We start from the raw sequence: 106,765 nt of genomic DNA on the forward strand, positions 1-106,765 counted from the left end.
ATGCAGCAAAGCAAAGTCTTGTTCATTCGGATCCAAGCCAGCGGATGGTCTGCGCGCAGCGCGTTCAGATGGCAGCGCGCATGATAGCCGCAAGATTTTTCGCCCCGGTTTTCTATGAGCTTGCCTCGTCTCGTGCTGTCGCTGCTGTTGCTGGCTGTCGGCAGCAATCTGCTGAATTCCGCGCAGGCCTCCGATTCGATGCGCTGCGGATCGCGCTTGGTCACGGTCGAGGCGCGGGCGGCCGAACTGCTCGCCGTCTGCGGGGAGCCGGCGTACCGCGACGTCTGGGGTCAGCCGGTCGATCCGGCTTCGGATTTCGTCGCCGAGGTCGAGGAATGGACTTACGACTTCGGTCCTTCGCAACTGCTGCGCATCGTGCGCCTGCGCAATGCGCGGGTAGTCGCCATCGATTCGGAGGGCTACGGCTTTTCGCCCCATGCCGAGAACACCCGCCGCTGCGAGCCCGAAACGATCGCGACCGGCCTATCGAAATACCGTTTGCTCAAACTGTGCGGGGCGCCGCTCACGCGTAGCGTGCGCAGCGGTTTCCGCTCGGCGTATCCGGGCAGCGACCCGCGTTACCGGCCCGGACTCTATTCGGCGGTGTTTCGCGAGGAGTGGGTTTACGACTTCGGGCCACGCTACTTCATGCGCGTGCTCACGCTCGAAAACGGACGGGTGGTGGCGATCGAGAACAGCGCGCGCGGCAGCGAACCGTGACCGGCTGCCGATCTGAACGTCGGCCGCTGCCCGAGGTCCGTAATTCCGACACGATGCTTGCTTAGCATTGAGGGTATGGAAGCGGCAGCAGACTCCAAGACGAGCCACGGAGGGCGCTGGTGAAGGCGAAGAAGGCGGCGAGAAAACCCGGATTCGATGTCGTGCTGTTCGGAGCGACCGGTTTCACCGGCCAGCTCACGGCGGAATACCTCGCCAGGCGCGCAGGGCCCCGGCCGCGCTGGGCGATCGCCGGGCGCAACCTGCGCAAGCTCGAAGCGGTGCGCGACAGGCTGGGCCGGCTGGATCCGTCCTGCGCCGAGATTCCGATGATGCACGCCGACACCAGCGACCCCGAATCGATGCTCGCGCTCGCGCGTTCGACGCGGGTCGTTATCAGCGCGGTTGGGCCCTACATCCGCCACGGCGAGCCGCTGGTGGCCGCCTGCGCCGAGATCGGCACCGATTACGTCGACCTGACCGGCGAGCCCGAATTCGTCGATCGCATGTGGATGGGCTATCACGAGCAGGCGCGGGCGAGCGGCGCGCGCATCGTCAATTGCTGTGGCTTCGATTCGATTCCGCATGATCTGGGCGCGTACTACACGGTCCTGCAGTTGCCCGAAGGCGTGCCGATCAAGATCGAGGCCTACGTGCGCGCCGGCGGCAAGCTGTCGGGCGGAACCCTCAGCACGGCGGCGATCGCGATGTCGCGCTGGCGCGAATACACCCGGCTGCGCGCCGAGCGCGAGCGCGAAGTGGGGCACCCGGTCGACCGGCGCATCAGCCGGCTCAATGGCGGCGTGCGCTACGACAAGCGCCTGAAGAGCTGGGTGCTGCCGGTGCCGACCATCGATCCGCTCGTGGTGCTGCGCTCGGCCGAGGCCGACGAACGCTACGGCAGCGAGTTCCACTACGGCCACTATCTGCAGCTCAAGAACCTGCCGATGCTCGCCGGTGTGGTCGGCGGCGTCGGAGCGCTCGCGCTGGCCTCGCAGATCGCTCCGGTGAGGCGGCGCATCGTCGCGCTCGGCAATCGCGGCGTCGGGCCTTCCGAAGCCGAGCGTGCCGAAGGCTGGTTCTCGGTGCGCTTCGCCGGCTGCGGCGGTGGACAGAAGGTCTACACCGAAGTCAGTGGGGGGGATCCGGGGTATGGCGAAACCGCGAAGATGCTCGCCGAATCGGCGCTGAGCCTGGCGTTCGACCGTCTGCCTGCGCGGCCCGGCGTGCAGACGCCCGCGCATGCGATGGGCGAGCCGCTGATCAAGCGGTTACAGTCCGCCGGCATCCAGTTCAAGACCATCGAGTCCTTTCTATGAGCAAGCTGTGGCTGGGCCTGTCCGCGGCGTTCGGTCTTTTGGGCGTGGTGCTCGGCGCCTTCGGTGCACACGCGCTCAAGGCGCGGCTGTCGCCCGAATCGCTGGCGATCTGGAAGACCGGCGTCGAATACCAGTTCTATCACGCGTTCGCGCTTGCGCTGGTCGGCCTGCTGATTCGCCAGCTCGGTGCGGGGCGCCTGCTCGATGTCGCCGGCGCCTGCTTCGCCACCGGCGTGCTGATCTTTTCGGGCAGCCTCTACGCACTCGTGCTCAGCAACGTCCGTGTGCTCGGGGCCATCACCCCGATCGGCGGGCTGCTGTTCATCGTCGGCTGGGCTTTGCTGCTCGTCGCCGTGCTGCGCGCTCCGGGCTGAGCCGGAGTTGTCGCGTCGCTCAGCCGGATGACTTGAGCGATTGCAGGATCGAGGCCGCGAGCCGGTCCGACATCTGCGCCGCTGCGGCGGTGACCGTCTGCTCCGCCGCCGATTGCGCGGCCGCGACCGCGGATCCGAGCAAGGCCTCGCGCAACTGCTCGATCTGCGCGAGCTGCTGCCTGAGCGTCTGCTGCAGTTCCTGACGCAGGCGCTCGAGCTCGGCCTCGAAGCGGACTTCGATCGCGGCGATGCGCGCTTCGAGGTTGCCGTCGTTCGTCGCGGACACGGGCGGAATGCTCGGCGATGGGACGGCATGGATAGGATTGCGTCGCTCGCTCACTGGAATCTCGGGCAAGGTCGGGGCAAGCGAGGGCGGCGGCTCGGACGCGACCGACGAGCTTTCGGGCGAGAACGCATTGGTGAGTGGGGCCGAGACCTCGGCCATGTCGGCTTCCAACGCGGCGATGGAGGCGCTGGGCACCTGAGCCTGCGGCCGAAATGCTTCGGGCTCGTCGCTCAGAAATGCGGGCGGCGGTGGCGGCGTGTCGTAGCTCACTTCCTCGACGCTGGGCGCCGGAGCGCCGAGCAGCGAGGTGAGCTGGTCGAAGGTCACGGGCTTTTCGAGCACGGCGGCCGCGCCCTGGGCGAGCGCCGCATCGATGAAGCCGCTCGGTTCGTCGGTCACGCAGACGATGACGGGCACGTTCGCGGAGGTCGGCTGCGCGGCGAGCGCGTTGAGCAGATCGGCGGGTTCGATGTCGGGCAGCCGATAGTCGGCGAAGATCAGGTCCGGCCTCTTGCTCTGCAGGAAACGCAGTGCATCTTCCATCGTCGCCGCGGCATACGATTGCCACTGCAGCTTGTCCAGATAGCGGCTCAGCACGAAACGGGACGAAGTGGAGTCGTCGATGATCAGGGCCGTGGGTTGGCTCATGGAAGTCGGTGAAGGTAATGGCCTAAACGACCTGCACTCTACGCTGTCATGATGCGGGGGTCATAGGAGAAAATAGACGCATGCAGATTGGCTCCTATTCCATCGATCCGCCCGTGATCCTGGCCCCGATGGCCGGTGTCACCGATCGTCCGTTCCGCTCGCTGTGCCGCGAACTCGGCGCCGGGCTCGTCGTCTCCGAGATGACGACTTCCGATCCGACGCTGTGGGATTCCGAGAAATCGCGCCTGCGCCGCGATCATGCGGGCGAGTCCGAGCCGATCAGCGTGCAGATCGCAGGTTATGACCCGCAGCTGATGGCCGAGGCCGCGCGGCTCAACGTCGAGCAGGGCGCGCAGATCATCGACATCAACATGGGTTGCCCCGCGAAGAAGGTCTGCAAGGTCGACGCGGGGTCGGCGCTCATGCGTGACGAAAAGCTTGTCGAAGCGATCCTGCGCGCGGTGGTTTCTGCGGTGCCGACGCCGGTGACGCTGAAGATCCGCACCGGCTGGGCGCGGGCGCATCGCAACGGCATCCGGATCGCGCGCATCGCGCAGGACTGCGGTATCGCCGCGCTGAGCGTTCATGGCCGCACGCGCGAGGACCAGTACGAAGGCGAGGCCGAATACGAAACCATCGCCGCGATTCGCGAGGTGCTGTCGATTCCGCTGATCGCCAATGGCGACATCGACACGCCCGAGAAGGCGGCCGAAGTCCTGCGCCTCACCGGAGCGAACGCGGTGATGATCGGCCGCGCGGCTTTGGGTCGCCCGTGGATCTTCCGCGAGATTTCACATTACCTTGCGACCGGCGAACGCCTCGCACCGCCTACGCGATTCGAAGTTCGTCGCTGCTTGCTCGAGCACGTCGACGCGCTGCATGCCTTCTATGGCGAGCGTCGCGGCGTGCGCGTCGCACGCAAGCACATCCAGTGGTATTGCCAGGCCGGCGGTGTGGAGCGCGAAGCGCTCGCGGCGTTCTGGTCTTCGATCAACCGAGTCGACGATGCGCGCGAGCAGCGCGAGCGGGTCGATGCGTTCTTCAGCGAAAGTCCCGAAAGACACGCGGCGTAGCGGCGCTTCTACGGGCAATAAAAAAGGGCGCGTCGTGAATCGACGCGCCCGACTTGAAGCCCATCTCAAGCGGCAGCAACGACCTTCTTGGCGCGCTTGACGGCCTTCTTGGCAACCTTCTTCACGGTCTTGGCAGCCTTCTTCACGGTCTTCTTGACCGGCGACTTCTTGGCGACCTTCTTGGCACCAACCTTCTTGGTTGCCTTCTTCACAGCCTTCTTGGCAGCGACTTTCTTGGTCGCCTTCTTCACGGCCTTCTTGGAAGCGACCTTCTTCGTCGCCTTCTTCGCCGCCTTCTTAGCGGCCTTCTTCGCAACTGCCATAACAACCTCCTTGGGACTCAAAGAAGCGTGCGCGAACACGACAATCGTGGTCGTCAGCGCGCCACGGCCCATAGTGTCATCAGCAGTTGCAAAGCACAAGATGTAGTGGCTCGTCGAATGTCAATACCCATGCTTCGTTGGAACGTGATTCAAGCTTGAACAAGCCGTTCAGCAATGATCTTGAGCACCTGCCGATTGAAGACCAGACCCATGTGGCTGCCTTGCACTTCGATGCTTTCGGTATGTGCCGCTTCGGTCTCGAGCGCGCAGGACCAGGTCACGATTCCATCGCTGCGCGTATAGATCGCCGTGCACGGTACCGGTGGTGGAATGCGACGCTTGATGAAGCCTTCGATGTCGGTCTTGACCGGCTTTCCACGGTTGGCGATGCGAAACAGCGTGACCATGTTGTTGCCGTCCGGATGTCCGTTGATCGGGCTGCCGAGCGTGATCACGCGCTTGATCAGCTGCGGCTGATGGCGGGCGATCTCGCGCGCGAACACACCGCCGAGGCTCCAGCCGATCAGCGTGATCGGCGCGTCGTAGTGCTCGTTCAATTGCTCGAGCCGTTTGGCCAGGCCGGTCTTGATCTTCGATCGCATGCCGAGGTTGGTGCCGAAGTCCCAGCCATAGGCATTGAAGCCGAGCTTGATCAGCGCGCTGCGCAAGGGCAGCGTCGCCATGTCGTTGGTGCCGAAGCCCGGGATGATCATCACGGGCTGGCCATTGCCCTGCGGAATGCCGCGCAGGCTCGGTCCGATGAAGGTGAAGCGCGCGGCTTCGAACAGCGCCCGGGCTTCGAGAGCGAGCAAGCGCGGCGGTGGTGCAGCAACGTGAGGCAGCTCGTGATCGGACATGTCAGGGCCTTCTACGTGGGCGCGTGAGTTGCGAGTGTAGAGAGTTCGTTGCGCAAAGGCTCGTGTTCATGCTCGGAAAAAGCTTGTGGATTTGAAAACTCGCCGCTAGACTCCGCCGCCAATCCCATTGCCGCAACGCGTTCGCACTCTTTCGCAATGAACCAGATTCAGAAGCTCATCCTCGTCGTCGTAAAGGTCGTCGTTACCGGCGCGCCGTAGGGGACTGCTTCACGCTGTAAACCAAACCCCCGCCGGCGCAAATCGGCGGGGGTTTTTCGTTGTGCGCTTCACCCCTCTCGCCGGTTTCGCTCCAGCGGGGTTCCTACCCAAGAGAACCTCGACATGAAACTCAAGATGACCGGCGCCCAACTGATCGTGCAATTGCTCGAAGCCCAGGATGTCGAGCTCGTAACGGGCATTCCGGGCGGCGCCTTGCTTCCGCTCTACGAAGCGCTCGGCGGCGATACGCGCATCCGCCACGTGCTCGCCCGGCATGAGCAGGGCGCGGGCTTCATCGCGCAGGGTCTGGCTCGCGTGAGCGGTCGCGCGGCCGTGTGCCTCGGCACTTCCGGCCCCGGTGCGACCAATCTCGTGACCGCGATCGCCGACGCCAAGCTCGATTCGGTGCCGCTGGTCTGCATCACCGGCCAGGTGCCTCAGCACCTGATCGGCACCGATGCGTTCCAGGAAGTGAAGACCACGCACATCGTCGAGACGATCACCAAGGCCAACTTCATGGTGCGTTCGGCGGCCGAGCTGATCGACCTGATTCCCGAAGCCTTCCGCATCGCCGAGACCGGACGCCCCGGCCCGGTGCTCATCGACGTGCCCAAGGACGTGCAGCGCGAGATCATCGAAGTCGACACGACACGCTTGCCTCGGCGTGCCGCGCGCATCGCCGAAGCGCCCGATGCGCTCGCGATCAGGATGGCGGCCGAGCTCATCGCGCAGGCGCGCAGGCCGGTGCTGTATCTCGGTGGTGGAGTCGTCAAGAGTGGCGGCTCGATGGCCGCGCGCAGGCTCGCGGAGCGTGCGAGCCTGCCGACGACGACCACGCTGATGGCGCTCGGCGCGCTGCCGAGCGATCACGCGCTCAACATCGGCATGCTCGGCATGCATGGAGCGCACAGCGCCAATCGCATCATCGACGAATGCGACCTGCTGATCGCCGTGGGCGCGCGCTTCGATGACCGCGCGACCGGCCGTACCGAGGCCTTCGCCCCGCATGCGCGCGTGATCCATATCGATGCCGATCGCCGCGAGTTCGGCAAGATCCGCAAGCCCACGCTCGCGATCGAGGCCGATGCGCGCCTAGCGCTCGAAGCACTGTGCGAGGCCGTGGGCGCCGACGCGCGGCCGCAGTGGATCGCGCGCATGCGCGAGATTCAGGACGAGCATCCTTGCGAGTGGCATGAGCCGCAGGAGCTGCGCTCGCCCTACGGCCTGATCGAGGCGGTGGCGAAACTCGCCGGCGAAGACGCGGTGATCACGACCGACGTCGGCCAGCATCAGATGTGGGTGGCGCAGGCCTATCCGTTCCGGCGGCCCGATCGATGGCTGACTTCGGGTGGACTCGGCACCATGGGCTTCGGCTTGCCGGCGGCGATCGGTGCCGCCTTGATGGAGCCCGATGCGACGGTGGTCTGCTTCACCGGCGACGGCAGCCTGCTCATGAACGTGCAGGAGTTCGCGACGCTGGCCGATCTGCAATGCAACGTGAAGATCGTGCTGCTCGACAACGCCTCGCTCGGCATGGTGCGCCAGCAGCAGCATCTGTTTCACCGGCGACGATATGTCGGCTCGAGTTTCGAACGGCCGACCGAGTTCTGTTCGGTGGCGCGTGCCTTCGGCATTCCGGCGCTCGATCTCGGCGCGAGCAGCGATGCGCTCGCGATCCTCGAAGAGGCTTTCGCGACTCCGGGCCCGGCGCTCATTCGCGTGCCGGTCCATGCTGACCGGCAGGTGATGCCGATGGTGGCTCCGGGCTGCTCGAACGTGGAACTCGTGTCCGCGGCGGCCAAGCGCGAGGTGATGCAATGAGCCCGTTCGATCTCACGCAGGATGTGGCGCTGCGCTGGCCGGCTTCCTTGCCCGAGCCTGAAGTGCTCGGCTTCGGTCTCTACATGGCGCCGTTCGCGGTCAGTGCGACGCACGAGGCGGGCGAGGGCTGGTCCAGGCCCGAAGTGCTGCCGCGCGCCGCGCTCGGGCTCGAACTCGCATCGGGTGCCTTGCAATACGGGCTTTCGGTCTTCGAAGGCGCGAAGGCGTATCGAGCGTCCGACGGCGCCCTGCATCTGTTTCGTCCGCGCGAACACATCGCCCGCCTGCGGCGCAGTGCGGCCCGGCTTTGCCTGCCCGACGTCGACGAAGCCATGTTCATGAAGATGCTGCTGCGTGCCGTCGAGGTGCATCGCGACTGGGTGCCACCCGCAGGCCGCGGCTCGCTGTATCTGCGGCCGACCTTGTTCGCCTGCGAAGAAGGCCTGGGTCTGCGCGCCGCGAGCCGGCATCGTCTCGTGGTGCTCGCGAGTCCGGCTTCGAATCCGCTGGGCGCGCCGAAGCGCCTGTGGGCCGAGCGCGAGCTCATCCGAGCGGCCGACGGCGGACTCGGCGCGGCGAAGACGGCCGCGAATTACGCGGCGAGCCTGCTCGGTGCCCAGCGCGCGCGTCGGCGCGGTTTCGACGACGCGCTCTGGCTCGATGCGCGCGAGCATCGGTATCTCGGCGAAGCCGGCGCGGCGAATCTGTTCGTCGCGCTCGACGATCGCGTGCTCACGCCGGCGCTCGACGGCAGCATCCTCGCGGGCATCACGCGCGACTCGGTGATCGCGCTGCTGCGCGAAGCCGGGCATCGCGTCGAGGAGAGCTTCATCTCGCTCGACGACTTGCAGGACTGGCAGCAGGCCGGGCGATTGCGCGAGGTGTTCGGTGTCGGCACTGCGGTGAGGCTGTTCCCAGTGGCCGAGATCGCCTGGGGCGAGGCGAGCTTACGGCCTTCGGCCGTGGCCTTGTCGGTCTGGCTCGCGCAGCGGCTCGCCGAGGTCCAGGAAGCCGCCACTGCCGATTGGCCGCAATGGCGGCTGGCCTGCTGATGCCTGCCTGAAAAAGCGCGGGCTCAGATCGACGGCCCGTCGATACTGAACAGGTCGAAGCGGCCGAGTGAATTCTCAAGTCCGTCGAGCGTCTGCACCTGTTTGCAGAGGCCTTCGGCGCGGCGTTCGAGGACATCGGCGCGGACCTGGATCTGCTGCGTGACCTGCTGTTCGACCTGCGCGGCGCGCGCTTCGAGCCTGGACGGTGCGAACAGCGCGAGCGACAGCATGCTGCCGACGCCGCCGAGCGCCTGCTCGGCCAGCTCGTCGATGAGCGCGTCCACCGAGGCGTCGATCTCGCGATCGAAATCGGGGCCGAACGAATCGGCCGAGAAAAGTCGGCCGTCGAAGCGCTCGGCGAAGTGTCGCTGCAGATCCTGCATGCGCGCCCGGGTATCGGCGGCCAGCGGCTTGCCGGTCAGCGTGGTCACGGCGACGGTCGCGCCTTCGAGTCCGATCTGCACGCCTTCGAGCGCGACGCTGGTGGCTTCCTGTGTGAAGCGACGCAGGTCGCGCGCGTAATGCTGCAGCCGGCGCTGTTCGCTCGGCGTGAGCGAAACCAGCTGGCCGTCGACCCGAAGCTGCCCGCGCTCGATGCGCACGCGTTCCTTATCGGATTTCAGCAGGCTCAGACCGTCGGCATCGCTCCGGACGTCGTAATGCAGCTCGTAATCGCAGACCTGGGTGTGCTCGCGGGCCGTCGCTGCGCAGCTGGTCGCCGAAAGCACGGTGGTGAGGGTGAGGGCGAGAACGCTGCGCATCGTGAGGCTCCGATAGGGATTGTTCCTCATGCGATGGCAAGTGCTGTTCCAATATGCTGAGGCTTCTGAATCAGCCACTTACGATTCTCATGAGCACGGATGGGTGTCTGCGTCGCCATCTTGTGGCGGGTTGCGCTGGTTTGTGGCGAAGTGCGCTCGTGAATGCTTGAACCCTATTGGAGGAGCCGGTAGCAGGATGGACATCGCCATCATCGGGGCCAACGGCGACGTCGGCCGGGCGCTCGCGGTCCAGATCATTTCGCGGCAGCTGCTGACGCCGCGCCAGCGCCTGCAGCTCGTCGGCCGGCGCGAGGGTGGCAGCGCCAGCGCCCTGCACGGCTTGCGTGCCGATCTGCACGACGCCTTCGCCGAAATCACGCCCGAGATCGACGTGGCGCTGTCGCCCGAGGATGTCGCCGCCGACCTGATCCTGTTCTGCGCCGGCCGCACGGCGCCCACTTCGAGCACGCAGATGATCAGCCGCCATGATCTGGCGCTGGCCAATCGCGAAGTGTTCGAGTCGTACGCGAGTTCGCTGGCCCGGCATGGGCATGGCGAGGAGCTCGTGATCATCGTCACCAACCCGGTCGAGCTCGGCGTCGAAGTGTTCTCTCGCCACCTCGATCCGCACCGGGTGTTCGGCATGGGCGCCTATCAAGACAGCATGCGCCTGCGTCGCGAGATCGCGACCGACTTCGGCGTGCGTCGGCAGCGCGTGCACGGCTACATGCTCGGCGAGCACGGCGATGCGCTCGTGCCGATGCTGTCGCGCTTCTGGATCTACGGTTTCGACGAGGCCGAGAATGCGGCCGCCCTGCGCAAGCTGCGCGGCGATCGTCATCCGGGCGAATTCGCAGCGAGCGTGATGGCCGAGAAGGCGGTGCTCGCGCAGCTTGTGCGCAACAACGAAGTCGAGCAGGCGTTTCGCCATGCCGAGTCGCAGCCGCCCGATCTGCGCGCCGTGCTGCTGCCGCTGATCACGCATATCTCGGGCGCCAAGACCGCGCAGTCGACCGCCGCGATCACCGCCGAAATGGTCGAGCAGATTCTGAGCGGCGGACAGAGCGTGATTCCGGCGCAGGTGAAACTCGCCGCGAGCGACTGGTTCGGCCCGGCCGGCGTGCTCGGGGTTCCGGTGATCTGCGGATTGCGCGGCTGGTCGCGCGTGATCGATCTTGGAGAGGGCGAGATCGACGACGAAGAGCGCGACTGCCTGCTCGCGGCTTCGCAGGTCATTCGCGATCGCCTGGCGAGCTGGGGGCTTTCATGAGTGCGGACAATCTCGTCGTCTACGTGCTCGAAGCGGACGATCGGGCGGGCGTGGTGCACGCGATCGCGGCGGTTTTCGCGCATCGCGGGCTGTCGATGCACAGCCTGCTCGCGGATACCGGCCGCAAGCCCTCGCGCATCCTGGTGTCGTTCGACGGCACCGAGCGCCAGCAGAAGCTCGTGCAGCAGGTGCTCACGCGCCTGCATCACGTGCAAGGCGTGCGCGTGCTGCGCACCGACTCGCCCGAACTGCGCGCCATCGCGGTCGGTCGGATGTGCGGGCCGCTGCCGCAACTCGCCGAGGTGATCGCGCAGACGCAGGGCGATGCGGTGATGCTCTCGGGCCGCTATCGCGATGTCGAAGCGGCCGTGAGCGAACTCGAGGCCAAGGGGCTCATCGCCGAAGTCGCGCGCTCGCTCGTCGCGCTTTGAGCGCGACGCCCGACTGATGCGCGCCATCGATGCGATGCGGCGATAATGCCGCTCCCATCCACGTTCATCAGACAGGGCACCTCCATGCGCATTCTTCACACCATGCTGCGAGTCGGCGACATGCAGCGTTCGATCGATTTCTACACCAGCGTGCTCGGCATGCGCTTGCTGCGCCAGAACGATTATCCGGACGGCAAGTTCACGCTCGCCTTCGTCGGCTACGAGGACGAAAGCAAGGCTTCCGCGATCGAGCTCACCTACAACTATGGCGTCGAGCGCTACGAGATCGGCACCGCCTACGGTCATATCGCGCTCGAAGTCGACGATGCCTACGCCGCCTGTGAAGCCGTGCGCGCCAAGGGCTGCAAGGTCACGCGCGAAGCCGGGCCGATGAAGCATGGCAGCACCGTGATCGCCTTCGTCGAAGATCCGGACGGCTACAAGATCGAGTTCATCCAGAAGTGAGCGAACGAGTCGCGCGCGTGATTCGGGCGCCCGAAAAGAGTGGTTGATTTCGTGCTGCCGATCGCACGCATCGGCCGCGGGGATCGATCTTCGACTTTCGGCTAATCGATGAGCCTGTGCGGGAGAAACCCACTACGATCGCGCCTCCATTCCTGGAAACTCGTAACCCATCGCCGCGTTCGTGGCCGCTGCGTGCTGCGCCGGCATTCGACGCTACAGGCAAGAGTGTTCCGCACCACGTGAAGGAGATGACGATGCAGCTTTGGAAACCTCTTGCGGTACTGGCGCTGGCTGGCGCGGCAATGCCGGCGTTCGCGGCCGATTGCGCCACCGAGATCGAGGCCAACGACCAGATGCAGTTCAGCAAGAGCAGCATCGAAGTGCCGGCCTCGTGCAAGCAGTTCAAGCTCACGCTCAAGCACGCCGGCAAGCTCCCGAAGGCCGCGATGGGCCATAACTGGGTGCTGACGACGACGAGCGATTACGCCGGCGTCGCCAGGGACGGCATGGCGGCTACGCTCGAAACCGATTTCCTCAAGGCCGGCGACACGCGCGTCGTCGCGCACACCAAGGTCGTCGGCGGCGGCGAGTCGGATAGCGTGAGCTTCGACGTGGCCAAGCTGACGGCTCCGGAATACAACTTCTTCTGTTCGTTCCCGGGCCACGCAATGATGATGAAGGGCTCGCTCAAGCTCGTGAAGTAAGCGCGCCTCGGTCGTGAAAAAGCCCCGCACTCGCGAGCCGAGTGCGGGGCTTTTTTCCTGCGTGGGTCGACGGCCTTATTCGATGCTGATCGACCCCGAGCCGGGCAGGCGCGTCACCAGTTCGGCATCGACCAGGCGCGAAGGCGTGTAGCTGCCACCGGGTTTTTCATTCTGCAGCAGATGTTCGACCACGGCGAGCGAGCCCGTGATCGTCAGGCTGTAGCCGTTGCTGGTCTTGATGCGTGCGGTGCGGACCGTTCCGCGCGAGTTGCGCGCCTCACCCCAGACATAGGTCGGCAATTTCTCGCGCAGCATTTCGTCCGGACCTTTGACGGTTTTCTCGATCCGGCGCTTGATGAAGCGCTGTACCGGCGCCAGGCCGATCAGCCAGCGGAACCCGTTCGCCCGCTTGGCGTTCGCGATCATGCTCGGCGAGCCAGGCAGGTAGACCTCGATGTTCGGAATGCCCGTCGTATGCCAGGCCGTCGAGACGTCGCCCCACGGAATCGTCATCGCGAGCTTTTCGCCGTCGCCGAAGTCGATGCGGCGCACGCTGTACGCGAGCGGCACCTGCACGATGCGTCCATCGCGACGAACCTTGCCGCCCTGGGCGAGACCTTCGACCGAGGTCTTCGCCGTGCCCGGCGAGAAGCCCGAGCGCGAATCGAAGCCCAGCGCCAGATGCGTCGCATCGGGCAGCGCGGCCTTGAGTGCGGCGGCGACGCAGTCGGTCGGGATCACGTCGAAGCCGACGCCCGGGCAGATCACCACGCCGGCCTTGCGCGCCGCCTCGGATTGCGCCTGGGCGTACTCGAACACCGCGATTTCGCCGGTGATGTCGAGGTAATGCACGCCGGCCTGGATGCAGGCATCGATCATCGGCGTGGCCGTGGCCGAGAACGGTCCCGCGCAGTGCAGCACCAGGCCGATGCCTTCGAGTCCGCGCAGCAGGCCGGCGCTGTCGTCGAGGGCGAAGGCGCGGGCTTCGAGCCCGAGTTCGCGCCCCAGGCTTTCGATCTTCGCCGCCGATCGGCCGGCGACGACGGGCTGGTGACCGCGTTTTCCGGCTTCGCGCGCGATCAGCTCGCCGGTATAGCCATTGGCCCCGTAAATCATCCACTTCATGACAATGCTCCAAATGACAAGAAATAGGTGTTTGTGCAGAGCTTGAATCGACGGCCGGAAAGAAAGATTTCTCGGCGCTCCGATCGGCCGTCGATCAGCCACTTGATTTTTGATCTGACCGCGAGCTTAGCCGTTAGACAGCCCCATTTTTTTTATGTAGAGTCCCGGGCGCAGTCGATCAAGCAAAGCTTTCCTCGGTCTCGCTTTACCTGCTTCATTAACTCGAAGCATCGTTTCGCAAAGTCTGCGGTGGTTCCTTGAACAGATTGCAAACGTGGTTTTTTCGATCTATGAGTTTTCTGCTTTAAAGGAACGTCGCATGAGCAATGTGGAAACCGGCACCGTGAAGTGGTTCAACGATGCCAAGGGCTTCGGTTTCATCACCCCGGCCAACGGCGGTGAAGATCTCTTCGCCCACTTCAAGGAGATCCAGGGCACTGGATTCAAGACCCTCAAGGAAGGTCAGCGCGTGGAGTACGTCTCCAAGCGTGGCCCGAAAGGCATGCAGGCCTCGCAGATTCGTCCGCTCTAAGGCCAAGAATTTGTCATTAAAGACCCCGGCATTGCCGGGGTCTTTTTTTGTCCGCTGAATTTGCCGCGGCGCAGCATTCAGGCGATGCCGCCGCAGAAAAAGAAAAGGCCGCATCGCGGCCTTTTCTTTCGCACTTCGAAAATGCTTTTCGAACGGATCAGCCCTTGTAGGCCTTGATGCCGTTTTCGATTTCGGCGCGGGCCGCCGCCGCGTCGCGCCAGCCGGCGATCTTCACCCACTTGCCCTTCTCGAGCGCCTTGTAGGAGCTGTAGAAGTGATGGATTTCGTTCTTGACGCGCTCCGGCACGTCGGCCAGATCCTTGAGATGGTCGTAGGCGTTGTTGCTGACCTTGTCGACCGGGACCGCGAGCAGCTTGGCGTCGGTGCCCTTCTCGTCTTCGGTGTCGAGCACGCAGAGCGCGCGGCACTTGATGACCGAGCCGGCAACGACCGGATGCGGAGTCAGCACGAGCACGTCGACCGGATCGCCGTCGCCGGCGAGGGTCTTCGGCACGTAGCCGTAGTTGGCGGGGTACGACATCGCCACGTTCATGAAGCGATCGACCATCAGCAGGCCGGTGTCCTTGTCGACTTCGTACTTCACCGGCGGGCCATAGGCCGGAATTTCGATGACGACGTAGAACTCGTTGGGGGCTTTTTCGCCAGGGCCCAGCGCTTCGATACCCATGATTCGGACTGCCTCGTTTTGCGGGTGGAATGTAAGGTGGCGCACTGCAATCGGCACGCCGAAGAGGCGGCAGTTTACGTGAGACGCCGCGATGCTCGCCATTGGTCGCGTTGACGCCTGCGCCCTGGAGCCGTTACCGTTTGTCTGCGCGGTAACGCAACAAGTAGCCCTACGCAGGCGCCTGTGCCAACGCTGCAACACCTTGTTCCATAAGTAGGAATCAAATCGATGAGAATTGTTCTGCTGGGTGCGCCCGGCTCGGGGAAGGGCACGCAGGCCAAAAATCTGATCACGCATTACGGCATTCCGCAGATCTCCACCGGTGATGCGCTGCGCGCGGCCGTGAAGGGCGGAACCGAGCTCGGCAAGAAAGCCAAGGCGGCGATGGAAGCCGGCCAGCTGGTCGCCAACGAGATCGTCATCGGCATCGTCGAAGAACGTCTTGGCGAAGCCGATGCGCGCAAGGGCTTCATCCTCGACGGGTTTCCGCGCAATGCCGCGCAGGCCGACGTGCTCGAGGGCATGCTGCAGCGTCTGGGCCAGCCGGCGATCGACAAAGCCATCCATCTGCACGTGCCGGACGAGGAGATCGTTCGCCGCCTGCTCGAACGCGCCAAGATCGAAGGCCGCGTCGACGACACCGAGCCGGTCATCCGCAAGCGTATCGAGGTCTACAACGCCGAGACCAAGCCGCTGCTCGACTACTACGCGGCGCAGGGCAAGCTCGTCACGCTCGAAGGTGTTGGCGACGTCGACACGATTTTCGCCTCCATCCTCAAGGTTCTGAGCTGATTCATCGCCGCGCGGGCGTTCGTTCGCGCGAAAGGCTTACGTAGAGCGACCCAAAAGCGCCCCGGCCACCGGGGCGCTTTTTTTGCCGCTGGACGAATGCTCAGGGCAGCAGCTTGAGCAGCGCTTCGCCGGCGACCCGGCGGCGCCAGCCTTCGAGCACCAGGGCCCGCGCCGCCGGTCCTCGCAGGGCGACGGCCTCGATGTCCGCGCGCGGCGCCAGCAGCGAGGGTGGAATGCCGAGTTCGGTGGCGATCTCGCGATTGCGGTTGGCGAGCTTCTGGATCAGCGATTTCTGCGCGTCGCTGAGCAGCCCGTCGAGGGCGAGCGCGGGCGCCGTCGAACCGCGCGATTCCGCGATGACCTGCAGCAGCGCGTTGCCGTGCCGCTCGAGGGTTTTCGGCGGTAACACCTGCAGCCCCGTGAGCTGCGTGAGCGAATCGGGCTGGCGCTCGGCGAGCCTGTAGAGCGCATCGTCGGCGAGGATCCATTTGCGCGGGCGGTTGCGCGCCTCGGCGATTTTCTCGCGCCAGGCGGCAAGGGCGGCGGCGACGTGCTGGGACGGCACGGGCAGGCGGCCGATGCCCTTGAGGCGGTCCCAGGCATCCTCCGGATGCACGCGATAGCGCTCGGGCCTGGCGAGCCGGGCGCAGTCCTCCTCGAGCCATTCGAGACGCCCGCGCCGGATCAACTCCTCCCGCAGCGCCGGATACATTTCGCTCAGGTGGCGCACGTCGTCTTCGGCGTATGCGAGCTCGGCCTCGGTGAGCGGGCGACGCAGCCAGTTGGTGCGCGAGAGCGACTTGTCGACCTTGAGTCCAAGGCGCTTCTCGACCAGCCCGGCGTAGCCGAGCTGGTCGCCGATGCCGAGCAGGCTCGCGGCGAGCTGGGTGTCGAACAGCGGACTCGGGGCGCTGCCGCCCAGGTGCACGAAGATTTCGAGGTCCTGGCTCGCCGCATGAAACACCTTGAGGCTGTCGGTGCGCAGCAACAGATCGAGCAGCGGCTGCAGATCGGGCAGCTTGATCGCATCGAACGCGACCTGGCGACGCGGATCGCCCACCTGCACGAGGCAAAGCTGCGGCCAGTAGGTTTCCTCGCGCACGAACTCGGTGTCGACCGCGAGCCAGGGGCTGGAGGCGAAGAAGGCCAGGGCCTCGGCATAGGCGGCGGGCGTGTCGATCAGCATGAGTTGCGGGCTTGCTCCGGATGGGGGGAACCGATGTCCCGGGACGGGAGCGCTTAGAATAGCGGCTCTGCCCTTTTCGCTTTTCCTCCCATCGCATGCTGACTCAAGTGGCCCGTGCCACCCTGCGCATCCTGCTGTTCCGCGCCGGCCCGCAGGATTTTCCGTTCGATCCGGGCCTGACCCGCGTGCTGGTTCCGCTGGCCATCCTGGTCAACTTCCTGCTCGCTTCCATCACATTGCCGCCCGTGCTCGCGATCGTCGCGGCCATCGTTACGGTGTTCGCGCTTTCGTTCTCGACGCGGACGATGCTGCGCCTGCGCCAGGTCGAGAACCGCTACGACCAGACCTTCCATGCCTTGCTGGCGACAAGCTCGGTGATCTCGGCGCTGGTGATCCTGCCGACCGCCAAGCTCAAGCCGCAGATCCTGCAGATCGCGCAGAACCCCGAGCTCGTGAACAACCCCGAAACGATGCTGCCGCCGGGGCTGGCGCTATCGCTGCTGCTGTTGCTGACCTGGAGCTTCGTCGTCACCGCATCGATCTACCGCCAGGCGGCGGGCTTCCGGATGCCGATCGCCGTGCTGGCGGCCCTGCTGATCTCGATCAGCCTGCAGGTCGTCGTGAGCCTGGTCACCTCGACGATCGGCAGCGTGTTCGGCCTGCTGCCCGCCACTCTCGGGACTCCCTGATGCACCTGCACATCCTCGGCATCTGCGGAACTTTCATGGCCGGCATCGCCGCGATCGCGCGCGAGGCCGGGCACCGCGTCACCGGCTCGGACGCCAACGCCTGGCCACCGATGTCGACGCAGCTCGAAGCGCTCGGCATCGAGCTGCAGCGCGGCTATTCGCCCGAACATCTCAAGCCGGCGCCCGACATCGTCGTCGTCGGCAACGTCGTCACGCGCGGCAACCCGGCGATGGAATACGTGCTCGACGCCGGCCTGCCTTACGTCTCGGGCCCGCAGTGGCTGGCCGAGAACGTGCTACAGGGCCGCCACGTGCTCGCGGTGGCAGGCACGCACGGCAAGACCACCACGAGCTCGCTGCTGGCCTATCTGCTCGAAGCGGCCGGCTTGAAGCCGGGCTTTCTGGTCGGCGGCGTGCCGCTCAACTTCGGACTGTCCGCACGCCTCGGCGAAGGAAACTGCTTCGTCATCGAGGCCGACGAATACGACACCGCGTTCTTCGACAAGCGCAGCAAGTTCGTGCACTACCGGCCACGCACCGCGATTCTCAACAACCTCGAATACGACCACGCGGACATCTTCCCGGACCTCGCCGCGATCGAGCGCCAGTTCCACCATCTCGTGCGCACGGTGCCGGGCAGCGGACGGCTCGTCGTCAATGGCCGCGATGCGGCGCTGGGGCGCGTGCTCGGCATGGGTTGCTGGAGCGAGGTCGTGCGCTTCGACGACGAAGCCGGCTGGAGCGCCGAGCCGCGCGGGCAGGGCTTCGAGCTGTTCGTGAACGGCGAGTCCAAGGGCCTCGTCGACACGCCGCTGGCCGGTGCGCACAACCGCTCGAACACGCTCGCCGCGTTCGCCGCGGCGGCTCACGTCGGCGCGCCGATCGACACGCTGATCGCGGCGCTGCCAGGTTTCCAGAGCGTGCGTCGCCGGCTCGAACTGCGCGGCGAAGCGCGCGGCGTGCAGGTCTACGACGATTTCGCCCATCACCCGACCGCGATCGCGGTGACGCTCGCGGCGCTGCGCGAGCAGCCCGGCGGGCGCATCCTCGCGGTGCTCGAGCCGCGCTCTAACACCATGCGCCTCGGCAGCCATGCCGACGAACTCGCGCACAGTCTCGACGGTGCCGACGTGGCCTTCGTCTACGCACGCCCCGATCTGAAGTGGGATGCGCAGTCCGCGCTCGCGGCCGCACGCGTGCCGGTGTCGACGCATGCGGATTTCGATGCGCTGATCGCGGCGATCGCCGCCGATGCGCGTGACGGCGATCGCGTGCTGGTCATGAGCAACGGCGATTTCGGCGGCATTCACGGCAAGCTGCTGACCGCCCTGGCCGCGTGAACATTCAGAAGCAATTCATGGCCGCGCCGACACAGTCGCGCGCCTTCGCCCGCAATCGATTGGGACTGCCGAAACATGGATGACGCCCGACCATCGGTGCCGCTGCACGTCTCACCGGAACAGGCGAGGACGCTCGGTCGGGCGCATACGCTCGTACCGGCGCGTGGACCGATCTCGAAGCTGCTGCGCCGCAGCGAACAGCTGCTCGAGGCCACCGTCGCTCGCGTCTCCAAACTCGCCGATCGCGCGGTATACGACACCGCCGATTTTCCGTGGGCCGCCGAAGTCGAACGACACTGGCCCGCGATTCGCGCCGAACTAGATCAGGTGATGGTGCAGCGCCAGCAGCTGCCGGACTTTCACGAGATTCTCGACGAAGTGCGCACGATCACGCAGGACGATCAGTGGAAGACGTTCTGGCTGCTCGGGGCCGGCATGGACTGCCGCGAGAATGCGAGCCGCTGTCCGCGCACGATGCAGGCGCTTTCGCAGATCCCGGGCGTGATGAATGCGTTCTTCAGCATCCTGGCGCCCGGCAAGCACATTCCGCCGCATCGCGGGGCCTACAACGGCATCCTGCGCTATCACCTCGGGCTCATCGTTCCGGAGCCGAACTGGATGGCGGGCATTCGCATTGCCGACCAGGTCTGTCACTGGAGCGAGGGCGCGAGCCTGATCTTCGACGACAGCTTCAATCACGAGGCCTGGAATTACACCGAAGGCTGGCGCGTGGTGCTGTTCGTCGATTTCGCGCGTCCGCTGCACCAGCCGTTTCACTGGCTCAATCGGGCTTCGCTGATCGGCGCGGGCCTGCTGCCACTGATGCGCCGCGCGGCGGCCAGACAGCGCCAATGGCAGCGGGGCTTCTACGAGCAGACCAGCAAAAAGAAAGGCGCCTGAGGCGCCTTTCTTTCGAGCCGAGGGCGATCAGTTCTGATCGCGGCGCAGTTCCTGACGCTCGTCGCGAATGTCGCGGCGCGTGTCTTCACGCGCATCGCGCGCATCCTGCCGGAAGTCCTGACGATCGCGACGATTCTCCTTGCGCTGGTCTGCGGAATTGCGCGCTATGTCTTCGCGGCGCTCGCGTGCATCCTGCCTCGCGTCCTGCCGGTCGGCGCGCTGCTCGGCGCGCGAATAATCGTCATCCGCATGGGCGACGGTGGCGGTACCGGTGAGCAGCATCGCGCCTAGGGCGATCGAGATGAGGGGCTTGTTCATGTTGTTTCTCCTGTCCATGGATGTTGTCTTGATGCTTTGCCTGCAATGAGTCCGATCCTTCGAACACATTGCATCGCATACGTCGTCCAATCCGTGGCGACTGAGGCCAGTGTGCGAATGACGGCTGGCCTCGGCCTGAATCCGCTGCAGTCGCTTGGGAGCCGCTGGAGTGGCTGCTAAGCTCCGGGCTCGTGACCTTCCTGAATCGAGATCTCATGTCGCCTGCTTTGACTTCCGCCGATGGTTTGCCTCTCGCCGTGGACCTCGAGCCGCTCGTGCAGCGCGTACTCGATGCAGCCAAGGCCGCCGGCGCGACGCAGGCCGAGGCCGGGCTTTCGCATTCGCGGGGTTTTTCGGTCAGCGTGCGCAAGTCGGAGGTCGAGAGCCTCGAATTCCAGCGTGATCGCGACCTGTCGCTGACGGTGTATTTCGGCAAGCGCAAGGGCAGTGCCTCGACCGGCGACCTGTCGGATTCCGGCATTCGACAGGCGGTCGAAGCGGCCGTCGCGATCGCCCAGGTCACCGAGGAAGACCCGTGCTCGGGTCTTGCCGATCCGCATCGGCTCGCGACCGTGTTTCCCGATCTGCAGCTCGATCATTACTGGGATCTGCAACCCGCGCAGGCTGTGGAACTCGCACGCGCCTGCGAAGCTGCGGCGATGGCCGTCGATGCGCGCATCACCCAGACCGAGGGCGCCGGCCTGTCGACGCAGCGCGGCGTTTCGCTGTACGCGAACAGCCACGGTTTCGTCGGCCGTCGCAGCGGAACGCAGCATTCGATCTCGTGCGCGGTCATCGCAACCGATGCCAACGGCAACATGCAGCGCGACTACTGGTACGACGGCGGCCGCGACGCACGCAAGCTCGACGCGCCCGAAGCGATCGGTCGTCGAGCCGGCGAGCGCACGATCGCGCGCCTCGGTGCGCGGCGCCTGTCGACGCGCAACGCGCCGGTGCTGTTCGTGCCGCAGACCGCGCGCAGCCTGTTCGGCCATTTCGTCGGCGCGATCTCGGGCGGTTCGCTGTACCGGCGCGCGAGCTTTTTGCTCGATCACCTCGACAAGCCGGTGTTCGCTCCGCAGATCACGCTCGAACAAAAGCCCTTCCTGCTCGGCGCGTCGTCGAGTTCCGCGTTCGATCAGGAGGGCGTGGCGACGAGCGACCGCAGGCTCGTCGAAAACGGCGTGCTGCGCGGCTGGCTGCTCGGCAGCTATTCGGCGCGCAAGCTGGGCCTCGAGACCACCGGCAACGCGGGTGGCGTATACAACCTGCTCGTGAGCCATGGCTCGCACGATTACGCCTCGCTGCTGCGTGAAATGGGCGAGGGACTCGTGGTCACCGAGCTCATGGGGCAGGGCGTCAACGGCGTGACCGGCGATTATTCGCGGGGCGCGGCCGGTTTCTGGGTCGAGAACGGAGAGATTCGGTACCCGGTCGAGAACGCCACGATCGCGGGCAACCTGCTCGACCTGTACGGGCGCATTCGCGAGATCGGCAGTGACGTCGACACGCGCTCGAACATCCGCTGCGGTTCGGTGCTCATCGACGGCATGATGATCGCGGGCGACTGAGCTCGTTCAGGGCCTGGCCGCCTGGAAGCTGAAGCGAAGCGGTCTTCATGGACCTGCGTTGCCTCAGTATTGGCCTGTATTGAGACGCGGTACGCGAAGAGTTAGACGGTTTTGGGCGGGATTCAGCTTGCCGTTCCTAGACTGGCACTCAACTTTTTGGTCGTGGTCCGTCTATGAACATGCCGAGAAAGAGCCCGGGAAAGCTGCATTCCAGTGAGGCGCCTCGTTGTCCGATCAACGTCGCGGCGCGCAGGGCCGGACTCACTGCGCACGTGATCCGTGCCTGGGAACGTCGCTACGAGGCGATCGTGCCGGAGCGCACGTCGAAAGGCCGTCGGCTGTATTCGGAATGGGAAATCCAGCGCCTGGTGTTGCTGCGCCAAGCCGTGGATCTGGGTCACCGCATCAGCGAGATCGCCGATCTGCCGATCGAGGATCTGCGCGTGCTGGTCGGCCAGGACGCGGTTCCGGGCGTCGAAGCGTCGCCGCGCATTCCGCTGACCACGAACCGGCTCATCGAGCTTGCCATGGACATGGTGCAGGCGCTCGATGGTCCCGGTCTTTCGCAGGCATTGCTGCAGGCCACGCGCACGCTCAGCGGGACGGCGCTGTTCGACGATTTCGTCACCCCGTTCACTGACGAGCTGTTGCGTCGACGCCGCCACGGAGACTTGCGACTGGCGCACGAGCAGTTCGCGATGGCCTACCTGCGGCGCTTCGTCGGCGATCTGCTGAGCACCAAGAGCATCCACACGATCGGCGCCACGCTGCTGGTCTGCGCGCCAGCCGGCTCGCTGCACGAGATCGGCGCCCTGGCCTCGGCGGTGACGGCCAATCGCGAAGGCTGGCAGGTGGTTTATCTGGGCGTGGGCCTGCCGGCCGACGAGATCGCATTCGCCGCCGGCCGACGCCAAGCGCGCGCGATCATCGTCAGCCTTGCCGGCAGTGGTGACGACGAGCGTGTCGAATCCGACCTGCTGAGCCTGCGTAACCGTCTGAACACGGAACTGCCGGTGATCGGCGTCGGCCGCGATGTCGAACGCCATCGCAATGCGCTGCGATCGATCGGCGCGCGCGCCGCGCTCACGCAGGCCGAATTCGCAGCCGAACTCGTCCAGCTCGCGAACCCCGCGGCGAACGAAGGCTAGTTGCTGAGCTGCCGATTCGGCGGGTTTCGAGCCCGCCGAATCCTCCGTTCGGGCGATCGACGGCTTCCGTGACGAGAGCGGCGACGATTCGGCGCGCATTCTGGTGCATGGGGCTCGCGGCCCGGTGAGGTGCCCTAGCGTTCATTTTTTCGTGCTCGCTCCTACCTGCCAAGCCACCCCGCCCTCCCTGGCCGCGGTCGCCGACGCCAAGCGGGGATTTGATTTGCGATTCGAATTTGAATTAAGTTCACAGAAAGAACACGAACAAATATCGATAGGGGATGGGAACCAGGGAGCGCCGGCAGCGTGAATTCGAACAGCGCGAGCAGCTGTTCATCGATGCTGCGCGCGAACTGATCCGCGAGGACGGGCTGCTCAACCTGCAGATGGCCCGGGTCGCCGAACGCTGCGAATACGCCGTCGGCACTCTCTATCATCACTTTGAATCCAAAGAAGATCTGGTGCTGGAGCTGGCCAATATCGAGATCGGCTCGCATGCCGACATGGTGCGGCGAGCGGTGGCCTGGAACGGCAACTCGCGTGAGCGCATCTTCGGCATGGCGGTGGCGGACATGATCTTCATGGCCAGCAAGCCCGAGCATTTCGGCCTGATCCAGTACGCGCTCTGCGAGGTGGTCTGGCGCGCGGCATCGGCGGCCCGCCGCCAGCGAATGCTCGAAGCCCAGAATCCACTCGTGGAATTGACGGTCCGCGTGGTGGCCGAGGCGGCCGCCGGGGGCGAACTGAACCTGCGTGGACAGACGCCTGCGGAGGTCGCGGCGGCGATCTGGGCGCAGGCGATCGGCATGCACAACATGGCGCACGCCGACGGGGCGATGGATGTTTTCGCCGTCAACAACCCGTACCGCCTGATGTGCCGTCACATTCAGGCCTTATTGAACGGGCTCGAATGGAAACCCTATGTGGACCCGGCGGACGGGCAGGCGCTGGATGCGCTCATCGATCGAATTCGCAACGAGGTATTTCATGATTGCTGCGCCCCGGCTTGATGCCTCGCGCTGGCTGCTGGCTGCCTGCCTGGGCGGCTGGACCGCCTGCGCGCCCGCCATGTCCCTGACCGAAGCGCTGATGGCGGCCGATGGCCATGACCCGACGCGGGCCGTCTTCGAGGCCCAGTTCGCGGCCGACCGCGAGGCCGGCATCATCGAGCGCGCCGCGATCCGTCCGCAGGTCAATCTCAAGGGCGCGGCGAACTACGCGCATACCGAATCCAAGAGCACGGCATTCAGCGCGCTGGGCTCCGGCGAGGGCGAGACCGGCGGCGGCAGCGAAGAAGAGCAGCAGGCTTTCACCGGCGTGTTCAAGGACAGCTATCCGGCCTGGTCGGCGACCGCCAGCCTGCGCCAGCCGCTGTTCCGGCTCGACTGGTTCGACATCGGCGACCGCGCCAGGGCGCTCGAATCGCAGGCCGATCTTACGCGCCGCAGCGCCCAGCTCGACCTGCAGCTGCGCGTGGCCCAGCGCTATTTCAACGTGCTGATCGCCCAGGACCAGCTCGCCCAGGCCGAGGCCGAGGCGCGCGCCGTCGGGCAGTCGCTCGACAGCACGCGCCAGCGCTACGAGGTGGAGCTGGCTCCGGGCACCGATCTGAAGGAAGCGCAGGCGCGTCATGACCTCGCTCAGGCCGCGCTCGTGAGCGCCCGGCGCAACCTCGAGAACGCGCGCGACGAACTCGACGAAACCACCGGCGCCGGCGATGCGAGCCTGCCGGCCTTGCCGCCCGAAGTGAGCTTTCCGCCCTTGCTGCCGGCGAGCGTCGACGAATGGGTCGCCGCCGCACGGGGCAACAGTCCGCGCATCGCGCTGGCCGAGCAGAGCGCGATCGTCGCGCGCACGCGCTACCAGAGCGCGCGCGCATCGGCGTATCCGACGCTCGACCTCGTCGGCAGCGTCGGTCGCGACGACACCAGCGATTTCGCGTTCGGCCAGCGCACCGATGATGCGCGCGTCGGCGTCGAGCTCAACATTCCGATCTACGCCGGTGGCGCGACGCTCGCCGGCCTGCGCCAGGCCAGCGCCCAGCGCGACGTCGCCGAAGCCGAGTTGACGCGCATCCAGCGAGAGACCGAGCGCGCCACGCGCCAGCAGTACCGCACGGTCGAGACCGCGTACATCGAGGTCAACGCGTATCGGCGCTCGCTCGCGTCGGCCGAGACCGCGGAGATCGCGACGCGCAACGGCTACGATGCCGGCACGCGCACGATCACCGACGTGCTCGATGCGCAGAGCCGCGTGGTGCAATCGCGCCGTGACCTCAACACCGCGCGCTACAACCTGTTGCTTGGCCTGCTGCAACTCAAGCAGACCGTGGGTCGGCTGACGGTGGCCGACTTCTCCGAAATCGATCGCCTGCTCTCGCAGCCGGCAACGCCCTGAACGGCACCGAAGACGTCCCGAAATACGCAGCAAGCGAAGGAAAGCTGAGAAATGACCAAGCGTTTGATCATCGTCATCGTGGGCTGCGTCGTCGTGTTCGGCGCGATCTTCGGCATGAAGTGGTTCAGCAACAAAATGATGAACGACTTCGTCGATGCCATGCCGATCCCGCCGGCCACCATCGGCGCGGGCACCGTGCAGACCATGACCTGGGACAATCGTCTCGAGGCCGTCGGCAGCTTCGTTCCGGTCAACGGAACCGACGTCACCACCGAAGCGGGCGGCATCGTCACCGCGATCCACTTCGAATCGGGCCAGAAGGTCAGGAAGGGAACGCCGCTGATCACGCTCGATTCGGCGCGCGAGCGCGGCGAGTACGCGCGTCTGAAAGCGCAGGCCGAACTCTCAGAAATCAATCGCGTGCGTCGCGAGAAGCTGTTCAAGCTCGAGGCGATCTCCAAGTCCGACTACGACGCCGCAGTGACCGAAGCAGAGGCCGCCAAGGCCGCGGCGCAATCGCAGGCCGGCGTGCTCGCGCAGAAGGAGATTCGCGCTCCGTTCGACGGCCTGCTCGGCATTCGCCGCGTCAACGTCGGTCAGTATCTGGGCGCGGGAACCGCCATCGTCACGCTGCAGTCGCTCGATCCGATCGATCTCGATTTCACGCTGCCCGAGCAGTACATCGGCCAGGCGCAGCCGGGCTTCAAGGTGACGGTCAGCGTCGATTCGTACGCGGGCCAGAGCTTCACCGGCGAGGTGCTCGCGGTGGAGCCGCGCATCGATTCGGCGACGCGCAACTTCGGCCTGCGCGCGCGCCTGCCGAACCCCGACGACAAGCTGCGCGCGGGCCAGTTCGGCCGCGTGACGCTGACGCTGCCGGGCAACCGCTCGCTGCTCGTGCTGCCGCGCACTGCGGTCAGCTACGACTCCTACGGCACTTCGGTGTTCGTGGTGCAGAAGAAGAAAGAAGATCCCAACGCGCCCAAGCCGAAGGCCATGCCGGGTGCGCCGGCCGGCCCGACCACCGACCTCGTCGTCGAGCAGCGCTTCATCAAGGTCGGCGAGGCGCGTGGCGATTTCGTCGCGGTGGTCGACGGCATCAAGGAGGGCGAGCAGGTGGCGACCTCGGGCCTGCTCAAGCTGCGCAACGGCCAGCCCGTGATCATCAACAACGATGGGGCTCCGCAGCCCAAACTCGATCCCAAGCCGGCCGAAGGCTGATCGAGGCCGTCACGGCTCGTGCAGGGTTCTCCGGCGCTGAACGCAATCACGACTGGCTGGCGATGAGGCCGGCGCAGTCCCGATAGGTACTCGAATGCATTTCACCGACATCTTCATCAAGCGTCCCGTGCTCGCCACGGTGGTCAGCCTGGTGATCCTGCTGCTGGGCCTGCGCGCCGCGTTCAATCTCACCGTGCGCGAATATCCGTTTCTGCAGAACGCGCAGATCCAGGTCTCGGTCGCGTATCCGGGCGCCGATCCGGCGCTCGTAGAAGGCTTCGTCACCACGCCGCTGGAGCGCGAGATCGCCTCGGCTTCGGGCATCGACTACCTGACCTCGAGCACGCAGCAGAGCATGGCGACGATCACCGCCAACCTGCGCATGGACAAGAATCCGAACGAGGCGATGACCGAGATTTCGGCCAAGGTCAACAAGCTGCGCAACCAGCTGCCCGAAGGCTCGGAAGACCCGATCATCCAGATCGCCGAAGGCGGCGGAACCGCGGCGATGTACCTGTCGTTCTATTCGAAGACGCTCGACAAAAGCCAGATCACCGATTATCTCGAGCGCATCGTGCAGCCGCAGCTGGTATCGATTCCGGGCATCGAAACGGCGGCGATCCAGGGCCAGCGCATCTTCGCGATGCGCGTCTGGCTCAAGGCCGACCGGCTCACCGCATACAACCTCACGGCCAGCGAGGTCTATTCGCGCCTGCGCGCGCAGAACGTGCTGTCGGCGGTCGGCGAGACCAAGGGCAATTACGTCAAGATCGGCTTGTCCGCGCAGACCGATCTGCGCACGCCCGAAGAATTCCGCCAGATGATCGTCAAGGCCGACGGCGATACCATCGTGCGCCTCGGCGACATCGCAGACGTCGTGCTCGGCTCGGAAACCTACGAAGGCGGCGCCGGTTGGAACGGCTCGCCCGCGCTGTTCGTTGCGATCAACATTCGTCCGGATGCCAACGTGCTCGACGTCGCCGATGCGGTCAACGCGATGTGGCCGGGCATCGTCGCCGCGCTGCCGGAGGGCCTCGAAGCGGTGATCGGTTACGACTCCACCGACTACATCCGCGACGCGATCAGCGAAGTGATCAAGACGCTCGTCGAGGCGGTGGTCATCGTCATCGTGGTGATCTTCCTGTTCCTCGGCTCGATTCGGAACTCGATGATTCCGGCGATCACGGTGCCGCTGTCGCTGGTCGGCGCGCTGTTCATCATGCTGGTGATGGGCTTCACCATCAATCTGCTCACCTTGCTCGCGATGGTGCTCGCGATCGGCATGGTGGTCGACGACGCCATCATCGTGATGGAGAACGTCCACCGGCACATCGAAGAAGGCCTGAGTCCGTTCGACGCCTCGATCAAAGGCGGTCGCGAACTGCTCGGCCCGGTGATCGCGATGACGATCACGCTGATGGCGGTGTATGCGCCGATCGGCTTTTTGAGCGGCATCACCGGCAAGCTGTTCACCGAATTCGCGTTCACGCTGGCCGGCGCGGTGCTGATCTCGGGCATCATCGCGCTGACCTTGACGCCGATGATGTGCGCCAAGCTGCTCAAGCCCACGCACGGCGAAGGCGCCAAGCCGAACAAGCTCGCCGATTATCTCGACGCCAAGTTCGAAGGCTGGCGCCAGGGTTACAAGAAGCGCCTGCACGGTGCGCTCGACACCCGCTTCGTGATCCTGGTGTTCGGCCTCATCGTGTTCGTCTCCTGCGGTTTCCTGTTCATGGCGACGCCGTCCGAACTCGCGCCGGAAGAAGATCCGGGCTTCGCGATGGCCATCGTCGAGAACGACGGCTATGCGACCGAGGAGTACCAGGAGCAGTACTTCCAGCCGATCCAGAAGATCGCGCTCGCGCATCCGGAAATGGACCGCATCTTCACGTTCACGCTGACCACGAGCCAGGGGTTCATGGGCCTGATCACCAAGCCCTGGACCGAGCGCAAGGTGTCGACGCAGTCGGTGCTGCAGGAGCTCAAGCCCAAGATGGACGAGATCGCGGGTACGCGCGTGGCCACCATCGTGCCGCCGCCGCTGCCGACGCCGGGCCAGGGCTATCCGGTGGAATTCGTGCTCAAGTCCACGGCCGATGCGCAGACGATGTCGCGCGTCGGCGACGAAGTGATCGGCCGTGCGATGGCGAGCAAGAAATTCTTCTACGTGGCGCCGATGCTGCGTATCGATCGCGCCGAAGCGGTGGTCGAGATCGATCGTGAGAAAGCGGCGCTGATGGGCGTCGACATGAGCCAGCTCAGCGCCGACCTGTCCGCGCTGCTCGCGGGCGGCGAGGTCAACCGCTTCTCGTACCAGAACCGCTCGTACAAGGTGATCCAGCAGATCCAGCGTAGCGGCCGCCTGAACCCGGATCAGCTCGAAGGCTATTACACGCGCGCGGCCACCGGCGAACTCGTGCCGATCTCCACGCTCGTCAAGCTCAGTTCGCGCGTGATGCCGCGCTCGATCGAGCATGCGCAGCAGCTCAATTCGAATACCATCATCGCGGTGCCGCGCCCGGACGTGACGCAGGGGCAGGCACTGGATTTGCTGGCGAGCATTGCGAAAGAGGTGATGCCGGCCAACTTCCAGATCGACTACGCGGGTGCTTCGCGCCAGTTCAAGCAGGAAGGCTCCGCGCTGCTGGCCACTTTCGCGTTCGCCTTGATCATGATCTACCTCGTGCTCGCCGCGCAGTTCGAATCGTTCCGCGATCCGCTGATCATGCTGGTGACGGTGCCGATGTCGATCTGCGGGGCGCTGATCTGCATCAACGTGCTCGCGCTGACCAACGGCATGCAGCTCACGCATTTCCCGGGCATGACGCTGAACATCTACACGCAGGTCGGTCTGATCACGCTGATCGGCGTGATCTCCAAGCACGGCATCCTGATCGTGGAATTCGCCAACAAGCTGCAGGAGCAGGGTTATTCGCGGCGCGAGGCGATCGAGGAAGCGTCGTCGATCCGTCTGCGTCCGGTGCTCATGACCACGGCCGCGCTCGTCATCGCGATGGTGCCGCTGCTGATGTCGAGCGGCCCGGGCACCGCGGCGCGTTTCTCGATGGGCCTGGTGATCGCCTCGGGCATGACGATCGGCACGCTGTTCACGCTCTACGTGGTACCGGCGATGTACCTGTACCTGGCGCGTGATCACTCGAAAGCGCAGCCGGTGGCGCAAGCCAGCGTGAACCCTCAGGCGTGATCGAGGCTTTGCGCAGAAGCGCCGATCACCCCCTTGATCCAGCGAAACCGTAGCGGCGCTGCGCGAGTCTCATGCGCGGCTTCGTGCACCGGTGTCGGAAGGGTTGAGGCCAAGGCCTTCATGAACTCGTCGCAGTGTAATCTTCGCGAAAACGAAACCAGGAGAGCGCGCTGTGAGCCCAGCTTCGAGCCATTTGCCCGGCAATCCCTTGCTCGCCGGTGTGCGCGTCGTCGATGTGTCGAGGCTGCTGCCCGGCCCGTATTGCTCGCTGATGCTGGCCCAGCTCGGGGCCGAGGTCATCAAGGTCGAAGAGCCGCAGGGTGGTGACTACGCGCGCGCCCTCGACGCGGACATGTTCGAGCTCGTCAACCGCGGCAAGCGCTCGATCGCGCTCGACCTGCGCAAGGCCGAGGACGTCGATGCCTTCGCGCGCCTGGTGGCGACGGCCGACGTGGTGCTCGAATCGTTTCGTCCGGGTGTGATGGACAAGCTCGGCTGCGGCTACGAAACGCTCAAGGCGATCAATCCGCGGCTCGTCTACGCGGCGCTCACGGGCTATGGCCAGGACGGGCCGTATCGCGATCGCGCCGGTCACGACATCAACTATCTCGGCTACGCCGGTGTGCTCGACCAGATCGGCGAAGCCGGCACCGCGCCATCGTTGTCGAACGTGCAGATCGCCGATCTGGCCGGCGGTGCGCTGCACTGCGCGATCGGCATCCTCGCGGCGCTGATCGGGGCGCGAGCTTCCGGGCAGGGCAGCTTCGTCGACGCGTCGATGCTCGACGGCTCGCTCGCGCTCAACGTCTTCGCGATGGGCGCGCTGCGCCGCGGCGCGGTGGCTCCGCGTGGAGAGGACATGCTGACCGGCGGCGAGCCCTGGTACCGCGTCTATGCCTGCGCGGACGAAGGCCACGTGGCGCTCGGCGCGCTGGAGCCCAAGTTCCGCGCCGCGTTCTGCGCTGCCGTGCAGCGGCCCGATCTGGCCGCCTTGCAGGGCTCGGCCCTGCGTGAGGCGCTGACGCAGCTGTTCACCTCACGCACGCGCGCGCAGTGGCGCGCTCAGCTCGAAGGCGTCGACGCTTGCGCCTCGGTCGTGCTGAGGCTCGACGAAGCCATCGCCGATCCGCAGGTTCAGGCACGCCGACTCATCGAAGACCTGGGCGGCAAGCCTGCGGTCGGCAGCGGCCTGCGCTTCGGTCGCGACCCCTTGCCCGCGCTCGGAGCGGCGCCCGTACTCGGCGAAGCCACTGCGGAGCTGCTCGCGTCCCTGCGGTCCGCGCTGCCCGAACGCGGGGCGAATGGAGCGGGCGCGGAGGTGGATGCGGGTTCCGCCGGCAAAAAATAAGGGGCGGAATCAATCCGCCCCCAGGGGGATGGTCACGCGCGGGTCGGAACGTAACCAGGGGAGAGTCGGTGCGGGACGCAATCCATGCAGCGTGCCAGCTGCGGCCGCGTAGCTAAGTGATTGTTGAAACTCGCATGTTTCGAACACGGCGCGCTGCCGGGCCGTGCACCTCGCCGGTTCGTCGACATACCTGCCGCAAAATGCATGTCGTCCGCAAATGAACGCCATGGCTTGTGACAGCCGCGGTACAGCCGGATCGTGCAGAATGCTGGGAATGGAGATTCCCGGCCGCATGGCGGCAGGCGATCCAAGACGAATGGAAACGAACGAGGCGGAGGGACCGCCCACCCGCAAGGAAGGCGGGACGTCCTACAAAGCGCCGCGCTGTCGAGCGGCCCAACCCGAAAGAGAATCAGGGCAATGAGTGCAGAGTCCGTAGGGGCCAATATTCTGCTGGTGGACGACGACGGGTCGATCCTTCGCCTGTTCCGCCGCTGTCTGGAAGCCGATGGACACCGTGTGAGCACCGCGCGTTCGGCTACCGAGGCCGAAGCCGCGCTGGGCCGCAACGTGTTCGACGTCTGCGTGCTCGACCTCGATATCGGCGGTGATTCGGGCCTGGAGCTGCTGCCCAGGCTGCGCGAATGGGCGCCGTGGATGCGCGTGATCATGGCCACCGCGACCGACGACGTCGGCACCGCGCTGTCGGCGATTCGCATCGGGGCGGCGGATTATCTCGTCAAGCCCTGCGATCCGAGCCAGTTGTCGCACGCGGTGGCGCAGCAGGTCGAGGCACGCCGGCTCGAGCAGCGTGTGCTTGCGCTCGAAGGCGAGCGCGGGCGCCGCAACGAAATCGATCTGACCACCTCCAATCCCGCGCTGTCGGCCACGCTCGACATGGCGCGCCGCGTCGCCGACACCGACGCGACCCTGCTCGTGCTCGGTGAAAGCGGAACCGGCAAGACCGTGCTCGCACGCGCCGTGCACGAGATGAGCCCGCGCCGCAATGCGGCCTTCGCCACGGTGAGCTGCCCTTCGCTGTCGGCCGATCTGCTCGCGAGCGAGCTGTTTGGTCACGTGCGTGGAGCCTTCACGGGCGCTACCGACAATCGCCAGGGACGCGTGCAGATCGCCGAAGGCGGTACCTTGTTCCTCGACGAGATCGGCGATCTGCCGATGGCGATGCAGCCCAAGCTGCTGCGTTTCCTGCAGGATCGCGAGTACGAGCGCGTGGGCGACCCGAACACGCGCATGGCCAACGTGCGCGTCATCGCCGCGACCAACCAGGATCTCAAGCGCATGGTCGCCGAGGGCAGGTTCCGCGAAGACCTCTACTACCGGCTCAACGTCGTGAGCCTGACCTTGCCGGCCCTGCGCGAACGTCGTGAAGACGTGCTCGCGATCGCCGAGCAGATCCTGCTGCAGCTTGCGGTTCGCTATGACCGCCCGGCGCGTCGGTTCACCAGGGAAGCGGCTTCGCTGCTGTCCCTGCATCCCTGGCCCGGCAATCTGCGCGAGTTGCGCAATGCCGTCGAGCGTGCGGTCATCATTTGCGAATCGGAGGCGATCACGCCCGAGCATCTGCCTTTCGGGCGCAGCTCGCCCTCGCCCGGACAGGCGCTGCGCGCGGGTGACCCGGTGTCGCTCGAGGAGCTCGAGCGCGCCCATATCGAGGCCATCGTCGCCGGCACCACCTCGCTCGAAGCGGCTGCCAAGCTGCTCAAGATCGACAGTTCCACGCTCTATCGCAAGCGCAAGGCTTTCGACGGTGCGGGCGTGAGCTAAAAGCTCGTAACGCAGCAATGAAAAGAGCCGCTAGCTGCGGCTCTTTTCATTGCTGCGGCACCACGCTCAGTGATGCGATCTGCGAGTTCCGGCTTCCGCTGCGCCCGGGGTCGGAGTCGCCGGAACCGATAGCTCTGCCGGTGTTTCCGCGAGCGGCTCCGCGCGCTTGGCGCGGCTCACCCGCTTCGGAGCGGCTACCGGCTCTGGCGGCAGATAACCGAGCCGGCGCAACACCGGCGTCAGCAGAATGCCGACGGAGACGACGGCGGCGGTGGTCTTGGTGAATGTCCATAAATTCATGTCTTGGATACTCCTTGAGATGAATCCAGCGGTGGATTGAATGCGCGTGTGGCGGAATTCGCCGAGCGTGCGGCGGTAGCCTGCAAGGCCAGGAACTCGCGGCTAGACGATGAAGCCTGGAAACCTTTCCAGAGGCGCCAGATATCGAGTCCGGCGCCGATCAGGACGAGTGGCTTGACCTTCTTTCCGCGAAACAGCGCACCCGCGATGCCGATCACGGTGACCGCCGCGACCGCGTACGGCAGCAAGGGCCTGAGCTTTCGAACTGCCGCATCGGCGCGATTGACCGTTCGCAGCGGTCCGCCGAGCGCTTGCGCGGCCGCGGTCAGTTCGTCGCGCCCATGATCGAAGCGTGCGTCGAATTGACTCGGATCGTGAGTTCGATCGTGCCCGTTCGCGATCGGATGTCCTTCGTGCGAGGCATTCGGATCGACGTGTTTTTCTACCATGCCTTCCTCCAGTTTCGCCTGCGCCAGCCTTGCCATGGCGCTTAGTGCAGTCGCGACAAAGTCTCCGCGGGTTCGAGCTGACGTTCCCGCTCGGCCGCAACCGCCACTTCGGGCAGCGGCGAGCCGACGTCTTCGCCGTTTCGCGGCTCGGTTGCTTCGGACTTGCGCTGGCCGGCGATGCGTTCGAGTGCCTCGCGGTCCTTCTCGAACTGTTCGATGCTGCGCGCGAACGGCTGTTCGCTGCGTGCGAGCAACGCTTGTACCTTCGTCCACGACCAGTATGTGATGCCCGCCGTCAGCAGCACCATGGCGCCGGCCGCATACAGGCGCCAGGCTGTGTCCCAGAACGCAAGGATGACGAACGCGGCGGTCAGCTGGTACAGAGTCAAAGCGGCGACCGCGAACAAGGCCCAGCGCCACAGCAGTTCGAGGATGTGCGAGCGCTCCTGCTTCCATTCGTGCTGGAACAGAGCCAGATGCGAACGCGCGTGCCGAAGTGCGGCTTCGATGAACACATGCAGCCGCTCGCCGATGCTCGGCCGATCGCCGCTCATATCGAACCTCCTTCGCTTACGCTGCGCGCTTATTTTTCGCTGCTGCGGCCGATGTTGCTGATGAAGCCGATCGCGAGTGCGGCGAGCACTACGATGGCGGCGGTCTGCCAGGGCTTCTCACGTGCATAGACGATGGCGGCATCGGCTGCGACCTTGCCGCGTTCAATTGCCGCATCGCGCAACGGAATCGCCTGCGACTTGACCTGTTGCAGGCTGTCCGTCAGCTTCCGGCGGGCCAGATCGACCGTTTCACCCGAGAGCGTGGTCGTCGCCTGCAGCAGCTCCTCCGCATGGCTGACGAGCGCCTGAAAATCCTTGCCCAGATGCTCGCGAGCGCTGGCGATATCGCTGGTGGCGGACAATTGCTGGTTCTTCATGGGACTCTCCTTGTCGTTGAAGCGCATGCGGCTCATGCGTAAGTGAATCGAAAACTGCATCAGCGTTTTCAGACGCTTGACCGCAGTCTGGTCATGTGACCTTGCTCTACGCTGACACCGCCGCAGCCATCATGCGTGCATCCGTCGACTCGAGATCGCAGGCACGTCCGTTGCGCGTGAATTCACGATGTCCAGGCCAGATGCAGGCGCCAAGGAGACGCAGTCGTGACGGAGCATGCCCTTCAATGCTGGATTTCATCGCGCAAAGCGAATGATGCGCCGAGCGCATTCATGCAGGCTGCGACCATGGAGCTCACTGCATGACCGAATGGGCAAGGGCATCGGCCTCCAGCGATGAAGCGTTCGAATCCGATCCATGGAAAGCATTCAAGGCGACACGGTACGTCAGCGAATCGATCGCGGCGCCTTTGTCGGCGGAAGACGCATCCGCCCAAAGCATGACGGAGGCGAGCCCGGTCAAATGGCATCTCGCGCATACGAGCTGGTTCTTCGAAGTCTTCGTGCTGATCCCTGCATGCGCGGGTTACCGGACTTTCGACGAGCGCTTTTCGCAGCTGTTCAATTCCTACTACCAGACGCTCGGAGTTCCGTTCGAACGGCATGCCCGCGGTCTGCTGACGAGGCCTTCGTTGAGCGAGGTGCTCGCCTATCGGCAGCATGTGAACCAGGGCATCGAGAACGCGCTGTGCAACGATCGCCTGTCGGCGGCGCTCATGAAGATCGTCGAACTCGGAGTTCATCACGAGCAGCAGCATCAGGAACTCATGCTCACCGACATCCAGCATCTGTTCTTCCAGAATCCGCTCAAGCCGGCCTACCGCGACACGCGTCTGAGCCGGGGCAGGGCGGAGCCGCTGCGCTGGCGCGATTTCGCCGGTGGCATTCACGGCATGGGCCACGCGCATCAGGGCTTCTGCTTCGACAACGAAACACCCGCGCACAGCGTGCTGTTGCGTGATTTCAGTCTCGCGAGCCGGCCGGTCAGCAATCTCGAGTATCGCCAATTCATCGACGACGGCGGCTATCGCGATGCGCGGTTGTGGCTTGCCGACGGCTGGTCATGCATCCTGCAGCTAAGCTGGAGCAAGCCGCTCTACTGGTCCGATGACCTCCAAACCGAATTCACCTTGCATGGGGAGCAGGCGATCGACCCCGATCGGCCCGTCGTGCATCTGAGCTTTTTCGAAGCCGACGCCTACGCACGCTGGGCAGGCGCGCGCCTGCCGACCGAATTCGAGTGGGAGCGCGCTGCGCAGCTGAGCTGCGAGGGCACCCCGCAACTCGCGTTTTCCGCACGCAACGAGCTGCACCCCGACAACGTGCATCGCGAGGCGTTTTCGGCCTACGACGAGGTGTGGACCTGGACGGCGAGCCCCTACGTGGCGTACCCGGGATTCGCCGCGTCGGCCGATGCGGTCGGTGAGTACAACGGCAAGTTCATGTGCAACCAGTGGGTTCTGCGCGGAGGCTCTGTCGCGACGCCGGCGGATCATGTGCGCTCGAGCTACCGCAATTTCTTTCCGGCCGACGCACGCTGGCAGTTCAGCGGCCTGCGACTGGCGCGGAGCTGATGGCAAAGCGCCAGGGCGTGCCGTTGAAGCCGCGCACACCGAAGGCGCCATGACAGGAGAATGTAATGGCTCACAACTCGACGACGGCGTCTAAGGCCGTTCATGCGGATCCGGCGCTGCTCGAAATCCGGGCGGGGCTCAGCCAGCCGCAGAAGGCTTTATCGCCCAAGTGGTTCTACGACGAGCTCGGATCGCAGTTGTTCGAGCGCATCTGCGAGCAGCCCGAGTACTACATCCCGGCGACCGAGCGCTCGATGCTGCAGGATCACGCGGCTGCCCTGAGTGCTTTCTGCGGACCGCGCTGCGTCATCATCGAACCCGGCGCGGGCTCGGCCGAGAAGTCCGCGATCCTGCTCGGCGCGCTCGATGAGCCTGCGGCGTACGTGCCGATCGAGATTTCGCCCACCGCGCTGCAGGCTTGCAGGCAACGCATCGCGGAACGGTTTCCGCAGCTCACGATCATGCCGCTGGTCGGTGATTTCACCGAGGAGGTGTCACTGCCCAGGATCGAGAACCTGCAATGGCGCCGCCGCGTGCTGTTCCTGCCGGGCTCGACGATCGGCAATTTCGAACCCGACTCGGTGCGCCGGCTGCTCGCGATGTGGAAGCGCATGGCCGGCGTGCATGGCGGCCTCATCATCGGCGTGGACTTGCGCAAGCCGCGCGAGATTCTCGAAGCTGCCTACGACGATGCGGCCGGCGTCACGGCCGAGTTCAACCTCAACCTGCTGCGCCGTCTCAACCGCGAATTCGGAGCCGACTTCAAGCTCGAGGCGTTTCGCCATCGCGCGGTGTTCAACGAGGCGCTTGGACGCATCGAAATGCACCTCGTGAGCCTGCAGCAGCAACGCGTGCACATCGGCGGAGCCAGCTTCATGTTCGCCCGGGGCGAAACCATCCACACGGAGAATTCATACAAGTACCGCCCGGGCGACTTCGCCGAGCTGGCCCTGTCCGCAGGCTGGAGGCGCAACGAACTGTGGATCGACGCGCAGGACCGCTTCAGCATCCACTGCTTCGATGCGATCCGCTGAGGCGGTCACTGCATCGATGGCGGGACGGGTTTTGCAAAAGACAAAAGCCCGGCCGCATCGCGACCGGGCGGTCCATCGACAGGCTGCTCTGGGCTAGGCCGGGTCAGCGCTTGCCGCCCGTCTCGGCCGGCTTTTCGCCGGGCCCACGATGCTTGCCGGGGCGCGCCTGCGTGCCAGCATGTCCGGGCGGATCGCTGGCCGGGAACGAATCGTAAGAGGCTTCGTCCACACGATCGCGCGTATCGATACTGTCGACCGCCGGTTTTTCCTGCGCGGTCTTCTTGCGTTGATGATCCTGGTGGCTCATATCGTCCTCCTGCGGGCGGTGCCTGAAAGTGCAGGGCATTGGGCGCCGTGCTGGCTGAACCTATGCTGGTTTGTCGCGGATCACCCCTGAACGACAGGACGCAAGCGAATGACCGATGAGGCCTCGATTCCTCCCGCCTTGCTCGAGGCGTTGCGCGCGGCCCGCCGCATCTGCGTGTTCACGGGCGCGGGCATGTCGGCCGAGAGTGGGGTGCCGACGTTTCGCGATGCGCTGACCGGCTTGTGGGAGCGCTTCGATGCCGAACGCCTGGCCACGCCCGAAGCCTTCCATCGCGATCCGGCGCTGGTCTGGGGCTGGTACGAATGGAGGCGCATGAAGATGCGCCTCGCGCAGCCGCATGCGGGACATCGCGCGCTCGCCGCGCTCGAGCGTCGGCTGTCCGCGCTGACCGTGATTACGCAGAACGTCGATGATCTGCACGAGCGCGCGGGCAGTACGCGCGTGCTGCATCTGCACGGCGAGCTCGAAGCGACACGCTGCGTGCGCTGCGCAGCCCCGTTCGAATTGCCGGCCGCGGTTCCGCAGGAACCCGAAGGCGGGCGACGCATCGAGCCTCCGCGTTGCGCGAGCTGCGGCGACCGCGTGCGCCCGGGCGTGGTCTGGTTCGGCGAAGGCCTGCCGATGTCGGTCCTGCAGCAGGCACACGAGGCGGCCGCGGCCTGCGACATGTGGATCACCGTCGGTACCTCGGGCCTCGTCTATCCGGCCGCGGAACTGCCGCTCGTCGCCGCGCGTGCCGGGGCGAGGCTCGTGCAGATCAATCCGCTGCCGACTCCGCTCGATGCGCACTACGACCATGTGCTCGGCGCAACCGCGGCCCGGTGCCTGCCGGCGTTGTTCGCGCAAGCGCGCGATTGAGCGAGCCTTCAGCCTCGGCGCTCATAATCGCGCGCATGGATCATCACACAGGACTTCCACCGCGCCAGGCGCCGGCGCGCGGCATGCTCGTGCCGCTGATCGTCGCCTGCGCCCTGTTCATGGAGAACCTGGACTCGACGATCATCGCCACCGCGCTGCCGGCGATCGCGCAGTCGATGAACGAGGATCCGCTGCATCTGTCGATGGCGGTCACTTCGTACCTGCTGAGCCTGGCGATCTTCATTCCGCTGTCGGGCTGGATGGCCGATCGCTACGGCGCGCGGCGCGTGTTCCGCAACGCGATCCTGATCTTCGTGCTCGGCTCGATCGCATGCGCGCTCTCGCAGAGCATCGGCCAGTTGGTCAGCGCGCGCATGCTGCAAGGACTCGGTGGGGCGATGATGGTGCCGGTCGGTCGACTCGTGCTGCTGCGCGAAGTCGACAAGGCCAATCTGGTCGGCGCGATGTCCTATCTGACGATCCCCGCGCTGATGGCCCCGATTCTCGGCCCTCCGCTCGGCGGGCTCATCGTCACCTTCGCGTCGTGGCGGCTGATCTTCCTGATCAACGTGCCGATCGGTGTGCTCGGCTGGTGGCTCGTGAGCCGCTACATTCGCGAAGTGCGCGAGGAGCATCAGCCGCCGCTCGATCTCGCCGGATGGATGATCCTCGGCGCCGGCCTGGCCGGCATGATTTTCGGCTTCGAGAATCTCGGCAAGCACGTGCTCTCGCCGGGCATCGCGCCGGCGATCCTGCTCGGCGGCATCGCGCTGCTCGGGCTCTATGCCTGGCATGCGCGGCACGAGCATTCGCCGATCCTCAAGCTCTCGCTGATGCGGGTCGCGACCTTTCGCGTCTCGGTCACCGGAGGCTCGCTGTTCCGCATCGGCGTCGGTGCGTTTTCGGTGCTGCTGCCGATGATGCTGCAGCTCGGTTTCGGCCTGTCGGCCCTGCAATCGGGCTCGATCACGTTCGCGAGCGCGGTCGGTGGGCTGCTCATGAAGACGATCGCGCAAAGGCTCACGCGCCGCTTCGGCTTTCGCGATCTGCTGATCCGCAACACCATCATCTGCGGCTGCGCGCTGGTGCTCTGCGGCTGGCTACGGCCGAGCCTGCCGTACGCGCTCATGATCGGCTTCCTCGTGCTGACGGGCTTCTTTCGCTCGCTGCAGTTCACCTGCGTCAACGCCATGGCCTTCGCGGACATCGACGAGGACGACATGAGCCAGGCGACGAGTTTCTCGAGCACCGCGCAGCAGCTTGCTTTGAGCATCGGCGTCGGCATCGGCGTGCAGGTGCTCAACATCAGCATGGCGCTGCGCCGCGACACGGCGCTCGACGACATCGATTTCATCATCGCGTTTTTCGTGGTGGGCCTGATCTCGCTGTCGTCGCTGCTGAGTTTCAGGCGCCTGGCGCCCGGTGCGGGCAGCAGCGTGAGCGGGCACCGGCTCGCGCTCGCAAACGAATCGCCACCGACTGCCGCGCATTGACGTTTGCGCCCGTACGCTCTCAATCCATCCCGCATTCAGTGAGCAAGGCCTATGTTGATCATCCAATCCGCCCGGCCTAGAGGTGGATACGACGAGAGACCCCTCCATGAGCACTCACTGCGCTGCCTGCCGTTCGCTGATCGCCCAGCCGCGAGCCGCTGCGATTCCCTACTTTCTCGAACCCATCGTGTTCCCGAACCTGCATCGCGGCCCGCGACGCTTCTACGCCTGCATGGCTTGCGCGCAGCAATGGGAATTCGATGTCGCCCGGCAGCGGTGGACGAGCGCGGATTACTCGAAGCCCGAGCAGCCGCAACGCTCGCCGGGGATTTCGATCGCCGCCTGATCGCGTAGCGACGCTTGTCCCAGCGCGCCGTCGCTAGAAGCGACTGCGCGATTGGTCGATGCATTGGTCCCGGGCGAACCGGACGCCGGTCGCCAAGGCATCTTCGTAGCTGTAGAACGACGAGCTTGGGCGATCCGGAGGCTGCGGTTCGTGACGCCCGTCCGCGAACTCCACAGTCCAGATCCACTTGCCGCCGATGATCTTGCCGATCTTCACGGCGAAGCCCTCTTCGTCGAATGGGACGGTCTGCCAGGCGATGCGCGGTCGGTTCTGAGGCATGGCGATCGGTTGCGGAATGGCGTTCGCGGGAGCGTGGTCGGTTCCGACCGAAGCTGAGATGAAGCGAGACGGCGCACCGCCCGGGGCCGATCGGCCACGGGCTCGCGTATCCTCGAAGCCGGTTAGCGAGCGAGGACGAGGCATGGCGATCAGCGACGACGACTGGCAGGAACTCGAGCAGATGGTCGAGGACTTTCAGCCCGGCCTGTATCAGCACTACAAGGGCCAGCAGTACCTCGCCTTGTGCTTGGCCCGCGACGACGAAACCGAAGACGTACTCGTGGTCTACACGCGGCTTTACGCGCGGCCCGGCCTGCCGACGAGCGTACGTCGCCTGCAGGTCTGGAACGAGGAGGTCGAAGTCGACGGCCAGCGGGTTCCGCGCTTCACCTATGTAGGCCACGTGACCGACGAGGTCGATAGCCGCGGCCAGCCGCAGCAGGCGCGCGGTGGCCGCGGATTCTTCGGCTGGGTCAAGGACAACCTCTGAAGCGCGCAGGCGCGAGGCTCAGGCCACCAGATCGGCTGCGATCGCCGCGAGTGCCTGGCGCGCGTCTTCCGGCGACAGCCGCGCCTGCAGGCCGCGCTGTCCGCCATTGATGTAGACGTAGGGCTCGGCCAGTGCACTGCGTTCGATCGCGGTCGGCAGCCGCTTGCGCTGGCCGAAAGGACTTACGCCGCCGACCTTGTAGCCGCTGATCCGCTCGGCGTCGGGCACCGGCATCATGCTCGCGCTCTTGCCGCCGAAGGTCGCGGCGACCTTCTTCATGCTGAGCTCGCGGTCCGACTGCAGGATCACGCAGACCGGCTTGCCGTCGACGAGCGCCATGAGCGTCTTGAGCACGCGCGCGGGCGGCTCGCCGAGCGCCTCTGCGGCCTGCAGGCCGACGCGCGGGCTGTTGGGATCGTAGTCGTAGCTGCGGGTTTCGAAGGCGACGCCGTTGTTGGCGAGCCAGAGCGTCGCCGGTGTGCCCTTCGACATCAGGGCCGGCTGCCGCGCGCGAACCAGACGCCCGAGGCCTGCGCGATCAGCTGATCGCCCGAGCGCACTTCGCAGCGCACGAACGAGAGCTTGCGCCCGCTCTTGGGCAGCACCACGACGATGTCGAGCCAATCGCCTTCGCGAGTCGGGCCGACGAAGTCGATGTTCAGCGAAGCGGTGAGGAAATCGGCCGGTACCGGCGCCAGCTGATGCACGCTCGAGCCCATGGTGATGTCGAGCAGCGCGGCCAGCGCTCCGCCATGCAGGATCGAAAGCTGGTTCAGGTGCTGGCGCTGGACCTGCCAGCGATAACCCATGCCCTCGACGTCCGGGCGGTGATAGACCGGGCCCAGTAACTGGTGGAAGGGATTGCCGTCGTCGGCCAGCAGCTCGTAATCGTCGTTCATCGTGAGGTGAAATGGGAAAGGAGCCCTGAGGCCCGTCTGTTCGCCGCCATTCTATGCACGTTCACGTGCTTGAATGGAATCGGAATACACCACCGCGCCAGCGATGAAAGTCGCCCTCACGAGTTCGCGGCGCAGATCGGTGCGGGCGCGGGTCCAGCCGCGGTCGAGCAGGCAGAGATCGGCGACGCGGCCGAGCTCGATGCGCCGGCGCTCGTGCAGGGCTTCCGGGTCGCGCAGATAGCAGTCCAGCGCCTGCTCGGGCGTCAGCGCCTCGTCGGCGCCGATCAGATGGCCGCTGCGCGTGCGGCGCGAAACCGCGGCGCTCATCGAGGCCCAGGCGTCCCAATGCCCGAAAGCCGAATCGCTGCCGGCCGCGAGCGTCACCCCGGCGCTCAGGAACGAGCGCAGCCGGTATAGCTGCGGCAGCTCGGCGGCGTCCATCGCCTGGCGATACTCGTCGCCGCGCTCGGACACGAAGTGCGGCTGGCTGACGACGGCCAGGCCCAGGCGCGCGATCTCGTCGACGAAGGCGTCGGAGGCGACCGAGGCGTGTTCGATGCGGTCGCCCTTGCGAGCTCCGGCCTCGTCGATCGCGGCGATCGCGTAGGCGAGCTCGACTTCGGTCGCGCAGTGGATCGCGATCGGCCGGCCCTGCTCGTGCGCGAGCCGGATCAGCGCGGCGGCCTCGTCGAGCGGAGCGAAATCGGCCTCGTGCAGATGCAGCTTCACCGCGCCGAGCCGGATGCCGGGCGCAAGGGCGAGCCCGGCGAGCTCGGGCAGGCCCGCGAGCAGCAGGCGCTGAGGCAGGGCGCCGCAGGCCCGCTGGGCCGCGAAATGCGCGGCCATGAAGGCATCGTTGCGCGGCGACATGTCGGTGACGCCGGTCACGCCGACGGCGGCGAGTTCGCGGCCGACGCGCGCGAGCGCGGGCGGCTCGCTGCGCAAGGCCTGCTTGAGCCAGGCATCGGAATCGAACAGCCGGCCCGTATAGCGGCCGTCGATGCGTTCGAGCCCCGGCGGCGCCGGCGCAGCCGACAGCAGCCGCTCGAGCGCCATCGAATTGAAGAACCACATGCGGCCCGAGCGATGCTGGATGCGCAGCGGGCGCTCGCGCACGATCGCATCGAGCGTCGCCGCGTCGAGCAGGCCGCAGAGGCTTTCGTGATAGCCGGTGCCGCGCAGCCAGCCGCTGCCGGGCGCTTGCCGCAGGCATTGCGTGAAGCCCTGCGCGTCCACGACTTCGGGCGGGCCGCAGCGCAGCGATTCGAACGAGGCCGCGAGCGCCATCAGGTGCAGGTGGTGATCGTGCAGGCCCGGAATCAGCAGGCCGCCGTTCGCATCGATGCACGGCTCGCTTTCGTCGTGATCGAGCTTGCCGATTGCGGCGATGCGCCCATCGCGCAGGCGCAGGTCGGCGATCGTGCCGTCTTCGAGTTCGGCGTTGCGGATCAGCATGCGAGGCTTGCGTAGCGCGAGGTGTCGCGGCCGAATTCGGCGGCCGCCGCGAACGCGCGGATGCGCGTGCGCGCGAACGGCTCGCCGACCGCCGCGCTCCAGGCGCGCAGATCGTCGGCGAGCGCCTGGGGCGCGGCCCGGCGCGCGCTCCCGAGCGCATGCGCGGCGACACCGCTCATTGCCAGCGACTGGCGCCCGCCGCGGCGCGAGCGCCAGGCTTCGAAGGCGAGCATCGCGGCGTAGATGCCGGTCAAGGGATCGGCGATCGCATCGCCGACGAAGCCGATGCTGCCGCTTGCATCTTCGAGCGCCGCCGAAAGCCCGGCCGCGACGCCGCAATCGTCGCCGAAGCCGATCCAGTTCGCGGTCTCGCCGGTCGCGCCGTGGCCGGTGATCGAAATCCAGTTCAGCCCCGGTACTTCGGCGACGAAGCGCTCCGCGTCGATGCCGAGCTGGCGCAGTGCGCGGGGGCGCGCGGCCTCGATGACGATGTCGGCGCTCTCGATCAGGCCATGCAAGGCCCGCAGCTGCGCCGCATCGGCGAAATCGAGCACGACGCTGGCCTTGCCCTGATTGAGCAGGGAGAAGAAATCCGGCGCGCCGCCGCGCATCGCGTCGGGCCTGCGCAGGCTCTCGACCTTGATGACTTCGGCGCCTGCGAGCCACAGCAGATGGCCGCACAAGGGCCCGGCCCAGAGCGCGGACAGATCGACGACGCGCGGCGGCCTGCCATCGTCACGTATCGCCGGCAGGCCGTCGCGCAGGCGAACGCTCGGTTCGGCATCGTCGGGCTCCGCGGCATGCACGGCCGAAATCGCGAGCCCGAGCAGGCGACCGCGTTCGACCAGGCTCGCGGCGCGGCTTTGCGCGATGAGCCCGGCGATCGCCGCATCGTCGCCGGCATCGACGTCGTCGCGTTCGAACAGGGCGGGCAGCAGCTCGCAGTCCGTCGCCCGGCTCAGGCTCAGCGCGATGGCGTCGTCGGCGGCGTCGAACAGCTCGCAATTGGCCGATGCGGCGATGCGCCCCGGAACGCGGTAGCCGGCCAGCGTCGCGCGTTCGCCGAGCAATGTCGGTCCATCTAGCGACTGCAGCGCGGGCGCCCCGCTGAGACGGGCCAGACGGCGAAGCCAGGCATCGGCGATGTCCGCGAGCGGGATGGCGGGAGAAGTCATGAGCGCGATTGTCCGCAAAAAACGTGGGGACCACGAGCCATTCGGTTTGCGTCGCCGCAGGGCTGCCGCCCTGCGGCGCTCGGCTACGTGCGCGCGACGCAGGACGTTTCTAGACGTCCCTGGCGCCCATGCCGCGAAAAACCGTCGCCATCAGTCGTTTCGCGCGCGCTTCGCCGGCCTGGGTCGGCGGTATTTTCCAGAGCGAACTCATCAGCATGACGAAGTCCTCGGGGTCGGCGTCGGGCGCGAGCTCGCCAGCGCTCTTGCAGGCGTCCATGAGCTGGCCCAGGGCCAGCAGCAGCTTCTGGTAGTTGGCCTGGAAATCCTGGCCGGCCATCGCCACGTGCAAGGTATCGGCGACGCCGTGCTTCATGCGCCCGAAGCGGGCGAGCCGGTCGCACCACAGCCGGAAGGCCGCCAGCGGCGGGTGCTTGGCGAGCAGCGACGGAGCGAGCGCGACCAGGGCATCGATCTCCTTTCGGTACACGCTCAGAACCAGGGATTCACGGTTCGGAAAATGCCGATACAGCGTGCCGGCACCGACGCCGGCCGACTTGGCGATCGAGTTGAGCGAGGCTTGCGGATCGGCGGACAGCGCATCGCGCGCGACATCGAGAATGCGGTCTCGATTGGCTTTTGCGTCAGCACGCAGATTGTCGTCGCTCATGGTGTCCTTGACCAACCGGAGAGTTCTCCGGTACGGTGGTTGCGTAAACGGAGAATTTTCCGTTTTTTAGCCCACCGGGAGGCACTATGCAATACATCAAGCTCGGCCGCACGGGTCTCGAGATTTCTCCGATCTGTATCGGTTGCATGGGTTTTGGCGATCCGTCGCGGGGCCATCCGAGCTGGGCTCTCGGCGAGCAGGCCGGCCGCGCCCTGATCCGTCACGCGATCGAAGCCGGCATCAACTTCTTCGACACCGCCAATCTGTACTCGCAGGGCACGAGCGAAGAAACCTTCGGTCGGGCGCTGAAGGACTTCGCCCGGCGCGAGAGCGTGGTGATCGCCACCAAGCTGGCGGCGCCCATGCGTGCGGGGCCCAATGCCCGGGGGCTGTCACGCAAGGCGATCATGACCGAGATCGACCATAGCCTCAGACGGCTGCGCACCGACTACATCGATCTCTACCAGATCCATCGCGCGGACCCGACCACGCCGTGGGAGGAAACGCTCGAGGCGCTGCATGATCTCGTGAAGATCGGCAAGGTCCGCTATCTCGGCGCGTCGTCGATGATGGCCTGGGAATTCTCCAAGGCGCGCCATCTGCAGAAAGCCAATGGCTGGGCCAAGTTCGTGTCGATGCAGAACCACTACAACCTGCTCGCGCGCGAGGAAGAGCGCGAGATGTTGCCGCTGTGCTTCGACGAAGGCGTGCAGACGCTCGTCTACAGCCCACTCGCGCGCGGCCGGCTCGCCCGGCCCTGGGGCGTTGCGACGGCGCGCTCGGAAGCGGAGCCGTTCGCCGCCGTGCTGCATGAACATGCCGACACGCAGGCGAGCGATCGGAAGATCATCGATGCCGTAGGCGCCGTCGCCGCGGCGCGCGGTGTGAGCCGTGCGCAGATCGCGCTGGCCTGGCTGCACCGCAATCGCGTCGTCGCCGCGCCTGTCGTGGGCGTTCTCGACGCCGCTCATATCGATGAGGCCATCGCGGCGCTGTCGATCGATCTGGACGATGACGAGGCGAGCCAATTGGAAGCTTCCTATACGCCGCGCCGCGATATCCAGGGCATCTCGGACCCTGCGGCTCTCGCGCGCATGGCCGCGGTCAGCGGCGTCAAGCTCGCCGCCGCCTGATCGCAGGCCGTCGGCAGAGATCAACGGAATTCAACGCAAAATTAAGGACGTAATCATGACGATCTTGGTAACGGGTGGTACGGGCCTCGTGGGCTCGCGTTTGTTGCGGCGCCTGGTCGAGTCGGGAGTGGAATGCCGAGCGCTCGTGCGCGCCGGCAAGGAGCTTCCGTCCGGCGTGATCCCGGTGGTCGGAGACCTTTTCGATCCGGCTTCGCTCGCGTCCGCCGTCGAAGGCGTTTCGGCAATCGTGCATCTGGCCGCCGTGTTCCGCACGGCCGATACCGACGAGATCTGGAAGGCCAACCTCGAAGGCAGCCGCCAGCTCATCGCCGCGGCCCAGCAGTTCGCGCCGCAGGCACGCTTCATCATGGCGAGCACGGGCCTGGTCTATGACGCGCACGGCCAGCGGCCTGGCCGCGAAGACGATGCCGCCGATCCCCAGCTGGCGTATCCGGCGAGCAAGCTCGCGGCCGAGAACGAGCTCCGCGCCAGCAATCTCAACTGGTCGATCCTGCGCCTCAGCTTCGTCTACGGCGACGACGACGGTCATCTGCAATCGGTGCCCAAACTGGTCGGTGCGTACAAGTGGCATCCCGCGAGCAGGCTCAGCATGATTCACCATCGCGATGTTGCGACGATCGTCAAGCTCGCGCTGGAAGGTGCGATGGACCGGCGCATCGTCAATGTCACCGACGAATCGCCGATGTCGATTTACGAAATCGCAACGCTGGTCGGTGAATCGATACCGCCGTCGTCGGAACCCCTGGCGAACCCGTGGTGGGGCCAGATCGATGGAGCGCTCGCGCGCAGCCTGGGTTTTCACCCGATGGTCGCGACGGCCTATCAAGCGGCGCGTGAGAACGCACTTTGAATTTTCAGCGATGTCCGGTCCCGGGCGAGCCGTGAAACGCCTATTGTTCGTCGTCCTGCTTGGAGTTCTTGCCGTGACTGCCTGCGTCGCCTATTTCCAAAGCTCACCTTCCCGCTATTCGGAATCTCAGCAACAACGAGACGGGCGCTTCCACAACGCGCTGCCGCGCCCACCGATGGGCCTGTGGCAGGGCATGAAGCTGACCTGGACCTTCTTCTTCGCGAAGCCCAAGGGCACGACGCCGGACCGGCCGATTCCCGTGCGCGCCCTCGATCTCGAGCAACTGCAGGCGGCGCCCGAGCGCAGCCTGTATCGCCTGGGACATTCGACCGTGCTCATGAAGCTCCGCGGACGCTACTGGATCACCGACCCGGTGTTTTCCGAGCGTGCCTCACCGGTGCAGTGGGCCGGCCCCGCGCGCTTTCATGCGCCGCCCATCGCGATCGAAAACCTGCCGCCGATCGCGGGCGTGATCCTTTCGCACAATCACTACGATCATCTCGACCAGGCCGCCGTCATGCAGCTGGCCGCCAAGACCGGCCGCTTCGTCGCGCCCCTGGGTGTCGGTGATCAACTGATCGCCTGGGGAGTCGATCCGGCCAAGGTCGAGCAGCTGGACTGGTGGCAATCGACCGAAGTCGACGGCCTGCGATTGACGGCCACGCCGGCGCAGCACTTCTCGGGTCGCGGCCTGACCGACACGGATCGCAGCCTGTGGGCTTCGTGGGTCATCCAGGACGCGGACCTGCGCGTGTTCTTCAGCGGTGACAGCGGCTACTTCGACGGCTTCAAGAGAATCGGCGATGCCTACGGGCCGTTCGATCTGACGCTAATGGAAACCGGTGCCTACGATGAGCGCTGGGCCTTCGTGCATATGCAGCCCGAAGAGACCCTGCAAGCCCATCTCGATCTGCGCGGCCGCTGGCTGCTGCCGATCCACAACGGCACTTTCGATCTCGCGTTGCATCCCTGGGAACAGCCCTTCGAGCGCGTCGCCGCGCTGGCGGCCGCGCACGGCGTCGCGCTGACCACACCTGTGATGGGCGAGCGCATCGACATGCTTGCTCCGGTGCCGGGCTCGGCATGGTGGAGGAAAGACGCCGCGCTCCGATGACAGCGGGCGCGTGCGGACTCTGGCGCAATCCGCGGATGGCCTCGTCGAAATCCGCTCAGGCTTTGCGGAGTCGGCGCAATTCGTGTCGGGTGGTTCTCAACGGCCAGCCTGCGACAGCCATTGCCTGCCCTCGGCATAAAGTGCGCGCGACTCGTCGGTGTTGTCCACGATCTGCCCCGGTTGTATCGAATATCCCTTCTGGCTCAGCGACAAGGCCAGATAACGATAGGCGGGGGGGAAGGCATCCTCGTTCATGAAGAAGCCGATCAACCAGAATCTCAGGGAAGGCCCGACGCTATCCATTCTGTCTTTCTGATAGATGCAGAACCGGCGCGCGATCCGCCAGGCATCGGCCCTCTTCTCGACGAAGTCGAAGAACTGCGCTTCAGAGCTCACATCGAGCTCGATGCCGAGCGGCCCGAGTGCTCTCGCCTGGATCGTGACCGGTGTGATCGCAATCGCGCGATCACCGGCGATGTCGACGATCGAGGGCTTCATGACATGGGACGACATCGCTCCGCCTTGTGCCATCGCCCTGGAAGCGTCGACGAAGCCTGGAAATTTTCCCTTGAACCACGAAACCTGAATCTCGCCATCGGCGTGGAAGGTATCGAGCAAGTCGGACCACATGCCGTGGTCTCGAAAGTATCCCCACTTGAGAATGAGTTGACCGATGTCGGAGCGGGCTTGGTAAGTGGCGTTCACGGTAGTGGCCGGCGTGGTGCTGAATGTTTCCGCCGCGTTGGTGGGCGCAGGGCCGAACGACAGCGCGAAAAGTAGGGTTGAGAGGATCCTTGCAGACTTCACGATGCGATCGTCCTCGGTGGCGGCTCCGTCGATCGGCAAGGCTGCTGGCGTAAGGCGCTTCGTGGCATTGGAGAATGCTCTCTGCTCCGACGCCGGGCGCCGTGGAAGACGAAGAGGATCGGTTCGCCGATGGTGATGGTCAGGCCCGCCATAAGAATCCGGGTCCGGGCAGGTGACGGCCGTCGTCGCTGCCGACCTCGCGCTGGACCAGCCGGTTGAGCTTGGCGTTCATGGTCATCACGAGTTCGCGCACCGCCTCGGGCTCGTGGGCGAGGTTGCGGGTTTCGCCCGGGTCTTCGAGCGTGTCGTAGAGCTCCAGGTCGTTGCGCGCGAGTAGTTCCTGCCAGGAGCGTGGCGTGTGATGCTCGTTCGGCGCGAAATAGCGTGCGAACTTGTAGCGACCGTCGTAGACGCCGCGCATCTGGCCGCGCTTGCCGAGCAGTCCGCGGAACTGCGGTTTGCGCAAGCTCAGCAGGCTCGTCGCACCGCTCTTCTGGCGTTCCTCGTCGAAAGCCAGCGCGGGACGTGATCCTGATAGATGAGACTGGTCCAGTGCAGCAGGATGCCGTCGTCGCCATTCGTGCGCGGCGCTGACCCGTCACGGCGCAGGATGACGCCGCTCAAGTCGCAACCGACCAGCTCGGGTACTTCGCGCTGCACCGTGGCGGGCGACACGCCGGCCAGGCCGAGCAGCGTCGGCGCCATGTCGATGTGACTCGCGAGCGCCGGCGTCGACGCTGTGCCGGCGAACTGCGGGTGATGCACGAGCAGCGGCACCTGCATGGCTTCGCGATACGGCAACGCGCCTTTGCCTCGCAGTCCGTGCACGCCGAGCATCTCGCCGTGGTCCGCCGTGAAGATCACGATGGTGTTGCCGGCCTGGCCGCTCGCATCGAGCGCATCGAGCAGCCGCACGATGTGCAGATCGCTCTCGCGAATGCAGTTGTAGTAGTAATTCACGAACTCGCGGCAGGCCTGCTCGTTCTCGTAGGGCAACCGGCCCATCGCGATCTCGTCGCAGAGCGCGTATTCGATCGCGGCGGGAACCCGGGTGCTCAGGTCCACCGGCCCGAAATTGGCGGGCAGGGGATAGCCGAGGTCTTGCTGGTAGAGCGCGGTCTGCGGCGGTCTGGCGAGCTCGTCGGGATAGTTGATCTTGCGGGTGGCCGTCATCTCGGGCCCCGACGTGAAATACATGATGTCGTGCGGGTTGACGATGTTGACGGCCGCGAACCAGGGTGGGTCGCGGTCCGCCTTGCGCTGCAGGAAAGCCACCGCCCGGTCGGTGGTCTCGGTGTCGTCGCGATGGCCGCCGAGCACGCCGTCGAGCTCGTGCGTGGTGCCCACTTCGTCGAAGCCGAAGCTCTGGATCTCGTCGCGCACCTGCTCCGGCGTCCAGGCCGCGTGCTTGCGTCCATAGAGCCGGCTCAGATGCCATTTGCCGAAGTAGGCGGTGTGATAGCCCGCAGCTCCCATGAGTGTGCCGAGCGTCGGCGCATCGCGCTTGAGCGAAGGGGCGTAAGGCAGCGGGATGTTGTCCCAGACTCCGTTGTTCTGGGAGTGCTGGCCCGTATAGAGCACGGCGCGAGCGGTCGAGCAGACCGGCGTGGGCGTGAGTGCCCGAGAGAAGCTCAGCGATTCGCGCTGCAGCCGGGCGCGGCCGGGACAATGCGTATCGATGAAACCGGCCGGCAGCAGCGACCAGGCCTGCTCCTGGTCGCTGGTCACGAGCAGGATGTTGTAGGCCTTGCTGCCCGCGACGGCAGACAGTTCGAGCCTGGGCTGCTTGCGGCTGCGCATGCCGAAGCCGAGGCCGATGGCTCCCGCGGCGGTCGCCGCACCGATGCCGCCGAGCAACTTGCGACGCGACATGCTCATGCCCTGGCTCCCGTTGATTTCGTCGAGGTCAATTCTGTTGTGGAATTCATGTGCATCGGCCTTTCTCCCGGCGGATGTCGGTCCGGCAAGTGCCTACCAGGTTCGGATCAGACGCAGCGCCACACCGCGGCTGACCTGTGCGTTACGCGCATAGAAAGTATCCGCATAGCTGATGTTGATGCCCGCGTGCTCGGCGATGCGTATCGCCGCGAAGGGCCCGCCGCTGTAGGTGCGAAGCCGGAAAGGTCGTTCGGGCGCTCCGGACCCGCTGTCGTCGGTGGTCTGGATCACGGCTACCACGTTGAACCCGAATGCGAAGCGACCGACCACTTTTTCGATCGCGAACTCGGTGTTGAAGAACTGCCCCGTCCTGATCTCGGTGTCCTTGTTGATCGTGTTCCAGCCGTAACCCGTACGATTGCCCACGGTGATGCCCGAAAAGCTGTCGTAGTACTGAGGCCCGAACGAATACACCATCGCGGTCTCGAGTCGGCTGGTGTAGTAGTTGAGGCTCGGGTTGGGAGCACGATCGCTGCGGTACTCGCCATCCGGAATCGCCACCGCCAGATCGATGCCGTACCTGAAGCGTCTGTCAGCGCTCGTCCGCGTGAAGAAGAATGCGAACACACTGTCGCTCAAGCCGCCGACCTCACGGTTCTGGGCATCGAGTTCGGCCTGCTGCGCGCCAGAGACTTGCGTGACCACACGATTCAGCGATGCGTTCAATCCTGCTTGCAGGGCGGGGGGCAGCGATGGTGACGGTTCCGGTCGCAGCTGTACTGTTTGCTGCGAGATCGAAACCTCTCGATCCATGCGCTGATAAGCGCGGCTCAGGCTGACGCCCAGGCGGTTTCGTTCGACGCCGGTGTCGAAAAGGTAGCCGATGATGAAACGATACTGCTGCGAAAGCTGCCGATAGTCGATCGCTGCGGATCCCACGTCGACGTTGTAGGTGCCGTCAGGAATTGCACCGCCCGTCGCAATGCCGGTCGGCAAGGGGATCGTCTGACCGGGAACCGAGATGTGATGGCCTTTGTCGTCCACCACTTCGTAGGAGTCGAGATAGGCCATTGCCGCAGTGCCGAAGAAGCCAACCTGTTCGATATCGGCGGCCATCTCTCCACCGAGAACCGGTAGGCCAGCCTGGCGCAGGCGATATCCTTCGGCGGCTGTCGACGCGGGACTCCACAACAGTGCTTCGAGGGCCAGGAAAAGGGCGGCCGGCCCCATTGGGAAGAATCCCGCTTTGCTGCTCATGAATCTCCTCCGATGTCTTTGTTGAATCTTTCGGCAACGCTGTCTCCGGGAAACCCGTTCGGGCAGCGCGCACTTTGTTCTTTGCAATCGATAACGCGATCGATGGTCGCGGTGTACAGCCTTGCGTCGGGGCTAGTCGGCTTCGCCAGGCAGACTGCTGGTCGTGAACGTGAGCAGGGTGTTCATCACCGGCGATGGGGAAGAGCGAGGACAGGTCGTGGCGTGCTCTGCCACGACTCGTTGCTGCGCAATCAAGCCAGTGCGACGAGGTGTCGTCAGGAACATGGTTTCTTCTCTCCGGACATCGGGCCTTCGGTCTGGATTGCCGATGGTCACGAAGTGCCGGGTAAACTCTATGTTGCTGCGGCATATAATCGAAGATGCCTGAATCTTCGAGCTGCATAAGAAAATGAATCAGCTACTGTCGATCACCAAGCTCTCCGCGCTGAGGGATTTCCTCGAAGTGGTCGAACGTGGCAGCTTGCGTGCGGCTGCGCGTCATCTCGGTACGGCACAGCCGACGATCAGCCGCAACATCCGCGAGCTCGAGCGGAAACTGGATCTGGAGCTGTTCGAACGCAGCGCGACCGGCACCCAGCTGACCGAACTGGGCAAAGTCTTCTACGGCCGTGTCAAAGGCGTTCAAGCGGAACTGCAGCGCGCCCATGAAGAACTCGAGCAACTGCGTGGACACGGGCAGGGAAGCATCCGTGTCGCGCTATCGTCGGTTGCGCAGATCACGCTGCTTCCGGACGCCATGGCGGCATTTCGCAAGCGCTATCCGAAGGTGAAGATCGAAATAATCGACGGCATGTTCGCCCGCATAGAAAGCGAGCTGCGCAATGGCGTCATCGACTGCTACGTTGGTCCCGTTCCCGAGCAGGTCAGCAGCGATTTCCGCATCGAGAAACTGTTCGACAGTACGCACGTCGTCGTCGGTCGAAAGGACCATCCACTTGCAAAAGCCAGGTCGTTGAGCGATCTCGCGCAGGCCGAGTGGGCCTCCATCGTCATCTCGGGCAGCGTCGGCAGCGATCTCACGGCCCTGTTCGCGCATCACGGACTTCCGGTTCCGCAGCCCGCCGTGAAGGTGCATTCCGCACTGTCGATGATGCTGGTCGTATTTCAGAGCGATCTGCTCATGCTGGTTCCGCTGAGCTGGGTGCAATCGCCACTATGGACCGACACCCTGGTGCCGATTCCGATCGACGAGATCGCGCCAGCGCCCGCGATCTGCATGGTGCGGCGTAATGCCTTGCCGCTGACGCCGGCTGCGGAACACTTCTGCGACATGATGCGCCGAGGCGCATCGCACTTGGCATCGCCGACCGGAAAACTCGCTCCTCGCCGCTCACCGAAGAAAAGCTGAAAGCGGCAGCGCGTATCGACATGAGGGTTCCGTCACCGCGCTCGCCACGGCGGAGGAAAAGCGCTGTGCTCCGTGAAGGCGATCCCGCGCAGGCTATGGCCCGCGATCTGCGGGCGGTGTCCAAGTTTGTTCGAGCTTTAGCGGAGTCGGGCGCAATTTCAGCTGGGCCGCAGCCACTGCGTTGTTGAGGCCGGAGCACAGCAGCTGCGTGGTGCTGGGCCGCTCCGGAACCTCGCGTGCTTTGCGCTCCAGCGGATCGCAGACGGGCAGGATGCGCGGGAATGCGGCTCCGCGTAATGCGCCTCCTGGCAATGAGTCGTGCCTGAAGTGAACCGGCATGCGCTTGGCCGACGGCGCCCAGACCACATCGTCTCCGGTCCAGCGCAATGCAAGTGCGCGGCGCCGCCGGCTCCGATGACGGTTGCCGTAGCTGCCGTGCAGCGTGAGCGGATGGAACATCAGGATATCGCCCGGCACCATCTCCCAATCGAGCAGCTCGTAGAGCTCCGGGTTGGCGTTGATGTCCGGCACATCGCTCATCTGCTCGTCGATGATCGCCGCGACGTAGTCCGGCGATATCGCCTTGAATCGTTGCGGCCAGCGATGCGAGCCTTTGACGTAGAGCAGGCCACTGCTTTCACGCGTCACCGGATCGAGCGGAATCCAGAACGAGGTGATCTGCTCGCCACGGATAGGCCAGAACGACAGATCCTGATGCCAGGGTGTCGGTGCATCGGTCCCGGGTTCTTTCACAAACATCTGGTCGTAGAAGAAGCGCACTTGTTCGGAGCCCAGCAGCTGCTGGGCCCAGTGCGCGAACGGACCGTAGTAGATGGCATCGCGAAGCTCGTCGATGCGCTTCCAGAGAAACGTATCCATCTGGTAGCCGCGCGTCTTGCGTGACATGAAGCGCCCCTGCACCGACAGCGCCGAGCGCGCGTGCTCGACGCCGCTTTCGATCAGCGCAAGCCAGTTCGGCGCGATCGCCTGCTGGACCATCAGCACGCCATCTTCGTGATAGCGCCGAATCTCGGCATCGGTAAGTCGCCGCAGCGGCGGGGTCGGATACGTCATCGTCATTCTCCGTCGAGAGCGGGGTCAGAACTGGTAGCGAACGAAGGCTTGCGCGTAGTCTCGATCGCGCATCAGGTTGGCCATGCCGGCGCCGAAGAACCAGGTATAGCCGAGCGTGAGCGACAACGAATCGCGATAGCGCGCTTCCACGAGCGCATCGGCCTGCTTGCGGCCTTCGACGAAATTGCCGCCCGGTCCCGGTGCGGTGCCGAGCACGTCGTGGGCCCAGCTCAAGGTCGGCTTGAGGCTGATGCTGGGCAGCACGCTCTCGTAGCTGAAGATGCCGATCACGCGATAGCCGGTCGAGAAGCGATCCGGAAACAGATCGCGATCCTGCTGATGCGGATTGAAGCGAATGCCATCGGCGCCGTAGCTGCAGCTCGGATTGAGCGAGCAGGCCTGGCGACTGCCATCGGCACCCGAGCCGTCCGCGCCGGCGCTCGCGTGGGTGTAGGTTCCCGGCGCTTCGAACTGGAGCTTATCGAGCGCGGGCAGGCCCGGAACCCAGGTCGCGCCCCATTCGCCGACGACGATGATCTGATCGGCCCGGACCCAATTGTCCGGCGACAGCACGCGCGAGACGCCGAGGTTGAACTGATAGACCGCCTCGCGTTCGTAGCCGGCGATGTAGCAGTCGGCTCCGCGATGGTAATCGGCGAGCGTCATGCTCGGCGAGCACGGGGCGTTGTCGCCGACCACGCCACCGCGATACGCCGTCACGAAGCTCGGAAACGCGCGCGCCGATCCGGGCACGTGGCCGATGCCGACGTTGACGAGGTCGGGATACGGACGGTCGCCGTTGGCGTCGACGAAGTCGCTGTTGCCGTAGTTGATCGCATTGCCGTCGGCGTCATAGCCGATGCCGACATTGAGCAGGCCGGCCGAACCCGCGCAGCCGACCGTGCGATCGTGGCAGCTCGTGAGCGTCGGACCGAAGGCCGCGAAAGCCATATCCTGCGTATCGATCTGCAGCGGCAGATTCGGGCGGAACGCGATCTCGCCCTGTAGCGCGTAGTCGCCGATCGTGGTGTTGAAGCTCGCGCCGATCAGGTGGATGTCCTCGGGATACTCGAGCTGGAAGCGCGCAGTATCGAGCGGTGCCGCGCTGTCGGTCGCACCGGCGGCCGAGTCGCCCGGCGACGTCAGCGCATGCAGGAACGGAATGTCCGGGCAGGCTGCCAGAAACGAAAGCAGGTCGGTCGCGTCGATGCCGAGCGGGTTGCCTTGCGCGCGGGCGCAGCTCGCCTGCGTGGCGTAGAAGCTCGCGATCGGCAGTCGCGAGTGGTAGTTCATGAAGTAGAGCCCGACTTCGACGCCGGAGCCGATCGACTCGAAGTAGTACTTGAGCGCCACGCCGAACTGTCCGCTCGTGCGTGGACGCGCATCGGAAACGCGATCGATGTTCGAGGTGGTGTTGCTGAGCCCGGAGAGTGGTGAATCGAGCGGACGGCCGAGCTGCTCGGCATCTTCGGCGACATTGCCGGTGCTGATGCTGATCGAATCCACCGCGTTGCTCGTGCCGATATCGAGATCCGAGAAGTAACTTCCAGGCGCGACGGTTTCGACGCTTTTCCATTCGAGCTGGTAGAACATTTCCAGGCTCATGCCGCTCAAGGGCTCCAGGCTCACGAAGGCCATGTTGATCGGCGTGAAGACTTCCTCGGTGCTCTTGCCGATGCGATAGAGATTGTTCGCGTTGACCGGGTTGGCCTGGTTGAGGCTGTTGATGACGAGCGTGGTGCTTTCGCCCCAGCTCACGGTCTGCCGCCCGAGCTTGAAGCTCAGATTCCGCTCGTCTCCGATCGGAAGCTGGCCGAAGAAATTGAGGTCGAGCAACTGGAAATCGGTACCGATCTGGCGCAGGGTTTCGCCGTCTTCACGGCGTTCGCGTACGTAGCCGCCGGGGCCGTAGGAGAGTCGCCCGCGATCGCTCGGCTGGCCCCAGGGCCTGCTCGAAATCAGGCCCGTCAGCAGCGATGCCGGTTGTGTGAGCAGCGTGCCGATCGGATCGGGCAGCGTCAGCGGCGACGACGGCGTCGCGCGCCCGACCTCGAGCCGGTTCTGCGAGGTGATGCGGTTCGGATGCGTCTCGGTGAATTGCTCGTTGCGGCCGTCGTAGAAGAACAGTGCGCGTGCGAACAGCCCGTAGTCGCCACGCGTGATCGTGAGGTCCGACGCGAGCTTGGTGACGGCCGAGAACACCTCGCCCTTGTCGTAGTTGAGATTGCCGTCGTCATTGTTGATCGAGGCCGCTCCGGGCGCCGCGACGAGCGTCTGCGCCGGGAACAGCTGGTCCTTGAACAAGCCCTGGCAGCTTTGGTAGGCGCCGTTCGGTCCGGTGCACAGCATCGGATCGAGATTCGATTTTCCGACCAGATTGTTCGCGCGGCTTTCGGTGCGAACGCCGGCGCCGAAGCTCAGCGAATTGTTGAGCACCGCCGTCGCCGTCTCGCCGGCGATCGGAACCTCGAAACTGGCTGCGTCGGCCGCGCCGCTCGCGGCGAGCACGATCAGGGCCTGGCATGCGCGGGCCACGAATTTGTCGGCCATCGTTCTCCCCCAGATTTCTGGTGTCGTTCTCGATCAGGGCTTGCGCCGTGTCAGCAAATCGATCGAGGCGCGGACCAGGCGATCGGCTTCGCTCGCGGGGCCGTCGTGCAGCACGGTGCGGTCGGGCCTCAGGACCGCGCACCATCCGGCCGGGGCGGCTCCTGGCATCAACTGCGCGTCGAGGCATTCGTAGGCCCCGCTGTCGGTCGCGGCTGTGCCGTGCGCGCGCAGCTGTAGCGAGCTGCCGCCGAGTGCGGCCCAGGCTTGTCGCGTGGCCGGTGTGAGATGCGCGGACGCATCGACACCGAAGCCGACGAGCACGAGCCCGCTACCGAGCGCATCGTCGCTGAGCATCACCCAGCCGTCTGATCCGCGAACTAGCCCCTGCGGAATCTGCGCTCCGCGCTTGAGTCCGGCGCGCCGCCGGCCGCGCACGAACAGGCCGTCGGCGAATTCGTTCTTGGGCTTGATGCCGAGTTCGTCGAAGTGCCGGCGCAGCGCAGGCAGCAGCCGCAGTGCGGCCATGCTGCCGTGCACGAGGATCGCCATGAGCCTGCTGCGCGGCATGACGAGCTTGCCCATGAACTTGGCGAGCCGGATCATCTTCGCCGCGTGCGGCCTGCGCTCGATGTCGTAACTGTCGAGGATTGCCGGCGCGGCGCGGCCATCGATGACGGCAGCAAGCTTCCAGGCGAGATTCAGCGCGTCGCGCAAACCGGCCACCAGGCCCTGGCCGACGAAAGGCGGCGTGACATGCGCCGCATCGCCGACCAGGAAGACGCGGCCACGCGAGAAGCGCTCGCAGCAGCGCGCATGGAAGCGGTACACGGCCTTGCGCTCGATGCGGATATCGGGTGCATTCGTCCATTGCGAGAGCAGGCTTCTGATGGTGTCGTCGCGCTCCATCTGTTCACGCGTTTCGCCGGGCATCAGCATGAACTCCCAGCGTGTGCGTCCGCCCGGTGCGACCATGTGCGGCGTTGGTCGCCGCGAATCGCAGAGAAACTCGACGTGGTCGAAGTCGCCGGGCACGTTGCGCGCGTCGACGATCAGCCAGTCTTCGGCATAGGTCTGTCCGGTGAATTCCTGCCCGATCGCCTTGCGCACCTGCGATCCGGCGCCATCGGCGCCGATCAGGTAGCGCGCACGCACTCTGCGTTCGCGTCCACCCGATTCACGCAAAGCCACGTTCACGGTCTCGGCTTCGTCGACGAAGCCGAGCATCTCGGTCGCGAGCAGCGTGCGTACGCTGGCCTGCGCGGTGACCACGGCACGCAGGGCGCGCTCGAGATCGGGCTGATAGAAGGTCACGAGCTTGGGATGCCCGTCGATGTCGCCGCTGGTGTTCACGCGCCCGAACAGGCCCACATGCGGGCACAGCATGCGCACCTGCGGAATCACGACCCTGTCGAAAGCGTCGTCGCCGAGACCGGCCGCCTGCAGAATGCGCAACGCCTCGTTGTCGAGCGCGATGGCGCGCGGCGACATCAGGATATCCGCGGCCTTGTCGACCACGAGCGTGCTGACGCCATATCGGCCGAGCAGCGCCGCGAGCGCAGCCCCGACCGGGCCATAGCCGACGATGAGCACGTCGACGGATTCGATGGCGTCGTCCGCGGGCTGTGCCTGCGATGAAGTATCGAGTGTCATCGTGGTGCTCAGCTGCGGGCGACGAGGCGCGAGACCAGCGCCGGCATCAGGCGCAGCATCAGCGGCAGAGCGCGCACGATTCCGGGGCGCACTTCGGCGACGCCTGCGAAGCTGCCGCGCAGGGCCGCAGCCGCGACATCATCGGCCCGCAGCTTGCGCACCGACCGGTGCGCGACTGCGGGCGTATCGACCACGGGCGGCAGCAGCTCGGTCACCGTGATGCCGATCGGAGCGAGCTGTCCGCGCAGCGACAGGCAGAGACTGTGTAGCGCGGCCTTGGCGGCGGAATACAGCGGCGCGCGTTGGGTCGGGGCGAGCGCGTAGCCCGAGCTCACCACGAGCAGCCGGCCTTCTCCGCGAGCGCGCAGGGCCGGCAGGAATTCGGCGATCAGGTTCACCGCACCTTCGAGGTTGCTGCGCAGCTCGCCCGACAGATCGAGCATCGCGAGATTGGCGGAGGCGAAATTGATTTCGCGCAAGCCGCCTGCATTGCTGATGAGCAGGTCGATCGAGGCCGCACGGCTTTCGACCTGCTGCGCGAAGCGGCGAACCGCGATGCGGTCGGCGACATCGCAAACCATGGTGAAAACGCCTGGGAATTCGCGCTCGAGCGCGGCGAGTTTGGTGGCGTCGCGGCCGCAGGTGCAGACCTGCCAGCCGTTGGCATGCAGCTTCGCGACGAAGGCCCGGCCGATGCCGGAGGAGCCGCCGCTGATGACCGCTGTCTTGGCGGAATGCGGATTCATGCGGACCTCACTCGATCGTGAACGGGAACGGGAAAGCGCCGAGCACCCGCCTTGCGTCGTCGGCAGAAGCGCCGGGTTCGAGCACCAGGTTCAGCGTGAGCCCCTTGCTCTTGTCCTCGACGACCTTGAGCTCGCGAAAGGCCAGCGCGGCATCGCGCAAGGCGCTTTCGATCGCCTCGCGGGTCTCGAGCTGCTTGAGCGCCGGCTTGTAGATCTTGCCGACCGCGGTCAGCGGCATTTGTCCGATCAGGCGCACCTGTTTCGGAATCGCGGCGCGCTCGGTGATCTCGCGGCTCAGGAAATCGACGAGTTCGCGCTCGCTCGTCACGCTGCCCTCGCGCAGCTGCACGTAAGCTACCGGCAGCTCGCCCGCGTGCGCATCGGGCCTGCCGACCGCGGCTGCGATCTGCACGGCCGGATGGCGATGCAGCGGCTCTTCGATCGTCAGGGGATCGATGTTGTGCCCGCCGCGGATGATCAGTTCCTTCTTGCGTCCGGTGAGCCAGAAGTAGCCGTCGGCATCCTGGCGCGCGAGATCGCCGGTATTGAGCCAGCGCTGGCCGTCGCCGGTGTCCAGCCACAGATTCTTGTTCTGCTCGGCGATGCGATAGCCCGCGAATACATTGGGCCCGCTGACGACCAGCACGCCGACTTCGTCGATCTGCGCATCGCGCTGATAGCGCCCGGCGTCGTCGAGCACCACGGCCTTCATCGCCTGGCCCGGCACACGCAGGCCGATCGAGCCGATGCGCCGGTCGCCGAGCGGCGGGTTGACGCTGCTGACGCAGGTGGCTTCGGTGAGTCCGTAGCCTTCGAGAATCTTGATGCCGGTGTGCCGCTGGAAGTTGCGGAACACTTCGACCGGCATCGGCGCGGCTCCGCACAGCCCGTATTCGAGCGAACTCAGGTCGTGGCCTTGTGTCGGCAATTGCAGCAGCGCGGTGTAGAGCGTCGGAACGCCGCTGAAGAAATTGATGCGATGGCGTTCGACGATCTCCCAGAAGCGCGGAATCAGTCCGGGCCCGCGATAGCCTTGCGGCGTGCCGAGAATGACGTGCGCGCCCTTGGAGAACGGCAGCAGTCCGGTGACGAGCACGCCGTTGACGTGAAACAGCGGCAAGCCGCAGAAGACCACTTTGCCGGGACCGACGCCATCGCCAAGGAAGGCGCCGGCGCTCCAGGCGTTCGCGACTTCGTTGCGGTGGTGGCGAACTGCGATCTTCGGCAAGCCGGTGGTTCCGCCGGTGCAGAAATACGAGGATTCGTCGTCGCCGTCGATGCGTCGTCCGCTGTTGAGTTCGGTGCCGCTTTCACGACGAATGGCGCTACCGAAATCGTGGATCGAGATCGACGCCGGAATGGCGCCGCGCAATCCTGTGCGGCCATGCAGTCGCCATGCTTCGTGCTTCTGCAGAAGCCGCGCGGCGAGCCCGCGAATGCCGCGCACGCGATCGGCGAGATTGACGAGCACGAGGTGTTGCACCGAACGCAGCTGCGGCAGCACGGGCGCGAGCTTGGTCCAGACATCGGTACCCGGAAACGGGGCGAGCGTCACGAGCAGCTTGGCGTTCGCGGCGTTGATGAGTTCGGCGAGCGCCGGCCCTTCGAGCAGCGGATTGAATGCGGCGACGATGCCGGCCGCTTGCCCGCCCCAGATCACGAAATGCGTCTCGGGCAGGTTGGGCAACACGAAGGCGACGACATCGTTCTTCTTGATGCCGAGGCGATCGAAGAAGTTGGCCGTCTGCGTGATGCTGGCGAGCAGTTGCCGATACGTCCAGGTCTCGGGCCGCCGATGCTCTTCGGTGGTCAGGAAGAAGCTCAGCGCGGGCGCGTCTGGGTTGATCCTCGCGCCTTCGCAGAGCATCGCGTAAGTGCTCCGAGGCAGGTTCGCGGGCAAGCCGGCTTCCTCCGCGCGCTCGACGTCGCGGATCGTGGCGATTCCTTGCATGTCAGCTCTCGGCGATGATGCGGTTGCGCTGGCGGCCGAGGTCGACGGCGCCATCCGCGCTGCGAATGCTGGCCTCGACGATGTCGCCAGGCTTGAGGTATTGCGTGCGCTGGGCCTGCACCTTCATGAAGATCGCCCACTTGCGCGCTTCGGGCAGCAGGGCGCCGATCTTCTGCTTGGTGGGCGAGGGGATCGATAGCGCGCAACCCGAGGGCGTGCCGGTGGCGAGCAGATCGCCTGCATCGAAGTCGTGCACGCCCGAGAGTTCGGTGAGCGTTTCGGCCGGGCCGTAGACGAGGTTGCGCGTGCTGTCCTGCTGGCGCAGCTCGCCGTTGACGGTGAGCCTGAGCTGGAGGTCCTTGAGCGCGCCGATGCTGCTCGCGTCGAGCAGTGTCAGGTAAGGGCCGACCGGGCCGAAGGTCCGGAACGACTTGCCCTTGTAGAACTGCATCTGCGGAATCTGCACGTCGCGCGCGGAGTAGTCGTTGACGATGACGGCACCGGCGATGAACTCGTGCAGGTTCTGATCATTCACGCAAACGCGCGCGTCGATGCGGCGCCTGATCACGAGGCCGAGCTCGATTTCGTAGTCGAGAAAGCGCACGGACCTGGGCTGGATCACCTCGCTGTCGGCAGCCACGATGCAGCTCGAAGCCTTGGTGAAGATCATGTTGTAGACCTTCGCGTCGGGGTCCATGCCCGACTCGATCATGTGCTGCCGGTAGTTCGCGCCCTGGCAGACGAACTGCTGGTTGCGCGTGATCGGCGACAGCAAGCGAATCTCGCCGAGTGCGAGGCCCGCGCCGTCGAGGCTGCGCAGCGATTCGATCGTGTTCGCGCGCAGGAAATCGCCGGTGGTGGGGAAATCACCGGGCACCTCGACCACGCGGTCGTTGCGCAGCACGCCCCAGCGATGGCGGTGCTGATGTTCGTAGCGGACGATGTTCAAGCTCATGAGTCGTTCTCCGGGCAACGCAGAGGTTTCGGAATGAGGAAGCGGGCGGACGCTGGTGGGCGGCGCCCTGTCGGCTCGTGCGGAGGCGATGACGCAGCAGCCGAGCGTGGCAGCGGCGCCTTGCAGCCATCGGCGCCGCGAAAGAGGGCGAGGCTCAGGCCCATGGCCGCCAAAGCCCCGCGCCATCAGCCGAACAGGCGCGCAAGCGTCATGAGCTTGCCGAGCGAGAGATCCGGGCTGCGCCGCAGATTGCGCAGCAGCGCGGCGATCGCGCTCGGCGTCATTCGGGGCTTGGTGAACGAGCGCGGCATCGGCTGTCCCCATTGCGACATCGCATCGCGCGAAACCGGATGGATGCCGGTCGGCCTGTCCGCAGTGAACAGATCGCCGTCGCAGTAGTGCTCGTGCTTGTCGCCCCAGGGATCCTGCCAGTAGTCGAAGATCTGGCTGCCCAGAATGTGCCGGCCGATGCCCCAGGCATGCTTCCAGCCGCGTTCCCGCAGCACGCGCTGGCCCATGCCGACCGCGTCGGTGTCGACGACCTCGTAGGCGCTGTGGCTGTAGAGCGGCATGAAGCCCTGCGCGAGTGCGAGCGTGTGGTGGTCGGCGGCCTGGTCGCCGAGGTCCAGGCGCATGAAGCTGACGGCCGGCGAGCCATCGGGCAGTACCTGCACGTCGCTCGGAATCAACCCGAGATGCTGCGTGTACCAGCCGCAGGTGGCCTGGTAGTCGGCGACCTCGAGCACGCAATGGCCCAGGCGAATGACTTCGGGCGGCGAGACGGGCGGGCGCTGCGTGCCGTTGATTCGTGTTCCGTGGCCCGCGTGATTGAAATACAGCGCTCCGCGATGCGGTTGTTCGGGCACCGGTGTCTGCGCATTGATCACTTCGACGACGAAGCCCGAGGGGTCGGTCAGCGACAGCAGCTCGCCGCCTCCCGGATGCTCGGCGTTGCGAATCGGCGCCGAACCGCATGCGTCGGCGAGCGCTTCGAGATCGCGTCGATGCGAAACCGTGAATCCCATGCCGACGAAGCGCGGACGTTCGGCGCGCTCGATGCGGTAGCAATAAGGTGCCGACGAGGTGCCGCGCAGGTAGAGGCGATCTTCGGTGCGGTATGCGACCGACAGGCCGAAATCGGTCAGAAAGGACTCGGCAGGGGCGAAGTCCGGCCGCTCGAAGATCAGGTAGGCGAGCGAGGTCGCCTTCGCCGTCGGGCTTGGATGCCGGGCGGGTTGTGGGGCTCGAAGTTCGGGCATGCAGGCTCCTGGTTCACGAGTACGGCGAGGCGAAGTCCGAGGAGGTGCCGCTGCATCGCAGCGCCAAGGGCGCTGCCGCAAAGCTCCTCGCCGGGGCGATCTCCGTCGCCTGATTGAAACTTTATGCATATTTGAAGAAATCTTCAACTATGAAAAATTGCACTACAATGAAGCTCTCGCCATCCCCGCCATCACCATGAGTCGTTCAGCCCGGACGTTGTCGAGCGCCAAGCGCAAGCAGAAGCGGGCTTCAGGCCCGAAGGAAGCGGTCGTGGCCGACGTGCCGCAGCGCGAGCCGAAGGAGCCCAGAGGCGCGCGGCGGCGCCGCGAGACGCGGGAGAAGCTGATCGAGGCCGCCTTCAGTCTCATGGCCGAACGGGGCCTGGATGCGGTGACGATCAACGAGATCACCGAAGCGGCGGACGTCGGCATCGGCTCGTTCTACAACCACTTCGAGTCCCGCGAAGCCTTGCAGGCGGCCGTGATCGACGCGGTATTCGAAGAGTTCGCCGATCATCTCGATCGGCGCGTGATCGCCGTCGACGATCCGGCCGAAGTCATCGCCATCTCGGTGCGGCATACCATTCTGCGAGCGCAGCAGGAGCCGCTCTGGGGACAGTTCCTCGTCAAGGAGGGCTTGTCGACGCGGGCCCTGACTCGAGGACTCGGCGCGCGCCTGGCTCGGGACATTCAACGCGGAATCGCCAAGCAGCGCTTCAGCACGCCGGACCCGACGATGAGTCTGATCACGCTCGGAGCCGGAGTGCTCGGCGCGATCGCCGCCGCGCTCGAAATGCAGGCGCCGGACTCGAAGCTGCAGTTTCTGGATCTCGACCGCGGCAGCTTGGCCGAGCGCGCAGCCGCCATGCTGTTGCAGGGGCTGGGCCTGAGCTTCGATCAGGCCGCCGTCATCGCCCGCCTGCCGTTGCCGGAAATCTAGTCTCGGGCTTCATCGCGCCGGTGAGCCGCGCGCTCGCCAGGATGCTCGTCGTGAAGCGGTGCAGGCGTGCAGCGGCGTGATCGCCCCGATCTGCTCCTTCACGCTGCTGCCGGGCGTGGCGACGACGATCGCGGCATCAGTCGAGCTTGCGTCGAATCCGGCCGGAAAATACGGGTTGTCGGCGATACGGATCGATCTGTTGATTAAGGACACCGGTTTAAATCCGCTGCCATGAATCAGCCACCTCGCAGTTGGCCCGACGATGAGGGCGCAGGGGCCGCCGCAGTACAAGCGTTCGTCTCAAGCCGACCCGGTCAGTCGCTCCGACTCGCTCCACAGTCTCGCGGCGGTGCTCGTCTCCAGCGCCTGTGGCGGGATCCTCGCGATCGTCGGATAGCCTCGGGTTTCACCGAGCTTGTCGGGGCCGTAGTAGGCGCCTGCTTGCGCCTTTGCAGAAGTCGCGGCGAACAGGGTCGGCAAGGCTCCCTGTGCGGCCGGCTGGAACAGAAACCACAGGTAACGGCGAAGCATGCCGGGCACGCTCCATGCCCCGGCTCCATTGGGCAGCAGGTCGGTGCGCGAAATGCCGGGATGCGCGGCAATGCTCTGGATGCCCCAGCCAGCGGAATCGCTGCGGCGCTGCAATTCGAACGCGAACATCAGGCATGCGAGCTTCGATTGGCTGTAGGCCGTCATCGGCTTGTAGTCGAGTTCGGAGTTCAGATCGTCGAAATTGATCGCACCGTCTCTCGCCGCGATGCTCGACACGTTCACCACGCGTGGCGCGTTGCCCTTGCGCAGCAGCGGAAGCAGCCGAGCGGTCAAGGCGAAATGACCCAGAAAGTTCGTGCCGAGCTGCAGCTCGAAGCCATCGGTGGTCGTCAGCCGCTTCGGCGGCGTCATCACGGCTGCGTTGTTGGTCAGCAGATCGAGACTCGCTTGCTCGCGCTGCAGGCGCTCGGCGAAGGTTTCGACGGACCGCAGGCTAGCGAGATCCAGTGTCTCGAACCGGATCGTGGAATCCGCGACGCTGCTTCGAATTTGAGCGACGGCCGCTTCGCCTTTCATCGGGTTTCGCCCTGCGATGATCACGTCGGCGCCCGCGCGGGCGAGCGCGAGCGCGATCTGGAAACCGAGCCCTCCGGTGCCGGTCACGACCGCCGTGCGACCGCGTTGGGAGTGAATGTCAGCGGAGGTCCATCTCGACATGGTGATGCCCTGGAAGATCGAAGAAGAGTGGATTGAATGCCGATGAGCAACGATCATGACGCGCCCATTGACGGCTCGGCGGTTTCTGTCATGTTCTGGACGCTCATCTCGCTTGCAGTCGACACCATCAAGCTAGAGGGATTGCCCGGTGAGCAGAATGCCCGAAACCTCAATAAATTTGCCTATTCCTACAAGCAACGATTCGCCAACGGCGCAGAGCCGTGGCGCGCTTGCCGCTCGTGAACCCGCGAATCAGGTCTGGCCGACGCTGGTCGCGGAGGTCAAGGCTTATGTCGATGCCCAAGGCGGAGGGCAGGGTCTGTTCGAGACGCCGATGGACAGCGTCAAGATCGTCCGTTCGTTCCAGGAGATGATGCCGCATCGCATGGTGTACCGGCCGTCGCTGTGCATCGTGATCCAGGGTGCGAAGCAAATACTGTTCGGCGAAGAACGCGTCGACTATGGCGCGATGCAGGGTCTGATCGTCAGCATGGAGTTGCCGGCCAGTGGGCGAATCGCCAAGGCCAGTGCCACGGAGCCCTACATTGGCATCACCCTCGATATCGACATCGCCATGATGCGTGAAGTGATCGAGCACATGGAAACAAAGCCCGTGCCGGATGCCACGCCAGGGCCGTGTGTGTTCGTCGTGCAGGTCGACGACACTCTGGGTGACTGCATCCTGCGCCTGATCAGAATGACCAGAAGGCCCGATGCAATTCCGATTCTCTATCCTTCAATCATGCGCGAGATTTACTACTGGCTGCTGAGCGGTGCGCAGGGCAGCGAGATGCGCAAGCTGATGCTGCCCGGAACGCATATCGACCGCGTCGCCAAGGCGATCCAGGTGCTGCGTCTCAACTTCGCCCGGACCTTGCGCGTGGAGCAGCTGGCCGATCTGGCCAGCATGAGTCCGTCGTCGTTCCATCAGCATTTCAAGGCGCTGACCTCGATGACGCCGCTGCAGTTCCAGAAGCAGCTGCGCCTGCTCGAAGCCAGACGCCTGATGGCGACCGATGCGGTGAACGTGGCGGATGCCGCCTATCAGGTCGGTTACGAGAGCACTTCGCAGTTCAGTCGCGAATATTCCAGGATGTTCGGCGTCTCGCCGAAGCGAAGCATGATGAAACTCAAGGCCGCGCCGGCGTGAATCGGCGGCTTGCAAGCAGGTCACGGAACTACCGAATCGATCGTCAACGTGATCGCGGCACCGATGCTGCCGCGGTCCACGCGGATCACGCCCTGAAGATCGCCGGCTTCGGCCTTGGCTTGTCCGCGTTTGCTGATGCGGGCGCTCACCTCCCAGCGATCGAAGGACGAGAGCTTCAGAGCCGGCATCATCGCCTGGCTGTCGTCGAGCCTGACCCGGATCGGAAAGCGCTCGACCGTTTGTCGCACCACCGCCAACGGCATGGCGGGGCCTTCGACGGCCTTGGCGTAGACGATCAGCCTGCCATCGGCAGGCAAGCGGGACGCGAGCTCGGGTGCGAGTTTCAACTCGATGTCGAGTGCCGTCGCCGCTGACGACGTGGCGGGCGAGGCTGCATCGACCGGTGATACGCCGAGCGCGGTGAGCTGCTGGTCGACGAGCTTGCGCAGTTCATCGGGCACTGGCTCCGAGCGCAGGCGCGTCCACAGTTCGATCGTGCGCGGCCTGTCGCCGGCCTGCAGTGCGGCCATGCCGGCGTACCACAGTGCCTTCGCGTGTTTGGGATCCAGTGCGAGCGCCTGATCGAACAGCTGCTCCGGTTTGTTCTGCAATCGACGCTCGCTGGCCATACCGAGTGCTTCGCCTTCATTCACCAGTAAATCGGGATCACGCCGCAGGCTCAGTTCATTGGCTTTGGCATAAGCCTCGGCGGCCGCGGCGTAGCGCTGCAGCATGAAGCGCGCACGTCCCAGCGTGGCCCAGCCCTCGACGTCTTCCGGGGTTTGCCGCAACCGCCGTTCGAGATCGGCCAGCATGGCGTCGACATCGGGCTTCGGCGGCTCGAGTTCGCCGGCGACCATCGCCGCGGTGCGCCAGGAGCCGGAACCTGCGTAGTAAGCGCCTGAAGACATCGCGAGCAGCAAACCCAGCAGCAAAGCTCCACGCCAGCGCGGCGGCGCCGATTGCGACGCGACGACCGCGGTCGCGGACGCATCGTCGAGCAGTCTCGCTCCGGCTTCATCGCGTAGTGCGGCCGCCGCGTCGGGATGGATGAGGCCGGCTGCAAGCTCAGCCTCGATTTCCTCGAGCCGCTGGCGGTAGGCGGCGACGTTGGTGTCGCGTCGCTTGCCAGGGTCGCTCGCGCTGCGCCGCCACCATGGCCTGGCGAGCCCGAGCGCCGCAAGCACCGTGAGCGCCGCCATCACCGAATACAGCTGGTTCATGACCGCAGGAGATCCGGATCGGTGTGGCGCATCCCGTATCAGCGAGCCATCGGCAATGCGTTGGTGCTCGCCGTCCGCATCGAATCGACCGACTTGAACGGCGCGCAGGAATGCTTGCCGTCCGGCGTCGTCAGCGATTGGGCGAGTTCGGGCGGCATGTAGTTCTCGTCGTGCTTGGCGAGCACTTCCTCGGCCGTGAACTGGCCGTTGTCGCCGAGCTGTCCGGTGGCGACGATGCCCTGACCCTCGCGGAACAGATCCGGCAGGATGCCGTCGTAGCGCACCTGCACCTTCTGCGCGCAATCGGCCAGCGTGAAGCTCACGAGCAGGCCTTCGCCACGCTGCAGGCTGCCCTGCTCGACGAGACCGCCCAGACGCAGCCGCGCGTGCTTCGGCGCGTTCTGCGCCACCAGATCGCTCGGCGTGTAGAAATACATCATGTTCTTGCGGAAGGCCGTGAAGCCGAGCACCGCCGCCAGCGCAATGCCGCCGATCAGCACGCCCACCCACAGCATCCTGCCTTGACGCTTAGTCATCGTCTGTCTCGCTCTGGCCTTCGGCCAGTTGCTGGATCACGCTGCGACGGCGCAGGGCGGGTGTCACGAGGTTCCAGACCAGCACCAGCGCGAATGCGCCGAAGCTGCCCCAGACGTACGCGGCGTAGCCGCCCATGGAGAAAAAGCTAGACATTGAAGCTCAGCAAGCGTTCACGGACCCAGGACGAATGACGCTCGCGCAGCAGCAGCTCGTTCTGCACGCGCCGGATCACCGCCCAGGCGAAGAACGTCATGCAGCCCAGGCTCATCGCCAGCAGCGGCCACAGCATGTCGGCGGCGATGCTCGGCTTGCCGATCTTCGACACCGTCGGGCCCTGGTGCAGGCTGTTCCACCACTCCACCGAGTAATGGACGATCGGCACGTTGACCACGCCGACGAGCGCGAGCAGGCCGCAGGCGCGAGCCGCGGTGCGCGGGTCCTGGAACGACTGGTTCAGCGCGATCACGCCGAGGTACAGGAACAGCAGCACGAGTTCGGACGTGAGCCGCGCATCCCAGACCCAGTAGGCGCCCCACATCGGCTTGCCCCAGAGCATGCCGGTGACGAGCGCGAGTGCGGTGAAGCTCGCGCCGACCGGCGCCGCGCAGACCACCACGCATTCGGCGAGCTTGATGCGCCAGACGATCGCGACGAAAGCGGCCGAGGCCATCGCGGTATAGCCGAACAGCGAGAGCCATGCGGCCGGCACGTGCACGTAGATGATGCGAAAGGCTTCGCCCTGCTGGTAATCGGCCGGCGCGAGCACGAGGCCGCCGACCAGGCCATAGCCGATCAGCAGCGCCGAGACGATCGCGAGCCACGGCGCCCAGCGATCAGCCAGGCGATAGAACGCGGGCGGAGAAGCGAGTCGATGGAACCAGGTCCAGTTCAGTGATGATCTCGCCATCGATCGTTCCTCCGGAGCGGGCGTGCCGTATCGGCATCGATAATTTTGCGCTGGCATTCAAGAAGACCTCCCGATCAGGCATCGGGAGGTAATGTGCAAGAAGGACCTGATCGTCCTTCCGAGGAAAACACAATCTTCATCCTTGAAAAGCAGGGTGCACTGCTTGCTCGACGGTCCTCCAACCATCAGGTGGTGCGGTTGCCCGCTTCTCATGCTCGGTCGGGTGCTGAGCTCGTACGGGTCGCGGCTAAGCGCATGCCGAACCACTTTAGGAGTCGAATCGTCCCTGCAGCTACTACCCAAGGAGAGTAGGTGGATTTTCGTAGTCTGCAGTTTTGCATTTGACAGGAAAGTGCCGCAAAAAAAGCCGATCCCGGCATCATGTCGGTTGCTGCGCTGCAGCGAAAATCCTACCCACATTGGGTAGTAGTGCGGGTGCGAAATTTTTGCGTAGATTGCGACAGCGCTGGAGGAGCCGGCGCAGAAAAATAAAAAGCCGATGAGCGAGCCGATGAACGGATTCGCAATCACCTGAGAGAGATCGCGATTGCAAGAAGGCGCCTGAAACACGAGGCCCTTCGGTATTCCGTGCGCAGGCTCTTGCCTCATGTGCACACCGCGCTTCACGTGTGCGCGCCAAGCGAACAGCAGAGGGTCCAATGAAGTTGAGCTTATCGAGATGTGCCGCCGCGGTTCTGGCTGCGATGAGTCTGTCTGCGCAGGCAGTCTCCGTCGGCGAGCCTGCTCCGCGGCTCGAGGCGCAAGATCAGACGGGAGCGTGGCAGCGACTCGACAGTTTCAAGGGCAAGGTCGTCTACATCGATTTCTGGGCCTCGTGGTGTGCGCCGTGCCGGCGCTCGATGCCGGCGCTGGATCGCCTCAGAACGCAATGGTCGAACGACCTGATCGTCGTCGGCGTGAATGTCGATTCCGACAAGCCCGACGCATTGGCTTTTCTCAAGAAGACGCCGGTGAAGTTTCCGATCGTTTTCGATCCGGAAGGAATCTGGGCGAGTCGTTTCGACGCGCCAGGCATGCCCACCGGGTACTTGATCGATCGCGAAGGGATCGTTCGCCATGTCAACGTCGGATATCAGCCCTCTGAACTATCCGAACTCGAGAATCTCATCAAAAGAGCCGTGGAGGGGAGGTCATGAGATACACAAGTCCCGCAAGTCTTGGCGCCGTCGCGTTGGCGCTCGTCGCATCGTCGATGATGGCTGGCTGTTCGATTCAGGAAGTGAAGCCTTGGCAGCGTGGAACGCTCGCGCAGGCCGAGATGGGCTGGGACCCAGATCCCATGCTCGCAAGCTATCGACGCCACGTGGAGTTCAGCAAGGAAGCGGCCACCGGTGGAGCAACGTTAGGGGGAGGGGGCTGTGGCTGCAGCAACTAACAAATCTCTGGCGCTCATCGCGCTGACCCAGGCCGCGATGGCGCTTCCGTCCGTCGCGGCTGCGGAAGGCGTCGAAGTCGGCTATCTCTTCAGCGAGTATCGCGAGCAGGACATTTCGGGCTCGCGAACGGCCACGGGCCGCGACGAATCGCGGTATGACATCCAGTCGCATCTGTTCAAGATCGTGGCGCCGTTCGAAGCGAGCTCGGTCAATCTCGATCTGACTTACGAGACGATGAGCGGCGCGTCGCCCTGGTACGTGACGCCCGGAACGGACGGCAAGCCGGTCCAGGTCATGAGTGGTGCGAGCATTCGCGAGGAGCGCGTCGATATCCAGGGCAAGTGGTCCAGGCCCATCAAGGACGTGCTGGTCGGCCTCACCGCGGGATACTCGACCGAAGACGACTACGAGGCCGTCAACGGCGGAATCGAGTTCGAGATCGAAAACGAGTCGAAGACGCTCACGTGGAGCGGCGGCATCGGATACTCCGACGACAAGCTCGATCCGACCGAAGGCGGAAGCACGCGCTTCCCGACACGCATCACCGAAGCGGACCGCCAGACATGGACGCTCTATGGCGGCGCCGCGCTGGTCATCGATGCGAACACGGTGGTGCAGGGCAGCTTGAGCTACTCCGACGCGGACGGCTATCTGAGCGACCCCTACAAGCTGGCCTGGATCCAAAGCTTCTCGAACGTCGTCAACGACAGCCGGCCGGATGGCCGGAGATCGGTCGCGATCGGCGCGCGCCTGCGGCACAAGGTCGAAGCCGCGAACGCGGCCCTGCACGTCGACTACCGCTTCCATGACGACGATTGGGAAATGCAGTCGCATACGCTCGAAGCGGCCTGGTATCAGCGGCTTGGCAGTTCGTGGACGTTGACGCCGACGATTCGCTGGTATTCGCAAAGCCAGGCGTTCTTCTACGAGCCTTACTATGCCGCTCCGCGCGCCGACGGCTTCGCATCGAGCGACTATCGCCTGTCTCCGTTCGGTGCGCTGAGCGGCAGAATCGATGTCTCGAAGGCCATCGGCGCCTGGAACGTCGCGGCGGGCGTCGAGTATTACCAGGCAGACAAGCGCTTCGCTCTGAAAAGCGTCGACACGGCGAATCCAGGCCTGGTCGAGTACACGAGCGTGCAGCTCAGAGTGAGGCGGGTTTTCTAGGCTCGCCATGGATCAGTACGGCTACACGTTCCGTGCGCTCGGTGGTCCGTGCACGCTGAGGATATACGGGCGTAGCGAGTCGATCTGCGCGGCCGCGGCCGAGGCGGCGCAGGCCGAAATTCTTCGCATCGAACGCAAGTACTCGCGTTATCGGGACGATAGTGTCGTGAGCCGCATCAACGCCCTCGCGGGATCGGAAGTCGGCATCCAGGTCGACGATGAAACCGCGGGGCTGCTCGATTACGCCGATGCCGCGTACGCCCAGAGCGATGGTCTGTTCGATATCACTTCGGGCGTGCTCCGCAGGGCCTGGGATTTTCGATCGGCACGTGTTCCGGAGCAGGCGCAGGTTCTGCAGCTGCTGCAGCTCGTCGGCTGGCATCGCGTGAAGTGGAACAGGCCCCGCATCAAGCTTCCATTGCCGGACATGCAGCTCGACTTCGGCGGCTTCGGCAAGGAGTACGCGGCGGATCGCGCTGCTGCGATTCTGCGTGGCTACGGTATCGAGCATGGCCTGGTCGATTTGTCGGGTGACCTCGTGCTGGTCGGGCCGCATCCGGACGGATCGCCGTGGCGAGTCGGCATCCAGCATCCGCGCGAGATCGAACGGGCCATGGCGGTGGTCGATCTCGAAGCCGGCGCCGTTGCCGGTAGTGGCGACTACGAGCGCTATTTCGAGCAGGGCGGCAAGCGTTACTGCCACATCCTGAATCCGCTGACCGGATGGCCGGTCAGCGAGCTGTCCGCCGTCAGCGTGATCGCGAATCAGTGCCTGATCGCAGGAACGGCGACGACGATCGCCATGCTCAAGGAAAAAGAAGGAACAGCCTGGCTCGACGGCCTGGGCTTGCCGTGGATTGCGGCGCATCGGGACGGAACGATCACCGGCAGCATCGATCGCCAGCCGGCGGCTCGAATGGACTATCGATCGGCTGCGGGCCCCGGCGGATGGCGTGCGCCGGTCGAGCCGGCGCCGAATTCGAGATGAGACCCATGCATTCACGATCCTGGCCCGCAGTGCTCCGTCGATCTCTGAAAGCCGTCTTCGTCGCGATCGCCTCGTCGTGGCTGGCGACGGCTGCGGCCGCCGATGCCGGCGCGTTCCTGAAGCCGGAGCAGGCCTTCAAGTATTCGCTGCGGATCGAGGGCGAAACGATCGTGGCGAGATGGGAGATCGAGCCGGGCTATTACCTGTACCGGAAGCGCTTGAGTTTCAGCACGCCGGACAAGTCGGTCGAGCTTGGAGCGCAGCAGTGGCCTGCCGGTGAACAGCACGAGGACGAATTCTTCGGACGGCAGGAGGTGTACCGGGATCGCGTCGCCTTCACGCTGCCGTTTCACGTCACCGGCGATCGGGCTGGCGGCATTCCGATCGAGATCAAGTTGCAGGGCTGCGCCGACAAAGGGCTGTGCTTTCCGCCGCTGACATGGCGAGGCACTGCTGGAAGCTCCGGTGAAGATGCGCCTGCGTCCGACGGTGACATCGGCGCCACCGAATCGACGACCGAGGAAAACGCAGCTCCCGAGCCACCTGTTGCGGCATCCGAGCAAGGCCGGCTCGCCGAGCTCATTCGCAACGGCAGTCTGCCGCTCGTGCTCGCGACCTTCTTCGGCCTCGGTGCGCTGCTGTCCTTGACGCCCTGCGTGCTGCCGATGATTCCGATCCTGGCGGGCATCATCGTGGGCGCCCACGGAGACCGCTCGCCTCGGCGAGGTCTGGCGCTGGCGATGACCTACGTGCAGGGCATGGCGCTCACCTACGCGATCGCGGGCGCGATATCGGTGGTCACGATAGGACAGGCGCCACAGGCTTTGTTCCAGAAGCCCTGGATCGTCTCCGCGTTCGCGATTCTCTTCGTGCTGCTGGCCCTGGCGATGTTCGGCTTCTTCACGCTGCAGTTGCCGAGCAGCCTGCAGACGCGGCTGACGCTCGCCAGCAACCGCCAGCGTGGCGGAACCTATGTCGGCACTTTCGTCATGGGCGGCCTCTCCGCGCTCGTCGTCACCGCCTGCGTCGCCCCGGCGGTGGTCGCTGCGCTGGCCGTCATCGGACAGTCCGGAGAACTGCTGCGCGGCGCGGCGGCCTTGTACGCGAGCGGACTCGGCATGGGCTTGCCGCTGTTGGTCGTCGGCGGATCGGCAGGCTCGCTGCTGCCGAAGGCGGGCGCGTGGATGGAGGCGGTGAAGTCGGTTTTCGGAATCCTGTTTCTGGCACTTGCGCTCTATACCGCACAGGGCTTGCTACCCGCGCCGATCAAGATGATCGCCTGGTCCGTGCTCGCGATCGGATCGGGCCTGTGGGGGCTTTCGCTTCGATCCAAGGACCAGCGGTTTGCTCCGGCCGCGATTCGCGCGCTGGCGCTGATGTCGCTGCTGTACGGCGCGATGCTGCTCGTCGGTGTCGGCGCGGGCTCGTCCGATCCGCTGCTTCCGCTCGCCCGCTTCACGGCCAGCGCCGAAGCGCGTTCCGAACGATCCGGCGAGCCGATGTTCCGGAGCGTGAAGAGCGAAGCGGATCTGAATCGCGAGATCGCGGCCGCCGCGGCTTCGGGACGTTCCGTGATGCTCGACTTCTATGCGGACTGGTGCGTGTCCTGCAAGGAGATGGAGCGCTACACGTTCTCCGATCCCGCAGTCGTCAGCGCGCTGCGACCGTTCGTGCTGCTGAAAGCCGATGTCACGGCGAACGATAGCGAAGACAGCAGCCTGCTCAAGCGCTTCAGTGTGTATGGACCTCCCGCCACGATCTTCTTCGATCGCGATGGCCGTGAGATCGAATCCTTCCGCATCGCCGGTTTCGTTGATGCGAAGAATTTCACGAGGCATGTCGGCGCGGTGCGCGAAAACCGCTTGCGTTGACGGAGAAAACGACAGGCGAGCTACTCAAGCTGGGTAGGAGCCAGCACACGCCGGATTCGCTACAACTACCAGCGTTTCGAGACGTCACCATCAACGCGGCAGGTGAGTTCGCGCGGCGCTTCGAACATCAGCATCAATGGATCACCGAGGAGAGAGTCAACATGAACATTGGTACACCTAGGTTATTGCCATGGCTAGGGCTCGCCCTGCTGTCGGCGTGCTCAGGCAATTACGATGGGGGCACCGCGAACGATGGTGGAGGGCCGACAGAGCCTACCGAGTTCGCGAATGTCGACGAGTTCTACAAAGCCAGAGTCGAGCCCACGATGTCGTACTGCGTCAGCTGCCACGTCAGTGGCGGTGTCGCCGACACGCCCGAAGGCGAGCGCATGCACCTGAGCACGGACAGAAGCCAGGATATGGCGCTGCTGCGCGCTTCGTGGGAAGCGATGGACAGGAACAATCCGGTCTCGAGAATCCTGCTGATGTCGTCCGGCCAGGCCGATCCGCACAGTGGCGGCTCTCCGTGGCCGCAAAGCAGCAATGCCTATCGCGACATGCGCGTGGTGCTCAGCTGTTTCGAGAATCCCGATCAATGCATGCAGCGCATCGCCGAAGCCGGCGGTGGCGTGACGCCAGCGCCGCAGCCCTTGCTCGGCAGCAACCACGGCAGTTCGTTCAGTGAGCGCTACTGCGAAGGCCCCGATGGCGACGCTCCGCGTCCCGATTCCGCAGCGCTGCCGACCGATCCGCGCAAGCTGATCAGGGCCGGCTACAACAGCGGCAAGGCGGTTTTCTTCAACGCCTACTGGGAAGACTGCCGCGCGGCTTTGCCGGCCGAGGCCCAGGAGCCCAAGACCTGCGGTGAATACCGTGCCAAGCGTGCGGAAGGCTGGCGCATGATGAGCGAAGGCTTTGCCGAAAACGGCGCGGGCAGACCGGCTGCCCAATGGCGCGAGCAGTGGAAAGACTGGGGACTGGCGGCAGAGCCGGAGAACTTCGATGAGGTTTACCGGCTCAGGACCGGACGTGCGCGCGCGACCTATCACAATCCTTATCCGCTTCCGGGCGAAGATCCCAATGCGCCGGGCGTCAACGGTGGATCGGGCGAGCTGCCGTTCGGCTTCCGCCAGCGCAAGGATGCGGCCGGCAACTGGACCGGCGTGATCGGCATAACCAATTGCGCGAGCTGCCACGTGGGCGAGGTGGGCACGGATGCGGACGGCGATGGTCTGGGCACGATGTACGGCGTCGGCAACTCCATCGCGTACAGCAACACGCTGCAGCGTGGACAGAGCGATGCGGTCACTGGCTTCGAAATCCTTCAGTTCATTTCCTTCGACTGGGATTCGATCGATTCGGTGACCAACTTCGCGAAGTATCCGGCAACCCATATGCCGTCGCTGCAGGACACGCCGAGCTGGTGGAACACGGGTTCCAGATCACGCAAGTTCTTCGATGGTGGCGTCGCCATGGACTCGCTACGTATCGATCTCGCCGCAGCGTCGAGAGAATCGTCTCCGATCGGCACGGAGCGCCGTGCGTACATCGATCGCCACGCACAATCGACGCAGTCGTGGGTCGAGTCGCTCAAGTCGCCCGCTTATCCGCGAGAGATCGATACGGCTCTGGCCGAGCAGGGCGCGATCCTGTTCCACGCCAAGAACCTCTGGCTCGAGCAAGGAAATGCGAGCAGGCCGCGTCCGCCTGGCGGCAATGGCTCCTGCGCATCCTGCCATGGCGCGTATTCACCACGCTTCGTGAACGACACCGAGTTCCTCGTGAGCCCGGATCTGGCCGGTATCGCCGCCAGCATCTCGCCGAAGTCGGTCATCGAAACGGATACGAATCGCGCGGACCAGCTCGCAGGCATCTTCGCGGATGTCTGGGAGACCAGCTGGTGGGCCTACCCGGAAGCTTCGCCGGCCTACATCGATCCCGACACCAAGACGCCCGAGCAGGAAAGCGCGGACGACACGCTGACGGCGAATCGCCCCATGGGTGCTTGCGGCTGGAGACCCGGCACCGTCGGTTATCTGGCGCCGCCGCTGCATGGCGTCTGGGCTTCGGCTCCCTACTTCCACAACGGTACGGTGCCGACCGTGGAAGCGGTGCTCGATTCCAGCAAGCGTCCGGATTACTGGCGTCGCAAGGTCAAGACGGCCGGTGGAATCTCCGGGTTCGACACCAGTCTGGACGCCTATGACTTCGAGCACATGGGTTGGAAGCACGACGTGCTCGCCTGCATCCAGGATTCTCCCGACAACTTCACGAGCTGCATTCCGTATCGCGAAGAGCCGACCATCGCGGAGACCGCCAGCAGGACGCCACCCCTGCGTGGACCGTCGACTCCCGATACGCGCATGATCGTCAACACCAAGCGGCATGCGAACGGAAACGGCGGGCATGAGTTCAGCGACGTGCTCACCGAGCAGGAGCGTCGGGCCATCATCGAGTATCTGAAGACGCTCTGACGAGCCTGCAGGCAAAGACGACTGGAGCCGGATCGATATCCGGCTCCAGTCGTTTTTTTGTTGCCTGAGTTTTACGAGCCGGCGTGCCGGACGGCCTGGGTCAGGCTCGCGCTGCCGGCGGATGACGAAGGATCGGGGCGCTGCTCCGAGCCTGTGCTTCTGGCCGCTTTACTTGATGTGGGCGACCAGGGAAAAAGCCTCGGTGCGGCTCTGCACGCCGAGCTTTCCGAAGATGTTCTTCAGGTGGAACTTCACGGTGTTCTCGGTGATGCTGGTCGCTACCGCGATCTCCTTGTTGGACATTCTCTGGCGCAGGCAATCGATGATCTCTCGCTCGCGGGAACTGAATGCGCTCAGCTCGATGTTCGGTGCCGGAACCGGGTTCGGCAGCGCTCCCGAGAACCCCTGGATGCGGCTCAAGGCCTCCGATGCAAACGCTCGAAGCGGAGATTCGCCCGTCAGATGAGTTGCGGACAGAAAGCCTTCGAGCAGATGACGAATCGGCTTTCCTTCATCGATGAGGAAACGGATGTAGCCGCCGTCATGGCAGAGCTTCAAGGCGGCGGCGAACTGCCGCGCCGCGGGCTTGTTCATACCTCGCGCGTCGAGCAGGATGGCCTTGACGATGCCGAGCTGCGCGTTGATGAAGGCGGATTCGGAATGCCTCTCGGCGATTCGGGAGATGTCGGCGATCGCCTCATCGTACTGCTTCTGCCGGATCAACTGCCGTATCGGTGCGAGGTGTGATTCGGTCGCCAGATCGCCGAATGGCATCCAGTTCTCGGAGTGTCCGCCGTTGGGCAGCACGGAATTCGGAACCGTGTCCCTGGAATGAGCGGAAGCGCCCGCTGAAAGACGCTCGCGCCGGATCAGCCCAAGGGCGCGCGACCATCGGCTCAGCAGGCAAAGCGCTTCGGCTTCGCACAGCAGCGAATTGGCATCCGCATCCTGGCCGAGCGCCCGATAGGCGCGTGCGGCCGAAACCACGCCCACCGTGAAGAAATCGGGGATCGCACACTTGAGGATCATTTCCCGATACTCGTCGAGAGCCTCAACCGCGGTGGTGCAATCGTCGGCCACATAGAGCGCCCAGACGTAGCAGGCGGCGAGCGGCGCGATGGCGAACGGCGCATCGAGCGCGCGGCGCTGTGCGGTCAGCGAGCTGCGGAGCACGTCCAGCGATGCCTGTATGCGACCCTGCAAAAGCAAGGCCACGCCTCGGACGCTGTCCGTATACCCGACCGTGAAAAAGGCCTTGGCCGTACTGTTGAACGCCTGGGCAGTGGCGAGCCTGACTTCCGACTGCCGAAAGTCGCCGATGACCAGCAGGCGAAACGAATCGAGATTCGCAGCTGCGGCGAGTTCGAACGCGGAGAATCTGTCCGGTGCGGCTCCGAGCTCGGAGACCTTGTCGACGAGAGCGAACGCCTTGGCCATGTCTCCGTAGCAGATCGTGGCCACCGCGACCGCCGGCAGGTCGATCGGGTTCGCGCTGTCCGGATACCAATCGGAAGGATTCTCCGAGCCCATGAGCGCGAACACCTTGGCGTGCTGTCTCAGGAATATGAGCGCCCAGATCATTCTGCGCTTGAGTATCGGACGGCACGCGACTTCGTGGATCGGGATGCAATCGAACCATCGTTCCGCAATGGTCATTTCGCCATCGGTCACGAGTTGCTCGGACCACTTCTCGAGTATCTGGGCGGACAGGGCGTGGTCCGCCGAAGTGACGGCATGGTGCATCGCATCGTCGTACATGCCGTTCTGGTAGAACCATTCCGCGGCCTGCTTGTGCAGGGCCCGGAACTTGGCCTGATGAAGATTCAGCAGCAGCTCCCTGAGGTGCGTCGCGAGCAGGGTGTGATAGCGAAACCAGGTGTGGTTGTCGTCCAGCGGGCTCACGAAGAGCCCGAATTTCTCGAGCCTGAGCAGTTGCTGGTGAGAGTCGGAGCGTCCGGTCAGGACGTTGCAGACCTGTGCTCCAAGCCGATTCAGGATGCAGGTGCGCTCGAGAAAGTTCTGCGTATCGGGCGACAGGCCCTCGAGGACGCACTCGGTGAGATAGTCCGCGAGTTCGCGGGGCCGATAGCGGTCGATGCGCTGCAGGGCATCCGAAGGCTGCTTCTTGGAGAGTCCGAGCCGAAACAGCTGGATGGCGGCCGGCCAGCCTTCCGTGCAGCGATGAACCGTTTCGAGGTCGCCCGATTCCATCGGCAAGGTGCCGCTTGCGGCGAAGAACTCGTGAACCTCATCGAGAGAGAAGCACAGATCTGCCGCCTGCAGGACCAGGATCTTGCTCGAGACCCTGAGCCGCGGAATTCCGATATCGGGAAGCGCTCGAGTGGCGATGTAGACCCTCACGTGGAGCGGCAGCTTCGAAAGCAGATCCTTCCAGAACGACAGGATCGCCCGGTTGGACAGCACTTCGAACTCGTCGAGGAACAAGGCGGTGGGGCTGGCGTCGGCCTCGAGCTGGTCGATGAACCAGTCGCTCGGCTTCTGGCGGCTCGTGGCGGCGGCCCCGGAGTCGGCAGCCCGCTCCACCAATGGGCCTTCGTTCTTGAAGATCTGCCTGAGCAACCGCTGCAGGTGACTCGAGTGCCGGCTCGCGTCGTTGTCCGACTCGTCCAGGTTCAGCCAGCCACATCGCACGCCGCGTCCCGCGCTCTCGTTGCGGACCTGCTGCAGCACCGTCGATTTTCCATGGCCCGCCGGCGCCTGCAGGATCACGATCGGCGGCGACGTCTCCGCGAAGATTCGCTCGAGGATGCTTTCGCGAAGAATGCGTTGACTGTTCGTCGGCACAAACGAGCTGTATCGACGAAAAAGGCCATCAGACATCGCTGTGGCCGGGCGGGTAGTGTTATTCATTGCCCGTATTGATGGAGTTCTCCTGGTTAAACGATACCCCAATCATGCCGTGCCGTGTCGCTACCCGAAGCGGGTAGGAAAATGCTTCGAAAGCCCTGTTTTCTTTCGAGATGCGCGCCATGGCTGTGTGCGGCCGACGAAGGCTTGCGCAATCTCCGATCGGGCCTCGTGTCGATGCACGCATTCGAACCTGTCGAATCAGTCACCTCGAAAGCGACCGATTTCGAGTCGCACCGCTACCCAGCACCGCTACCCATTTGGTGTAGTTGAAGAATCGTGGGTAGGAGTCGATATTCATTGCGACGAGAACAGTCATCGCGCTTCGTGCAAGCCAAGGAAGTCACGGGTACCCGTCGACGTATAGAAATCCTCATCGACGTTCGGAATCCGCCATCACACCGCAGTCCGTCGGCAACTCGACGCTTGATCGTCGACCTTGTGGTGCGTTGTTCCGTAGCGTGGTGTTCGCGAGTCGCAAGAGAAATTCAGAAGACTGAAGTTGTGGCGGACCGCCTGTTGTGCGACGGGCGACTTAAAAAAAACGATGGAGGGGAATGGACGTGCAAAGAAAACATACCGGCATGCGTGCCCGGCCGCTTTTCGCTGGACTGGGTTTGATGACGCTGTTGTCAGTTTTTCCGGCTCATTCGCAGGAGAGCGAAGAGCCTGCGGTTGAGGCGCAAAGCGAGCAACAGGCCGTCGCCGACCCGATGCCGATGGAGGTCGAGAGTGGAGGCTTCTTCAGCGGCGTGGGCTTTTCGTTCAGCGGCTTCTCGCGCATCGAAACCGCCATTCGCATGACCGGAGAAGAGAATCCGTACAACCAGCGCGGCAATCTGTTCAACCAGCGGGCCGTCGATCGCTGCGGCGGCTTTCCGCCGTTCGACGCGTGCGCCGTTCCGGATACCGCGACGCGTACGGGGCAGCCCGCGAACAATACGTTCAACCTGCAGCAGTTCCGCACGCATCTCGATTTCCAGCTGTCGTTCAACGAGAACTGGTCGGCGCGCGCGCTGGTGCGCGGCATCTACGAACTCGGCGAGTACGACAACTTCAATCCGGATGCGGTAGGCAGCAGCGCGTCGGGCTATCTGTACGGAAAGCCCAACTATTTCGAGTACGACAACTTCAACCGCGGCGGATGCCAGAATCGGCTGGAAGTCTGCGGCCGCCGCTACATGGCCGACCTTCCGTTCCTGACCCTGGATTACCAGAACGGACCGCTGCTGATCCGCTTTGGCAACCAGCAGATCGCATGGGGACAGGCCTTGTTTTTCCGTGTTCTCGACGTGCCGAACGGCCTCGATCTGCGCCGGCACCTGTTCCTCGACTACACACCCGAGGAATACGCCGATGAACGCATCTCGTCACCGGCGATTCGCACCTCGTATCAGATCAACAACGAATGGGAGGTCGATGCCTTCGCGCAGATGTTCCAGCCGACCATCTACGCCAACCCGAACACGCCGTACAACCTCATCGCGTCGCAGTTCACCATCCACGATCGCTTCAGCGAGGTGGACGACAAGCTCAACTATGGCCTGCGCTTGAAGGGCAAGGCCCACGACATCGGCCTGCAGTTCGCCTACTCGTATCGCTACAACCCGGACGGCGTCCTGCGCTGGACCGAATCGGGCGTGGATCGCGGATTGCCCGGGCCGCGCGCCAACGTGGTGCCGCCGCTGACGGCGACGGTTGCACAGGTGCTGGGTGTGCCGCTCGATCAGGACGGCGGCATTTCGGCTGCGGGCCCGATCTTCGCGCAGACGCCTTACGAGATCGATCCCACTGGCGTCGTCTCGGCGACCGAGTGGTTCACGTACGCGGGCATGGTGCGCTTGTCGGCGCTCGAGGCGCTCAATGCTTCGATCGAAGAGTTCCCGGCTACCGCGGCATTGCTCGCGATGCCGGCCGGCTCGGACGAAGCGGCGATGCGCGAGCTCGACCTGTTCTTCCAGCTCTCGGGCGGACTGCGCGGTCACCTCGCGCGTGAGTACAAGCGTGAGAACAACTTCGGCTTCGGTGCGAGCTACACGATCGACAGCGAACCAGGCTCGCTGCTCGACCAGCTCATCATCAACGTCGAGGCCCTATACACGCCGGATCGCGTATTCACCGCCACCAACCTGTCGCGCAACTACGACGAGCGCTCCGAGTGGATCACGGCTCTCGTGCTCGAAAAGTATCAGCGCTTTTCCGCGAGCTTCCCGGCCACCTACATGGTGTTCCAGTGGGAGCACCGGACGCAGAGCGATCTCTATGGGCGCCTGCTCGACGGCATGAACGGCGACTCGCGGAATTCCGCGAAAGGTATCAGCGGTGGCTGGGACGGTCTGGTGTTCGCTTTCCAGCAGCCGTTCCCGAACCTGGTCTACCGCATCGATGCGTCGGTGCTCTACGACACGCGCGGCGGCCTGATGACGCAGCTGGGCCTGCGCTGGAAGCCGAGCGGTCCGTTTTCGGCCGAGGTGTACTACACCTATCTGAACGGTGACCTCGCAGGAAACGACAACGACAACATCATCTCGACGATCGATTTCGCCGATGAAATCGGCGTGCGGCTCGGGTATCAGTTCTGATGAGGAGTTGATGTCGGGTTTCAAGAGACATCGCTCTTTTTGAGTTGGCTTCTGCCGGCATAGCCCCTCCAGCTTGCCGGCATTTTTTTGGGCCTGTGTCGGGCGACCGCGGGCCAACGCATGCGGCCGTCTCGGGCGTGCCCGGTTTGCATTCCGGGTCTAAACCGGAAGGTTGGCCGAGACCCTGCGAATCATGTCGCAGAAGTATTCGGCGGCCGGCGTCAGCGGCAGGGCGCTGCGGCGCACGATGTTGATCGCCGGAGCCGGTAGCACTTCCTTGACCGGAATCGTCTCCAGCTCGTCGCTCCACAGTCGCGAATGGACCCACTGGACGGGCAGCAGCACGAGCAGATCGGTCTTGCCGATGAGCACCAGCGTGGTCAGCGCCGAGTGCAGCTGCATGACCGAGCGCGGCGTCCTGAGCCCGTAATGTGTAAACAACGGAGCGAGTTCGTCGTCGGCTTTCGGCGTCACCGTGGTGGTCGCCCATTCCGCATCGACGAGCTCGCGCAATGACTTCGCCTTGCCGAGCGGATGCCCTTTGCGGCCGACGACGACTCGGGTGTTGTCGAACAGCTTCTCGACTCGAAAGTCGGGTCCGACATCGTCCGGAACCGGGCCGATGTAGAAATCGACGGTTCCGTTGCGCAGCTCGCCTCCGATGCGAGGAAACAGCGCGTCGATGACGTTCAGGCGTACGCCCGGATAGCGAGCGCGAAACGGCTCGAGCGCATCGGGCAGCAGCGAGATCTGCGCCACGGTGGACAGTGCGGCGGTGACGTGCCCGTGCGTTTCGCCGCGCAACTGCGCGAGCTCTTCCTGTGCACGCAGCAATTCGGTCTGGGCCGACTTGGCCCGCGCGTAGAACACCTTGCCCATCGGCGTCAGCTGCGTGCCCTTGGCACTGCGCTCGAAGAGCACGACGCCGAGCCTGCGTTCGAGCTCGCGGATGTTGCGGCTCACCGTGGGCTGTGCGCCGCCTTGATGCCGAGCCGCGGCATGGACGCTGCCGCGCTCGACGACGGCCAGGAAATCCCGCAGGGCCGAGATCTTCACCAGCGTCAGGTTATCCATTTTTGATATCAGAGGGCATTTATTGGCATCTTATGCTATCCCCTTGCGATTCATAACATGCCGCTCCGGCCAGCCTCGATCGACGGATGATCGGTCGCGGCACGGTCCGGCAGCTAAAAAAACAATACGAAGCGACCGAATTGGAGTCGCTTCGATCGCGAGATGGAGGGTCGATGGCCAGAGCAGGTGCGCACCCACAGGCGGCGCTTCATGAATCGACGGTGGCGTTGATCATGGCGCTGGGATCCGGAATCGGGATGGAAACGAGTTGGGCCCAGGACAGTGCTCCGGCGACGGAGCCTTCGGCCGACCTGGCCGTGATCGAACTGGCGCAGGATCCGGCCGCCTCGACGCCGGCGGAGCCCGTGGATGAGGCGGGCAGGGCCGTGATCGCCGAAGTAGTGGTGACGGCCCAGCGCCGTTCGCAGAACCTGCAGGAGACGCCCGTGGCGGTCACGGCGCTTGGCTCGCAGGAGCTCGAAGAGCGCAACGTTCAGTCGACTCAGGACCTGATGCAGGTCGCTCCGAGTTTGCAGGTCAGTACGGCGGCGGGTCCCAATGGTGGTGCGGCGGTGTTCTTCCTGCGGGGCATGGGCCAGCAGCGCTCGGGAAACGGAACCGAGCCCGCGGTGGGTGTATACGTGGACGGGGTCTATTACCCCTCGCTGCAGGGTGCGATCTTCAACATGCTGGATATCCAGCAGGTGGAGGTGCTCCGAGGTCCGCAAGGCACTCTGTTCGGGCGCAACACCATCGGCGGCGCGATCCGCTACACCAGCCACGCGCCGGAATTCGGCAACGGCGGCTACGTGCAGGCGACGGCCGGCAGCTACGACCGTCGCGACCTGATCGGGGTGATCAACCTCGCCCATGACGATCTGGCGGCGCTGCGCCTGACGGGCGGAACGCTGCATCGCGACGGCTTCGTCAAGCAGCAGGACGGAGGCAAGGAGGCAGGTGCTCAGGACAACGAGCTGGTTCGTGCCCAGCTGCTGATCACGCCGATGGACGTGCTCAAGATCGATTTGATGGGCCAGCACAATCGCAGCGAACTGGATGGTCTGGCTTATTCCGAACCAGGGCCGATCGAGCCGCGGCCGAATACGATCCCGTGGTACTACAACATCACGGCGCTGGGCGGTCTCACCAATCCGCCGTATGACGATCGCTTCGCCTCGACCTGCGACTACTGCCAGGCCGGCACCAACGTACGAGAGTTCGCGAACACGAAGTCCAAGGCCGCGCAGATCGGCCTCACCTGGACTGGCCTGGAAGCGGTCGAAGTGAAATCGCTGAGCGCATGGCAGCGAGTCGGAAGCCGCTACGCGCTGGACCTCGACGGGTCCCCTGCGCCCGTCTACAGCGCATCTGCCCATACGCGGGACGAAATCTACTCGCAGGAATTCCAGTTCAGCGGAAAGGCCTTCGACGACAGCGTGGACTGGGTGAGCGGACTCTACGCCGCGCGCCAGACCTTCGACACGCTCCCGGGCACCAGCCAGCTGCTGCTCGGCAGGATCAGTGACGATCCGGACCCGGTGGAACGGCGCACCCATACGCTGGCTGCATTCGTCGATGCGACTTACGAGCTGTTCGAGCATGCGCAGGTCCTCGGAGGCTATCGCATCAGCCAGGACGACAAGCAGGCGACGCTGCGCGATTCCGGCAACGGCGAGCTGCTCGATCAGGAGCAGCGAAAATTCACGAGCAACACCGGGCGCATCGGACTGCAGTATCAGTGGACCGATCGCATCATGAGCTACGCCACGGTATCCACGGGGTTCAAGGCCGGCGGTTTCAACGTGAACGTGAGCGGGCCGCTGATCTTCACGCCGGGCCTGCGCCGGAGCGAGCTCGGCTCCTACGAACCCGAGAACGTCACGAGCTACGAAATCGGGGCGCGCACGGAGTTCTTCGGCGGGGCGATTCGAATCAACCCGACGATCTTCTATGCCCAGTGGCGCGACGTGCAGGTTCAATCGGTCAACGTCAACGCGTCGACTCTCGAGGTCTACGTCGACAATGCGGCCTCCGCGCATTCACAAGGGCTAGAGCTGGAGCTGCAGGCCGCAGTCTCGCGCCAGCTCGTATTCTTCGCCAATGCTGCCTTGCTGCGCATGCGCTACGACTCGGTCGGCGACGCATCGGGCATCACCAAGGACACCCGCTTCATGCGGGCGCCGAAACTGACCTACACCGTCGGCGGGCGCTACCAGGACACCGTCGGGACCTGGTTCCACTACGTGTTCTCCGCCAACTGGAACTGGCAGGACGACCAAGTCAGCAACGCGACGGACGATACGTCGCTGTCGCTGCCGTCTTATGGCTTGCTGTCCTTGCGAGCCGATCTGAAGAGCATCAACGACGTGCTGGAGTGCTCGCTGTTCGTGACGAACGCACTCGACCAGACCTATTACGTCGGCGGCACGGATTACACGGGCTCGGCCGGAACCCGACGCTTCGATCTCGGGCGCCCGCGCGAAGCCGGCATCAGCCTTCGCTACAACTTCTGATGCATCGGTCGAGATCATGAAAACCCTATCGGTTTGGAGTAAGGCGAAATGAACAAGCGTTACGAACAGCTGCGTGAAGAGAGACTGGCGAAGATCGACGAGGAGTATCGCGCGCTGCTCGAAGCCATTCCGCCCCTGAGCATGATGGGTGTGGAAGGTGTGCGCATGGGCATGGCCGCGATGATGGCCTCGCGCGAGAAGACGCCGGGCGTGTCGATGCGGGACGTCGAGATCGCGGGACCGAACGGTCCGGTGCCGACGCGCATCTATGCGCCGGAGAACTACACGGGACCAAAGCTCGGCGTCTACGTGCACACGCATGCGGGCGGCTTCGTCGGTGGCGGCGGATTGGCGACCTGGGACTGGATGAACACCCTGCTGGCGGCGAAAGTGCCTTGCGTGGTGGTGGCGCCGGATTTCCGGCTGCCTCCCGAGAATCGCTATCCGAAAGGGCTCGAAGACTGCTGGGCGGTGCTGCAATGGGTCGAGCGGCAAGGCGCTGCGCAGGGCTGGAACCCGGGCAAGATCGCGGTCGGCGGTGGCTGCTCGGGCGGCAACTTCGCTGCGGTGTTGTCGCTAATGGCCCGCGATGCGGGCGGCCCGAAGCTTTCACTGCAGATACTCGAATCCTGGCTCGCCGATGCGCATGGCGCCACGCCGTCGCACGAGGAATTCGCCGAAGGCTACGGGCTGCGCCATGAAGACAACGACTTCGTCATCGGCAACTACATCGCCGACGAGGCGCAGCGCAGGGATTGGCGGGTTTCGCCGCTGCTGGTCGAGTCCGTCGACGGCGTGGCCCCGGCGCTCATCACGGTCGGCGAGTGGGACATCCTGCGTGATGAGGACGTGGCCTATGGCGAGCGTCTGAAAGCGGCCGGCGTGCCGGTCGACGTGCACGTGATTCCGCAAACGGGGCATTTCCCGAATCCGCGACACGCGCATGAGCTGCACGAGATTCACATCAAGGGTCTGGCCGCCGCGATCGGTCCCGACGCCACCTGATCGAGCCATCTTCGAGAATGCGAGCCATGTGCGTACGCAATGCCGGGTTCGTGGCGGCGGCAGGCCTGGAATGAGCTTTCCGCCACGCCAGAACTACGACGCCATCGTCATCGGCGCAGGCCACAACGGCCTGATCCTGGCGACGTATCTGCAGCGCGCCGGCTATCGGACGCTGCTGGTCGAGCGTGACGCGACGATCGGCGGCATGACCTGCACGCACGAGCCGATGAGCGCGGGCTTTCGTCATAGCCCGCACGCCAACTTCCTCGCGTACCAGGCCGTCACTCCGATCATGGAGGACTTGCAGCTGCGAGCACACGGACTGGCGACTTTCGAGCCCGACGTTCAGCACGGCATCGCGTTCGCCGATGGAAGGCCGCCGGTACTCGTTCATCGTGTCGGCAACGAAGAAGGCACCCTGCGCAGCTTCGCGCGCCACAGCGCCCGCGATGCCGCGACCTATGTCGATCTGCGCAGGCGCGCGGCCACGCTGACGCCCGCGATTCGCGAGGTGCTGTTCCATCCCCTGTCGAGCGAAGGCCTCGGCGCTCACCGTGCCGCGATCACGCAGGCGTTCGGAGAGCTGGCCGAGGATGCCGCGCTGGGGACGCGTGGCGCGGCCCAGTTCATCGACGAGCGCTTCGAATCGCCCGAGATCCGGGCGCTGCTCTACCTGCTCGCGATGGAGTTCGGGGCATCGCTCGCGCAGGCGGGCGATGACCTGGCTTTCCTGGGCTTCGTGCTCTGGATGATCGGCAGCCGCCAGGTTCCGATCGGTGGCATGCAAAGCTTCGCCGATGCCTTGCATCGCGCCGCGCTCGCTGAAGGCGTGCAGGTCATGACGTCCGCTGAGGTCGGTTCGATCCGCATCGAAGCGGGACGCGTGACCGGTATCGGGATCGCCGGACAATTCATCGAAGCGCCGATCGTGGCATCGAGTATCGGCGTCGAGCGAACGCTGCTCGAACTGCCGGTCGGCGGCGGGCTCGGAGCCTCCGATCGCCAAGCGCTGGCGGCGTATCGTCGGGGCAGCGGATCGACCATCGCGAGCCAGGCTTTCGCCTTGACCGAAGCGCCGTGCTATCGCTCCGCGCGCTGGGATGCGGACCTCGATCGCTGCGTGCAGACCTTCATCGGCTTCGACAGTCCCGAGTGCGTGCTGTCGCACGAGCGGGAACTCGCGATGGGCCTGCTGCCCACGCCGCGCGCCTCGATGCGTGTGCCGAGCCTGCTCGACCCCGGGCTCGCGCCCGCAGGTTTTCACATCGCCGGAGCGGATAGCCACTTTCCGGATGCGAAGGCCTTGAGCGACGAAGATTGGGCCGGGATCGCGGAGAGCTACAACGACGCCTTGCTCGACGTCTGGTGCGGCGCGGCTCCGAACATGACGCGGGACAAGGTGCTTCGGAGCCATTTCGCCATACCGCGTTCGGGAGACCGGCGCGTTCTGCTGCGCGAAGGCGGGCAGTACAAGACTTCCATCGACGGGCTCTATCTCTGCGGCACCTCGAGCTATCCGGGTGGAGGCGTGCACGGCGCCTGCGCCATCAATGCATTTCAGGAAATAACCGGAGTCCGGATTCAATGACCAGTGGAATCATGCATCACCTTTCTCGATCGCTGCTGGCGTCGATCGGCCTCTCGTTCGCGTTGATGTCGGCTGCTGCGCAAGCCGAGCCGTCACGGGAAGTGAAGTGGGTGACGCTCGGCACGGGCTCGGGCCCGCTGTCGTTCTATGAACGCGGCCAACCCGCCAATCTGCTGCGTGCGGCAGGGCAGGCGATTCTCGTCGATGCGGGCGATGGCGCGACGGAGCAGCTGATGCGCAGCGGCGTCCTGCTCGACGACGTCAGCACCGTCTTCATCTCTCATCTTCACTTCGATCATACGGGCGGACTGTTCGCCTTTCTCGGCCGCCGCTTCCAGATGCGCCAGACGGCTCCCGTGACCATCTACGGACCACCTGGAACCAAGCGCACGATCGACGGCTTGATCGCCGCGATGCAGCCGATGAACGATGCGGAAGGCAGCAAGGGTGTGTTCGCAGTGCTCGGTAGACCCAAGCCTGGCGAGAACATCAAGACGATCGAGTTGACCGACGGTGCCCAGGTCAAGATTGGCGACGTTCACGTCACCGTGGCCACCAACTCGCACTATGTGCTGGCGGACGAGAAGGGAACCGGCAACCACAGTTTCGCGCTACGTTTCGATGCACCGGGCCGATCGATCGTCTACACCGGAGACACCGGGCCGAGCGAGAAGGTGGAGAAGCTCGCCAAGGGCGCCGATCTGCTCGTGGCCGAAATCATGGATGCCGACGAAGCGCTCGACCGCCTCGGCAAATCCGGCCTGAAGATCAACTTCGCATTGGCCGCGGTCGCGAAGATCGCGATCAAGGATCACTTCGTCAAGGAGCATCTCTCGCCCGAACAAGTCGGTTCGATGGCGCAACGAGCCGGCGTGAAAGCCCTCGTGCTCACGCACAACGCACTGGGGCCGGACAATCTCGAGCCGGCGCGCAAGCGCATCGCCGCGTCCTACTCGGGGCCCATCACCTTCGCGCAGGATGGCCGGGCTTATTGACCCGTACTCGTATCAACATCAGGAGTCATGATGAACATCGATGGACAGTGGAAGTTGACGGCCAAGTCGCCGATGGGGATGAAGACCGACGATCTCGAATTCAAGACGATCGACGGGCGACTCGTCGGCACCCAGGTCAGCGAGGGCCTGGGCACTCATCGCGATCTGCCGATCAAGGTCGACGGCGATACGATCAGCTGGTCGGTTCCGGTCACCAAGCCGATGAAGCTGACGCTGGAGTTCAAGGTGAAGGTCGACGGCGACAGCATGAGCGGAACCGTCAAGGCCGGCATCTTCGGCAATGCGCCGGTGACGGTCGTTCGCGCCTAGTAAAGATCGTGTGCAAGCCGGTGCGGTGATCGTCGGCGTGTGCGGGGCGTTTCGAGGCTGAAACGGGCGTAGCGAACTCGGGCTTTCGGAAGCAACGCGCGCTCAGCGCCGCACACGTCGCAGCCTGTCGCGCAACCAGGCGTGCCCCGGATCCTGTTCGGCCGTCCGCGGCCAGTACAGCATGACTTGCAGCTTCGGCACTGCCAGCGGAAGCGCTGCGAGATGCAAGGGCAGCGTGGTTGCGAGAAAACGCCCGAACTGGCGAGGCAGCACCAGCAGCAGATCGCTGCTGGCCGCAAGCTCGCAGGCGGCGTGATAGTGCTGGCATCTCACGGCGACGTCGCGCTTCAGGCCTTCACGCTGCAGTGCCAGGTCTTCATTCACGGGGCCCGAGCGCCGTGACGAAACCACGATGTGCCGCGCGGCCAGCCACTGCTTGAGCCCCAGCTTGCCTTTCGACAAGGGGTGCCCGCGTCGCATCGCGACGCAGGGTGTCTGTTCGAACAGGAGCATCTGTTCGATGTCGTCGCCGACGCTGATCGGCACATCGATCGCCATGTCGAAAGCGCCGGACGAGAGCTCGCGTTCCAGGCGTCTGCGTTCAAAGCCGGTGCTCTGCAGCTGTAGATGCGGCGCTTCGCGCAAAACCTCGCGCACGAGCGAAGGGAACAGCACCGATTCGAGGACGTCCCGCATGCCGATGACGAATCGGCGCGTCGACGTCGCGGCCGGAAACGGCTGCGGACGCTGCATGGTCCGGTGCAGGCTTTCGAGCGCGGCGCGCACATCCGGTGCGATGGCTTTGGCCAATGGAGTTGGCACCACTCGCCGGCCATCGCGCACGAACAGCGGATCGTCGAAATGCTCGCGCAGCCGCTTGAGTGCGTTGCTGATCGCGGGTTGGGTCAAATGCAGCCGAGCCGCGGCCTGCGTGAGGCTTCCGCAGCCCAGCACCACGTCGAAGACGCGAAAAAGGTTCAGGTCCACGCGGTCCATGGCAGGCCCATTCATTCACTGAGTGAATGATTATAGATTCAGAAAGATTAGTGGCTGGAATGTGTCGGGCTGCGTAGAGTGTTTCTGGCATATTGAGACCGAGACCGCCTCCATGGATTTCGCACACAGCCCGCGTGCGCTCGAGCTGATCGAGAAACTGCGCAGCTTCATGCGCGAGCAGCTGCTTCCCGTCGAGAGCGAGTTGCTGAAGGCGCGGCACGAGGCGCGCCGCGGCGGCGATTGGAAGCAGTGGATCGTGGAGCCGGAGATCAAGGCGCTGAAGGCCAGGGCGCGCGAAGCCGGCCTGTGGAATTTCTTCCTGCCCGACCCCGCGCTGGCCCCGGGCCTGAATCATGTCGAATACGCGGCGCTGGCCGAAGAGATGGGCCGCAGCTTCCTGGCGCCCGAAATCTTCAACTGCAACGCGCCGGATACCGGCAACATGGAAGTGCTGTGGAAGTACGGCAGCCCGGAGCAGAAGGAGCGTTGGATGAAGCCGCTGCTGGCGGGCAGCATCCGCTCCGCGTTCTGCATGACGGAGCCCGATGTCGCGTCGAGCGACGCGACCAACATGCAGGCGACCGCGACGCTCGATGGCGACGAGGTGGTGCTCGACGGCAAGAAGTGGTGGTCGAGCGGGATCGGTCATCCGGACTGCCGCTTCGCGATCTTCATGGGCGTCACCGATGCGCAGGCGGAACGTCACGCTCGCCACAGCATGGTGATCGTTCCGCTCGATGCACCGGGGGTTCGCATCGTGCGCATGCTGCCGGTCTTCAATGATTACGACGAGCCTTACGGCCACGGCGAAGTGCATTTCGATTCGGTGCGGGTTCCGAAGGCCAATGTCATCGCCGGCCTGGGCAGGGGATTCGAAATCGCGCAAGGTCGCCTCGGGCCCGGACGAATCCATCATTGCATGCGCTGTATCGGCGCGGCGGAGCGCGCCCTGGAACTGCTGGTCGACCGTGGAATGGAGCGCCAAGCTTTCGGCAAGCGACTCATCGATCTCGGCGGCAATCAGGAGCGCATCGCCGACCTGCGCATCGCGATCGATCAGGCCCGCCTGATGACGCTGTACGCGGCCTGGATGATCGACAAGGTCGGCGCCTTGAAGGCGCTCACCGAAATCTCGGCGATCAAGATCGTCGCCCCGTCGGTGCTGCAGCGCGTCGCCGACGAAGCCATGCAGATGTTCGGCGGAGCCGGACTCTCGAACGACTCTCCGCTCGCCGCGATCTTCGCCCATGCGCGCGTGTTGCGCCTGGCCGATGGACCGGATTCCGTCCACCGGGCCGTCATCGCGCGACGCGAGATCAGCCGTCGTTCGAAGGTCGGTGGAAGTCGCGTCGCATGAAGCCGCAGTGGCAGGAACACAGACTGCAAACCTCGCTCGGCAGCGTGTTCGTCCGTTGCGCGGGGGCAGGGCCGGTCATCCTGTTCTGGCCGAGCCTGCTGATGGACGGCTCGATGTGGATGGGCGTCGCCGAAAGACTGCTCGCCCGATTCCGCGTCGTGCTGATCGACTCGCCGGGACACGGGCGCAGCGAGCCCTTGTCGGCGCCTTTCAGCTTCGACGAATGCGCGCACTGCATCGTCTCCATTCTCGATGCACTGGCAATCGGGCGGGCGCACTTCGTCGGCAACTCCTGGGGCGCGATGATCGGCGGCACGTTTGCCGCTCGCTATCCGGATCGCATCGGGGCCGCGATTCTGATGAACGGCACAGCATCCGCGTGCGGCGCACGCCAGCGCCTGGAATTTCACATGCTGATCCTCGCAGGTCGCCTGCTGCGTGGCGTTCGAGGGCCGCTGCGCAAACGCGCGACTGCGGCATTCCTGGGGCCGACGTCCTTGCGAACCCGGCCGCAGGTGGTCCGCTCGGTGGCCGATGCCTTGAAGCGCGTGGACTTTCGTTCGGCGCGCTGGGCGATCGAAAGCGTCGTCATCAGCAGGCCCGATCAAGCTTCATTGTTTCGCGGCATCCGCTCGCCGGTGATGGTGGTCGCCGGAGTCGAAGACGCAACATTCCCCAATTCCGAGACGCGTGCGATGGCCGACGCGATCCCGGCGTCCACGTTCGTCCTGATCGACGGCAGTGCCCATTTGACGGGGCTCGAATGTCCCGAGAAGTCCGCCGAGCTCATCGACAGTTTCATTCGTGCCCATGACTGAAGCGACGACGGCCGATCGAGCCGGGCGAGTGCGATCCGGCGAGGAATTGAACGGTGCCGCCGTCGAAGCCTGGCTCCGGTCGCAAGGGTTCGAGTTGCACGGAGCCGCGAAAATCACGCAGTTCTCGGGTGGCGCATCGAACTGGACTTATCGCATCGAGTACGACAACTGCGACCTGATTCTGCGCCGCCCGCCGGCAGGCACGAAAGCCAAGTCGGCGCACGACATGCACCGCGAATTCGTGGTGCAGAAAGCGATCGCGCCGGTTTATTCCTGCGTTCCGAAGATGCTGGCGTACTGCGACGATCAGGGCGTGCTCGGTGTTCCGTTCTACGTCATGGAACGCATCGCGGGCATCATTCCGCGCAAGGAATTCCCACGCGCAGTAGTGCTGGCTCCGGCGCAGGCACGGCAACTCTGCCTCAACGTGATCGACAAGCTCGTCGAGTTGCATCGCGTGGATTGGCGTGCCGCCGGATTGGAAAAGCTCGGAAAAGGCGAGGGCTATACGCGTCGCCAGATCGAAGGCTGGATCGATCGCTGGGACAAGGCGCGAACCTGGAACGTGTTCAAGGCCCAGGACGTCAAGCGCTGGCTGCTCGACAACATTCCGAGCGATGTCGGCACCTGCCTCATTCACAACGACTGGCGCCTGGATAACCTCGTGCTGGATGCTCAGGATCCCACGCGGGTGATCGGTGTCCTGGATTGGGAGATGGCCACGCTGGGCGATCCGCTGATGGAACTCGGCAGCGCGATGGCGTACTGGACGCAGGCCGACGATGATTTCTTCGCGCGCTTCATTCGTCGTCAACCGAGCCACCTGCCGGGCATGCTGACGCGTGACGAGATCGTCGAGCATTACCGCGCCCGGGCGGGTCTGCCGCCCTTCGACTGGCGGTTCTACGAGGCCTACGGCCAGTTCCGGCTCGCGGCCATCATTCAGCAAATCTACTACCGCTATCACCACGGCCAAACCAGGAATCCCGCGTATCGGTTCTACGGTTTCTACGCGAACTACATGATCTGGCGCGCACGATCGACGATACGGCGCGGACGCCTGCGATGAGCGTGATCGTGCTGGTTCGGCACGGGCAGGCGTCATTCGGCACAAGTGACTACGACCGGCTGTCTCCAGTCGGCTGGAAACAGGCCAGGCTGCTGGGCTCGGCGCTCGCGAGTCGCGCGGTCAAACCCGATCTGCTGGTTTGCGGGGACATGCGGCGGCACACGGAGACCGCGAACGCCTGCATCGAAGCCTTGAGTCACGGCGGAACGCCGCTCATCGATGCGGCCTGGAACGAGTACGACCACGAAGCGCTGCTTGCGGCGCTGCGGCCCGAGTGGCGCGATCCGCGGGCGATGATGCTGGCCTTGAAATCGGAGCCCGATCCGCGGCGAGCGTTCCAGCGCGTGTTCTCCGAAGCCGTGGAGCGCTGGATGAATGGTGATCACGACGGCGAATACGCTCTCTCGTGGAGCGCGTTCAAAATGCGCGTTCGTGCGGGTTTGCTAGCCCTGCACGAGAAGCTCGGCAAAGGCGGGCGCGCCTGCGTCTTCACCTCGGGCGGTCCGATCGCGGCGGTCGCCGCGGAACTGCTGGGCCTCGATTCGACGCAAGCCGCGCAGCTGTCGTGGTCGCTCGTCAATACCGGCATGACCCGAATTCTCGGCAGCGATCGCGGCCTTCGGCTCGGCACGCTCAACGAGTACGCGCATCTCGAGCATGACGTCGAGCTGATCACCTATCGGTAGGTGAGCTGAAGTCGATGGAGTGACGGCGCGCGCAAGGCGGTTGCATGCGCTCCGAGGCCACGAACCGCATGGCCTCGGCGTGCGGATGCCGTCGCGACGCGAGCCTTAGAACCCGCCGCGGACGACGGTGCCGCCATCGACGACGATGGTTTGCCCGGTGACATAGGCGCCGGCCTGCGAGGCGAGGAACACCGCGGCACCGGCGATGTCGTCCGGTTCGCCGATGCGGCCCAGCGGCGTCGCGCGCTTCAGTGCCGCCTCCGCTTTCGGGTCGGCCCATAGCGCCCGCGCGAAGTCGGTACGGATCACGCCCGGTGCGATGGCGTTTACGCGAACGTTCTGTGGCCCGTATTCCACCGCGAGATTGCGCACGAGCTGGAAATCCGCCGCCTTGGAGACGTTGTAGGCGCCGATCGTGCTGGAGCCCAGCAGGCCGCCGATCGACGAGACGATGACGATGGAGCCGTCACGGCGCTCGATCATGTCGGGAACGACGAAGTTGATCAGCCAGTGGTTGGCCAGCACGTTGTTGTCGAAGATCTTGCGGAACTGCTCGTCGCTGATGTCCTTGATCGGTCCGTAGTACGGGTTCGAGGCGGCGTTGCAGACCAGCACGTCGATCTTGCCGAACTGCGCATGCGTGCCGTCCACCAGGGCCTTCAGCGCGGACTTGTCGGAGATGCTCGCCGCGATCGCGATGGCGCGCCCCGTTCCATGCTGCCCATTGATCGCGGCGGCCACTTCGTCGCAGGCGGATTGGTTGCGGCTGGAGATGACGACGCGCGCCCCGGCCGCCGCGTAGGCCTCGGCGATCGCGCGGCCGATGCCGCGTGAGGAGCCGGTGATCACGGCGACTTTGTCTTTGAGATCGAACAAGTTCATTTCATCCTCCGAAGGGTCGAATGCTGATCGGCGTCATGCGGCGCTGAGGCTGCGGCTGTAGCGATCGAGGTGATGATCTTGATCGCCGAAGCAATGGGCGATCACGGTGAGTCGCTTGAAGTAATGGCTCACCACGAGTTCGTCGACCACGCCCATGCCGCCGTGCAGTTGCACGGCCTGCTGTCCGACGAAGCGCGCGGCCTGGTCGACGTAGGCCTTCGCAGCGGAGATCATGCGGCCGCGCTCGGCGGCATCGCCGTCGTCGGCGTGATACGCCGCGAGGATCGCCATCGATCGCGCTTGTTCGGTTGCGATGAGCATGTCGGCGAGGCGATGGCGCAGTGCCTGGAAGCTGCTGATCGGCGTGCCGAACTGCTTGCGCGTGTCGAGGTAGTCCGCCGTCGCCCCGTTGAGCGCCGACATGATGCCCACGGCCTCGGAGCACAGCGCCGCCGCCGCCTTGTCGAGTGCCTGCTGCAAGGCGGGGCCGGCTTCGCCGGCGCGACCGAGCAGCGCATCGGAGCCGAGGCGCACCGAATGCAGGCGAACGTCCGCCGCACGGCGGCCATCCTGGGTCGCGTAGGCGCGCATCGACAGGCCTGCCGCGTCGGGCTCGATCAGGAACAGCGAGATTCCGGATTCATCGCCGGTCGATCCAGCGGTGCGCGCCGAGACGATCAGCCCATCGGCGCTCGGCGCATCGAGCACCACGCACTTGTGTCCGCTGATGACCCAGCCATCGTTCAAGGCGGTGGCGCGAGTCTCGACGTGAAACGGATCGAAGCGCGCGCCGGGTTCGCTGTGCGCGAGCGCGAGCTGGCGGTTGCCGGCAGCGACGGCTTCCAGGCTGCTTTGCTGTTCGCTGGAACCGAGCGTCGCGAGGAGTCCGGCACCGAGCACGACGGTGCTCAGATAGGGTTCGAGCAACAGCCCCTTGCCGATCTGTTCCATGACCACGGACACGTCGATCGAATCGCCGCCGAGTCCGCCGTGCACCTCGGCGATCGGCAATGCGAGCAGGCCGAGTTCGGCGTATTGGTTCCAGGCGTCCAGGCTGTAACCGAGCGCGGAGCGGATCAGCTCGCGCCGATGCTCGAAGCCGTAGTCGCGTGCACAGAAGCGCTCGAGCGTGTCCTGCAGGGCGCGTTGTTCGTCGGTGTATCGAAAGTCCATGTGCTGCCTCAGCTGCCGAGCGTGAGCTGCGCGATGATGTTCTTCTGGATCTCGTTGGAGCCAGCGTAGATCGAGGTCTTGCGCAGGTTGAAGTAATGTCCGGTCAGCGCCGGGGCGTAGTCCGCGTAGGCCTGCTCCAGGATCGGATCGGCCCGCCATTGCGCGTCGAGCGCTTCGGGCAGATGCGGCACCGCGTAGGGACCGAGCGCCTGCATCTGCAGCTCGGCGATGGCCTGCTGGATTTCCGAGCCCTTCACCTTGAGGATCGAGGCCTGGATGCCCGAGGCACGATCGTGCGCATCTGCGCAGAGGGCGCGCAGGTTGGTGATCTCGAGCGCCATCAGTTCGAGCTCGACCTGGACGATGCGATCGCGAAAGCGGGCGTTCTCGATCAGCGGACGACCACCGGCGCGTTCCTGGCTCGCGATCTTCTTGAGCTTGCGCAGGGCGGCTTTCGAATCGCCGACGCCGGCGATGTTGGTGCGCTCGTGGCCGAGCAGGAACTTGGCGTAGGTCCAGCCCTTGTTCTCTTCGCCGACGAGATTGTCGACCGGCACGCGTACGTTCTCGAACCAGACTTCATTGATCTCGTGCTCGCCGTCGAGCATCACGATCGGGCGCACCGTAACGCCGGGTGTCGCCATGTCGATCAGCAGGAACGAGATGCCCTGCTGGGCGCGCACTTCGCTGTTGGTGCGGACGAGACAGAAAATCCAGTTCGCGAACTGGGCGAGCGTGGTCCAGGTCTTCTGGCCGTTGACGACGTAGTGATCTCCGTCGCGGCGCGCGGTCGTCTTCAACGAAGCGAGATCGGAGCCGGAGCCGGGCTCCGAATAGCCCTGGCACCACCAGTCTTCGGCGGCCATGATGCGCGGCAGGAAATACTGCTGTTGCGCCGGGCTGCCGAAGGCCATCAGCACCGGCGCGAGCATCTTGAACGAGAACGGCAATTGCCCCGGAGCGCCGGCGGCGGCGCGCTCCTCGTCGAAGATGTACTGCTGCACGGGCGTCCAACCCATGCCGCCGAAGGCGGTCGGCCAGGTCGGCGCGCCCCAGCCTTGCGAGTGCAGAATCTTCTGCCAGCGGATCGTGTCTTCCGCGAGATAGCGCTTACCGAGGCGTTGGCGATCGCGAATGTCCGCCGGCAGATGCGCTGCGAGAAATTGCCGGACTTCGAGGCGAAAGGCCTCTTCGTCTGCGTTGAAATTCAGATCCATGGCGTTTCCATTCTGATGTGATCGGTCGGCGGCGAGCGTGCGTCAGAGCCAGCGGACGTCGGTGTCGAGCGGCGTGCGTTCGACCGGATGCAGCACGCTGAGCCAGGCCTCGAGCTTGGGCAGCTCCCAGCCGAAGAAGTAATCGCAGGCGGCGCGCTTGCCGCGCGAGAAGTCGTCGTCCGCGTTCGCCGCCATCGCCTGGTCGAGCCACAGCCAGGCCACCACGACATGGCCGAAGGCTTCGAGATAGGCCGACGCGTTCGCGAGCCTGAGCTCGGTATCGGCGAGCGACTGCAGCGACGTGGTGACGGATCGCAGCCGATGCCAGGCGGCGGCCAGCGCGGCGGCGTGACGCGATAGCGGCGCTTGCGGTTGGGCTCGCTCGATGGTCGCGGCGATGCGGACCGACAACAGTTCGAGACCCGCGCCCTTGGCCTGGCCGAGCTTGCGGCCGAGCAGGTCGAGCGCCTGGATGCCGAAAGTGCCTTCGTGGATCGGATTGAGCCGGTTGTCGCGATAGTGCTGCTCGACGTTGTACTCGCGCGTATAGCCGTAGCCGCCGTGAATCTGGATCGCGAGATCGTTGGCCGCGAGCCCCCATTGCGAAGGCCAGCTCTTGACCACCGGTGTCAGCAGATCGAGCAGCAGGCCGCTGTCCCGGCGCGCGGATTCGTCGTCCAGCGAGTGCGCGTCGTCGCTGAGCTTCGCGGCGTAGAGGCACAGCGCGAGCGCACCCGAGACATAGGATTTTTGCGCGAGCAGCATGCGGCGCACGTCGGCATGTTCGACGAGCGCGATCGGCGGGCTTGCGGGATCACGCTCGGAGCGGCGACGGCCTTGCGTGCGCGTGCGCGCGTAATCGAGCGCATGCAGATAGCCCGTGTAGCCGAGCGCGGCGGCGCCGAGTCCGACCGCGATGCGCGCCTCGTTCATCATGTGAAACATGTAGGCGAGGCCCTGGCCGGGCTCACCGACGATCTCGCCGATCGCGCCGGCTTCACCTTCGGGCCGATGCCGGCCTTCGCCGAAATTGAGCAGGCAATTGACGGTGCCCCGGTAGCCCATCTTGTGGTTGAGCCCGGCAAGCACCACGTCGTTGCGTTCGCCGAGTTTGCCTTCCCCGTCGACGAGCCGGCGCGGCACCGCGAATAGCGAAATACCTTGCACGCCTGCAGGCAGGCTGCCGTCCTCGCGCGGAATCTTGGCGAGCACCAGGTGCACGATGTTCTCGCTGATGTCGTGATCGCCGCCGGAAATCCACATCTTGTTGCCGAACAGGCGATAGCGGCCGTCGCGTTGCGGCACAGCGCGCGTGCGAATGTCGGCGAGACTCGATCCGGCCTGCGGTTCGGACAGGCACATGGTGCCGAAGTAGCGGCCTTCGGTCATCGGCCGCACGTAGCGCGCAAGCACTTCGGGCGAAGCGTGTGCGATCAGCAGGTTCGCGTTGGCGATCGTCAGCATCGCGTAGGCGATGGAGCCGGCGTTGGCCGCCGTCAGGAACGCGAAGCCGGCGCGTTCGACGCAGCTCGGCAGGCCCAGGCCTCCGACTTCGGTCGGCATGCCGGCGGCCATCAGACCCGCCGTGGAAAACGCGCGCAGCGCTTCGCCGACTTCCGGATGGATGCTCACGCGCTCGCCGTCGAAGTGCGGCTCGTGACTGTCGTTCTTCTTGTTGTGAGGAGCGAAGCGTTCGACTGCGAGCTTTTCGTAGACGTCGAGGATCGCGCTCCAGGTCTCGCGATCGTGCCCTGTGTAATGCGGACGCTCGGCGAGGGCGTCGGCGCGCAACCAGTCGAACAGCAGGAAGTCGACGTCGCGGCGCGACAGGATCAGATGGTTCATTTCGACCTCAGCGCTGCGACAGCGTGATCCATTCGGCGACGAGCGCGGGCTTGCTCTCGCCTTCGATCTCCACACTCACGCCGAGCGTCGACTGAATGGCGCCCGAAGCCCGCTGTTCGACGGCCTTGAGCTCGAACAGCGCGCGTACGCGACGCCCGCTGCGCACCGGCGAAATGAAGCGCAGGCTGTTGAAGCCATAGTTGATCGAGCGCGTGTTGCCTTCGATTCGCGGCAACACCTCGGCCGCCATCGCCGAGAGCATCGACAGCGTCAGAAAGCCATGCGCGATCGTCGCGCCGAAAGGGCCTTGCGCAGCGGATGCTTCGTCGATGTGGATCGCCTGCCAGTCCTCGGTGGCATCGGCGAAGGCCTGGATGCGCGACTGATCGAGCAGATACCAACTCGAATGACCGAGCGCATGCCCTGCAAGCGCGCGATAAGCATCGAGCGACAGGCTGATGGCGGGCATCTCAAAGCACCTCGAACAGACCCGCCGCGCCCATGCCGCCACCGACGCACATCGTCACAACGACGTAGCGTGCGCCGCGCCGCTTCCCCTCGATGAGCGCGTGCCCGACCATGCGCGCGCCCGACATGCCATACGGATGGCCGATCGAGATGGCGCCGCCGTTGACGTTGAGCAGTTCGTCCGGAATGCCGAGCCGGTCGCGGCAATACAGCACCTGCACGGCGAAGGCCTCGTTGAGTTCCCACAGGCCGATGTCGCCGATGCGCAGGCCGAAGCGCGACAGCAGCTTCGGAACGGCGAACACCGGGCCTATGCCCATCTCGTCGGGCTTGGTGCCCGCGACGGCCATGCCGACGTAGCGCCCGAGCGGCGCGAGGCCGCGTCGGGCCGCCTCGCGCGCTTCCATGAGCACGACCGCCGAAGCGCCGTCCGACAGCTGGCTCGCGTTGCCGGCGGTGATCGTGCCGTTCGTTCGCACGGCCTTGAGCGAGGCGAGGCCCTCGAGCGTGGTATCGGCGCGGTTGCCTTCGTCCTTCGCCAATCTGATCGCACGCGGCGTGACCGCACCGGAGACTTTGTCGGTGACGTTCATCGTCGCATCGACCGGAACGATCTCGGCGTCGAAGCGACCGGCGGCCTGCGCGGCCGCGGTGCGTCGCTGCGATTGCAGCGAGTACAAATCCTGCGCCTCACGGCCGATGCCGTAGCGCGCGGCCACCGTCTCTGCGGTGTCGAGCATCGCCATGTAAGCGTCGTTGTGCATCGCCTGCAGTTCGGGATCGACGTCGACGCGCAGCGCGGCGTTCTGCACGAGCGAGATCGATTCGACGCCGCCGGCGACGCAGATGTCCATGCGATCGACCACGATCTGCTTGGCGGCCGTCGCGATCGTCATGAGGCCCGACGAACACTGGCGATCCATCGTCATGCCGGCGACGCTCACCGGAAATCCGGCGCGCAGCGCAGCCATGCGGCCGATGGTCTGCTGCACGCCCTGTGGCAGCGAGCAGCCGAGAATGCAGTCGTCGAGTTCGGCCGGATCGATGCCGGAGCGCTCGACCGCGGCGCGCAAAGCGTGCGCGGCCAGCGTCGGCGACGGCGTAGCGTTGAAGGCACCGCGATAGGCGCGCCCGATCGGCGTGCGGGCGGTGGAGACGATGAGCGCTTCACGCATGAAGCTCACTCCGGTTTCGCCGGCGAGAAGCCGGCCTTCTTGAGTTCACGTTCGCCTTGTTCCCAGCCGCTGCCCGGCACGGTTTCGCCGTTGCGATCGGCGACTTCGGCAAGACGCTCCGACAGCTGTTGAGCGACGTCTTCGCCGGTGCCGAGATGGATGCCTTGGGTGAAGGTGATGTGCGCGGCCTCGAAGCTGCCGGCGCCCGCGCAGAGGATCATGCGCGTCGGCGCGTCCTCGCCGACCAGTGCGGCGACGCCGGGCGCGACCGCCGACGGATGCAGCGCCGCGAGCTGATCGGCCGGCATCAGGCCTTCTAGCATGCGTGTTCCGGCCGTCGGGGCGAGGCAGTTGACGCGAATGTTGTTCTTCGCGCCTTCGAGCGCGAGCGTCTGCATGAGCCCGACCAGCGCGAGCTTGGCCGCGCTGTAGTTGGATTGCCCGAAGTTGCCGTAAAGCCCGGACGACGACGTGGTCATGACGATGCGCCCGTAGTTCTGCGCGCGCATCAGATTCCACACCGCCTTGGTGCAGTTCACCGCACCCATCAAATGCACGTCGACGGCGAGCCTGAAGTCGGCGAGGTCCATCTTCGTGAAGCTCTTGTCGCGCAGGATGCCGGCGTTGTTGACGAGGATGTCGACACGTCCCCAGCGCTCGACGGTCTCGGCGACCATTTTTTGCACCTGTACGAAATCGGTCACGGAGGCTCCGTTGGCGATTGCCTCGCCGCCGGCCGCGACGATCTCGTCCGCGACGCGCTGCGCCGCCGTAGCGGAGCCGCCTTCACCGCGGACGTCGCCGCCGAGATCGTTGACGACGATCCGGGCGCCGAGTTTGGCCAGCAGCAAGGCATGTTCCCGGCCCAGACCGCCGCCGGCTCCCGTCACGATGGCGACGCGTCCGTTCAAATTCAGCGCCATGCGCTTCTCCTCATGATGGTTTGAAATCAGAGCGACGTCGGGACTCGATCGGTCTCGTCGCTTGATGCCAATCATGCACGATATTAGTCGTTTGTACCAATTTATTTTCCGACCGGCCGGTAGTGCCTCCGGATGTCGCGATCGGCTCGGTTTCAGATGGGGTATCGCGAATCCCGCAGGGCGGTGAAGGCGTAGTCGAAGGTTTCGCGAACTTCGGCGAGATCGGAGACCGAGCTGCCCGTGGACAGCAAGCGGATGCGAGCCCCGGTGAACAGGCTCGCCGCGAGCAAGGCGGCGCTCGAGGCGCCTGGATAGCCGAGCCGCTCGAACTGCCGGCCCCAGGCTTCGATCTGGTCGTCGACCCAATGCTCCACCATCGGGCGCAAGCGACCCTCGCGCGTCGCTTCGGCCTCGACCGACAGGCTGGCCAGGTTCAGGTCGCCATACTGGGTCACTTCACGCAGCAGGATGGCGGTGGTCAGATCGGCGAGGCGGCCAGGCGTGAGCTCGCTGGAATCGAGGCTCGTCCGCGCTTGGCGATAGCGCGCCTTCTCGCGTTCGTAGAGGCGCTCGCGCGCGGCCGACATCAGTGAATCGAGCGGCTTGAAATGATAAGCCGGCAGCGCCGGCGCGACGCCGGCTTCGGCGGCGACGGCCCGGCCGGTTACCGCGGCGCTGCCTTCGCGCGCGAGCAGTCGGATGGCCGCTTCGATGATGCGATGGCGCGCATCGTCGGGCGGTATGGCCAGCTCGATCGCTTGCTTGCGCATAGCGCGCGCTGCCGTCTTTGTGCGCGGCTGGGGCTCGAGCCGTTGGCGCACATCTTCGGCTTTCCAGTGCAGCGGCAGCATCAGGAACAGCAGCCCGACGATCTGATCGATCAGCACGCGCAGCCGTACTCGGTCGGGTGTTTCGCCCATCAGGGAGAGGATTCGCGACCACACCTCGTAGAGCGTGGAGTACCAGGTCGCCGCGAGTTCACGCGTGTCCGCATGGCGGCTGCAGAACACCATGATCTCGGTCCAGGCGATGGTCCGCTGGCGATCCCGCGAGGTCGCGTTGTCGATGACGCGAAACACTAGCTTGCGCAGGTCTCCGGGCGCTGGAGTCTCGTTCCGATGCCGATCGACGAAGCCCTCGAACTGGGCGACGTAGCGATCGAGCAGGGCCTGCGAGGCGTCGGCGAGCAGGGTGGTGCGCGAGTCGTAGTAGTAGGTGGTCGCGGCCAGCGAAACACCGGCCCGCTCCGCGATCGCCCGATGCGTCACCGCGGCTTCGCCGTGCTCTCCGAGCAGGGCGATCACCGCTTCGGTGATCTTCTGGCGCGTTGCGCGCGAGCGGCTCTGGCGGGGTTTGCGGGCGGACGCGGGGTTCGGCATCGGACGGAATGGGATAAGACCCTCTCTATTGTGAAGAAAACGGCTTGGCTCTGCGCGGCTTCTGATAAGCCGTGCCGTTACCGGCCGGTGTGACCTACTGCGATGGTGGGATTTCTTCAACCCGAGCCTAACCAATACACATTGCTATGGCTGCCATAACGTCGATGTGGTTGGTTTGCGGTGATTCGACACTTAGGCTCCTTTACTAACTCGTGGTCAGGGCTCGCTCTCTGGCCCAAAATAGAGGGGGAGAGAATCATGAGCATTCAATCTGCCGCTTGCGGTCGCCGGAAGCGTTTTCCGACCGTGTCCAAGCTGGCTTCCAGTCTTCTTTTATCGACCGGACTTGCGCCCTGTTCGGTATTGGCTCAAGCGGTTGAAACGGGGGGCAGCGACGCCCCGGTCGAGGCGGAAGTACCGGAGCAAAGCTCCGAAAAAACGCAAGAACTCAATCAGGAACAAGCTCAGGAGTCGGTTCCAGAGCGAACGCAAGACCAAGTTCCTGAGATCGTTGTGACAGCCCAGCGCCGAGAGCAAAATCTCCAGGACACTCCCGTCTCCGTCAGCGCGTTCGATGCAAACACGTTGCAGGCCAGCGGGGTGACCAATATCCAGGAACTTTCCCATATCGCGCCTTCTTTGCAGGTTTCGTCCACCGCGGGCGTTTACTTGCCGTTTCTCAGGGGTGTCGGCAACAACAACGCGAGTGTAGGAAACGAGTCAAGCGTTGCGACATACATCGACGACGTCTACTACACCCGTCTTTCAACTGCTTATCTAGCGCTGGGCAACATTGATCGAGTGGAAGTGCTCAACGGCCCGCAAGGCACGCTCTTCGGCCGAAACTCTTCTGGTGGCGCGATTCAGATGTTTACCAAGGATCCAGGACGGAACGCAGAATTCAATGCCAGCTTTGGTTACGCGAGTTACGATACGGTCAGCGGTCAGTTCTATGCATCCACGCCGCTGACCGACAGCTTGGCTTGGAGTGTCTCCTTCGGTGGTTCGAACCAGGGTTCGGGATGGGGCAAAAGCATCGCGACGGGTAAGGATGCCAATCTGGCGTCCTCCGTCACCGTTCGCTCCAAGCTGCTCTGGGATGCCTCAGATAGAACAAAGGTCAAGATCGTCGGCTTTTACGCCAAGTCCAAGAGCGACATCGGCTCCGTCCAGGATTTCTATGAAGGAACTTATGGCGCAACTCCAGCTGGAGGATGGCCGGGATATCCTGACCCGCCGGAGGTTCTCCCTTCGCTGAAAAATAATTCGGACAGTTTCTACGACACCAGGCTCAATACCCGACCCGTTGCCGAAGAAGAGGGCTACGGTGGTTCAATCAGAATCGACCACGATATAGGCTTCGCCGAGCTGGTTTCCATATCGGCCTTCCGCAACTCGGATGGAAACTATCATCTTGATCTCGATTACAGCTCGCAAACTTTCTATCACGCGGATCTGGGCAATAAAGACGATCAAATCACGCAAGAGTTTCAGCTGAAATCGAGTTCTGGAGCCAGGATCAATTGGATCGTGGGCGCTTACTACCTTCACTGGAAGGCAGGGTACAACCCGGCACGTGCTGAAGGTGATCTCTTCAACTTCGCGGTTGCTCCTGGAACGGTTTACAGCATCTACGGAATTCAAACGGTCGATAGTTACTCCAGCTATGTGCAAGCGACCGCTCCCATTACTGATGAAACCAATCTGACCCTGGGTGCGCGCTACACCGCAGATGACTTGTCGGCCCGTGGCGAGCAGACCTACACGATTCCTGGCAGCGGCACGGTGTCTGCTGCCCCTCAGGGCCTCGCGAACCCTTATACCGACTCGGCGGACTCGGATGCGTTTACGTATAGGGCTGCAATCGACCACCACTTCGATAGTGACTTGATGGCGTACGCTTCAGTTAGCAGGGGCTATAAGTCGGGAGCTTTCAATACGCTTCCCCTTTCGACCCCGGCTGCCAAAGCCGAAACTGTGCAGGCTTATGAACTGGGCTTCAAATCGGAGCTCTTTGAACGCCGCGTCCGCTTGAATGGTGCCGTGTTCTTGAGCGATATCGATAATCCGCAGGTGTTGACTACCGTCAATACCGGCACTGTTTCTGCGGTCAGCCTGACTAACGCACAAGGTGCGCGAAGCAGAGGCGCCGAAATCTCAATCGATGCCATTGCCGCCAGAGGACTCAGCTTGCGCACGGCGGTCACTTATCTGGATGCCACCTACACGGAGTTCAACAATGCGCCAATCTTTTCCGATGGCTTGACGCCTGGATCGGTAATAAGTGGTCCGGTGCCTGGTGATGGCAGCGGAAATCGAATGGCAAACGTCCCGGAGTGGCGCTTCGACGTGGGTGCCAACTACACGGTGGAGACGGATCTGGGTGAGTGGGTCGGTGACGTCGGGGCCCCCCGCGTCAGAATAGTTGTCGTCCCGATAGACTTCTTCCTCGGGGGCGAAAGGACTCAATGACGTGGCTCGATA

101 protein-coding genes (1 of these 101 running past the window's edge) are annotated in these 106,765 nt (G+C 64.8%); 54 read left to right on the forward strand and 47 right to left on the reverse strand.

Annotated features, from left to right (window positions below; genetic code table 11):
- Positions 1-26, reverse strand: the 5' end (the start) of a protein-coding gene (locus AC3WUM_RS03865) for a protein-disulfide reductase DsbD family protein (RefSeq protein WP_492408804.1). The gene continues 2,059 nt to the left of window position 1, outside the view; the window shows 26 of its 2,085 coding nt (coding positions 1-26); the start codon lies at positions 24-26; its stop codon lies off the left edge, out of view.
- 88 nt (positions 27-114) lie between these two features.
- Here AC3WUM_RS03865 and AC3WUM_RS03870 point away from each other — a divergent pair, with 88 nt between their 5' ends.
- From AC3WUM_RS03870 to AC3WUM_RS03880, 3 genes are all read left to right on the forward strand, one after another.
- Complete coding sequence (locus AC3WUM_RS03870) at positions 115-720, forward strand: DUF2845 domain-containing protein (RefSeq protein ID WP_492408805.1); 606 nt, start codon at positions 115-117, stop codon at positions 718-720.
- A 119-nt stretch (positions 721-839) separates the two neighbouring features.
- Complete coding sequence (locus AC3WUM_RS03875; RefSeq protein ID WP_492408806.1) at positions 840-2,036, forward strand: saccharopine dehydrogenase family protein; 1,197 nt, start codon at positions 840-842, stop codon at positions 2,034-2,036.
- Positions 2,033-2,410 carry a DUF423 domain-containing protein gene (locus AC3WUM_RS03880; protein ID WP_492408807.1) on the forward strand — a complete coding sequence of 126 codons (378 nt, stop codon included), beginning with the start codon at positions 2,033-2,035 and terminating at the stop codon, positions 2,408-2,410. The genes AC3WUM_RS03875 and AC3WUM_RS03880 overlap by 4 nt, the downstream gene beginning before the upstream one ends.
- A gap of 19 nt (positions 2,411-2,429) precedes the next feature.
- Here the strand turns inward: AC3WUM_RS03880 and AC3WUM_RS03885 are convergent, their stop codons facing one another.
- Positions 2,430-3,344: a response regulator gene (locus AC3WUM_RS03885; protein ID WP_492408808.1), complete on the reverse strand. Its 915-nt coding sequence runs from the start codon at positions 3,342-3,344 to the stop codon at positions 2,430-2,432.
- 80 nt (positions 3,345-3,424) lie between these two features.
- Here AC3WUM_RS03885 and dusB point away from each other — a divergent pair, with 80 nt between their 5' ends.
- The gene (dusB, locus tag AC3WUM_RS03890; RefSeq protein ID WP_492408809.1) at positions 3,425-4,417 is read left to right on the forward strand and encodes a tRNA dihydrouridine synthase DusB; all 993 of its coding nucleotides are present in this window, start codon (positions 3,425-3,427) and stop codon (positions 4,415-4,417) included.
- A gap of 65 nt (positions 4,418-4,482) precedes the next feature.
- Here dusB and AC3WUM_RS03895 read toward each other — a convergent pair whose 3' ends face one another.
- A complete protein-coding gene (locus tag AC3WUM_RS03895; RefSeq protein ID WP_492408810.1) occupies positions 4,483-4,740 on the reverse strand; it encodes a hypothetical protein in 258 nt (85 codons plus the stop codon).
- 149 nt (positions 4,741-4,889) lie between these two features.
- The gene (locus AC3WUM_RS03900; protein WP_492408811.1) at positions 4,890-5,597 is read right to left on the reverse strand and encodes an esterase/lipase family protein; all 708 of its coding nucleotides are present in this window, start codon (positions 5,595-5,597) and stop codon (positions 4,890-4,892) included.
- 342 nt (positions 5,598-5,939) lie between these two features.
- Here AC3WUM_RS03900 and ilvB point away from each other — a divergent pair, with 342 nt between their 5' ends.
- A complete protein-coding gene (gene ilvB / locus AC3WUM_RS03905; RefSeq protein ID WP_492408812.1) occupies positions 5,940-7,637 on the forward strand; it encodes a biosynthetic-type acetolactate synthase large subunit in 1,698 nt (565 codons plus the stop codon).
- On the forward strand, positions 7,634-8,689 hold the full coding sequence (locus tag AC3WUM_RS03910) for a branched-chain amino acid aminotransferase (protein ID WP_492408813.1): 1,056 nt from the start codon (positions 7,634-7,636) through the stop codon (positions 8,687-8,689). Before ilvB ends, AC3WUM_RS03910 begins: the two co-directional genes overlap by 4 nt.
- 23 nt (positions 8,690-8,712) lie before the next feature.
- Here AC3WUM_RS03910 and AC3WUM_RS03915 read toward each other — a convergent pair whose 3' ends face one another.
- On the reverse strand, positions 8,713-9,450 hold the full coding sequence (locus AC3WUM_RS03915) for a DUF2884 family protein (protein ID WP_492408814.1): 738 nt from the start codon (positions 9,448-9,450) through the stop codon (positions 8,713-8,715).
- A 196-nt stretch (positions 9,451-9,646) separates the two neighbouring features.
- Between AC3WUM_RS03915 and AC3WUM_RS03920 the strand changes: the two genes are divergently transcribed.
- From AC3WUM_RS03920 to azu, 4 genes are all read left to right on the forward strand, one after another.
- Positions 9,647-10,720 carry a malate dehydrogenase gene (locus AC3WUM_RS03920; RefSeq protein WP_492408815.1) on the forward strand — a complete coding sequence of 358 codons (1,074 nt, stop codon included), beginning with the start codon at positions 9,647-9,649 and terminating at the stop codon, positions 10,718-10,720.
- Positions 10,717-11,151 (forward strand): hypothetical protein, encoded by a 435-nt coding sequence (locus tag AC3WUM_RS03925; protein ID WP_492408816.1) that lies wholly within the window; start codon positions 10,717-10,719, stop codon positions 11,149-11,151. Before AC3WUM_RS03920 ends, AC3WUM_RS03925 begins: the two co-directional genes overlap by 4 nt.
- An 84-nt stretch (positions 11,152-11,235) precedes the next feature.
- A complete protein-coding gene (gene gloA, locus AC3WUM_RS03930) occupies positions 11,236-11,616 on the forward strand; it encodes a lactoylglutathione lyase (RefSeq protein ID WP_492408817.1) in 381 nt (126 codons plus the stop codon).
- Positions 11,617-11,864: 248 nt separating this feature from the next.
- A complete protein-coding gene (gene azu / locus AC3WUM_RS03935) occupies positions 11,865-12,320 on the forward strand; it encodes an azurin (protein ID WP_492408818.1) in 456 nt (151 codons plus the stop codon).
- Positions 12,321-12,395: 75 nt separating this feature from the next.
- Here azu and AC3WUM_RS03940 read toward each other — a convergent pair whose 3' ends face one another.
- Positions 12,396-13,445: a saccharopine dehydrogenase family protein gene (locus AC3WUM_RS03940; protein WP_492408819.1), complete on the reverse strand. Its 1,050-nt coding sequence runs from the start codon at positions 13,443-13,445 to the stop codon at positions 12,396-12,398.
- 319 nt (positions 13,446-13,764) lie between these two features.
- On the opposite strand from AC3WUM_RS03940, the gene AC3WUM_RS03945 reads away from it, so the two are divergent.
- Positions 13,765-13,977, forward strand: coding sequence for a cold-shock protein (locus tag AC3WUM_RS03945; protein ID WP_007183728.1), 213 nt, complete (start codon positions 13,765-13,767; stop codon positions 13,975-13,977).
- 157 nt (positions 13,978-14,134) lie between these two features.
- Here AC3WUM_RS03945 and ppa read toward each other — a convergent pair whose 3' ends face one another.
- Positions 14,135-14,665, reverse strand: coding sequence for an inorganic diphosphatase (ppa, locus tag AC3WUM_RS03950; protein ID WP_492408820.1), 531 nt, complete (start codon positions 14,663-14,665; stop codon positions 14,135-14,137).
- A gap of 228 nt (positions 14,666-14,893) precedes the next feature.
- Here ppa and AC3WUM_RS03955 point away from each other — a divergent pair, with 228 nt between their 5' ends.
- Positions 14,894-15,457 carry an adenylate kinase gene (locus AC3WUM_RS03955; RefSeq protein ID WP_374679792.1) on the forward strand — a complete coding sequence of 188 codons (564 nt, stop codon included), beginning with the start codon at positions 14,894-14,896 and terminating at the stop codon, positions 15,455-15,457.
- 100 nt (positions 15,458-15,557) lie between these two features.
- Here AC3WUM_RS03955 and rnd read toward each other — a convergent pair whose 3' ends face one another.
- Positions 15,558-16,643, reverse strand: coding sequence for a ribonuclease D (gene rnd / locus AC3WUM_RS03960; RefSeq protein ID WP_492408821.1), 1,086 nt, complete (start codon positions 16,641-16,643; stop codon positions 15,558-15,560).
- Between the two features lie 107 nt (positions 16,644-16,750).
- Here rnd and AC3WUM_RS03965 point away from each other — a divergent pair, with 107 nt between their 5' ends.
- From AC3WUM_RS03965 to AC3WUM_RS03975, 3 genes are all read left to right on the forward strand, one after another.
- Complete coding sequence (locus tag AC3WUM_RS03965) at positions 16,751-17,332, forward strand: hypothetical protein (RefSeq protein ID WP_492408822.1); 582 nt, start codon at positions 16,751-16,753, stop codon at positions 17,330-17,332.
- Positions 17,332-18,672, forward strand: a complete 1,341-nt coding sequence (mpl, locus tag AC3WUM_RS03970) for a UDP-N-acetylmuramate:L-alanyl-gamma-D-glutamyl-meso-diaminopimelate ligase (protein ID WP_492408823.1) — start codon at positions 17,332-17,334, stop codon at positions 18,670-18,672. Before AC3WUM_RS03965 ends, mpl begins: the two co-directional genes overlap by 1 nt.
- Before the next feature lie 75 nt (positions 18,673-18,747).
- Complete coding sequence (locus AC3WUM_RS03975) at positions 18,748-19,572, forward strand: aspartyl/asparaginyl beta-hydroxylase domain-containing protein (RefSeq protein ID WP_492408824.1); 825 nt, start codon at positions 18,748-18,750, stop codon at positions 19,570-19,572.
- 27 nt (positions 19,573-19,599) lie between these two features.
- Here the strand turns inward: AC3WUM_RS03975 and AC3WUM_RS03980 are convergent, their stop codons facing one another.
- Complete coding sequence (locus AC3WUM_RS03980) at positions 19,600-19,890, reverse strand: hypothetical protein (protein WP_492408825.1); 291 nt, start codon at positions 19,888-19,890, stop codon at positions 19,600-19,602.
- 215 nt (positions 19,891-20,105) lie between these two features.
- On the opposite strand from AC3WUM_RS03980, the gene pmbA reads away from it, so the two are divergent.
- The 8 genes from pmbA (at position 20,106) to AC3WUM_RS04020 (ending at position 32,565) form a co-directional block, all read left to right on the forward strand.
- On the forward strand, positions 20,106-21,461 hold the full coding sequence (gene pmbA, locus AC3WUM_RS03985; protein ID WP_492408826.1) for a metalloprotease PmbA: 1,356 nt from the start codon (positions 20,106-20,108) through the stop codon (positions 21,459-21,461).
- 179 nt (positions 21,462-21,640) lie between these two features.
- Positions 21,641-22,609, forward strand: coding sequence for a MerR family transcriptional regulator (locus tag AC3WUM_RS03990; RefSeq protein ID WP_492408952.1), 969 nt, complete (start codon positions 21,641-21,643; stop codon positions 22,607-22,609).
- Between the two features lie 281 nt (positions 22,610-22,890).
- Entirely contained in the window at positions 22,891-23,619 is a 729-nt protein-coding gene (locus AC3WUM_RS03995) for a TetR/AcrR family transcriptional regulator (RefSeq protein ID WP_492408827.1), read from the forward strand.
- Positions 23,597-25,006: a TolC family outer membrane protein gene (locus AC3WUM_RS04000; protein ID WP_492408828.1), complete on the forward strand. Its 1,410-nt coding sequence runs from the start codon at positions 23,597-23,599 to the stop codon at positions 25,004-25,006. The genes AC3WUM_RS03995 and AC3WUM_RS04000 overlap by 23 nt, the downstream gene beginning before the upstream one ends.
- A 51-nt stretch (positions 25,007-25,057) precedes the next feature.
- Positions 25,058-26,227, forward strand: coding sequence for an efflux RND transporter periplasmic adaptor subunit (locus AC3WUM_RS04005; protein WP_492408829.1), 1,170 nt, complete (start codon positions 25,058-25,060; stop codon positions 26,225-26,227).
- 94 nt (positions 26,228-26,321) lie between these two features.
- Positions 26,322-29,432 (forward strand): efflux RND transporter permease subunit, encoded by a 3,111-nt coding sequence (locus AC3WUM_RS04010; RefSeq protein ID WP_492408830.1) that lies wholly within the window; start codon positions 26,322-26,324, stop codon positions 29,430-29,432.
- A gap of 172 nt (positions 29,433-29,604) precedes the next feature.
- Complete coding sequence (locus AC3WUM_RS04015; protein ID WP_492408831.1) at positions 29,605-30,780, forward strand: CaiB/BaiF CoA transferase family protein; 1,176 nt, start codon at positions 29,605-29,607, stop codon at positions 30,778-30,780.
- 420 nt (positions 30,781-31,200) lie between these two features.
- Entirely contained in the window at positions 31,201-32,565 is a 1,365-nt protein-coding gene (locus tag AC3WUM_RS04020) for a sigma-54-dependent transcriptional regulator (protein WP_492408832.1), read from the forward strand.
- A 66-nt stretch (positions 32,566-32,631) separates the two neighbouring features.
- Here the strand turns inward: AC3WUM_RS04020 and AC3WUM_RS04025 are convergent, their stop codons facing one another.
- The 4 genes from AC3WUM_RS04025 to AC3WUM_RS04040 are packed head-to-tail and all read right to left on the reverse strand — an operon-like array spanning position 32,632 to position 34,245.
- Positions 32,632-32,865, reverse strand: coding sequence for a hypothetical protein (locus tag AC3WUM_RS04025; RefSeq protein WP_492408833.1), 234 nt, complete (start codon positions 32,863-32,865; stop codon positions 32,632-32,634).
- The gene (locus tag AC3WUM_RS04030) at positions 32,862-33,314 is read right to left on the reverse strand and encodes a hypothetical protein (protein WP_492408834.1); all 453 of its coding nucleotides are present in this window, start codon (positions 33,312-33,314) and stop codon (positions 32,862-32,864) included. Before AC3WUM_RS04030 ends, AC3WUM_RS04025 begins: the two co-directional genes overlap by 4 nt.
- Before the next feature lie 41 nt (positions 33,315-33,355).
- The gene (locus tag AC3WUM_RS04035; protein ID WP_492408835.1) at positions 33,356-33,868 is read right to left on the reverse strand and encodes a phage holin family protein; all 513 of its coding nucleotides are present in this window, start codon (positions 33,866-33,868) and stop codon (positions 33,356-33,358) included.
- A 29-nt stretch (positions 33,869-33,897) separates the two neighbouring features.
- Positions 33,898-34,245, reverse strand: coding sequence for an ElaB/YgaM/YqjD family protein (locus AC3WUM_RS04040; protein ID WP_492408837.1), 348 nt, complete (start codon positions 34,243-34,245; stop codon positions 33,898-33,900).
- 320 nt (positions 34,246-34,565) lie between these two features.
- Between AC3WUM_RS04040 and egtB the strand changes: the two genes are divergently transcribed.
- Both egtB and egtD read left to right on the forward strand, forming a co-directional pair.
- Entirely contained in the window at positions 34,566-35,837 is a 1,272-nt protein-coding gene (gene egtB, locus AC3WUM_RS04045) for an ergothioneine biosynthesis protein EgtB (RefSeq protein WP_492408838.1), read from the forward strand.
- A 65-nt stretch (positions 35,838-35,902) separates the two neighbouring features.
- Positions 35,903-36,871, forward strand: a complete 969-nt coding sequence (gene egtD, locus AC3WUM_RS04050; protein WP_492408839.1) for an L-histidine N(alpha)-methyltransferase — start codon at positions 35,903-35,905, stop codon at positions 36,869-36,871.
- A gap of 103 nt (positions 36,872-36,974) precedes the next feature.
- Here the strand turns inward: egtD and AC3WUM_RS04055 are convergent, their stop codons facing one another.
- Entirely contained in the window at positions 36,975-37,178 is a 204-nt protein-coding gene (locus AC3WUM_RS04055) for a hypothetical protein (protein WP_492408841.1), read from the reverse strand.
- A gap of 108 nt (positions 37,179-37,286) precedes the next feature.
- Here AC3WUM_RS04055 and AC3WUM_RS04060 point away from each other — a divergent pair, with 108 nt between their 5' ends.
- The 3 genes from AC3WUM_RS04060 to AC3WUM_RS04070 all read left to right on the forward strand — a co-directional run bounded on the left by AC3WUM_RS04060 (position 37,287) and on the right by AC3WUM_RS04070 (position 39,896).
- Positions 37,287-38,057 (forward strand): SIR2 family NAD-dependent protein deacylase, encoded by a 771-nt coding sequence (locus AC3WUM_RS04060; RefSeq protein ID WP_492408842.1) that lies wholly within the window; start codon positions 37,287-37,289, stop codon positions 38,055-38,057.
- A gap of 35 nt (positions 38,058-38,092) precedes the next feature.
- Positions 38,093-39,550 (forward strand): MFS transporter, encoded by a 1,458-nt coding sequence (locus AC3WUM_RS04065; RefSeq protein WP_492408843.1) that lies wholly within the window; start codon positions 38,093-38,095, stop codon positions 39,548-39,550.
- A gap of 106 nt (positions 39,551-39,656) precedes the next feature.
- Positions 39,657-39,896, forward strand: a complete 240-nt coding sequence (locus tag AC3WUM_RS04070) for a hypothetical protein (protein ID WP_492408844.1) — start codon at positions 39,657-39,659, stop codon at positions 39,894-39,896.
- Between the two features lie 33 nt (positions 39,897-39,929).
- Here the strand turns inward: AC3WUM_RS04070 and AC3WUM_RS04075 are convergent, their stop codons facing one another.
- On the reverse strand, positions 39,930-40,175 hold the full coding sequence (locus AC3WUM_RS04075) for a hypothetical protein (RefSeq protein WP_492408845.1): 246 nt from the start codon (positions 40,173-40,175) through the stop codon (positions 39,930-39,932).
- A 142-nt stretch (positions 40,176-40,317) separates the two neighbouring features.
- Here AC3WUM_RS04075 and AC3WUM_RS04080 point away from each other — a divergent pair, with 142 nt between their 5' ends.
- Positions 40,318-40,665: a DUF1653 domain-containing protein gene (locus AC3WUM_RS04080; RefSeq protein WP_492408846.1), complete on the forward strand. Its 348-nt coding sequence runs from the start codon at positions 40,318-40,320 to the stop codon at positions 40,663-40,665.
- 18 nt (positions 40,666-40,683) lie between these two features.
- Here AC3WUM_RS04080 and ybaK read toward each other — a convergent pair whose 3' ends face one another.
- From ybaK to AC3WUM_RS04105, 5 genes are all read right to left on the reverse strand, one after another.
- Complete coding sequence (gene ybaK / locus AC3WUM_RS04085; RefSeq protein WP_492408848.1) at positions 40,684-41,157, reverse strand: Cys-tRNA(Pro) deacylase; 474 nt, start codon at positions 41,155-41,157, stop codon at positions 40,684-40,686.
- Entirely contained in the window at positions 41,157-41,564 is a 408-nt protein-coding gene (locus AC3WUM_RS04090) for a PaaI family thioesterase (protein WP_492408850.1), read from the reverse strand. Before AC3WUM_RS04090 ends, ybaK begins: the two co-directional genes overlap by 1 nt.
- A 51-nt stretch (positions 41,565-41,615) precedes the next feature.
- Entirely contained in the window at positions 41,616-43,019 is a 1,404-nt protein-coding gene (locus AC3WUM_RS04095) for an amidohydrolase family protein (RefSeq protein WP_492408851.1), read from the reverse strand.
- Complete coding sequence (locus AC3WUM_RS04100; protein ID WP_492408852.1) at positions 43,013-44,194, reverse strand: CoA transferase; 1,182 nt, start codon at positions 44,192-44,194, stop codon at positions 43,013-43,015. Before AC3WUM_RS04100 ends, AC3WUM_RS04095 begins: the two co-directional genes overlap by 7 nt.
- Positions 44,195-44,303: 109 nt before the next feature.
- Positions 44,304-44,861, reverse strand: coding sequence for a TetR/AcrR family transcriptional regulator (locus AC3WUM_RS04105; RefSeq protein WP_492408854.1), 558 nt, complete (start codon positions 44,859-44,861; stop codon positions 44,304-44,306).
- Between the two features lie 86 nt (positions 44,862-44,947).
- On the opposite strand from AC3WUM_RS04105, the gene AC3WUM_RS04110 reads away from it, so the two are divergent.
- The 3 genes from AC3WUM_RS04110 to AC3WUM_RS04120 are packed head-to-tail and all read left to right on the forward strand — an operon-like array spanning position 44,948 to position 47,979.
- Positions 44,948-45,994, forward strand: a complete 1,047-nt coding sequence (locus AC3WUM_RS04110) for an aldo/keto reductase (protein WP_492408855.1) — start codon at positions 44,948-44,950, stop codon at positions 45,992-45,994.
- 55 nt (positions 45,995-46,049) lie between these two features.
- A complete protein-coding gene (locus AC3WUM_RS04115) occupies positions 46,050-46,865 on the forward strand; it encodes an NAD-dependent epimerase/dehydratase family protein (protein WP_492408856.1) in 816 nt (271 codons plus the stop codon).
- 31 nt (positions 46,866-46,896) lie between these two features.
- Positions 46,897-47,979 carry an MBL fold metallo-hydrolase gene (locus tag AC3WUM_RS04120; RefSeq protein WP_492408858.1) on the forward strand — a complete coding sequence of 361 codons (1,083 nt, stop codon included), beginning with the start codon at positions 46,897-46,899 and terminating at the stop codon, positions 47,977-47,979.
- A 96-nt stretch (positions 47,980-48,075) separates the two neighbouring features.
- Here AC3WUM_RS04120 and AC3WUM_RS04125 read toward each other — a convergent pair whose 3' ends face one another.
- From AC3WUM_RS04125 to AC3WUM_RS04140, 4 genes are all read right to left on the reverse strand, one after another.
- Positions 48,076-48,825: a nuclear transport factor 2 family protein gene (locus tag AC3WUM_RS04125; RefSeq protein WP_492408859.1), complete on the reverse strand. Its 750-nt coding sequence runs from the start codon at positions 48,823-48,825 to the stop codon at positions 48,076-48,078.
- 100 nt (positions 48,826-48,925) lie between these two features.
- Entirely contained in the window at positions 48,926-49,252 is a 327-nt protein-coding gene (locus tag AC3WUM_RS04130; RefSeq protein WP_492408860.1) for a hypothetical protein, read from the reverse strand.
- Between the two features lie 2 nt (positions 49,253-49,254).
- Entirely contained in the window at positions 49,255-50,664 is a 1,410-nt protein-coding gene (locus tag AC3WUM_RS04135) for a sulfatase family protein (protein ID WP_492408862.1), read from the reverse strand.
- A gap of 93 nt (positions 50,665-50,757) precedes the next feature.
- Complete coding sequence (locus AC3WUM_RS04140; RefSeq protein WP_492408864.1) at positions 50,758-51,921, reverse strand: transporter; 1,164 nt, start codon at positions 51,919-51,921, stop codon at positions 50,758-50,760.
- Positions 51,922-52,330: 409 nt separating this feature from the next.
- On the opposite strand from AC3WUM_RS04140, the gene AC3WUM_RS04145 reads away from it, so the two are divergent.
- A complete protein-coding gene (locus AC3WUM_RS04145; RefSeq protein ID WP_492408866.1) occupies positions 52,331-53,290 on the forward strand; it encodes a LysR family transcriptional regulator in 960 nt (319 codons plus the stop codon).
- Positions 53,291-53,383: 93 nt separating this feature from the next.
- Here the strand turns inward: AC3WUM_RS04145 and AC3WUM_RS04150 are convergent, their stop codons facing one another.
- The 7 genes from AC3WUM_RS04150 to AC3WUM_RS04180 form a co-directional block, all read right to left on the reverse strand.
- Positions 53,384-54,364 carry a phytanoyl-CoA dioxygenase family protein gene (locus tag AC3WUM_RS04150; RefSeq protein WP_492408868.1) on the reverse strand — a complete coding sequence of 327 codons (981 nt, stop codon included), beginning with the start codon at positions 54,362-54,364 and terminating at the stop codon, positions 53,384-53,386.
- A 24-nt stretch (positions 54,365-54,388) separates the two neighbouring features.
- The gene (locus AC3WUM_RS04155) at positions 54,389-56,914 is read right to left on the reverse strand and encodes a DUF1302 domain-containing protein (RefSeq protein ID WP_492408870.1); all 2,526 of its coding nucleotides are present in this window, start codon (positions 56,912-56,914) and stop codon (positions 54,389-54,391) included.
- Positions 56,915-56,947: 33 nt separating this feature from the next.
- Positions 56,948-58,564, reverse strand: a complete 1,617-nt coding sequence (locus AC3WUM_RS04160) for a bifunctional 3-(3-hydroxy-phenyl)propionate/3-hydroxycinnamic acid hydroxylase (protein ID WP_492408871.1) — start codon at positions 58,562-58,564, stop codon at positions 56,948-56,950.
- Between the two features lie 8 nt (positions 58,565-58,572).
- Positions 58,573-59,310: an SDR family NAD(P)-dependent oxidoreductase gene (locus AC3WUM_RS04165; protein ID WP_492408872.1), complete on the reverse strand. Its 738-nt coding sequence runs from the start codon at positions 59,308-59,310 to the stop codon at positions 58,573-58,575.
- Positions 59,311-59,317: 7 nt separating this feature from the next.
- Complete coding sequence (locus AC3WUM_RS04170) at positions 59,318-61,261, reverse strand: acyl-CoA synthetase (protein WP_492408873.1); 1,944 nt, start codon at positions 61,259-61,261, stop codon at positions 59,318-59,320.
- Between the two features lies 1 nt (position 61,262).
- Complete coding sequence (locus AC3WUM_RS04175) at positions 61,263-62,216, reverse strand: fumarylacetoacetate hydrolase family protein (RefSeq protein WP_492408874.1); 954 nt, start codon at positions 62,214-62,216, stop codon at positions 61,263-61,265.
- A 185-nt stretch (positions 62,217-62,401) separates the two neighbouring features.
- Complete coding sequence (locus tag AC3WUM_RS04180; RefSeq protein ID WP_492408875.1) at positions 62,402-63,475, reverse strand: VOC family protein; 1,074 nt, start codon at positions 63,473-63,475, stop codon at positions 62,402-62,404.
- 196 nt (positions 63,476-63,671) lie between these two features.
- Between AC3WUM_RS04180 and AC3WUM_RS04185 the strand changes: the two genes are divergently transcribed.
- Entirely contained in the window at positions 63,672-64,415 is a 744-nt protein-coding gene (locus AC3WUM_RS04185) for a TetR/AcrR family transcriptional regulator (protein WP_492408953.1), read from the forward strand.
- A 76-nt stretch (positions 64,416-64,491) separates the two neighbouring features.
- Positions 64,492-64,650, forward strand: coding sequence for a hypothetical protein (locus tag AC3WUM_RS04190; protein ID WP_492408877.1), 159 nt, complete (start codon positions 64,492-64,494; stop codon positions 64,648-64,650).
- A 65-nt stretch (positions 64,651-64,715) separates the two neighbouring features.
- On the opposite strand, the gene AC3WUM_RS04195 is transcribed toward AC3WUM_RS04190, so the two are convergent.
- Positions 64,716-65,624 carry an SDR family oxidoreductase gene (locus AC3WUM_RS04195; RefSeq protein ID WP_492408879.1) on the reverse strand — a complete coding sequence of 303 codons (909 nt, stop codon included), beginning with the start codon at positions 65,622-65,624 and terminating at the stop codon, positions 64,716-64,718.
- Positions 65,625-65,666: 42 nt separating this feature from the next.
- On the opposite strand from AC3WUM_RS04195, the gene AC3WUM_RS04200 reads away from it, so the two are divergent.
- Positions 65,667-65,867: a hypothetical protein gene (locus tag AC3WUM_RS04200; RefSeq protein WP_492408881.1), complete on the forward strand. Its 201-nt coding sequence runs from the start codon at positions 65,667-65,669 to the stop codon at positions 65,865-65,867.
- Positions 65,782-66,774 (forward strand): AraC family transcriptional regulator, encoded by a 993-nt coding sequence (locus tag AC3WUM_RS04205; protein ID WP_492408883.1) that lies wholly within the window; start codon positions 65,782-65,784, stop codon positions 66,772-66,774. Before AC3WUM_RS04200 ends, AC3WUM_RS04205 begins: the two co-directional genes overlap by 86 nt.
- Positions 66,775-66,794: 20 nt before the next feature.
- On the opposite strand, the gene ccmI is transcribed toward AC3WUM_RS04205, so the two are convergent.
- The 4 genes from ccmI to AC3WUM_RS04225 are packed head-to-tail and all read right to left on the reverse strand — an operon-like array spanning position 66,795 to position 69,441.
- Positions 66,795-67,997 carry a c-type cytochrome biogenesis protein CcmI gene (gene ccmI / locus AC3WUM_RS04210; RefSeq protein ID WP_492408884.1) on the reverse strand — a complete coding sequence of 401 codons (1,203 nt, stop codon included), beginning with the start codon at positions 67,995-67,997 and terminating at the stop codon, positions 66,795-66,797.
- A gap of 38 nt (positions 67,998-68,035) precedes the next feature.
- Complete coding sequence (ccmE, locus tag AC3WUM_RS04215; RefSeq protein ID WP_492408886.1) at positions 68,036-68,533, reverse strand: cytochrome c maturation protein CcmE; 498 nt, start codon at positions 68,531-68,533, stop codon at positions 68,036-68,038.
- Positions 68,526-68,687: a heme exporter protein CcmD gene (gene ccmD / locus AC3WUM_RS04220; protein WP_492408887.1), complete on the reverse strand. Its 162-nt coding sequence runs from the start codon at positions 68,685-68,687 to the stop codon at positions 68,526-68,528. The genes ccmE and ccmD overlap by 8 nt, the downstream gene beginning before the upstream one ends.
- On the reverse strand, positions 68,680-69,441 hold the full coding sequence (locus tag AC3WUM_RS04225; RefSeq protein ID WP_492408888.1) for a heme ABC transporter permease: 762 nt from the start codon (positions 69,439-69,441) through the stop codon (positions 68,680-68,682). The genes ccmD and AC3WUM_RS04225 overlap by 8 nt, the downstream gene beginning before the upstream one ends.
- 659 nt (positions 69,442-70,100) lie before the next feature.
- Between AC3WUM_RS04225 and AC3WUM_RS04230 the strand changes: the two genes are divergently transcribed.
- From AC3WUM_RS04230 to AC3WUM_RS04255, 6 genes are all read left to right on the forward strand, one after another.
- Entirely contained in the window at positions 70,101-70,598 is a 498-nt protein-coding gene (locus tag AC3WUM_RS04230; protein ID WP_492408889.1) for a TlpA family protein disulfide reductase, read from the forward strand.
- Between the two features lie 143 nt (positions 70,599-70,741).
- Positions 70,742-70,837, forward strand: a complete 96-nt coding sequence (locus AC3WUM_RS04235; protein ID WP_492408954.1) for a DUF4266 domain-containing protein — start codon at positions 70,742-70,744, stop codon at positions 70,835-70,837.
- Complete coding sequence (locus AC3WUM_RS04240; protein ID WP_492408890.1) at positions 70,821-72,005, forward strand: DUF3570 domain-containing protein; 1,185 nt, start codon at positions 70,821-70,823, stop codon at positions 72,003-72,005. Before AC3WUM_RS04235 ends, AC3WUM_RS04240 begins: the two co-directional genes overlap by 17 nt.
- A 7-nt stretch (positions 72,006-72,012) precedes the next feature.
- Positions 72,013-72,993, forward strand: a complete 981-nt coding sequence (locus tag AC3WUM_RS04245; protein ID WP_492408891.1) for an FAD:protein FMN transferase — start codon at positions 72,013-72,015, stop codon at positions 72,991-72,993.
- A gap of 29 nt (positions 72,994-73,022) precedes the next feature.
- Entirely contained in the window at positions 73,023-74,864 is a 1,842-nt protein-coding gene (dsbD, locus tag AC3WUM_RS04250; RefSeq protein WP_492408892.1) for a protein-disulfide reductase DsbD, read from the forward strand.
- Between the two features lie 161 nt (positions 74,865-75,025).
- The gene (locus AC3WUM_RS04255) at positions 75,026-77,338 is read left to right on the forward strand and encodes a c-type cytochrome (protein WP_492408894.1); all 2,313 of its coding nucleotides are present in this window, start codon (positions 75,026-75,028) and stop codon (positions 77,336-77,338) included.
- A gap of 168 nt (positions 77,339-77,506) precedes the next feature.
- On the opposite strand, the gene AC3WUM_RS04260 is transcribed toward AC3WUM_RS04255, so the two are convergent.
- The gene (locus AC3WUM_RS04260) at positions 77,507-80,143 is read right to left on the reverse strand and encodes a winged helix-turn-helix domain-containing protein (RefSeq protein WP_492408895.1); all 2,637 of its coding nucleotides are present in this window, start codon (positions 80,141-80,143) and stop codon (positions 77,507-77,509) included.
- A 647-nt stretch (positions 80,144-80,790) separates the two neighbouring features.
- On the opposite strand from AC3WUM_RS04260, the gene AC3WUM_RS04265 reads away from it, so the two are divergent.
- Positions 80,791-82,788: a DUF1302 family protein gene (locus AC3WUM_RS04265; protein ID WP_492408956.1), complete on the forward strand. Its 1,998-nt coding sequence runs from the start codon at positions 80,791-80,793 to the stop codon at positions 82,786-82,788.
- Positions 82,789-82,947: 159 nt separating this feature from the next.
- Here the strand turns inward: AC3WUM_RS04265 and AC3WUM_RS04270 are convergent, their stop codons facing one another.
- Positions 82,948-83,862: a LysR family transcriptional regulator gene (locus AC3WUM_RS04270; RefSeq protein WP_492408897.1), complete on the reverse strand. Its 915-nt coding sequence runs from the start codon at positions 83,860-83,862 to the stop codon at positions 82,948-82,950.
- Positions 83,863-84,119: 257 nt separating this feature from the next.
- On the opposite strand from AC3WUM_RS04270, the gene AC3WUM_RS04275 reads away from it, so the two are divergent.
- The 5 genes from AC3WUM_RS04275 to AC3WUM_RS04295 all read left to right on the forward strand — a co-directional run bounded on the left by AC3WUM_RS04275 (position 84,120) and on the right by AC3WUM_RS04295 (position 90,293).
- Positions 84,120-86,375 carry a TonB-dependent receptor gene (locus AC3WUM_RS04275; RefSeq protein WP_492408899.1) on the forward strand — a complete coding sequence of 752 codons (2,256 nt, stop codon included), beginning with the start codon at positions 84,120-84,122 and terminating at the stop codon, positions 86,373-86,375.
- 48 nt (positions 86,376-86,423) lie between these two features.
- Positions 86,424-87,380, forward strand: coding sequence for an alpha/beta hydrolase (locus tag AC3WUM_RS04280; protein ID WP_492408901.1), 957 nt, complete (start codon positions 86,424-86,426; stop codon positions 87,378-87,380).
- Between the two features lie 70 nt (positions 87,381-87,450).
- The gene (locus AC3WUM_RS04285; RefSeq protein ID WP_492408903.1) at positions 87,451-88,968 is read left to right on the forward strand and encodes a phytoene desaturase family protein; all 1,518 of its coding nucleotides are present in this window, start codon (positions 87,451-87,453) and stop codon (positions 88,966-88,968) included.
- Positions 88,965-89,963 carry an MBL fold metallo-hydrolase gene (locus tag AC3WUM_RS04290; RefSeq protein ID WP_492408904.1) on the forward strand — a complete coding sequence of 333 codons (999 nt, stop codon included), beginning with the start codon at positions 88,965-88,967 and terminating at the stop codon, positions 89,961-89,963. Before AC3WUM_RS04285 ends, AC3WUM_RS04290 begins: the two co-directional genes overlap by 4 nt.
- Positions 89,964-89,993: 30 nt before the next feature.
- Positions 89,994-90,293 carry a hypothetical protein gene (locus AC3WUM_RS04295; RefSeq protein WP_492408906.1) on the forward strand — a complete coding sequence of 100 codons (300 nt, stop codon included), beginning with the start codon at positions 89,994-89,996 and terminating at the stop codon, positions 90,291-90,293.
- 102 nt (positions 90,294-90,395) lie between these two features.
- Here AC3WUM_RS04295 and AC3WUM_RS04300 read toward each other — a convergent pair whose 3' ends face one another.
- On the reverse strand, positions 90,396-91,289 hold the full coding sequence (locus tag AC3WUM_RS04300; protein WP_492408908.1) for a LysR family transcriptional regulator: 894 nt from the start codon (positions 91,287-91,289) through the stop codon (positions 90,396-90,398).
- Between the two features lie 112 nt (positions 91,290-91,401).
- Here AC3WUM_RS04300 and AC3WUM_RS04305 point away from each other — a divergent pair, with 112 nt between their 5' ends.
- The 4 genes from AC3WUM_RS04305 to AC3WUM_RS04320 are packed head-to-tail and all read left to right on the forward strand — an operon-like array spanning position 91,402 to position 95,219.
- Entirely contained in the window at positions 91,402-92,646 is a 1,245-nt protein-coding gene (locus AC3WUM_RS04305) for an acyl-CoA dehydrogenase family protein (RefSeq protein ID WP_492408910.1), read from the forward strand.
- Complete coding sequence (locus AC3WUM_RS04310; RefSeq protein ID WP_492408911.1) at positions 92,643-93,464, forward strand: alpha/beta fold hydrolase; 822 nt, start codon at positions 92,643-92,645, stop codon at positions 93,462-93,464. Before AC3WUM_RS04305 ends, AC3WUM_RS04310 begins: the two co-directional genes overlap by 4 nt.
- Entirely contained in the window at positions 93,457-94,533 is a 1,077-nt protein-coding gene (locus tag AC3WUM_RS04315; RefSeq protein WP_492408912.1) for a phosphotransferase family protein, read from the forward strand. The genes AC3WUM_RS04310 and AC3WUM_RS04315 overlap by 8 nt, the downstream gene beginning before the upstream one ends.
- On the forward strand, positions 94,530-95,219 hold the full coding sequence (locus AC3WUM_RS04320) for a histidine phosphatase family protein (protein ID WP_492408913.1): 690 nt from the start codon (positions 94,530-94,532) through the stop codon (positions 95,217-95,219). The genes AC3WUM_RS04315 and AC3WUM_RS04320 overlap by 4 nt, the downstream gene beginning before the upstream one ends.
- Positions 95,220-95,324: 105 nt before the next feature.
- On the opposite strand, the gene AC3WUM_RS04325 is transcribed toward AC3WUM_RS04320, so the two are convergent.
- The 8 genes from AC3WUM_RS04325 to AC3WUM_RS04360 form a co-directional block, all read right to left on the reverse strand.
- Positions 95,325-96,101: an SDR family NAD(P)-dependent oxidoreductase gene (locus tag AC3WUM_RS04325; RefSeq protein WP_492408914.1), complete on the reverse strand. Its 777-nt coding sequence runs from the start codon at positions 96,099-96,101 to the stop codon at positions 95,325-95,327.
- A gap of 33 nt (positions 96,102-96,134) precedes the next feature.
- Positions 96,135-97,274 (reverse strand): acyl-CoA dehydrogenase family protein, encoded by a 1,140-nt coding sequence (locus tag AC3WUM_RS04330; RefSeq protein WP_492408915.1) that lies wholly within the window; start codon positions 97,272-97,274, stop codon positions 96,135-96,137.
- 8 nt (positions 97,275-97,282) lie between these two features.
- The gene (locus tag AC3WUM_RS04335) at positions 97,283-98,491 is read right to left on the reverse strand and encodes an acyl-CoA dehydrogenase family protein (protein WP_492408916.1); all 1,209 of its coding nucleotides are present in this window, start codon (positions 98,489-98,491) and stop codon (positions 97,283-97,285) included.
- Between the two features lie 42 nt (positions 98,492-98,533).
- The gene (locus AC3WUM_RS04340) at positions 98,534-100,336 is read right to left on the reverse strand and encodes an acyl-CoA dehydrogenase (protein WP_492408917.1); all 1,803 of its coding nucleotides are present in this window, start codon (positions 100,334-100,336) and stop codon (positions 98,534-98,536) included.
- Between the two features lie 7 nt (positions 100,337-100,343).
- Complete coding sequence (locus AC3WUM_RS04345) at positions 100,344-100,805, reverse strand: MaoC family dehydratase (RefSeq protein WP_492408918.1); 462 nt, start codon at positions 100,803-100,805, stop codon at positions 100,344-100,346.
- A gap of 1 nt (position 100,806) precedes the next feature.
- Positions 100,807-101,979, reverse strand: coding sequence for an acetyl-CoA C-acyltransferase (locus AC3WUM_RS04350; RefSeq protein ID WP_492408920.1), 1,173 nt, complete (start codon positions 101,977-101,979; stop codon positions 100,807-100,809).
- A gap of 5 nt (positions 101,980-101,984) precedes the next feature.
- The gene (locus AC3WUM_RS04355) at positions 101,985-102,902 is read right to left on the reverse strand and encodes an SDR family NAD(P)-dependent oxidoreductase (protein WP_492408921.1); all 918 of its coding nucleotides are present in this window, start codon (positions 102,900-102,902) and stop codon (positions 101,985-101,987) included.
- A 152-nt stretch (positions 102,903-103,054) separates the two neighbouring features.
- Positions 103,055-104,281, reverse strand: a complete 1,227-nt coding sequence (locus tag AC3WUM_RS04360; RefSeq protein ID WP_492408922.1) for a TetR/AcrR family transcriptional regulator — start codon at positions 104,279-104,281, stop codon at positions 103,055-103,057.
- Positions 104,282-104,539: 258 nt separating this feature from the next.
- Here AC3WUM_RS04360 and AC3WUM_RS04365 point away from each other — a divergent pair, with 258 nt between their 5' ends.
- Positions 104,540-106,753 (forward strand): TonB-dependent receptor, encoded by a 2,214-nt coding sequence (locus AC3WUM_RS04365; protein WP_492408924.1) that lies wholly within the window; start codon positions 104,540-104,542, stop codon positions 106,751-106,753.
- Positions 106,754-106,765: the final 12 nt, after the last annotated feature.

The sequence above is a fragment of the Hydrocarboniphaga sp. FW305-C-57 genome (genome assembly GCF_058783045.1).

Coding starts and splice junctions, on each gene's coding strand:
- AC3WUM_RS03870 (WP_492408805.1), top strand. CDS start 115: ATGAGCTTGCCTCGTCTCGTGCTGTCGCTGCTGTTGCTGGCTGTCGGC.
- AC3WUM_RS03880 (WP_492408807.1), top strand. CDS start 2,033: ATGAGCAAGCTGTGGCTGGGCCTGTCCGCGGCGTTCGGTCTTTTGGGC.
- AC3WUM_RS03885 (WP_492408808.1), bottom strand. CDS start 3,344: ATGAGCCAACCCACGGCCCTGATCATCGACGACTCCACTTCGTCCCGT.
- dusB (WP_492408809.1), top strand. CDS start 3,425: ATGCAGATTGGCTCCTATTCCATCGATCCGCCCGTGATCCTGGCCCCG.
- AC3WUM_RS03895 (WP_492408810.1), bottom strand. CDS start 4,740: ATGGCAGTTGCGAAGAAGGCCGCTAAGAAGGCGGCGAAGAAGGCGACG.
- AC3WUM_RS03900 (WP_492408811.1), bottom strand. CDS start 5,597: ATGTCCGATCACGAGCTGCCTCACGTTGCTGCACCACCGCCGCGCTTG.
- ilvB (WP_492408812.1), top strand. CDS start 5,940: ATGAAACTCAAGATGACCGGCGCCCAACTGATCGTGCAATTGCTCGAA.
- AC3WUM_RS03910 (WP_492408813.1), top strand. CDS start 7,634: ATGAGCCCGTTCGATCTCACGCAGGATGTGGCGCTGCGCTGGCCGGCT.
- AC3WUM_RS03915 (WP_492408814.1), bottom strand. CDS start 9,450: ATGCGCAGCGTTCTCGCCCTCACCCTCACCACCGTGCTTTCGGCGACC.
- AC3WUM_RS03920 (WP_492408815.1), top strand. CDS start 9,647: ATGGACATCGCCATCATCGGGGCCAACGGCGACGTCGGCCGGGCGCTC.
- AC3WUM_RS03925 (WP_492408816.1), top strand. CDS start 10,717: ATGAGTGCGGACAATCTCGTCGTCTACGTGCTCGAAGCGGACGATCGG.
- gloA (WP_492408817.1), top strand. CDS start 11,236: ATGCGCATTCTTCACACCATGCTGCGAGTCGGCGACATGCAGCGTTCG.
- azu (WP_492408818.1), top strand. CDS start 11,865: ATGACGATGCAGCTTTGGAAACCTCTTGCGGTACTGGCGCTGGCTGGC.
- AC3WUM_RS03940 (WP_492408819.1), bottom strand. CDS start 13,445: ATGAAGTGGATGATTTACGGGGCCAATGGCTATACCGGCGAGCTGATC.
- AC3WUM_RS03945 (WP_007183728.1), top strand. CDS start 13,765: ATGAGCAATGTGGAAACCGGCACCGTGAAGTGGTTCAACGATGCCAAG.
- ppa (WP_492408820.1), bottom strand. CDS start 14,665: ATGGGTATCGAAGCGCTGGGCCCTGGCGAAAAAGCCCCCAACGAGTTC.
- AC3WUM_RS03955 (WP_374679792.1), top strand. CDS start 14,894: ATGAGAATTGTTCTGCTGGGTGCGCCCGGCTCGGGGAAGGGCACGCAG.
- rnd (WP_492408821.1), bottom strand. CDS start 16,643: ATGCTGATCGACACGCCCGCCGCCTATGCCGAGGCCCTGGCCTTCTTC.
- mpl (WP_492408823.1), top strand. CDS start 17,332: ATGCACCTGCACATCCTCGGCATCTGCGGAACTTTCATGGCCGGCATC.
- AC3WUM_RS03975 (WP_492408824.1), top strand. CDS start 18,748: ATGGATGACGCCCGACCATCGGTGCCGCTGCACGTCTCACCGGAACAG.
- AC3WUM_RS03980 (WP_492408825.1), bottom strand. CDS start 19,890: ATGAACAAGCCCCTCATCTCGATCGCCCTAGGCGCGATGCTGCTCACC.
- pmbA (WP_492408826.1), top strand. CDS start 20,106: ATGTCGCCTGCTTTGACTTCCGCCGATGGTTTGCCTCTCGCCGTGGAC.
- AC3WUM_RS03990 (WP_492408952.1), top strand. CDS start 21,641: ATGCCGAGAAAGAGCCCGGGAAAGCTGCATTCCAGTGAGGCGCCTCGT.
- AC3WUM_RS03995 (WP_492408827.1), top strand. CDS start 22,891: ATGGGAACCAGGGAGCGCCGGCAGCGTGAATTCGAACAGCGCGAGCAG.
- AC3WUM_RS04000 (WP_492408828.1), top strand. CDS start 23,597: ATGATTGCTGCGCCCCGGCTTGATGCCTCGCGCTGGCTGCTGGCTGCC.
- AC3WUM_RS04005 (WP_492408829.1), top strand. CDS start 25,058: ATGACCAAGCGTTTGATCATCGTCATCGTGGGCTGCGTCGTCGTGTTC.
- AC3WUM_RS04010 (WP_492408830.1), top strand. CDS start 26,322: ATGCATTTCACCGACATCTTCATCAAGCGTCCCGTGCTCGCCACGGTG.
- AC3WUM_RS04020 (WP_492408832.1), top strand. CDS start 31,201: ATGAGTGCAGAGTCCGTAGGGGCCAATATTCTGCTGGTGGACGACGAC.
- AC3WUM_RS04025 (WP_492408833.1), bottom strand. CDS start 32,865: ATGAATTTATGGACATTCACCAAGACCACCGCCGCCGTCGTCTCCGTC.
- AC3WUM_RS04030 (WP_492408834.1), bottom strand. CDS start 33,314: ATGGTAGAAAAACACGTCGATCCGAATGCCTCGCACGAAGGACATCCG.
- AC3WUM_RS04035 (WP_492408835.1), bottom strand. CDS start 33,868: ATGAGCGGCGATCGGCCGAGCATCGGCGAGCGGCTGCATGTGTTCATC.
- AC3WUM_RS04040 (WP_492408837.1), bottom strand. CDS start 34,245: ATGAAGAACCAGCAATTGTCCGCCACCAGCGATATCGCCAGCGCTCGC.
- egtB (WP_492408838.1), top strand. CDS start 34,566: ATGACCGAATGGGCAAGGGCATCGGCCTCCAGCGATGAAGCGTTCGAA.
- egtD (WP_492408839.1), top strand. CDS start 35,903: ATGGCTCACAACTCGACGACGGCGTCTAAGGCCGTTCATGCGGATCCG.
- AC3WUM_RS04055 (WP_492408841.1), bottom strand. CDS start 37,178: ATGAGCCACCAGGATCATCAACGCAAGAAGACCGCGCAGGAAAAACCG.
- AC3WUM_RS04060 (WP_492408842.1), top strand. CDS start 37,287: ATGACCGATGAGGCCTCGATTCCTCCCGCCTTGCTCGAGGCGTTGCGC.
- AC3WUM_RS04065 (WP_492408843.1), top strand. CDS start 38,093: ATGGATCATCACACAGGACTTCCACCGCGCCAGGCGCCGGCGCGCGGC.
- AC3WUM_RS04070 (WP_492408844.1), top strand. CDS start 39,657: ATGAGCACTCACTGCGCTGCCTGCCGTTCGCTGATCGCCCAGCCGCGA.
- AC3WUM_RS04075 (WP_492408845.1), bottom strand. CDS start 40,175: ATGCCTCAGAACCGACCGCGCATCGCCTGGCAGACCGTCCCATTCGAC.
- AC3WUM_RS04080 (WP_492408846.1), top strand. CDS start 40,318: ATGGCGATCAGCGACGACGACTGGCAGGAACTCGAGCAGATGGTCGAG.
- ybaK (WP_492408848.1), bottom strand. CDS start 41,157: ATGTCGAAGGGCACACCGGCGACGCTCTGGCTCGCCAACAACGGCGTC.
- AC3WUM_RS04090 (WP_492408850.1), bottom strand. CDS start 41,564: ATGAACGACGATTACGAGCTGCTGGCCGACGACGGCAATCCCTTCCAC.
- AC3WUM_RS04095 (WP_492408851.1), bottom strand. CDS start 43,019: ATGCTGATCCGCAACGCCGAACTCGAAGACGGCACGATCGCCGACCTG.
- AC3WUM_RS04100 (WP_492408852.1), bottom strand. CDS start 44,194: ATGACTTCTCCCGCCATCCCGCTCGCGGACATCGCCGATGCCTGGCTT.
- AC3WUM_RS04105 (WP_492408854.1), bottom strand. CDS start 44,861: ATGAGCGACGACAATCTGCGTGCTGACGCAAAAGCCAATCGAGACCGC.
- AC3WUM_RS04110 (WP_492408855.1), top strand. CDS start 44,948: ATGCAATACATCAAGCTCGGCCGCACGGGTCTCGAGATTTCTCCGATC.
- AC3WUM_RS04115 (WP_492408856.1), top strand. CDS start 46,050: ATGACGATCTTGGTAACGGGTGGTACGGGCCTCGTGGGCTCGCGTTTG.
- AC3WUM_RS04135 (WP_492408862.1), bottom strand. CDS start 50,664: ATGAGCATGTCGCGTCGCAAGTTGCTCGGCGGCATCGGTGCGGCGACC.
- AC3WUM_RS04140 (WP_492408864.1), bottom strand. CDS start 51,921: ATGAGCAGCAAAGCGGGATTCTTCCCAATGGGGCCGGCCGCCCTTTTC.
- AC3WUM_RS04145 (WP_492408866.1), top strand. CDS start 52,331: ATGAATCAGCTACTGTCGATCACCAAGCTCTCCGCGCTGAGGGATTTC.
- AC3WUM_RS04150 (WP_492408868.1), bottom strand. CDS start 54,364: ATGACGTATCCGACCCCGCCGCTGCGGCGACTTACCGATGCCGAGATT.
- AC3WUM_RS04155 (WP_492408870.1), bottom strand. CDS start 56,914: ATGGCCGACAAATTCGTGGCCCGCGCATGCCAGGCCCTGATCGTGCTC.
- AC3WUM_RS04160 (WP_492408871.1), bottom strand. CDS start 58,564: ATGACACTCGATACTTCATCGCAGGCACAGCCCGCGGACGACGCCATC.
- AC3WUM_RS04165 (WP_492408872.1), bottom strand. CDS start 59,310: ATGAATCCGCATTCCGCCAAGACAGCGGTCATCAGCGGCGGCTCCTCC.
- AC3WUM_RS04170 (WP_492408873.1), bottom strand. CDS start 61,261: ATGCAAGGAATCGCCACGATCCGCGACGTCGAGCGCGCGGAGGAAGCC.
- AC3WUM_RS04175 (WP_492408874.1), bottom strand. CDS start 62,216: ATGAGCTTGAACATCGTCCGCTACGAACATCAGCACCGCCATCGCTGG.
- AC3WUM_RS04180 (WP_492408875.1), bottom strand. CDS start 63,475: ATGCCCGAACTTCGAGCCCCACAACCCGCCCGGCATCCAAGCCCGACG.
- AC3WUM_RS04185 (WP_492408953.1), top strand. CDS start 63,672: ATGAGTCGTTCAGCCCGGACGTTGTCGAGCGCCAAGCGCAAGCAGAAG.
- AC3WUM_RS04195 (WP_492408879.1), bottom strand. CDS start 65,624: ATGTCGAGATGGACCTCCGCTGACATTCACTCCCAACGCGGTCGCACG.
- AC3WUM_RS04200 (WP_492408881.1), top strand. CDS start 65,667: ATGAGCAACGATCATGACGCGCCCATTGACGGCTCGGCGGTTTCTGTC.
- AC3WUM_RS04205 (WP_492408883.1), top strand. CDS start 65,782: ATGCCCGAAACCTCAATAAATTTGCCTATTCCTACAAGCAACGATTCG.
- ccmI (WP_492408884.1), bottom strand. CDS start 67,997: ATGAACCAGCTGTATTCGGTGATGGCGGCGCTCACGGTGCTTGCGGCG.
- ccmE (WP_492408886.1), bottom strand. CDS start 68,533: ATGACTAAGCGTCAAGGCAGGATGCTGTGGGTGGGCGTGCTGATCGGC.
- ccmD (WP_492408887.1), bottom strand. CDS start 68,687: ATGTCTAGCTTTTTCTCCATGGGCGGCTACGCCGCGTACGTCTGGGGC.
- AC3WUM_RS04225 (WP_492408888.1), bottom strand. CDS start 69,441: ATGGCGAGATCATCACTGAACTGGACCTGGTTCCATCGACTCGCTTCT.
- AC3WUM_RS04230 (WP_492408889.1), top strand. CDS start 70,101: ATGAAGTTGAGCTTATCGAGATGTGCCGCCGCGGTTCTGGCTGCGATG.
- AC3WUM_RS04235 (WP_492408954.1), top strand. CDS start 70,742: ATGCTCGCAAGCTATCGACGCCACGTGGAGTTCAGCAAGGAAGCGGCC.
- AC3WUM_RS04245 (WP_492408891.1), top strand. CDS start 72,013: ATGGATCAGTACGGCTACACGTTCCGTGCGCTCGGTGGTCCGTGCACG.
- AC3WUM_RS04255 (WP_492408894.1), top strand. CDS start 75,026: ATGAACATTGGTACACCTAGGTTATTGCCATGGCTAGGGCTCGCCCTG.
- AC3WUM_RS04265 (WP_492408956.1), top strand. CDS start 80,791: ATGCGTGCCCGGCCGCTTTTCGCTGGACTGGGTTTGATGACGCTGTTG.
- AC3WUM_RS04270 (WP_492408897.1), bottom strand. CDS start 83,862: ATGGATAACCTGACGCTGGTGAAGATCTCGGCCCTGCGGGATTTCCTG.
- AC3WUM_RS04275 (WP_492408899.1), top strand. CDS start 84,120: ATGGAAACGAGTTGGGCCCAGGACAGTGCTCCGGCGACGGAGCCTTCG.
- AC3WUM_RS04280 (WP_492408901.1), top strand. CDS start 86,424: ATGAACAAGCGTTACGAACAGCTGCGTGAAGAGAGACTGGCGAAGATC.
- AC3WUM_RS04285 (WP_492408903.1), top strand. CDS start 87,451: ATGAGCTTTCCGCCACGCCAGAACTACGACGCCATCGTCATCGGCGCA.
- AC3WUM_RS04290 (WP_492408904.1), top strand. CDS start 88,965: ATGACCAGTGGAATCATGCATCACCTTTCTCGATCGCTGCTGGCGTCG.
- AC3WUM_RS04295 (WP_492408906.1), top strand. CDS start 89,994: ATGAACATCGATGGACAGTGGAAGTTGACGGCCAAGTCGCCGATGGGG.
- AC3WUM_RS04300 (WP_492408908.1), bottom strand. CDS start 91,289: ATGGACCGCGTGGACCTGAACCTTTTTCGCGTCTTCGACGTGGTGCTG.
- AC3WUM_RS04305 (WP_492408910.1), top strand. CDS start 91,402: ATGGATTTCGCACACAGCCCGCGTGCGCTCGAGCTGATCGAGAAACTG.
- AC3WUM_RS04310 (WP_492408911.1), top strand. CDS start 92,643: ATGAAGCCGCAGTGGCAGGAACACAGACTGCAAACCTCGCTCGGCAGC.
- AC3WUM_RS04315 (WP_492408912.1), top strand. CDS start 93,457: ATGACTGAAGCGACGACGGCCGATCGAGCCGGGCGAGTGCGATCCGGC.
- AC3WUM_RS04320 (WP_492408913.1), top strand. CDS start 94,530: ATGAGCGTGATCGTGCTGGTTCGGCACGGGCAGGCGTCATTCGGCACA.
- AC3WUM_RS04325 (WP_492408914.1), bottom strand. CDS start 96,101: ATGAACTTGTTCGATCTCAAAGACAAAGTCGCCGTGATCACCGGCTCC.
- AC3WUM_RS04330 (WP_492408915.1), bottom strand. CDS start 97,274: ATGGACTTTCGATACACCGACGAACAACGCGCCCTGCAGGACACGCTC.
- AC3WUM_RS04335 (WP_492408916.1), bottom strand. CDS start 98,491: ATGGATCTGAATTTCAACGCAGACGAAGAGGCCTTTCGCCTCGAAGTC.
- AC3WUM_RS04340 (WP_492408917.1), bottom strand. CDS start 100,336: ATGAACCATCTGATCCTGTCGCGCCGCGACGTCGACTTCCTGCTGTTC.
- AC3WUM_RS04345 (WP_492408918.1), bottom strand. CDS start 100,805: ATGCCCGCCATCAGCCTGTCGCTCGATGCTTATCGCGCGCTTGCAGGG.
- AC3WUM_RS04350 (WP_492408920.1), bottom strand. CDS start 101,979: ATGCGTGAAGCGCTCATCGTCTCCACCGCCCGCACGCCGATCGGGCGC.
- AC3WUM_RS04355 (WP_492408921.1), bottom strand. CDS start 102,902: ATGGCGCTGAATTTGAACGGACGCGTCGCCATCGTGACGGGAGCCGGC.
- AC3WUM_RS04360 (WP_492408922.1), bottom strand. CDS start 104,281: ATGCCGAACCCCGCGTCCGCCCGCAAACCCCGCCAGAGCCGCTCGCGC.
- AC3WUM_RS04365 (WP_492408924.1), top strand. CDS start 104,540: ATGAGCATTCAATCTGCCGCTTGCGGTCGCCGGAAGCGTTTTCCGACC.